The organism is Christensenella intestinihominis, assembly GCF_001678845.1.
GTDB lineage: Bacteria > Bacillota > Clostridia > Christensenellales > Christensenellaceae > Christensenella > Christensenella intestinihominis.
In genome coordinates, this window is record NZ_MAIQ01000002.1 from 1 (window position 1) to 115,343 (window position 115,343).

At 54.2% G+C, this 115,343-nt stretch carries 109 protein-coding genes and 1 tRNA gene (1 of these 110 running past the window's edge); 26 read left to right on the forward strand and 84 right to left on the reverse strand.

What is annotated here, in order from left to right; genetic code table 11:
- Positions 1-64 precede the first annotated feature (64 nt).
- The 4 genes from BBD38_RS02705 to BBD38_RS02720 form a co-directional block, all read right to left on the reverse strand.
- Positions 65-814: an SDR family NAD(P)-dependent oxidoreductase gene (locus tag BBD38_RS02705; RefSeq protein WP_066684252.1), complete on the reverse strand. Its 750-nt coding sequence runs from the start codon at positions 812-814 to the stop codon at positions 65-67.
- Positions 815-834: 20 nt separating this feature from the next.
- On the reverse strand, positions 835-1,806 hold the full coding sequence (locus BBD38_RS02710) for an ABC transporter permease (RefSeq protein WP_066684255.1): 972 nt from the start codon (positions 1,804-1,806) through the stop codon (positions 835-837).
- Entirely contained in the window at positions 1,803-3,302 is a 1,500-nt protein-coding gene (locus BBD38_RS02715) for a sugar ABC transporter ATP-binding protein (RefSeq protein WP_066684257.1), read from the reverse strand. The genes BBD38_RS02710 and BBD38_RS02715 overlap by 4 nt, the downstream gene beginning before the upstream one ends.
- A 70-nt stretch (positions 3,303-3,372) precedes the next feature.
- Positions 3,373-4,581, reverse strand: a complete 1,209-nt coding sequence (locus BBD38_RS02720) for a sugar ABC transporter substrate-binding protein (RefSeq protein ID WP_082989442.1) — start codon at positions 4,579-4,581, stop codon at positions 3,373-3,375.
- Between the two features lie 268 nt (positions 4,582-4,849).
- On the opposite strand from BBD38_RS02720, the gene BBD38_RS02725 reads away from it, so the two are divergent.
- Genes BBD38_RS02725 through BBD38_RS02735 form a run of 3 tightly spaced genes read left to right on the forward strand, consistent with a single transcriptional unit; the run spans position 4,850 to position 8,106 of the window.
- On the forward strand, positions 4,850-6,172 hold the full coding sequence (locus BBD38_RS02725) for a sensor histidine kinase (RefSeq protein WP_147568052.1): 1,323 nt from the start codon (positions 4,850-4,852) through the stop codon (positions 6,170-6,172).
- Positions 6,165-6,830 carry a response regulator transcription factor gene (locus BBD38_RS02730; RefSeq protein ID WP_066684260.1) on the forward strand — a complete coding sequence of 222 codons (666 nt, stop codon included), beginning with the start codon at positions 6,165-6,167 and terminating at the stop codon, positions 6,828-6,830. Before BBD38_RS02725 ends, BBD38_RS02730 begins: the two co-directional genes overlap by 8 nt.
- Complete coding sequence (locus tag BBD38_RS02735; protein ID WP_066684261.1) at positions 6,823-8,106, forward strand: ABC transporter substrate-binding protein; 1,284 nt, start codon at positions 6,823-6,825, stop codon at positions 8,104-8,106. Before BBD38_RS02730 ends, BBD38_RS02735 begins: the two co-directional genes overlap by 8 nt.
- A gap of 99 nt (positions 8,107-8,205) precedes the next feature.
- Here the strand turns inward: BBD38_RS02735 and BBD38_RS02740 are convergent, their stop codons facing one another.
- From BBD38_RS02740 to rpmE, 7 genes are all read right to left on the reverse strand, one after another.
- Positions 8,206-8,700 carry an arsenate reductase/protein-tyrosine-phosphatase family protein gene (locus BBD38_RS02740; RefSeq protein WP_066684262.1) on the reverse strand — a complete coding sequence of 165 codons (495 nt, stop codon included), beginning with the start codon at positions 8,698-8,700 and terminating at the stop codon, positions 8,206-8,208.
- Positions 8,701-8,704: 4 nt separating this feature from the next.
- Entirely contained in the window at positions 8,705-9,763 is a 1,059-nt protein-coding gene (locus tag BBD38_RS02745; protein WP_235829084.1) for an L-threonylcarbamoyladenylate synthase, read from the reverse strand.
- Positions 9,760-10,521 carry a ZIP family metal transporter gene (locus tag BBD38_RS02750; protein ID WP_066684263.1) on the reverse strand — a complete coding sequence of 254 codons (762 nt, stop codon included), beginning with the start codon at positions 10,519-10,521 and terminating at the stop codon, positions 9,760-9,762. The genes BBD38_RS02745 and BBD38_RS02750 overlap by 4 nt, the downstream gene beginning before the upstream one ends.
- Positions 10,522-10,596: 75 nt before the next feature.
- Complete coding sequence (gene prfA, locus BBD38_RS02755; protein ID WP_066684265.1) at positions 10,597-11,661, reverse strand: peptide chain release factor 1; 1,065 nt, start codon at positions 11,659-11,661, stop codon at positions 10,597-10,599.
- A 118-nt stretch (positions 11,662-11,779) separates the two neighbouring features.
- The gene (prmC, locus tag BBD38_RS02760) at positions 11,780-12,625 is read right to left on the reverse strand and encodes a peptide chain release factor N(5)-glutamine methyltransferase (protein ID WP_066684268.1); all 846 of its coding nucleotides are present in this window, start codon (positions 12,623-12,625) and stop codon (positions 11,780-11,782) included.
- A complete protein-coding gene (locus BBD38_RS02765) occupies positions 12,618-13,646 on the reverse strand; it encodes a DUF1385 domain-containing protein (protein WP_066684269.1) in 1,029 nt (342 codons plus the stop codon). Before BBD38_RS02765 ends, prmC begins: the two co-directional genes overlap by 8 nt.
- 94 nt (positions 13,647-13,740) lie before the next feature.
- Complete coding sequence (gene rpmE / locus BBD38_RS02770) at positions 13,741-13,941, reverse strand: 50S ribosomal protein L31 (RefSeq protein WP_066684270.1); 201 nt, start codon at positions 13,939-13,941, stop codon at positions 13,741-13,743.
- A 145-nt stretch (positions 13,942-14,086) separates the two neighbouring features.
- On the opposite strand from rpmE, the gene BBD38_RS02775 reads away from it, so the two are divergent.
- The 6 genes from BBD38_RS02775 (at position 14,087) to BBD38_RS02800 (ending at position 20,728) form a co-directional block, all read left to right on the forward strand.
- Positions 14,087-14,920 (forward strand): metallophosphoesterase, encoded by an 834-nt coding sequence (locus BBD38_RS02775; RefSeq protein ID WP_066684272.1) that lies wholly within the window; start codon positions 14,087-14,089, stop codon positions 14,918-14,920.
- 44 nt (positions 14,921-14,964) lie between these two features.
- Positions 14,965-15,708, forward strand: coding sequence for a metallophosphoesterase (locus BBD38_RS02780; protein WP_066684274.1), 744 nt, complete (start codon positions 14,965-14,967; stop codon positions 15,706-15,708).
- A gap of 69 nt (positions 15,709-15,777) precedes the next feature.
- A complete protein-coding gene (locus BBD38_RS02785; protein WP_066684275.1) occupies positions 15,778-17,232 on the forward strand; it encodes an MFS transporter in 1,455 nt (484 codons plus the stop codon).
- Between the two features lie 147 nt (positions 17,233-17,379).
- Positions 17,380-18,237, forward strand: coding sequence for an AraC family ligand binding domain-containing protein (locus BBD38_RS02790; protein WP_066684278.1), 858 nt, complete (start codon positions 17,380-17,382; stop codon positions 18,235-18,237).
- A complete protein-coding gene (locus BBD38_RS02795; RefSeq protein ID WP_066684279.1) occupies positions 18,227-19,120 on the forward strand; it encodes a DMT family transporter in 894 nt (297 codons plus the stop codon). The genes BBD38_RS02790 and BBD38_RS02795 overlap by 11 nt, the downstream gene beginning before the upstream one ends.
- 297 nt (positions 19,121-19,417) lie before the next feature.
- Positions 19,418-20,728, forward strand: a complete 1,311-nt coding sequence (locus BBD38_RS02800) for a S1C family serine protease (RefSeq protein ID WP_082989446.1) — start codon at positions 19,418-19,420, stop codon at positions 20,726-20,728.
- A 219-nt stretch (positions 20,729-20,947) separates the two neighbouring features.
- Here the strand turns inward: BBD38_RS02800 and BBD38_RS02805 are convergent, their stop codons facing one another.
- The 6 genes from BBD38_RS02805 to BBD38_RS02830 all read right to left on the reverse strand — a co-directional run bounded on the left by BBD38_RS02805 (position 20,948) and on the right by BBD38_RS02830 (position 27,026).
- Positions 20,948-22,525, reverse strand: coding sequence for a hypothetical protein (locus BBD38_RS02805; RefSeq protein WP_147568054.1), 1,578 nt, complete (start codon positions 22,523-22,525; stop codon positions 20,948-20,950).
- A gap of 551 nt (positions 22,526-23,076) precedes the next feature.
- Complete coding sequence (locus tag BBD38_RS02810; protein ID WP_066684288.1) at positions 23,077-23,673, reverse strand: nitroreductase family protein; 597 nt, start codon at positions 23,671-23,673, stop codon at positions 23,077-23,079.
- 5 nt (positions 23,674-23,678) lie between these two features.
- Complete coding sequence (locus BBD38_RS02815; RefSeq protein ID WP_066684291.1) at positions 23,679-23,957, reverse strand: DUF3795 domain-containing protein; 279 nt, start codon at positions 23,955-23,957, stop codon at positions 23,679-23,681.
- Positions 23,958-23,996: 39 nt separating this feature from the next.
- A complete protein-coding gene (locus BBD38_RS02820) occupies positions 23,997-24,704 on the reverse strand; it encodes an MBL fold metallo-hydrolase (protein WP_066684293.1) in 708 nt (235 codons plus the stop codon).
- A 48-nt stretch (positions 24,705-24,752) separates the two neighbouring features.
- The gene (lnt, locus tag BBD38_RS02825; protein ID WP_066684295.1) at positions 24,753-26,210 is read right to left on the reverse strand and encodes an apolipoprotein N-acyltransferase; all 1,458 of its coding nucleotides are present in this window, start codon (positions 26,208-26,210) and stop codon (positions 24,753-24,755) included.
- A 36-nt stretch (positions 26,211-26,246) separates the two neighbouring features.
- A complete protein-coding gene (locus BBD38_RS02830; protein ID WP_066685362.1) occupies positions 26,247-27,026 on the reverse strand; it encodes an HAD-IIA family hydrolase in 780 nt (259 codons plus the stop codon).
- A gap of 163 nt (positions 27,027-27,189) precedes the next feature.
- Between BBD38_RS02830 and BBD38_RS02835 the strand changes: the two genes are divergently transcribed.
- Together BBD38_RS02835 and BBD38_RS02840 are read left to right on the forward strand one after the other, a co-directional pair.
- Positions 27,190-27,501 (forward strand): phasin family protein, encoded by a 312-nt coding sequence (locus BBD38_RS02835; RefSeq protein WP_066684297.1) that lies wholly within the window; start codon positions 27,190-27,192, stop codon positions 27,499-27,501.
- 141 nt (positions 27,502-27,642) lie between these two features.
- Entirely contained in the window at positions 27,643-29,256 is a 1,614-nt protein-coding gene (locus BBD38_RS02840) for an ABC1 kinase family protein (protein WP_147568055.1), read from the forward strand.
- 8 nt (positions 29,257-29,264) lie between these two features.
- Here BBD38_RS02840 and BBD38_RS02845 read toward each other — a convergent pair whose 3' ends face one another.
- The 7 genes from BBD38_RS02845 to BBD38_RS02875 all read right to left on the reverse strand — a co-directional run bounded on the left by BBD38_RS02845 (position 29,265) and on the right by BBD38_RS02875 (position 34,310).
- Positions 29,265-29,969 (reverse strand): alpha/beta hydrolase, encoded by a 705-nt coding sequence (locus tag BBD38_RS02845; protein ID WP_066684301.1) that lies wholly within the window; start codon positions 29,967-29,969, stop codon positions 29,265-29,267.
- Positions 29,970-30,053: 84 nt separating this feature from the next.
- Positions 30,054-30,455, reverse strand: coding sequence for a hypothetical protein (locus tag BBD38_RS02850; protein WP_066684303.1), 402 nt, complete (start codon positions 30,453-30,455; stop codon positions 30,054-30,056).
- 13 nt (positions 30,456-30,468) lie between these two features.
- Positions 30,469-31,911: a M20/M25/M40 family metallo-hydrolase gene (locus BBD38_RS02855; RefSeq protein ID WP_066684305.1), complete on the reverse strand. Its 1,443-nt coding sequence runs from the start codon at positions 31,909-31,911 to the stop codon at positions 30,469-30,471.
- A gap of 10 nt (positions 31,912-31,921) precedes the next feature.
- A complete protein-coding gene (locus BBD38_RS02860) occupies positions 31,922-32,584 on the reverse strand; it encodes a hypothetical protein (protein ID WP_066684307.1) in 663 nt (220 codons plus the stop codon).
- Positions 32,585-32,599: 15 nt separating this feature from the next.
- Entirely contained in the window at positions 32,600-33,286 is a 687-nt protein-coding gene (locus BBD38_RS02865) for a DUF5058 family protein (protein ID WP_147568056.1), read from the reverse strand.
- 186 nt (positions 33,287-33,472) lie between these two features.
- Positions 33,473-33,871, reverse strand: coding sequence for a hypothetical protein (locus tag BBD38_RS02870; RefSeq protein WP_147568057.1), 399 nt, complete (start codon positions 33,869-33,871; stop codon positions 33,473-33,475).
- Between the two features lie 34 nt (positions 33,872-33,905).
- A complete protein-coding gene (locus tag BBD38_RS02875; RefSeq protein ID WP_147568058.1) occupies positions 33,906-34,310 on the reverse strand; it encodes a hypothetical protein in 405 nt (134 codons plus the stop codon).
- A 200-nt stretch (positions 34,311-34,510) separates the two neighbouring features.
- Here BBD38_RS02875 and BBD38_RS02880 point away from each other — a divergent pair, with 200 nt between their 5' ends.
- A complete protein-coding gene (locus tag BBD38_RS02880; protein ID WP_066684313.1) occupies positions 34,511-35,215 on the forward strand; it encodes a LytR/AlgR family response regulator transcription factor in 705 nt (234 codons plus the stop codon).
- A gap of 59 nt (positions 35,216-35,274) precedes the next feature.
- Here BBD38_RS02880 and BBD38_RS02885 read toward each other — a convergent pair whose 3' ends face one another.
- The 5 genes from BBD38_RS02885 to BBD38_RS02905 form a co-directional block, all read right to left on the reverse strand.
- Complete coding sequence (locus BBD38_RS02885; RefSeq protein ID WP_066684315.1) at positions 35,275-35,913, reverse strand: sensor histidine kinase; 639 nt, start codon at positions 35,911-35,913, stop codon at positions 35,275-35,277.
- Complete coding sequence (locus BBD38_RS14640) at positions 35,901-37,187, reverse strand: hypothetical protein (protein WP_066684317.1); 1,287 nt, start codon at positions 37,185-37,187, stop codon at positions 35,901-35,903. Before BBD38_RS14640 ends, BBD38_RS02885 begins: the two co-directional genes overlap by 13 nt.
- A 111-nt stretch (positions 37,188-37,298) precedes the next feature.
- Positions 37,299-39,563, reverse strand: coding sequence for a 5'-nucleotidase C-terminal domain-containing protein (locus tag BBD38_RS02895; protein WP_066684319.1), 2,265 nt, complete (start codon positions 39,561-39,563; stop codon positions 37,299-37,301).
- Positions 39,564-39,817: 254 nt separating this feature from the next.
- Positions 39,818-41,239: a 2-isopropylmalate synthase gene (locus tag BBD38_RS02900; protein ID WP_066684321.1), complete on the reverse strand. Its 1,422-nt coding sequence runs from the start codon at positions 41,237-41,239 to the stop codon at positions 39,818-39,820.
- Positions 41,240-41,256: 17 nt separating this feature from the next.
- Positions 41,257-42,450, reverse strand: a complete 1,194-nt coding sequence (locus BBD38_RS02905; RefSeq protein ID WP_066684323.1) for a pyridoxal phosphate-dependent aminotransferase — start codon at positions 42,448-42,450, stop codon at positions 41,257-41,259.
- Between the two features lie 338 nt (positions 42,451-42,788).
- Between BBD38_RS02905 and BBD38_RS02910 the strand changes: the two genes are divergently transcribed.
- Both BBD38_RS02910 and BBD38_RS02915 read left to right on the forward strand, forming a co-directional pair.
- Positions 42,789-43,679: a DegV family protein gene (locus BBD38_RS02910; RefSeq protein WP_066684325.1), complete on the forward strand. Its 891-nt coding sequence runs from the start codon at positions 42,789-42,791 to the stop codon at positions 43,677-43,679.
- A gap of 156 nt (positions 43,680-43,835) precedes the next feature.
- Positions 43,836-44,729 (forward strand): glycerophosphodiester phosphodiesterase family protein, encoded by an 894-nt coding sequence (locus BBD38_RS02915; protein WP_082989450.1) that lies wholly within the window; start codon positions 43,836-43,838, stop codon positions 44,727-44,729.
- Between the two features lie 242 nt (positions 44,730-44,971).
- Here BBD38_RS02915 and BBD38_RS02920 read toward each other — a convergent pair whose 3' ends face one another.
- The 8 genes from BBD38_RS02920 to BBD38_RS02955 all read right to left on the reverse strand — a co-directional run bounded on the left by BBD38_RS02920 (position 44,972) and on the right by BBD38_RS02955 (position 57,172).
- On the reverse strand, positions 44,972-47,728 hold the full coding sequence (locus BBD38_RS02920; RefSeq protein ID WP_066684327.1) for an alpha-L-rhamnosidase: 2,757 nt from the start codon (positions 47,726-47,728) through the stop codon (positions 44,972-44,974).
- 333 nt (positions 47,729-48,061) lie between these two features.
- On the reverse strand, positions 48,062-49,414 hold the full coding sequence (locus BBD38_RS02925; protein WP_066684329.1) for a family 4 glycosyl hydrolase: 1,353 nt from the start codon (positions 49,412-49,414) through the stop codon (positions 48,062-48,064).
- A 13-nt stretch (positions 49,415-49,427) separates the two neighbouring features.
- The gene (locus BBD38_RS02930) at positions 49,428-50,261 is read right to left on the reverse strand and encodes a carbohydrate ABC transporter permease (protein WP_066684331.1); all 834 of its coding nucleotides are present in this window, start codon (positions 50,259-50,261) and stop codon (positions 49,428-49,430) included.
- Positions 50,262-50,265: 4 nt separating this feature from the next.
- Positions 50,266-51,165, reverse strand: coding sequence for a carbohydrate ABC transporter permease (locus BBD38_RS02935; protein WP_082989451.1), 900 nt, complete (start codon positions 51,163-51,165; stop codon positions 50,266-50,268).
- A gap of 107 nt (positions 51,166-51,272) precedes the next feature.
- Positions 51,273-52,661: an extracellular solute-binding protein gene (locus BBD38_RS02940; RefSeq protein ID WP_066684333.1), complete on the reverse strand. Its 1,389-nt coding sequence runs from the start codon at positions 52,659-52,661 to the stop codon at positions 51,273-51,275.
- 257 nt (positions 52,662-52,918) lie between these two features.
- A complete protein-coding gene (locus BBD38_RS02945) occupies positions 52,919-54,319 on the reverse strand; it encodes an L-fucose/L-arabinose isomerase family protein (RefSeq protein ID WP_066684334.1) in 1,401 nt (466 codons plus the stop codon).
- 14 nt (positions 54,320-54,333) lie between these two features.
- Complete coding sequence (locus BBD38_RS02950) at positions 54,334-55,857, reverse strand: xylulokinase (protein WP_066684336.1); 1,524 nt, start codon at positions 55,855-55,857, stop codon at positions 54,334-54,336.
- Between the two features lie 211 nt (positions 55,858-56,068).
- The gene (locus tag BBD38_RS02955; RefSeq protein ID WP_082989452.1) at positions 56,069-57,172 is read right to left on the reverse strand and encodes an AraC family transcriptional regulator; all 1,104 of its coding nucleotides are present in this window, start codon (positions 57,170-57,172) and stop codon (positions 56,069-56,071) included.
- 155 nt (positions 57,173-57,327) lie between these two features.
- On the opposite strand from BBD38_RS02955, the gene BBD38_RS02960 reads away from it, so the two are divergent.
- Positions 57,328-58,365, forward strand: coding sequence for a DUF4432 family protein (locus BBD38_RS02960; protein ID WP_066684340.1), 1,038 nt, complete (start codon positions 57,328-57,330; stop codon positions 58,363-58,365).
- 58 nt (positions 58,366-58,423) lie between these two features.
- Here BBD38_RS02960 and BBD38_RS02965 read toward each other — a convergent pair whose 3' ends face one another.
- Complete coding sequence (locus tag BBD38_RS02965) at positions 58,424-59,611, reverse strand: ABC transporter ATP-binding protein (RefSeq protein WP_066684342.1); 1,188 nt, start codon at positions 59,609-59,611, stop codon at positions 58,424-58,426.
- A 427-nt stretch (positions 59,612-60,038) separates the two neighbouring features.
- Here BBD38_RS02965 and BBD38_RS02970 point away from each other — a divergent pair, with 427 nt between their 5' ends.
- The 5 genes from BBD38_RS02970 to BBD38_RS02990 are packed head-to-tail and all read left to right on the forward strand — an operon-like array spanning position 60,039 to position 63,265.
- Positions 60,039-60,830, forward strand: coding sequence for a DeoR/GlpR family DNA-binding transcription regulator (locus BBD38_RS02970; RefSeq protein ID WP_066684343.1), 792 nt, complete (start codon positions 60,039-60,041; stop codon positions 60,828-60,830).
- A 44-nt stretch (positions 60,831-60,874) separates the two neighbouring features.
- Positions 60,875-61,471 carry a KpsF/GutQ family sugar-phosphate isomerase gene (locus BBD38_RS02975; RefSeq protein WP_066684344.1) on the forward strand — a complete coding sequence of 199 codons (597 nt, stop codon included), beginning with the start codon at positions 60,875-60,877 and terminating at the stop codon, positions 61,469-61,471.
- A 43-nt stretch (positions 61,472-61,514) separates the two neighbouring features.
- On the forward strand, positions 61,515-62,015 hold the full coding sequence (locus BBD38_RS02980) for a YjbQ family protein (RefSeq protein ID WP_066684345.1): 501 nt from the start codon (positions 61,515-61,517) through the stop codon (positions 62,013-62,015).
- Between the two features lie 39 nt (positions 62,016-62,054).
- On the forward strand, positions 62,055-62,759 hold the full coding sequence (locus BBD38_RS02985) for a triose-phosphate isomerase (protein WP_066684346.1): 705 nt from the start codon (positions 62,055-62,057) through the stop codon (positions 62,757-62,759).
- Positions 62,760-62,770: 11 nt separating this feature from the next.
- Positions 62,771-63,265, forward strand: coding sequence for a secondary thiamine-phosphate synthase enzyme YjbQ (locus BBD38_RS02990; RefSeq protein ID WP_066684347.1), 495 nt, complete (start codon positions 62,771-62,773; stop codon positions 63,263-63,265).
- Between the two features lie 581 nt (positions 63,266-63,846).
- Here the strand turns inward: BBD38_RS02990 and BBD38_RS02995 are convergent.
- The 3 genes from BBD38_RS02995 to BBD38_RS03005 form a co-directional block, all read right to left on the reverse strand.
- Positions 63,847-63,921, reverse strand: a tRNA-Glu gene (locus tag BBD38_RS02995).
- A gap of 97 nt (positions 63,922-64,018) precedes the next feature.
- Positions 64,019-65,350: a type I glutamate--ammonia ligase gene (gene glnA, locus BBD38_RS03000; protein ID WP_066684349.1), complete on the reverse strand. Its 1,332-nt coding sequence runs from the start codon at positions 65,348-65,350 to the stop codon at positions 64,019-64,021.
- Positions 65,351-65,467: 117 nt separating this feature from the next.
- Positions 65,468-66,610: a DUF3048 domain-containing protein gene (locus BBD38_RS03005; RefSeq protein WP_147568059.1), complete on the reverse strand. Its 1,143-nt coding sequence runs from the start codon at positions 66,608-66,610 to the stop codon at positions 65,468-65,470.
- A gap of 231 nt (positions 66,611-66,841) precedes the next feature.
- On the opposite strand from BBD38_RS03005, the gene BBD38_RS03010 reads away from it, so the two are divergent.
- The 3 genes from BBD38_RS03010 to BBD38_RS03020 all read left to right on the forward strand — a co-directional run bounded on the left by BBD38_RS03010 (position 66,842) and on the right by BBD38_RS03020 (position 68,546).
- A complete protein-coding gene (locus BBD38_RS03010) occupies positions 66,842-67,204 on the forward strand; it encodes an FtsB family cell division protein (protein WP_066684353.1) in 363 nt (120 codons plus the stop codon).
- A 50-nt stretch (positions 67,205-67,254) separates the two neighbouring features.
- Positions 67,255-68,124, forward strand: a complete 870-nt coding sequence (locus BBD38_RS03015) for a radical SAM protein (RefSeq protein ID WP_066684355.1) — start codon at positions 67,255-67,257, stop codon at positions 68,122-68,124.
- 146 nt (positions 68,125-68,270) lie between these two features.
- Positions 68,271-68,546 (forward strand): hypothetical protein, encoded by a 276-nt coding sequence (locus tag BBD38_RS03020; RefSeq protein ID WP_066684357.1) that lies wholly within the window; start codon positions 68,271-68,273, stop codon positions 68,544-68,546.
- Between the two features lie 167 nt (positions 68,547-68,713).
- Here BBD38_RS03020 and BBD38_RS03025 read toward each other — a convergent pair whose 3' ends face one another.
- From BBD38_RS03025 to BBD38_RS03210, 37 genes are all read right to left on the reverse strand, one after another.
- Positions 68,714-69,301: a TetR/AcrR family transcriptional regulator gene (locus BBD38_RS03025; RefSeq protein ID WP_066684359.1), complete on the reverse strand. Its 588-nt coding sequence runs from the start codon at positions 69,299-69,301 to the stop codon at positions 68,714-68,716.
- Complete coding sequence (locus BBD38_RS03030; RefSeq protein ID WP_066684361.1) at positions 69,298-69,882, reverse strand: TetR/AcrR family transcriptional regulator; 585 nt, start codon at positions 69,880-69,882, stop codon at positions 69,298-69,300. The genes BBD38_RS03025 and BBD38_RS03030 overlap by 4 nt, the downstream gene beginning before the upstream one ends.
- Positions 69,883-69,981: 99 nt before the next feature.
- Positions 69,982-70,833 carry a tyrosine-type recombinase/integrase gene (locus BBD38_RS03035; RefSeq protein ID WP_066684363.1) on the reverse strand — a complete coding sequence of 284 codons (852 nt, stop codon included), beginning with the start codon at positions 70,831-70,833 and terminating at the stop codon, positions 69,982-69,984.
- Positions 70,834-71,145: 312 nt separating this feature from the next.
- A complete protein-coding gene (locus BBD38_RS03040) occupies positions 71,146-71,997 on the reverse strand; it encodes a sugar phosphate isomerase/epimerase family protein (protein ID WP_066684365.1) in 852 nt (283 codons plus the stop codon).
- A gap of 128 nt (positions 71,998-72,125) precedes the next feature.
- The gene (locus BBD38_RS03045) at positions 72,126-72,614 is read right to left on the reverse strand and encodes a GNAT family N-acetyltransferase (protein ID WP_066684366.1); all 489 of its coding nucleotides are present in this window, start codon (positions 72,612-72,614) and stop codon (positions 72,126-72,128) included.
- Positions 72,611-73,990: a replicative DNA helicase gene (dnaB, locus tag BBD38_RS03050; RefSeq protein ID WP_066684369.1), complete on the reverse strand. Its 1,380-nt coding sequence runs from the start codon at positions 73,988-73,990 to the stop codon at positions 72,611-72,613. The genes BBD38_RS03045 and dnaB overlap by 4 nt, the downstream gene beginning before the upstream one ends.
- Positions 73,983-74,426, reverse strand: coding sequence for a 50S ribosomal protein L9 (rplI, locus tag BBD38_RS03055; RefSeq protein WP_066684371.1), 444 nt, complete (start codon positions 74,424-74,426; stop codon positions 73,983-73,985). The genes dnaB and rplI overlap by 8 nt, the downstream gene beginning before the upstream one ends.
- Positions 74,427-74,430: 4 nt before the next feature.
- Complete coding sequence (locus BBD38_RS03060; protein WP_172807744.1) at positions 74,431-76,407, reverse strand: DHH family phosphoesterase; 1,977 nt, start codon at positions 76,405-76,407, stop codon at positions 74,431-74,433.
- Positions 76,408-76,648: 241 nt separating this feature from the next.
- Positions 76,649-77,581, reverse strand: a complete 933-nt coding sequence (locus BBD38_RS03070; protein WP_066684381.1) for a class B sortase — start codon at positions 77,579-77,581, stop codon at positions 76,649-76,651.
- 125 nt (positions 77,582-77,706) lie between these two features.
- On the reverse strand, positions 77,707-78,537 hold the full coding sequence (locus BBD38_RS03075) for an InlB B-repeat-containing protein (RefSeq protein ID WP_066684383.1): 831 nt from the start codon (positions 78,535-78,537) through the stop codon (positions 77,707-77,709).
- 67 nt (positions 78,538-78,604) lie between these two features.
- Positions 78,605-79,555 carry a hypothetical protein gene (locus BBD38_RS03080; RefSeq protein WP_066684385.1) on the reverse strand — a complete coding sequence of 317 codons (951 nt, stop codon included), beginning with the start codon at positions 79,553-79,555 and terminating at the stop codon, positions 78,605-78,607.
- 198 nt (positions 79,556-79,753) lie between these two features.
- Positions 79,754-80,542 carry a response regulator gene (locus BBD38_RS03085; RefSeq protein ID WP_066684387.1) on the reverse strand — a complete coding sequence of 263 codons (789 nt, stop codon included), beginning with the start codon at positions 80,540-80,542 and terminating at the stop codon, positions 79,754-79,756.
- Positions 80,539-81,831: a histidine kinase gene (locus BBD38_RS03090; protein ID WP_066684390.1), complete on the reverse strand. Its 1,293-nt coding sequence runs from the start codon at positions 81,829-81,831 to the stop codon at positions 80,539-80,541. The genes BBD38_RS03085 and BBD38_RS03090 overlap by 4 nt, the downstream gene beginning before the upstream one ends.
- Positions 81,832-82,066: 235 nt before the next feature.
- Positions 82,067-82,321, reverse strand: a complete 255-nt coding sequence (gene rpmA / locus BBD38_RS14230) for a 50S ribosomal protein L27 (RefSeq protein WP_082989456.1) — start codon at positions 82,319-82,321, stop codon at positions 82,067-82,069.
- Between the two features lie 34 nt (positions 82,322-82,355).
- Complete coding sequence (rplU, locus tag BBD38_RS15165) at positions 82,356-82,988, reverse strand: 50S ribosomal protein L21 (RefSeq protein WP_066684401.1); 633 nt, start codon at positions 82,986-82,988, stop codon at positions 82,356-82,358.
- A 114-nt stretch (positions 82,989-83,102) separates the two neighbouring features.
- A complete protein-coding gene (locus tag BBD38_RS03105; protein ID WP_066684404.1) occupies positions 83,103-84,632 on the reverse strand; it encodes an Rne/Rng family ribonuclease in 1,530 nt (509 codons plus the stop codon).
- 18 nt (positions 84,633-84,650) lie between these two features.
- The gene (locus BBD38_RS03110; protein WP_066684407.1) at positions 84,651-85,316 is read right to left on the reverse strand and encodes a TIGR03936 family radical SAM-associated protein; all 666 of its coding nucleotides are present in this window, start codon (positions 85,314-85,316) and stop codon (positions 84,651-84,653) included.
- Between the two features lie 282 nt (positions 85,317-85,598).
- Positions 85,599-87,419: a TIGR03960 family B12-binding radical SAM protein gene (locus BBD38_RS03115; protein WP_066685371.1), complete on the reverse strand. Its 1,821-nt coding sequence runs from the start codon at positions 87,417-87,419 to the stop codon at positions 85,599-85,601.
- A gap of 64 nt (positions 87,420-87,483) precedes the next feature.
- A complete protein-coding gene (locus tag BBD38_RS14645) occupies positions 87,484-87,654 on the reverse strand; it encodes a hypothetical protein (RefSeq protein WP_172807745.1) in 171 nt (56 codons plus the stop codon).
- A gap of 107 nt (positions 87,655-87,761) precedes the next feature.
- Positions 87,762-88,166: a Fur family transcriptional regulator gene (locus BBD38_RS03120; protein ID WP_066684410.1), complete on the reverse strand. Its 405-nt coding sequence runs from the start codon at positions 88,164-88,166 to the stop codon at positions 87,762-87,764.
- 32 nt (positions 88,167-88,198) lie between these two features.
- The gene (locus BBD38_RS03125; protein ID WP_066684413.1) at positions 88,199-89,713 is read right to left on the reverse strand and encodes a catalase; all 1,515 of its coding nucleotides are present in this window, start codon (positions 89,711-89,713) and stop codon (positions 88,199-88,201) included.
- A 96-nt stretch (positions 89,714-89,809) separates the two neighbouring features.
- Positions 89,810-90,454, reverse strand: coding sequence for a hypothetical protein (locus BBD38_RS03130; protein ID WP_066684416.1), 645 nt, complete (start codon positions 90,452-90,454; stop codon positions 89,810-89,812).
- Positions 90,451-90,828 (reverse strand): YbaN family protein, encoded by a 378-nt coding sequence (locus BBD38_RS03135; protein WP_066684419.1) that lies wholly within the window; start codon positions 90,826-90,828, stop codon positions 90,451-90,453. The genes BBD38_RS03130 and BBD38_RS03135 overlap by 4 nt, the downstream gene beginning before the upstream one ends.
- Positions 90,829-91,408: 580 nt before the next feature.
- The gene (rodA, locus tag BBD38_RS03145; RefSeq protein ID WP_066684425.1) at positions 91,409-92,593 is read right to left on the reverse strand and encodes a rod shape-determining protein RodA; all 1,185 of its coding nucleotides are present in this window, start codon (positions 92,591-92,593) and stop codon (positions 91,409-91,411) included.
- A 170-nt stretch (positions 92,594-92,763) separates the two neighbouring features.
- Positions 92,764-93,051 (reverse strand): cell division topological specificity factor MinE, encoded by a 288-nt coding sequence (minE, locus tag BBD38_RS03150; RefSeq protein ID WP_066684428.1) that lies wholly within the window; start codon positions 93,049-93,051, stop codon positions 92,764-92,766.
- Positions 93,052-93,066: 15 nt separating this feature from the next.
- The gene (minD, locus tag BBD38_RS03155; protein ID WP_066684431.1) at positions 93,067-93,858 is read right to left on the reverse strand and encodes a septum site-determining protein MinD; all 792 of its coding nucleotides are present in this window, start codon (positions 93,856-93,858) and stop codon (positions 93,067-93,069) included.
- A 61-nt stretch (positions 93,859-93,919) separates the two neighbouring features.
- A complete protein-coding gene (minC, locus tag BBD38_RS03160) occupies positions 93,920-94,612 on the reverse strand; it encodes a septum site-determining protein MinC (RefSeq protein ID WP_066684434.1) in 693 nt (230 codons plus the stop codon).
- 112 nt (positions 94,613-94,724) lie between these two features.
- Positions 94,725-97,289: a penicillin-binding transpeptidase domain-containing protein gene (locus BBD38_RS03165; protein WP_066684437.1), complete on the reverse strand. Its 2,565-nt coding sequence runs from the start codon at positions 97,287-97,289 to the stop codon at positions 94,725-94,727.
- A gap of 16 nt (positions 97,290-97,305) precedes the next feature.
- Entirely contained in the window at positions 97,306-97,839 is a 534-nt protein-coding gene (gene mreD / locus BBD38_RS03170) for a rod shape-determining protein MreD (protein ID WP_066684440.1), read from the reverse strand.
- Between the two features lie 4 nt (positions 97,840-97,843).
- Entirely contained in the window at positions 97,844-98,857 is a 1,014-nt protein-coding gene (gene mreC, locus BBD38_RS03175; protein WP_066684442.1) for a rod shape-determining protein MreC, read from the reverse strand.
- Positions 98,858-99,031: 174 nt separating this feature from the next.
- Positions 99,032-99,796, reverse strand: a complete 765-nt coding sequence (locus BBD38_RS03180; RefSeq protein WP_066684444.1) for an SDR family NAD(P)-dependent oxidoreductase — start codon at positions 99,794-99,796, stop codon at positions 99,032-99,034.
- Positions 99,797-99,815: 19 nt separating this feature from the next.
- Positions 99,816-100,208 carry a VOC family protein gene (locus BBD38_RS03185; RefSeq protein WP_066684445.1) on the reverse strand — a complete coding sequence of 131 codons (393 nt, stop codon included), beginning with the start codon at positions 100,206-100,208 and terminating at the stop codon, positions 99,816-99,818.
- Between the two features lie 71 nt (positions 100,209-100,279).
- Complete coding sequence (locus BBD38_RS03190) at positions 100,280-101,755, reverse strand: family 4 glycosyl hydrolase (RefSeq protein ID WP_066684447.1); 1,476 nt, start codon at positions 101,753-101,755, stop codon at positions 100,280-100,282.
- 36 nt (positions 101,756-101,791) lie between these two features.
- Complete coding sequence (locus BBD38_RS03195) at positions 101,792-102,754, reverse strand: ABC transporter permease (protein WP_066684449.1); 963 nt, start codon at positions 102,752-102,754, stop codon at positions 101,792-101,794.
- 2 nt (positions 102,755-102,756) lie between these two features.
- Entirely contained in the window at positions 102,757-104,253 is a 1,497-nt protein-coding gene (locus tag BBD38_RS03200) for a sugar ABC transporter ATP-binding protein (protein ID WP_066684451.1), read from the reverse strand.
- 89 nt (positions 104,254-104,342) lie between these two features.
- On the reverse strand, positions 104,343-105,404 hold the full coding sequence (locus BBD38_RS03205; RefSeq protein ID WP_066684454.1) for a sugar ABC transporter substrate-binding protein: 1,062 nt from the start codon (positions 105,402-105,404) through the stop codon (positions 104,343-104,345).
- A gap of 87 nt (positions 105,405-105,491) precedes the next feature.
- Positions 105,492-106,529 (reverse strand): alcohol dehydrogenase catalytic domain-containing protein, encoded by a 1,038-nt coding sequence (locus BBD38_RS03210; protein WP_066684457.1) that lies wholly within the window; start codon positions 106,527-106,529, stop codon positions 105,492-105,494.
- 459 nt (positions 106,530-106,988) lie between these two features.
- Here BBD38_RS03210 and BBD38_RS03215 point away from each other — a divergent pair, with 459 nt between their 5' ends.
- The 3 genes from BBD38_RS03215 to BBD38_RS03225 are packed head-to-tail and all read left to right on the forward strand — an operon-like array spanning position 106,989 to position 111,183.
- The gene (locus BBD38_RS03215; RefSeq protein ID WP_066684459.1) at positions 106,989-108,617 is read left to right on the forward strand and encodes a response regulator transcription factor; all 1,629 of its coding nucleotides are present in this window, start codon (positions 106,989-106,991) and stop codon (positions 108,615-108,617) included.
- A 20-nt stretch (positions 108,618-108,637) separates the two neighbouring features.
- Positions 108,638-109,711: a sensor histidine kinase gene (locus BBD38_RS03220; protein WP_066684461.1), complete on the forward strand. Its 1,074-nt coding sequence runs from the start codon at positions 108,638-108,640 to the stop codon at positions 109,709-109,711.
- On the forward strand, positions 109,708-111,183 hold the full coding sequence (locus BBD38_RS03225) for an ATP-binding cassette domain-containing protein (protein WP_066684463.1): 1,476 nt from the start codon (positions 109,708-109,710) through the stop codon (positions 111,181-111,183). Before BBD38_RS03220 ends, BBD38_RS03225 begins: the two co-directional genes overlap by 4 nt.
- A 54-nt stretch (positions 111,184-111,237) precedes the next feature.
- Here the strand turns inward: BBD38_RS03225 and BBD38_RS03230 are convergent, their stop codons facing one another.
- The 6 genes from BBD38_RS03230 to BBD38_RS03255 all read right to left on the reverse strand — a co-directional run.
- Positions 111,238-111,834, reverse strand: a complete 597-nt coding sequence (locus tag BBD38_RS03230) for a recombinase family protein (protein WP_066684464.1) — start codon at positions 111,832-111,834, stop codon at positions 111,238-111,240.
- A 111-nt stretch (positions 111,835-111,945) separates the two neighbouring features.
- Complete coding sequence (locus tag BBD38_RS03235; RefSeq protein WP_235829085.1) at positions 111,946-112,533, reverse strand: Maf family protein; 588 nt, start codon at positions 112,531-112,533, stop codon at positions 111,946-111,948.
- The gene (locus BBD38_RS03240) at positions 112,494-113,477 is read right to left on the reverse strand and encodes a 4Fe-4S binding protein (protein WP_066684469.1); all 984 of its coding nucleotides are present in this window, start codon (positions 113,475-113,477) and stop codon (positions 112,494-112,496) included. The genes BBD38_RS03235 and BBD38_RS03240 overlap by 40 nt, the downstream gene beginning before the upstream one ends.
- A 548-nt stretch (positions 113,478-114,025) precedes the next feature.
- Positions 114,026-114,610, reverse strand: a complete 585-nt coding sequence (gene rsxA / locus BBD38_RS03245; RefSeq protein ID WP_066684471.1) for an electron transport complex subunit RsxA — start codon at positions 114,608-114,610, stop codon at positions 114,026-114,028.
- A complete protein-coding gene (gene rsxE / locus BBD38_RS03250) occupies positions 114,610-115,269 on the reverse strand; it encodes an electron transport complex subunit RsxE (RefSeq protein WP_235829086.1) in 660 nt (219 codons plus the stop codon). The genes rsxA and rsxE overlap by 1 nt, the downstream gene beginning before the upstream one ends.
- Positions 115,270-115,274: 5 nt before the next feature.
- A protein-coding gene (locus BBD38_RS03255) for an RnfABCDGE type electron transport complex subunit G (RefSeq protein ID WP_066684473.1) crosses the window boundary here: on the reverse strand, positions 115,275-115,343 show its final stretch. It continues 525 nt past the right edge of the window; 69 of the gene's 594 nt are visible here — the last part of the coding sequence; its start codon lies beyond the right edge, outside the window — the gene reads right to left on this strand; the stop codon is at positions 115,275-115,277.

Genomic DNA, 115,343 nt, shown 5'->3' on the forward strand with positions numbered 1-115,343 from the left:
AATCCGCGTCCCACTCCCGTTCCCAATACGCAAAATATGTCCCGAATTTCATTCGCTTGTCTCCTTATCTTGCCGTATATCCGCCGTCCACCGACAGTACCGAGCCCGTCGCGTAGGCCATATCGTCCGCCGCAAACGCAAGGCATGCGTACGCAATTTCCTGCGGGGTCCCCATACGCATTGCCGGACGGTCGCCGGACAGCTTTTCTAGTTCCTTTTCCGGATCGCCGGAGGTTTGGATCACATGCTCCACCAGGGGCGTTTTAATGCGCCCGGGGCATACGCAGTTGACACGTATGCCGCAGGCCGCATAATCGACCGCCGCGCTTTTGCTGAGCATGATGACCGCCGCTTTCGAGACATTGTAAGCAACCTGGTTTGCAATCGCGGAAAGGCCCGCTTCCGAAGCAATGTTTATGATCGATCCGGCCCCTGCCGCCCGCATGCTTTCCAGCTCGTACTTCATGCACAGGAAAACTCCGTCCAGGTTGATGCCCATAATTGTTTTCCACTGGGGAAACGCGGTGCTGAGCACTTCTCCTTCGGCAAAAATTCCCGCGCAGTTGACTCCCGCGTCCAGCCTTCCCCATTCCTGCATCTGTCCGAAGGCGCGTTTTACACTTTCCTCTGAGGAAACATCCGCCTCATAGGCTTTCGCAAAACCAAGCTCTTTTTCCAAATCACGGACGTTTTCGTAATTTCGGTCTACAAGTGCAAGCCGCGCCCCTTCGCGGGCAAACAGCCGTGCGGTTTCCTGCCCGATTCCCGAGCCTGCGCCCGTAATGGCAATATATTTTCCTCGCAGCTTTCCCACGTATTTTTCCTCCCCGGCTTTCAGTCGTTGAATTTCCGTTTTCTCCACGAATCCAGGAGCACAACCGCGACGATCATGACGCCAAGGATAACCTTTTGCCAAAATGGCGTCGTGTTCATCAGGTCGAGACCATTGTTGAGGACGCCGATCGTCAGGACGCCGATTACCGTTCCCCCGATGCTTCCCACGCCTCCGGCAAGGCTTGTCCCGCCGAGGGCTGCCGCAGTAATTGCCTGGAGCTCCATGCCGTCGCCCATGAGTGCGTTTGCCGAGTTGAGCCGGCCCGTCATCACCAACCCCCCGATGCCGCAGCAAAGGCCGCTCAATGCATAAATAATGATTTTCGTGCCGTCTGTTTTGATTCCCGCCGTTTTTGACGCTTCTTCATTTCCGCCTACGGCGATTGTATTCCTCCCCAGCACCGTACGGTCGAGAAGAATCCAGCCAATGATGGCAACCGCGGCGAACACGAATATGCTGTAGGGGACGACGCCCCCGGCCGACTGGCTTCCAAGCGCCAATATTTCTTCCGGTATGCCGGAGATCGGCAGTCCGTCCGTTACCAGCAGCGCCACGCCTTCAAGAGCAGTATACATGCCGAGGGTCGCCACAAACGGCTGTATCTTTCCTTTGGTAATGATAAAGCCATTCAAAAAGCCCATTCCCGTACTGACCGCAATGCCGAACAGCACCGCCAGAAGCGGCGGCATCGAAAGGCCGGTGGCCGCGACAGCCATTACGGAGCCGGAAAGCGCCATCAGCGACCCGACGGAAAGGTCGATCCCGCCGGTGATGATTACAAACGTCATGCCGATTGCCATAATTCCCAGTACCGCCGACTGGTTGAGGATATTGAGGAAATTCTTTCCGCTGAAAAAATTCTCGCTGCCAATGCTCATGATGACAATAATTGCCAACAGGATCACAATTGCACTGAATTTTTGCAGGATATAGCCCGCCGATTGTTTTTTGATTGTATTTTCGTTTTTCATTTGATTTCACTCCCCGCCGCTTTTTCCAGTATGAGTTCCTGCGTGCATTCCCCGCTTTCCAGCATCGCGGTGACCCTGCCCTTTTTCATAACCATGATGTTATCCGATATCCCGAGGAGTTCGGGCATATCCGAGGAAATCATTAATACCGCTCCCCCGTTTGCCGTAATCTCGTTAATCAGGTTGTAGACCTCCACACGCGCGCCTACGTCGACCCCGCGTGTGGGTTCGTCCATAATAAAGAGCTCCGTGCCGTTGCAAATCCAGCGCGCAACCGCTACCTTCTGCTGGTTTCCGCCCGAAAGGTCACGTGCCTTTTGCCCGGGGGAACTGGCGTCAATATTGAGGAGTTTGATATATTTTTCCGCCTCCTTATTTTCATTGCCGCGAAGGCGGAATCCTCCCTTTACGAGCCCGTCCTTTTTTGAAACGCATATATTGGTACGGATCGGCATATGCAGCAGCAGGCCGTCCTTACGGTCTTTCGTAATCAACCCGAAACGATTTTCGATTGCGTGGCTCGGGTTTTTAGGTGTATACCGTTTCCCTTTATAGATAATTTCGCCCTTTGTCAGCCTGCGCAGGCCGAAAAGCGCCCGCGCGAGATTGCTCCGGCCCGACCCGACCAGTCCGGCAACGCCGAGCACCTCGCCTTTATGCAGGGCAAAAGAAACATCAAAGAAATTTTTTCCGTCGGACACCCCGCGCGCTTCCAGCATTACCTCCGGTGTGACGGAGGATACTTTCGGATATTGTTCGTCGATGGTCCTGCCCACCATCATCCTCACGAGGTCGTCTTCCGTGGTTTCTCCTATGTTTTCGATCGTGCTGCCAATCGTGCTTCCGTCCCGCAATACCGTAACGCGGTCCCCGATCTCGAATACCTCTTCCAGCTTGTGGGTGATATAGACGAAGGAAATGCCTTGTTTTTTCAGTTCGCTAATGATATGGAAAAGCTTTTCCACCTCTACGTCCGTCAGCGACGAGGTCGGCTCGTCCAGGATGACAATTTTGACATCCTTCGATATGACGCGGAATATTTCGATCAACTGTTGTATGCCGAGATCGTATGAGGATGTTTTCGCGTTGATATCGATATCGATCCCGAGTTCGTCAAAAATCTGTTTCGTTTTCTTTTTAGCGGCTTCCCAGTCAACAAATTTCATTTTATTGGCAGGCAGGTTCCCCAGCCAGATGTTTTCCACAACGCTTACCTCCGGCACTAGGGAAAGCTCCTGGTAGACCATGCCGATCCCGAGTGCGAGGGAGTGCGCCGGGTCCCGAACCGTGGCTTTTTCCCCATCGATCAGTATGTCGCCGCTGTCCGCCTTATAAACGCCGGAAAGTATCTTCATCAGGGTGGATTTTCCCGCCCCGTTCTCGCCGAGCAGCACATGCACCTCGCCCGGCCTTACCCCGAAATTTACGCCGCGCAGCACGGTGATTCCATAAAAGCTTTTGACGATATCTTTCATTTCCAAGATATATTCTGCCATTATAATCTCCTCTTTTAAAATGGTTGCCGCACACCGGGTACGGCAACCATTTCCTTACAGACCGGATTTTCTATTTTGCGTCGTCAATGACCGCCTGCCAATCGATTGCTTCCAGTTTCGGTTCCGGATAGAAATTGTCTGCGTTTCCGATGTATTCCGTTCTCGGCCTGATGTCGTATTTCAGCGGTACTTCTTCGCCCAACGCAAGCTGTACGGCAAACTGTACGCCATACCATCCCCATTCCGGGAAGCCATGCCAGGTTTCAGCCATAATCTTGCCGTCCTTGATCGCCTGGATCGTCTCGGCTGTTCCGTCATTGGAGATGATAATCAGGTCGTCGGCGCGCCCCGCGCTCTCTGCCGCGATGCTCGTTCCCAGTGCCATCTCCGCACAGGACGCGTAGATCGCGTCGAGGTCCGGATTGTTCTGGATGATATTTTCCGCTGCTTCCACCGCTTTCTGGCGGTTCCAGTCAGCCGGCTGCTGCGCAACGACTTCCACATTGGGATATTGCGAGATTACTTCCATGAAACCCCGCGTCCGCTCATTTGAGAAAAAGTCGCCCGCGATTCCTTCGATCATTGCAATCTTCCCGGAGATAGATTCCTTATCGACGTCTTTATAAAGCTCGGTCCACCATTTGAGGTCAAGCATCCCGTCTTCGGGCAGTTCCACCGTTTCTCCTTCCCCGACAACCCCGGGGCCGCCGAGTGCATCGAGCATGGAATAGGCGCTCACTGACGCCGCCTGCGCGTTGTCAAAGCCTACGAAATTCGCGATGTCGATTCCTTCCTGTTCATCCAGCATATTGACCATGATGATCGGAATCCCCGCCTCGTTGATTTCCTTGAGGGCCGGTTTGATGGCTTCCACCTCGGTCGGCGATACGATGATGACATCTACTTTGTTCTGGATAAAGTTTTCCAGCGTCTTGACCTGGTCGGCCGCGTCCGTATGTTCCGTAGCGGACCGCGTAATCAGCTCCACATCGAGTCCTGCCGCATTGGCTTCCTCGACCGCTTTTTCCATGTAATCCGTCGCGGTCTTGAACACGTTTGTGATGTCCGGCGGGGACCAGCCGATCTTGATCTTCTTGCTTTCGATTCCCTTGCTTCCTTCGGCGGCCTCCCCGGCTGCGCCGCTCTCCTTGCCGCCCGCCTGCTGCGTTGCCTCAGAAGAGCCCGGGGCTGCCGCGGAAGAATCCGCAGCGGGCGCCCCGCAGGCCAGAAGGCTTACCGCAAGCGCCGTAATAAGCAGTATACATACGATTTTTTTCATTTTCTCCAATCCCTCCTTTTGGATTTTGTATTATTACTTTATCGGATTATCCGCGGAAAGGACAGTACTAAATGTCATGGTTTTCCCGTGATAAATGTATTTTTCTTCCGGGACAAATGTCATAACCGTATGACATTTGTCCTGACTTTCCCGCATCCGTCCCGCGCTTGCTTGCAATTACATTTTCCAATTTATATAATAATGTAATGAGATTCCGCCCGATCATTTTATTTTCATACAACCTGTAACGAAAATCGGGGTGCTGATTTTGAAAGCTTTAAATACACGTGTCGTCCGGCGCGTCATGCTTGTACTGAATTTGTTTATCATTATTGGAATATGCGTTTTGCTCGTACTGTGCGTGAATTCCATATCACAGCAGGGGCTTGCCAGTGATTTTCTGCTGCGCGCCGACCGTGTGCCGCAAGCGCCGCAGGATACAATTTTTATATGCTTTATCCTGCTCATGCTTTACCTGCTGAACCTGCTGCTCCGCGAATCGTCGAATAAAATACAGCGTAATAAAATTTTTTTCATATTATCCTGCACCATCGATCTTATTTTATGCGTTTCCATCATTGTCCTGACCAATGTGGTTTACCGCGGAATCCTTCTTTTATCGGGCGTATGCATGCTTTACCGGCTTGACGGAAAGCGGCAAAGGTTCTTTTTTTCGGCCCTGCTGGTGATCCTGTATATTGTGTGCGAATACCAAATCCTGGCGCAAATTTTTACCATCACGCCCCTTGAACTTTATACCAGTTACCTCCCCGCCGCAATCCAGACCCAATTTTCCATCGTACAGCATATCCTGTTTTCCTGTAATGACGTATTGTTTGTCATTTTCATGATCTCATGGATTCAGCAGCAAAAGGAGGAGACAAAAATTATCAACCGGCTTTACAACCAGCAGTACCATATCAACGAGGAACTCAAGCTGGCAAACATACAGCTTGAGCATTATGTGGAAAAATCGGAGGAAAACGCCCTGATCCGCGAACGCAACCGGCTCGCGCGGGAAATCCACGATACGGTCGGCCATTCGCTCACCGCTATCTCGGCCGGGATCGACGCATGCCAGGTGCTTGCGGACTCCGACCCGCCGCGTCTTCACAGCCAGCTTAATACCTTATCCGAGCTGTCGCGCAACGCACTGGTCGACATCCGGCGCTCCGTAAAGGAACTGCGGCCCGATTCCCTTTCCCGGATGACTTTTACAGAGGCTGTAAGGGACATTGCTTCCAACATCTCCAAGATTACGGACACCACGGTGGCCGTACACCTGTCGGGGAGCCGTCCGATGCAGGAACGCCTCGAAGATACGCTGTTCCGCGTGATCCAGGAAGCCATTACCAATTCCGTGAAACACGGGCAGGCTATGCGCGTCGACGTGACCCTGGAATTCAGGGAAAACGGCGTCGACCTCCTGATATCGGATAACGGCACGGGCTGCGCGCATGTGATTGAGGGCGCGGGGCTCAGCGGGATTCGCGAACGCATCTCCGATTTTGGAGGATCGTGCTGTTTCCACGGTGAATATGGTTTTTTTGTTGAAATTTACGTGCCCTATACGGAGGAAGCCAATGATTAAAATATTAATTGTAGAGGACCAGGAGCTGATCCGGCAAAGCCTGGAAATCATTCTTTCTTCCCAGCCGGATTTTTCCGTAATCGGTCTTGCGGGGGACGGAAACGAAGCGGTTGACATGGCGGGGACCCTTGCCCCCGACGTCATTTTGCTCGATATCCGCATGCCGGGCATGGACGGGGTATCCGCGTGCAGGATCATCAAGGAAAAGCACCCCGAAATCAAAATTATTGTGCTGACAACATTTGACGACGACGAATATGTCTTTGACGCGATTAAATACGGCGCGAACGGATACCTGCTCAAGGGGACTTCGGTGGAGGAACTGGCGGACGCCATCAGGACCGTTTACAACAACGGAACATTGATTAATCCTGCCATTGCTTCCAAGCTGGTCGGTTTTTTTTCCAAGATTGCAAAGGGGGATATTCCGATTCCGCGCCAGAATCCGGAACTTTCAGAGCTCAACAAACGGGAAAACGATATTGTGAAGCAAATCTGCAAGGGATATTCCAATAAGGAAATTGCACAGAGCCTGTTTTTAAGCGAAGGGACCGTACGCAACAGCATCAGCACCATACTTGCCAAGCTGAACCTGCGCGACCGCACGCAGCTTGTTTTATACTGCCTGCATCGGAATACGGGGGACGGACATGAATAAGCTGACGCGGATTTTATGCGGTATCCTTGCGGCGGCAGCCCTTCTGTTATTTGTGGCGCAGCTGTCCTGCCGCTCCGCCCTGCACAATGAAAACAAGCTGGTGATCGCCGTGGCGTATGACGGCGACAACAACCATATCGAGGTGCAGAACCTGGAATATATCAGCCGGTGCGTAGACGCCTTCCATGCGCAAAATCCCGATATAGACATACGGGTCGAGACCATTTCCTATGATACCTATTCAAATTGGCTCTATGACGCCCTGCTTTACGGGGAGGCGCCCGATCTTTTCACAGTGCTTCCGCAGGATTTTCCCAGCCTCATCTCCCTTGACGTCCTCGAGGATATCGGCGGGGAAGCTTACGAAAGCCGCATCGTGCCGGCAATCCTCGAGACCTGGGAACGGAACGGGGCTTTATATGCGGTTCCGTACGCGACCTCCCCGCCCTGCCTGATCATGAACAAAACGCTCCTAAGCCCGTATGAAACACCGATTGACGATATCAATTTTGATTGGTTCGATTTGTATTATTATTGCAGGAACTACACGTTTGACAGCGACGGAAACGGAATCGTCGATACATTCGGGGTTTCGGATATGAATTGGCGCACGGCCGTTTACGCCAATGGCCAAAGCCTGTTTGATCCCGTTTCCCGGACGACGGATTTTAACAACCCCAACGTGGAATATTCCGTTAAACTGGCAACCAGCATGAACCGCCTGACCCTTGAGGACTACGACGGTTCCTTTGAGCAAAACCACGCCCTGATTAAAGTAACCAACCTTGCCGAGGCCCGCTACTATACCAGGAATTATCCGCAGATGGATTTACAGATACTCCGCATTCCCAAGGGGCCCGACGGTCCTTACCGCACGGAGCCCTACGACTGCTGCGCTTTCGGCATCAACAAAAACGGCGGCGCCAAGGCCGCCGCAAAACAGTTTTTACAATATATTGCGCTCGACGAAACGCTGCAATCTGAATTCCTTTCGTACGGATATGCTTTCCCCGTGCTGGAAAATGTGCAGCAGGCTGAAGACACCCTGAAAAGCATGGAACCATACATGAATCCCCGGGCGCTGCAGCTCCTGTTATCGGAATCGGAAACGATTCCGATCGAATTTGTGGAATACTACGACCTGATGAATATTGCGGACAAGGAAATTTTCCAGTACATCCAGAGTAACATCGATATTGGAAGCGAACTGAATGTCCTGAACAACCGGATGAAGGAAATGTTTCAGGACACCCTCAAGTCAGGAACCGTTTCCTGAAAAAAGCCAAGACCAACCACCCGTCTAACGGGTGGTTTTTGTTTTGAACGCGTTTCGCGCTCTCAATCGGTTGAAACCATAAGAAAAAAAGGCAATGCTTTAAGCATTGCCTTCATATTCGCTTTCAAGGCGTTTCACCAAAAGCGCCACCGCCTGCGCAAGCTGCTGCGCGCATTCGCGGTATTCTTCCATTCCCTCGTCAAAAGGGTCCATAATATCGTAAGAGCTCGTGGCCGGTTCCCCCATGACGCCCTGCGCGTAGCCGAGCAGGGTATGCATTTTGCCCGTTTCCTCGGGCGCCAGCACCTCCATGTGTTCGAGCTGTTCTTTTCCCATGGCAAGGATGATATCGGCCCACTCCGCAAGCTCCGCCGTGAACTGTACCGCGCCGTGGCAATGGAGCTCCAGCCCCATTTCCTCCATCGTACGCACCGCCTCTTCGGTTGGGTCCGCATCCTCGCAGGCAAATGTGCCCGCGGATTTAATCTTCACTTCACCGTGAAGAGTCCTACTTCGGTCTACCGCATCGTCCATCAGCGTTTCCGCCATAGGGCTTCTACATGTGTTGCCTGTGCAAACAAACAATACGTTCATAGTTTTATTCTTTTTCCTCCCCGGCAGCCACAATCCGATGTCCTGCCGCTCTTATGATCCTGTTCATGACCGCAAGGCCCATTTTTTCTTCCTGTGCGTGGAAATACGCAGCGTCGAAGCCCTGTTCGTCAATCTCACGCAGGGTGCGGAACAGGGCCGCTTCCGCGTCCTTTGCGCCCGCGCCGAGCGTCAGGAGCTCACAGCCCGGGTAAAGCCCCGCGCATTCGTCAAGACACAGTACCACTGCTTTCCTGCCCTGCATACTATCACTATAATACCGAAAATGAATACATTTCGCAACCTCTTTTTTGTCCCCTGTAAATATCGTGACGTTCGCTTTCGGCGCATAGTGCTTGTATTTCATTCCGGGAGACGCGCATACTTCATCTTTTTGGGCCTCGCTCATGACCCCGTGGTGCACGCGCACCCCGCCCGCCGCCTCCCGGATCATTTCCGGCGTGATATCGCCCGGGCGGAGGATTACGGGAACCTCGCCCGTCGCGTCCACAACGGTGGATTCCACCCCTACCCGGCAGGGGCCCCCGTCAATAATAAGAGGGACCTTCCCGCACAGGTCCTCGTATGCGTGCCGCGCAAGCGTCGGGCTGGGCTTTCCCGAGGTGTTCGCGCTGGGCGCCGCCACCGGGATGCCTGCGCGCGCGATAATCGCGCGCGCGAGGTCGTTTCCGGGCATACGCACCGCTACCGTTTCAAGCCCCGCGCTGACCGCATCCGGGATACGCGCCGACTTTTTCACAATGATTGAAATGGGCCCCGGCCAGAAAGCCTTCATCAGCCTGCGGGCCGTTTCGCTCACCTCCGCGGCTACGTCGGCGAGCCGCTCCATATCCGCAATATGGACAATCAGAGGATTATCCTGCGGCCTGCCCTTGGCTTCAAAAATATGCCGCACCGCATCCGCGTCAAAGGCATTTGCGCCAAGGCCGTACACCGTTTCCGTGGGAAACACGACCAATCCGCCATTTTGCAGCGTCTCCGCCGCCTGTGCCACCGCGCTTTCCCTGTCTTTCCATGCAAATATCGTTTTTGTTTTCATCATCATACAAGCGCCACCAGTATTCCGCCAAACGCGGCCCCTGCCGCAAGCCCCGCCCATGTGGGCCAGCCCTTATAGAGCCCCGCCGCCTGCGGAAGCAATTCGCTGAACGTCAGGTACAGCATCGCGCCGCCGCCAAAAGCCACGCTGCCGCCGAGCACCGTGGGCGAAATGTTTCCCACCAGCGCCCCAAGGAACGCGCCGCCCGCCATCGGGAGCGCCGCAAGCACCGCCACGAGCAGGATACGGCTGTATTTGACCCCTCCGAGCTTCAGGGGAATTGCAAGCCCCATTCCCTCGGGGACGTTGTGCACAAACAACAGCACCGCAAGGCCGAAGCCAAAGCTGCCCGCGGATACGAGCCCGCTTCCAAGCGCAAGGCCCTCGGGCAGGTTATGCACCGCAATTCCTACGGCAAGCAGGAGCCCCGACCGCACCAGGCGGTCCTGCTTTAAATTGCGGATCAGCTCCGAATCTTCGGAGGTGGAAACATCGTGGTGCGGCATAAATTTGTTGACCAGGAAAAGCGCGAATGCGCCGACCGCAAACCATACGAGTGCAAAAGGCCATCCCGCGCTTTCCACGGATTCCGGCAGCATATCGAAAAGCACCACCGACAGCATGATCCCCGCCGACAGGCCCATCAATACGGCAGAAATGCGCTTTCCTTTGATTTTGATAAAAAACACGGCAATCGCGCCGATGCCCGTACCAAGCGCGCCGACTGCCGCGCCCACGAGCGTTGCATATAAAATTGGGTTCATTTGCCTGCTCCTCCCAGTTGAGGGCTTTGCTGCTCCCTGCAGCATCAAAACCGTTGCGGACCGGATTTCGGGAATTTATTGCTCCTGTAATTTCTTCTGGCGTTCATCCAGGATAAGCGCGTCAATCATTTCATCCATATCCCCGTCGAGAAAGGCCTCGAGCTTATAAAGGGTAAGCCCGATACGGTGGTCCGTTACCCGGCCCTGCGGGAAATTGTAGGTGCGGATGCGCTCGCTGCGGTCCCCGGAACCGATCTGGCTCCGGCGGTTTTCCGAAAGCTCGCTTTGCGCCGCGCCCTTGTATAAATCATATAACCGCGAAACAAGGACCTTCATCGCTTTCGCTTTATTTTTGATCTGGGACTTTTCATCCTGGCAGGTGACCACCAGCCCGGACGGCAGGTGCGTAATCCTGACCGCGCTGTCCGTCGTATTGACGCTCTGGCCGCCGTGGCCGCCCGACCGGAACACATCCACCCGAAGGTCTCCTGGATCGATATTCACTTCCACCTCTTCCGCCTCGGGCAGCACCGCCACCGTCGCCGCGGAGGTATGGATGCGGCCGGACGACTCCGTGTCCGGGACACGCTGTACGCGGTGCACGCCGCTTTCGTATTTCAGCCGCGCATATGCGCCTTTGCCCGCAATAGAGACGACTATTTCCTTGACCCCGCCGAGCTCCGTGGTGTTGGAGGACAGTGTTTCCACAGTATAGCCCCTGCGCTCCGCATAGCGCAGGTACATACGCAGCAGGTCGCCGCCGAAAAGCGCCGCCTCGTCCCCGCCCGTGCCCGCGCGGATTTCAAGGATTACATTTTTATCATCGTTCTTATCCTTGGGAATGAGCAGCACCTTGAGTTCTTCCTCCAGCTGCTGCTGTTCCTTTTCAAGGGGGGCGAGCTCTTCCCGTGCAAGCGCAATCAGCTCTGCGTCGGTTTCCGTTTCGATCAGCTCGCGGTTTTGCGCAATATGGTCGAGCACCATGGCATACCGGTCGTATGCCTCGACAATCTCCGTAAGCGAGGACTGCTCCTGCGCGAGTGTGCGGAATTTGTCCTGGTTCCGGGTGATTTCCGGGTCGGAAAGCTGCTCCGACAGTGCGTCGTACCGATCCTTGATTGTTTTCAGTTTATCCAGCATAAACGTCTCCTACTTTATTAACTTTATCCGTTCTTCCCGAAACAGGAATCCCGGTTTATCGCGGTTTCCGGCGTACACGGAACCGGAATATCGCGGCGGGGCCGCTGAAACAGCCGGTCTATTTTGCGGGCGCGATGCCAAAGACCCAACGCGGCCGCCCGCTGAGGTCGCGGCCGCTTTCGACGGAAATGAATCCGCCGCCCGCGAGCAGCGAACACACTTGCTCCGCCTGCGTATCCCCAATTTCCAGCACAAGCGCCCCGCCCGGTTCCAGAACCCGCGGCGCTTCCCTTGCCGCCCGTTCATAGAACGCGTAGCCGCCGTTTCCTGCGAGAAGCGCGGCTTGCGGCTCATATTCCCGCACCTGCGCTTCAAGGCCCGCATAGTCTTCCGCACTGATATACGGCGGGTTGCACACCACGAGGTCGTAACGCCCGTCAATATTTTCAAGGAAATCCCCCTGCCGGAAGCTTACCTCCTGCCGTGGGATCAAATTTCCCGCGTTCCTTCGCGCTACATCGAGCGCGCCGCCGGAAATATCCGCAAAGCACACCGTTTCGAACCGGCCCTCCGCGCCGAGGGTTACGCCGATCGCGCCGCTGCCGCAGCACAGGTCGAGCGCCGTCCTATATCCGTTTTCCCGCGCAAGCAGAAGCGCCCGCTGCGCTACGCTTTCCGTATCGTAACGCGGGATCAGCACGCGTTCATCCACATAAAACGGTCTTCCGTAAAAATACTTTTCCCGCAGCACATACGCGAGGGGTTTCCCTGAAAGCCGCGCCGCCACAAGGCGCTCTATTTCGGCCTCCTTGCCGCACACATCGAAAAAGCGCAGGCACAGCGAAGAAAAATCTTCGCCATGCGCATGCGCCGTAATGACCCTTGCTTCGGCCTCCGCTTCCGCAAAGCCCGCATCTGCAAGCGTTTTAACCGTCTGCTTAAAAACCTCGCCCCAATTACTCATTGGCCCCGAGAACCACTTCCTCCGTATCTGCCGCGCACGCGCGCTTTTGGACGGGGGAACCGTCGATCGTGTGTCCATACTTTTCGGCAAGGGCGTCAATCTCTTCGTCCGTCATTTTGCCTTCCGCCGCGAGGAAGGAGATAATCGCCACCTCAAGCATCCCGTCGTCCGGCTCGCGCGTGGTAAGGTATTGCAGCGCCATTCCGGGTTTTCGGAGCGCCATTGTAAACTTGTTATCATATTTGGCAACCAGCTTCAGCACCTCATAAGACACCCCCGCCACAATGGGCAGCATCGCGAGCCGCAGGCCAATGCGGACCAGCCAGTTGTCGCTCCACCCGAGCAGCGTAAAGAGCAGGATGGAAATAATCATCACAATCAGGAGGAAGCTTGTCCCGCAACGCGGGTGCAGCCGCGTATTCTCGCGCGCGTGCTCCACATCCAGGGGCATATCGTGCTCAAAGCAGTTGATGACCTTGTGCTCCGCTCCATGATAGCCAAACAGGCGCTTAATGTCCTTCATTCTCGATATTGCAAACAAATAGATGAGGAACATCGCCACACGGATGATGCCGTCGATCAGGTTTTTGCCAAGGGCGGAGTCCACATAGGGCGTAATCCACCCGGTAATCAGGTTGGGCAGGATAAAAAACAGCCCCACCGCGATCACGACTGCGATGATGACGGCAAAAAAGATTGCCACATCCATCGGATTCTTTCCCGTTTTTTCCGCGATTGCCTTATCCGTTTTGGAGGGCTCGAGCTCTTCGTCTTCGGGATCGTACATCTTTGCCGCGTCCGTGATTGTCTTGACGCCGGAAACAAGCATTTCCACAAAATTCACCACGCCGCGGATGATCGGCACTCCCAGTATTTTATAGCGGGCCGAAAGCGACTTCGTGTCCTGCTTCTGCGTCACGATTTCCCCGCATTCCCTTCTGACTGCGATGGCCGTCGTCTCCGGGGAGCGCATCATCACACCCTCGAGGACGCTCTGGCCGCCAATGCTAGTTCGTTTCATTTAATTCCTTTCCTATAAAAAAGAAAAACAGACCGTACCCCTTATGGAAGAACGGTCTGTAGCCTTTTAAAACACATCAACAAGGATGGGCACATTATTTTATGCCGTATCTCTTCTTAAATCTATCCACACGACCGCCTGTATCGACAAGCTTCTGTCTTCCCGTGAAGAACGGATGGCACTTCGAGCAGATATCAACCTTCATCTCGGACTTTACAGAGCCTGTTTTAAAAGTTTCGCCGCAGGCGCACGTCACTGTGCATTCGCCATACTTCGGATGAATTCCTTCTTTCATTGCGTTTCACCTCTTTTTCCACAAAGTAGCATTATTTATTATATCATATGCTTTCCAAAAAGCAACACCTTTTGCTAAGAAAGTTAATAGTTTCTTTACACTTTTTCCCCCTGCAGAATATATAATGTTAAAAAAGGAGACGCTTATGAAAAAACACGGCAGGAGAATCCTCTTTTTGCTGATGGCCGCATTCTTTGCGGTCAACATTTGGGTGTTTATGCTCGGGCAGAACGAAGTGATAAATATCGTGGAATTTGAGGTGTACAGCGATAAGGTCGAAATTCCGGTGACGATCGCCCAGCTTTCCGACCTGCACGAAAAATCGTTTGAAAGGGACAATTCGGACCTCTTTGAAACGGTACGGAGCGTCCGTCCCGACCTGATTGTTATTACGGGCGACATCATTTACAATTCCTATACCGATTCCCCCAACCTTCCCTATATGGAAAACCTTGCGAAAGGATGTGCGGAAATTGCGCCGACCTTCTTTATTACGGGGAACCACGACCGTTACCACCCGCAGGCGGTGAAGGAAGCGTTTGCAAGAAACGGCGTGGTTGTGCTGGAGGGGGAGGTTGTTCCATTCGCTGTGGGGAACACCGTGATCCGGATCGGCGGGATCGACGATCCGTCCATTGACCGGGACAGCATTTCCGGAATCGATTTCCGGGACGGGGAACAGTTTAACCTGCTGCTGGCGCACCGGCCGGATACCTTTCGCAGGGAATACGTGCAGACCGGGGCGGACCTTGTGCTTACCGGGCACACGCACGGCGGGCAAATCCGCCTCCCGTGGACAAAAGCCATTTTTTATGCGGATGGCGGCCTTTTCCCGGAATATTCGGACGGCCTCTATACGAGCGGCGGCACGACGATGATTATCAGTATGGGGCTCGGTTCCTCGGTGGTTCCCTTCCGCCTGTTCGCACAGCCGGAGGTGACGGTGACCCGCCTGTTGCCCGCAGGCACCGAATCGTAGTATGATAGAAGCGTTACCAATTTGAAACGGATAAGGATAAGCTGATGTTCCGCGTAAATGAATATACCGTCGAAAGTGCAAAAATCAAAACGCCCGTGCGCATCGCGCAGGTTTCCGACCTGCATGAAAAATCGTTCGGCAAAGACAACCGGATTCTTTTTGACGCAGTGGAAGGCCTGCGGCCCGACCTCGTGGCAATCACCGGGGATATGATTTACCATTCCCACACAAAGCGCCCCAATCGGGCGTACATTGAAAACGTCGCCGCGTGGGCGGGCGCTTTTCCTTCCTTTTTTGTAACGGGAAACCACGAGCGCGTGTGGACAGACTATACGAAAGCAATTTTCCGGGAAAACGGCGTTCCCGTGCTGGACGGGAAATATGTGCCCTTTGCCGTGGGCGGCACGAAGCTTTATATCGGCGGGGTGGACGACCCCTCGATTGACAGGAACGGCGCGGATAAATTGCGATTCCCGGACGACGGGCGGTTCAATCTCCTCCTGGCGCACGATCCCCTGCCCTTCCGCGGCGGCTACGACAGGACGGGCGCGGACCTTGTGCTGTGCGGGCACACGCACGGCGGGCAGATTCGTTTCCCGGGCGGCAAGGCCCTCATCGCCCCGGGAAGCCACACGCTTTTTCCCCAATATTCGGACGGGCTTTACCAGAGCGGGGATACCACGATGATTATCAGCATGGGGCTCGGTGTTTCCATGATTCCCTTCCGCCTGTTCGCCCCCAGCGAGGTATTGCTGATTCATCTCGTTCCCAGGGGGTCGGCGGCGTAATTTTTAGATTATTCTTTTTTTCACGGGGTATATAGTTATTATTCTAATGAAAAAAGGAAGATCACAAAAATGACGAACCGTACCTCGCCGGAATATTATGCAAAACATAAATGGTCGATTCTTGCCGTCCTGATTTTCATGCCCTTTATGGCGACGCTGGACGGTACGATTGTAAACGTGGCCCTGCCCGTGATGGTGAAGGACCTTAAGACGGATATGGAATCGATCCAGCTTGTGGTAATCGTGTACCTGATTGCCGTGGTTGCGTCTATCCTGCTTTTCGGGCGTCTTGGGGATATCAAGGGAAAAGGGCGTCTTTTTATGTTCGGCACAGCGGTATTTACCATCGGCTCGCTGATGGCGGGATTGTCGCATGACTTAAATACGCTCATCATTTCCCGGGCGATTGAAGGAATCGGAGGGGCGGCGGCGATGGCGAACAACCAGGGCATTATTACCGAGGTGTTCCCCGCAAACGAACGCGGGCGGGCGCTCGGCATTTCGGGCATTTCGGTGGCGCTCGGCACCATGCTGGGGCCGCCCATCGGCGGACTCATCGTTTCCACCCTCAGCTGGAATTATATTTTCCTGATTAACGTACCCGTCGGAATTGTGGGCTTTCTCCTTGCCCTTAAGCTTTTGCCCCGCGGAACCAAAACCAGCCAAAAGGTGGACGCCCGCGGCGCGGTCACGCTCGCGGCGGCGGTGGTCCTCTTTTTCTACGCGCTGCTTTCCGGGCAAAGCGCGGGCTACGACAAGTATTACATTATATTGGCCTTCATCGGCTGTATCGTATTGTTCGCGCTGTTCGTGCTGTTTGAAAAGAAAAGCGGACAGCCCATTGTGGACCTCTCCCTGTTCAGGAATTCCCTCTTTACGATCAGCATTATCTGCGTGCTGATCCAGTTCTTTGCGATGAGCGGCATCAGCATTATCCAGCCGTTTTATATCGAGGACGTCCTCAAGATCGATCCCGGGCAGACGGGCCTCATCATGATGAGCTTCCCCATTGTGATGGGCATTATGTCCCCGCTTTCGGGATATATTTCCGATAAGGTGGGCGCGGCCAAAATTACGCTCGTCGGCCTTGTGGTGATGACGATCGGCCTTTTCCTGCTTTCTACCATGACGGCGACGGAGCCTGTCATGAAGCTGGTTCTTTTCCTGTGCATCGTAGGCTTCGGCGCGGGCGTCTTTTCCGCCCCCAACACCTCGCTTATTATGTCTACCGCGCCGCAGGGCAAGCTAGGCATCACGGGCAGCATTAACGCCTTTACGCGCAACTTCGGCAGTGTGACGGGCATTTCCCTTTTGACTACGCTGCTGTATTCGCTGATGAGCTCCAAGGTCGGCCACAAGGTTGACGGGTTCATTGCCGGGCGGCCCGACGTTTTCGTATACGGCATGCAAACCGTCTATGGGATCGGCGTCATCATCCTCTGTGTGAGCGTAGTCCTGACAATAATCCGCCTGTTCCAGGACAGGAAGCAAGCGGCGCCCGCCGCTCCTGCGGATAAAAAATAGGCAACGATAAAAATTCCAGAAGCGCCGCTGCCGGTTTTTCGGAAGCGGTCCTTTTTTTATTTCCGCGGCGGCGGTGTCATATCGTGCAAGAAAACGGACGGATTCCGTGTTAAAATAAAAGAAAACTGTTGAAAGGGGCCGAAGCCCGTGCCAGAAGAACAACGGCAGGTTTATTATGACCGCGATTTGAAAATAGAAGCTTACAGCTTGAGCGGAATCGTCCAGAAATTCCCCAACCATTTCCATGAATATTACGTAATTGGATTCGTGGAAGGCGGAAGGCGCCGTCTTTGGTGCAGGGGCCGGGAGTATGATTTGTGCGCCGGGGATTTGATTTTATTTAATCCGCGGGACAGCCATTCCTGCGCGCCCGTGGACGGGGAGCTTCTTGATTACCGCGCCGTCAATATTCCCCCGGAGGTGATGCGGCGGACGGCAAAGGAAGTCTGCGGGACGGACGCCGCGCCCCGTTTCACACAGAATGTGGTTTTCCAGAGCGAGGCCGCGCAGTCGCTCACGGATTTATACGGCGCAATCCTCTCGGGTGCGCCGGGTTTGAAAAAGGAAGAGGCTTTCTATTTTTTGCTGGAGCAGGTGCTGCAGGAGTTTTCGGTCCTGTCCGGGGAAACCGGGCTTCCCGGGCGGGCGCGGCAGGTTCAAATGCTCTGCGCCTATATGGAAGCCCATTTTGCGGAGAATATCACCCTGGACGATTTGATTTCCATGACGAGCTTTGGTAAATCTTATTTACTGCGCTCGTTCACAAAACAGGTCGGCGTTTCCCCCTACCGCTATTTGCAGACGGTGCGGCTTGAAAAAGCGAAAGGGTTTCTAAGGGAGGGCGTTGCTCCGGCTGATGCGGCGGACATGGCCGGTTTTTCGGACCAGAGCCATTTTACAAATTTTTTCAAGGAATTTATCGGGCTGACGCCAAAGCAGTACCAACGGATTTTTACCGCGCCGTTACCCTCCGGCCCGGCAAAGGAGCCGCCGGATGGCAAATAAGACGGCTGCCGGGCATATTGCCGCCCTGGTTACGATTCTGATCTGGGGGACCACCTTTATTTCCACCAAGGTGCTCCTCCGTGTTTTTACGCCGATCGAAATTCTTGTGATCCGGTTTGCCCTCGGCTATCTTGCCCTTTGGTGCGCCTGCCCCCACCGGCTGAAGGTTTCCGTAAAACGGCAGGAATGGTATTTTGCCGCCGCCGGGCTTTGCGGCGTAACCCTGTACTATTTGTTTGAAAATATCGCGCTTACCTATGCGCCGGCCTCCCACGTCGGGGTGATCATTTCGATTGCGCCGTTTTTTACAGCGATTTTCACGCGGCTGTTCCTGCACGGGGGACGCGCTACTATCCGTTTTTTCCTGGGCTTTTTGATTGCCATGGCCGGGATTTTTGTTATCACCTTCGGAAATAACGGGGACGCCGGAGGCTTCAGCCTGTTTGGCACGGTCCTTGCTGTGCTGGCGGCGGCCATTTGGGCCGTCTATTCCCTTATCACCAAAAAAATCAGCGAATTCGGCTATAACACCATCCAAACGACGCGCCGCACTTTTTTCTATGGTTTGGTATTTATGATTCCGGCTTTATTTACAATGGATTTCCATGTGGAGCTTTGGCAGTTCAGCGGGGTAAGCACGGTTATGAACCTTCTGTTCCTGGGGCTGGGCGCGTCGGCGCTGTGCTTTGTGACGTGGAATTTTGCGGTGAAATTTTTAGGCGCCGTAAAAACGAGCGCTTATATTTATATGGTGCCCGTCATTACCGCCGTGACCTCGGCCGTCATCCTGCGCGAGGAAATGACTCCTGTGACCATATTGGGCATTGCGCTTACCCTCGTGGGGCTTTTCCTCTCTGAAAAAAAGAGCCCGAAGGCAGGATGATTTGCGTTTGCCGGGCGCGGGGCGTTACGCTGTAACCGGAAGGACTGCCTGGGGCTTCTATCCCGCGGCAGTCCTTTTTTCTATCAAAAATCCACTACGCTTCCGCGCCGCCTGTGCAGGGAGGATGCGGGCGCGGCCTTTCCCGCCGGGGCTCCCCATTCATAAATTTGTTACGTTTCCTTCAATTATTGTTCAAACCGGGTTCAAAAATTCGTCACTTTCTGGGATTATCATTAACTTGTGATGTAAAACAAAAAACGTTTGAAATAATAGATAAGCTTATAAGGAGGCTACCAAATGAACGATAACAGGTTTTTTTACGATCAGAATAACGGACCTGCGGACGGGCAGGGAGGCGGAAGCCCGGAGCCCTCTTTCCGCGGGGACGACAGATATCTCCACCCTGCGGAATGCGGCGATCCCCGCCGCCTTGACAGCGAGAGCTTTTATTCCGGGGGGCAAAGGGGCGGCAGGCGGCCCAAAAAGGAAAAATCGCCCTTCCTGACGAAAAAGGTGGCGGCGGTCGTCCTTACGCTGTGCATCGGCGCCTCGGCAGTATTCGGCTTTGGCGCGGGCATGATGGCCGGACGCGGCAGCGCGCCGACAGGGGCCGTGCAGGGCAGCGACACCGGCGTATTCCAGACCTCGGCGGATGCGGGAAATGCTTCCGGCGACCTCTCCGTATCGGAGATTGCCGCGAAAGCGCAGGATTCCGTTGTGGAAATAACGGCCGATGTGGTGCAGACGAACCAGTTTATGCAACAGGTGTCCGGCCAGGCGGCGGGCAGCGGCGTCATCATTTCCGAGGACGGCTATATCATTACGAATAACCACGTTGTAGAGGGCGGCACGGGCTTCACCGTGCGCACGAAGGACGGAACCAGCTATGACGCGACGCTCGTCGGCAGGGACCCGCAGACGGACCTCGCGGTCCTCAAAATTGAAGCGGCAGGGCTTACCCCCGTTACGTTCGGCGATTCGGACGCAATCGCGGTGGGCGACACAACGGTTGCGATCGGCAACCCGCTGGGAACGCTCGGCGGAACGGTAACGGACGGCATTGTCAGCGCGACGAACCGTGAAATTAACCTTGGAAACGGCACGATGAACCTGATCCAGACCAACGCGGCGATCAACCCCGGAAACTCCGGCGGCGGCCTTTTCAACGGGCAGGGCGAGCTGATCGGCATCGTGGTTGCAAAATCCGGCGGCACCAACGTGGAGGGGCTTGGCTATGCCATCCCGGTCAATGACGCGAAAACCGTCGCCGACGAGCTGATGAAAAGCGGTTATGTCACCGGGCGCATTTCCATCGGGATTTCGGTTCTCAACATCTCCGATGTGCAGACCGCAATGAATTACGGCCTTTCAGGCACCGGCGTGTATGTGGCGCAGGTGACGGAAGGCTCGGCGGCGGAAAAACTCGGTATCCAGGCCGGCGACAGGCTCGTATCGCTGGACGGCAAGGAAATCACGAGCCCGGCCGACCTTGAGGAAGTGATAGACGGCCACTCCGTGGGAGATACCGTGGAAATCACGATCGAGCGCGGCGGGCGCACGGCATCTACGGAGATTACATTCGAGGAATATGTCCCGTCGAATTCTTAAAATGTTCATTGGAACTTCATATGGAATTCACATAAGGGCACTACCATAGATTTAACAAGCATCCCGGGGCCCCGCAAGCGATGGGAGCCCCGGATGCAAAATGCGAAGGGGGCGTGCCTATGGTAAGATGAACGGATTAAAACATAACCCACCCAAACAGAACCTACAATTGATATATAAGTCTGAAAAAGCGTTCGCTTCCCCGGCGGACGCTTTTTATTATGTGTCCCGCCATGCCTCTTCGGGCTTTTTATGGAAGTTCTTTTTCTTTTTCGGTTTTTTAGCAAGCCATTCCCGCAGCCTGCCCGAAATCTCCAGCCAGCCGCAGGCCGCGTAAGGAATGAGCAGCGGGAAACAGGTTGCCGCATACTGCGCTTTTGTCTCCCAGAATATGTGGAATAAAAAGGTCCCCAAAAATATGACGCCGGGCAAAAGCTGTTCCCGTTTGATTTTTTTGAACCGGAGCAGGAAAAACGCGGCCGCGCCCACATAAATAAGCGACTGGTAGATGTTCATAAAGCCCTTCAGGAAAAGGTGTGCCCTGCCGTAATAAATGCTGTTTGAAAGCTTGCCCTGCCCGATGGCGCTGTAGTCGCGCACCTGGCTGATCCAGAAGCCCTGGAAGGTTGGATTATTCCACGTGGAGGAAACCTTCCTGTAGAAAAACTGCGCCGCATAGCCGGGCTGCTGCGCAAAATTTTGCAGGGATTGTTCCGCGTCCTCCCTTGCGAGCAACGCCGTTTGCGCGCCGTCGTAACCTGTTTCCTCATAAACCGTGCGGCTATAGGCGTTATACCATCCCGGGGCCATCGGCCCCTCCTGCATGCCCATCGCCACCCACGCGGCCCGTGGCACCCCATCGTTTACCGCAAGGCCGGTTGTCCCGGAATAATAAAGGTTGACCGCGCCCCCCGCCGCCAGGCTCACCCCGGCCAGCAAGGCGGCGAAAACAACGGAAAGCGGTTTCCGTTCAAAGATACAGTCCAAAAGATAAAACAGCAGCATCGCGGCCAGCCACACAAGGTTATTATTCCTCAGCAGGATGCCGGCCACAGCCGCGGCGGCAGATAGAACGGCGAAGCGTTTCTTCCGGCTTTTAAAATACCTGACCTGGCATAAAACGGCGAGAAGGCCCAGCCCGAACGCGGGAATATTTCCATAGACGAATACCACATAAAGCAATATTTCAAAGCAAAGAAGCATCAGGAGCAGCGTAATATTCGTAACCTCCCGTTTTCCAAACAGGAGCATTGTGATTCGATACAGGCAATAAAAGCCGAGCAGCAGCCACAGTACGTTCGCGGCCTGGAGCCAAAGCCAGGCGTTTTGCCCGGCAATGAGGATAAAGGGCTGGAAATACAGCGCGAGCCCCAATTGGTGCGGAAACGTATAAAAATACCCGCCCGGCATAAGGGCCCGGTAATCGCCCTGCAAAATTTCGCCCGCGCCCTTGAGCACAAAATACTGGTCCGCCCCGGGTTCGACACGCATGGTAAACACCCACGCGAGCCCGGCGGCAAATACCAGCGCCATTCCCACGACAAGCAGGCGTTTTTCCGGCAATTTGCAAAGCTGTTCCCGAAGCGCGGCCAGCAGGGCGGCGACCACCGCCGCGGCGGCGAGGTGAATCCACGGCAGGTCCGCAAGGAAAGCGGTCGCTTCCGTGGAAGGGTCGGGAATATCCGCCGTCATGACAATGCTGTCTGCCGCCGCGAAAACAAGCGGTATAAGGATCAATACCGCAAGGGCCGCCACAATGATCCTGTTTGCGGAAATACTGTTTTCCATATTATCCATCCAGTCTTTTTTTGTCGACCCTATTGTAGCAATAAACCGGCGCTTTGTATAGAATCTTCATGTTTGGCGCTTTGTTTTTTCGCTTATCTATATTTCCAGGAAAATCTTTCGTTAATCTTCATCGGATATTCATAATGCGTTCACATATTCGCTGTATACTTTGATTAATGAAAGACGAAAGGAGGCCGCCGGATGCTTGCAATGTGATAATCAATACTTTACGGCAAATGACTTATGGCGGCGCGCGCAGAATCGTATATGCCGCACAGCAGTTTCCACCAAAGCCTGTATGCGCAGCCTTTGGGAAGCTGCGATAACGTGAAACAAAAAATTTAAATATATAATCCTGGTGAACCAAAAATTACTGTCAGTCCGCCGAAGCTTTGCCACAAACCCAGAAGAGCTTCCGCGCTGCACCATGATTACGGCGCTTTCGCGCCAGACTGAATAACGGGAGCTTTTTTGAAAAAGGCGAATGCCTCTCGGCGGATGAGACAGACAAGCAATTATCAATAAATTGACATAAAAAAAGGAGCGCGACGCTCCTTTTTTTATTCGTAAAAGGTTACAACTTCATCCAGCGGTTTAAACGTGCGCGGGCCCGGTTCTTCCGCCGCCCTGCCGAAAGGCATCTGCGCGACCAGCGACCATGTCTCCGGGATGTTCCATTCCTTCGCGGAATCCGCGTCCACCAGCGGATTATAATGCTGGAGGGATGCCGCGACTCCCTGTTCCGCAAACGCAAGCCACAATGCGTATTCAAGGATTGCGTTGTTGTGCTGCGCCCATTGGTCGAACTTATCCGCATACGTCGGAAAATCCTGTTTCATCCTTTCGGTCTCGGCCATATCTTCATAAAACAAAACCGTCCCGTTGCCGCCGCGAAAACCATCCAGCTTTTTTTGGGTCCGGGCAAACGCGCCGGGCGGCGTCACCCGACGGAGCTGTTTTTCCACGATATCCCAGAACTTCGCATGCCCGCCGCCCATAAGGACCACCAGCCTGCTGGTCTGCGCGTTATACGCGCTCGGCGCGTGCCGCGCAAGCGCGATTGCCTTTTCCACCGTTTCCCGCGTAATGCGGCTGTCTTTTTCAAGCGTACGGATGGAACGCCTTTTTTCCATGACCTCGTCAAATTTCGGTTTCATAGCATTTACTCCTCGTAAACCGCGTCCTCCCCGATCTCTTTCCACGCACGGCACTGGCCGATGCGAAGGCCGCCGTCTCCATAATCCTTATCCTTGGCAAATTTCACCAATTTACGGCACGGGAATCCGCTGCACAAACCGCAGTGCTTGAGCTTTTTTTCTTCGCAGCAGCTTTTGATCGGGCACCGCGCCGCCCAAACCGGCTTATCGCGGTTGACACAGCCGCCGCACTTTTCAAAATAGCCACAGTTTGAACAAAGTCTCCCACATCTTGCTTCTATCATAATTAATACCCCCCTTGCGGACGATTTACAACATTTTTGTTAAAATACTATCGTCTCTTTCTGATCCCGTTTCCAGAGCGCGGACGCATTTTCATATCCATTCCGTTCGATGGAACGCAGCGTCGCCCGGATATATCCATTCGCGTCCTTTTCCTCATACGGCAAGTGATAAGCGATCATCCGTTTTGGCCGGAGCTCCCCGATCATTTTTTTCCCGCGCAAAATCGTAAAAAACGGAAAATTATAAAGCGCCAGGTCCGCATCCGCAAATACCTGCGGAATATTTTCCGGGCCGCTGTCGCCGAGCACCGTTACCGTGAAACCGTCCATATGGAATTTATAGCCGTAATTCGCGACATCACGGAACTGTTCTCCTTCGTGTATAAGCCGCACGCATGCAAGCCCGATTTCCTTGATTTCCAGGGTTTCCTCCGGTTTTTCCAGTATTGTGACATTGCTTCCGGAAAAATCGCTGATCGGCGAAACCATGTGCGTATCCGGATGGTTCCTCAGGAATTCCTGCGTCCATTCCCTGCTGTAGTGGTCCGGGTGGTCGTGCGTAAAGACCAAAAGGTCAATCTCCCGGAATTCACCCTCCCCATGCGCAATCTGGAACAGCAGGTCGTCCGGGACGCTCGAGAACACCTCCGTATAACGGTTATGCAGCGCATCCACCAATATTTTTTTTCCGTTTATGCATAGAAGGACCCCCGCGTTTGCGGTAAGCCGGACAAAATTTTCCGCCATTGCTTCTCCTCGCCTGTCTTTCCATTATAGTGCATCGAACCTGTGTTTTCAAATTCGTTTTTTGTATGCGTATGCCACGCCCAGCGCGGCAGCCCCGACCGCGGCCGCAAGCCACCAGTCCCCAACGGCCGAATAGCCCGCCTTTTCCCGCCGGAACGCAACACTTCCGGCCAGTACCCCGTCCGTATTCGCCCCGAGGGCCGCCGTGATTTCACCCGTGGGAGATATGATTGCCGTCATTCCCGTATTTCCCGCCTGCACCAGCCACCGTTTCGTTTCCTGCGCGCGCAGCACGGACTGTGCAAGGTGCCTTGTGAGCGGAATATCATTTTTGAACCAGGAATCGTTCGTCGCCACGACGAGCAGCTCCGCGCCTTCGGCTGTGGTTTCGGAAGCGATATCCGGAAAAAGGCTTTCAAAGCAGATCATTACGCCCACCGTGCCGTATTCCGTTTCAAACAGGCCGCGTTCCTTTCCGTCCTCGAAAGAAAAGGCGCGCTCGTAGCCGTTTTCAAAAAAGGGAACCAGGCGCTGCTTATGGTAAACGTCTGAAATTTCGCCGTCCGGCGTGGTAAGGAATACCGAATTCCTGAGCCTGAAACCGTGGATGCCGTAAACGCCGGTCAGCACATACGCCCCGGATTCCTCCGCCAGGGCGGCAACCGGCCCGTTTAATTCCGATTCCTCGGCAAAGGAACCGTACACCGAATTTTCAGGGAAGATGATAAAATCCGGCTTTTTTTCCGCCGCACGTGCGCCGAGCGAAAGCGCTTTTTCAAACCGTCCGTTTCCTTCGTCCCGCCAAAAGGGGGCGTTTGTCTGTACCACGGCAACGCTGACATCCGGTTCCTCTTTTACAGCGCCGAGCGAAAGCGCCCCTCCCGCAAAGTTGGCAAAAAACACCAGCGCCGCCGCCAAAAAATACCGCAGCCTGCCCTTGCCCGCCTTTAAAACGGCCTGCGCGAGCAGCACGTTCACCATGACGATTAAAAATCCGATAAACAGCACGCCGAACAGCGAGGCCGACTGCGTGACCGGCAGCAGCCGCCACTGGGTAAGCCCGAGGCGGAGGAACGGAAGCCCCAGCACGCCCGCGCCGAGCAGCCATTCCGCGCCCGTGAAAAGCGCCGCAAAGAGCACGGCGCGCAGCGCGGCCGGGCACTTTAAGAGGGCGCCCGCGGAAAGGGCGGCGGCAAATACCGCGCCATGCAAAACCGAAAGGCCGAGCCACGCAAGGACAAGGAGCGCGCCGGAGGCGTCCCCCGCGCGCGCGGAGATGTCAAGGGACAGCATTTGCGCGTAATAAACGAGCGTGAGGGCCAGCGCGAACGCACAGGCGCAAAGAATCGTCCGCCGCCGCCCGTTCCGGTTTTTAAGCAACACGAAAAACACCGGCGCGAGCGCCGCCCACAGGAAGGGCGCAAGCGCCGCCGCATCAAAACACAGCGCGCAGAAAATTCCGCACGCCGCACATGCCAGTAGCTCAACCCAACGTCTCTGCTTCATAAATTTTTCACCCGGGCAAAACCGGGACCGCCTGCGTCACGGAGCGATATCCCCCACCCCGTCCAGCACGTATTTGGGACGGTAGGGATATTCCTCGATGGTCGCCCGCGTGCTCACGCCGGAAAGCACAAGCACCGTATCGAGGCCCGATTCCAGGCCCGCAATTACATCCGTGTCCATGCGGTCGCCCACCATGGCGGCCTCCTGCGCATGCAGGCCGAGCATCTTGATTCCGGTGCGCATCATCAGGGGGTTGGGCTTGCCTACGAAATAAGCCCTTTTCCTGGTGGCAACCTCTATGGGCGAGATCATCGCCCCGCACGCGGGGAAGATTCCCGTTTCCCCCGGCCCGGTGAGGTCCGGATTGGTGCCGATGAGCTTTGCGCCCGCGAGCACGAGCTGCACCGCTTTTGAAATATTATCATAATTATAATTATGCGTTTCGCCCACGACCACATATTCAGGGTCTACGTCGTTCATAGTGATGCCCACCTCATAGAGGGCGTTGGTGAGGCCCGCTTCCCCGATCACAAACGCGCTCTTTTTACGCGACTGCATTTTCAGGAATTTTGCGGTCGCCAGCGCGCTGGTGTAAAAATGGCTTTCATCGATATCCAGCCCCAGCCGTCCCAGCTTCTGCTGCAGTTCGCGCGGCGAACGTTCGCTGGAATTCGTAAGGAACAGGAAGGGCTTTTGCTCGGTATAAAGCCAGTCCACAAACTCCTTAACCCCGGGAAGAAGCCGGTTCCCGTGGTAAATCACGCCGTCCATATCGCATATAAAGCCCTTTTTCTCACGCAGTTCTTTTAAGTCCATGCTGTTTTCTCCCTCGCTTATTCTCTTCATCATAATTATAAATGCTATCCTGCCCGCCTGCAAACTTTTCTTACCTATAAACGTTTTTACCGGCTGATTCACAGTTTACTTTATTTCCAGATGCGGTATAATAAGATTAAAGAAGGAAAAGGAGGCTATTTTAATGGCTAATATTATAGAAGACAGCATCAATTTCGGCATGGGCCTGTTTGCTTATTCCCGTGAAAAAATTGAAGATTTGGTGGAAAAGATGGTTGCCAAGGGCGAGGTACAGCGCAAGGACGCGCAGAGCTTTGCCAACGACCTGATTAAAAAGGGCGAGGTGCAGCGCGAGGAAATTTCCCGCATGGTGAAGGACGAAGTCCGTACGACGCTTCAGGACGTTGGCCTTACGGCGGACGCGCGCGTCACCAAGGACGATATCCGCGAGATCATCAAGGAAGAGCTTGCGGCTGCAAAAGCGGACGAAAAGTAAGCCCCCGCTCTTAATAACAGCGCGGCCCGGCAGGCCGCGGTATTTTGTATTGCCTTAAGGAGGGAAAGGGTTATCGCTTCCAGGAATTTACAACGGTATCGGGAAATATTGTCCGCCTTCAACAGGAACGGGCTCGGTTTTTTGTTTGTAAAATCTACCCTTTCCAAAAATCCGCAAAAGATTTTTGAACAGGAGCAGAAGCACAATATGCCGTCCGTCGGCGAGCGTATTCGCAAAATGTGCGAGGAGCTTGGCCCCACCTTTGTGAAGCTCGGGCAAATCCTTTCCACGCGCACGGATATTGTGACGGAAAACGTGGCAAAGCAGCTGCGGAAGCTCCAGGATTCCGTGACGCCTTTTTCTTATGAGGAAGCGCGCGTGGTGATTGAAACGGAACTCGGCGATACGGTCGGCAAGCTGTTTGCCGAATTCGACCCCACACCCGTCGCATCCGCCTCTATGTCGCAGGTATACCGCGCAAGGCTTTTTTCCGGCCCGGAGGTTGCCGTTAAGGTCCAGCGCCCGCATATTCGTGAGAATATTGAGACCGACCTCGGCATTTTGGAAAGGCTGGCGCGGCTCGTGGATAAATATTCCAAATATGGGCAATTATACGATTTCTCGGGCATGGTTGCGGAATTCCGCCGTGTGATGGAACAGGAAATCGATTTCACAAAGGAAGGCGAAAATACCGACTTTTTCCGGGAAAGCGTGAAGGAACAGCGGCATATCCGCGTACCCAAAATACGCTGGGTCTACACCACGCCCAAGGTTCTTACGATGGATTTTGTCGACGGGATAAAAATCAACGACATTCCTTCGCTTGCGGCGTCCGGGGCGGACCTGGCGCAGATTGCATATGATTTTACGAACTCGCTGATTACGCAGATTCTCCAGAACGGCGTGTTCCACGCCGATCCCCATCCCGGCAACGTATTTGTAACGGATGGGAAATACGTGGAATTTATCGACCTTGGCATGGTGGGTACGATTAACGGCCGCTTCCGGCGCGACCTCAACGATTTTGTGCTCGGCATTGCCACGCGCAACACGCTCAAAATTGCACAGAGCATCACGGAAATGGACGCGGCGGACGCCGACGTCAACATGGATGCGTTTGAAAAATCCCTCGAGGTTCTCCTCGACGAATATCTTTACGTGCCCCTTGCCGACGTGAATATCGCAAAGGTGTTTTCCAGCGTATTTTCTTTGGCGGGGAAATACAAGATGAAAATCCCGCGCGAATTTACGCTTGTGGCCAAGAGCCTCGGCACGGCGCAGGTGATTATCGAGCAGCTTGACCCGTCCGTCAATATTTTAAAGCTCGCGGAAAAGACCGTGCGCAGTCTCCTTGCAAACCGGTATAAGACAACGGAATTCAAAAACGAGGCGCAGTCCTACGCGCTCGATTGGATTGACGTAACCAAAAGGGTGCCGTCCGCCCTGCTCACGTTCCTGCACAAGCTGAAAAAGAACGATTATTCCCTCGAGCTTAAGGTGCGCGACCTTGAGCGCATGGAAAAAAATATCGAACGGATGTTTAACCGGATTTCGTTTGCGGTTGTTTTGCTGGCGGTATGTATTGTGATGGCGGGCGTGATTATCAGCGCGGGCTATTCAAATTTCGGGAAAACCGATGTGGATATTATGAGCCTGAGCACCCTTGCGATTGTCGTCGGGCTTTTGATCTCCGTCATTATTGTCATTGGGATTATTGTTTCCATTGTGCGGTCTGACCGGGAAAAGCGCAAATAGGATACAGTTCAGCCGAGCGTCTGCCCGAGCCACTCTTTAAGCGCGCGCAGTTCGCCGGGCGTATAGAAATAATGCTCCGCCCCCTCGACAATTTGCAGGCCGCATGAAAATTTTTCCGCAAAGCCGAGTATCGTATCCGGCTCGCACATGGTATCTTTACCGCCGTACAGAATGTAAGTCGAAGCATCCCATCGGGCGATCGGATGCTTTTTCATATAACAGTAATCATCCCAATACAGGTCCTGCCCAACGGGCGTGTGAACCGCCCGTTCTTTTTCGAGCCGCTCTGCGGTTACGCCAAAGGCCGCCATCATATTTTCGACAGTCCGCTCCATGTCAACGACCGGCGAAAGGAACCAAGCCGTTTCAAACGGTTCGTCCGGGCAGGAAGCCAGACTGAAATAGGCGCCGATGCTGTTCGCAAACAGGCTGATACGGCTCCATTTTTGCTTCGCATAGCGTATGACCGCGCGTAAATCCTCCGTGCAGTACCGGAATTGAAACGGCAGCTTCCCGTCGTTCCTGTCCCCGTGCCCGGGCAGGTCAAAACTCAGCACCTGGTATCCCTTCGGCAACGCAATTTCGGCAAGTATTTTAATCGGGACGTCCTCTTTGTTCGACATATTCCCGTGAACCGCAACAATAAGCCGCCCGGCCGGTTTCCCCCATAAAACGGAAGGGATGCGGCCGATTTCAAACCGTTCCTTTTTCATAGCCTTTTTCCCGTCTCATTTACTGACAGGAACCATTATACCACAAAACCCGGGGCAGGCGGAAAGGGCGCATGCCGTTTTTGCTTAACCGAACGCGCCCATGAAATTTGCAAAGGGCTTAATGATATCTGTAAGCGCCTTGATGCTCTCGTTCAGCGTATCGAAACGAATGGTGGAAATTCCCTCGATTGCCTTGTTAAGCGCGTCGAAATCAATATCGTCGAGCCGGTCTATTTCCTTTGCGGCGGCATCCGTCATGCCGGTGATGGAGGTAAGCATGGCCGGTAGCTCTTTTGTGGCGGCGGAAAGCGCCCCGTTCATGGCCACCAGCCCGATGGCAAAAATCACGACGAACACAATCAGCACGACCGTATGCACGCGCGACGAGCGCAGTGTTTTCCTGCTGTGCTCCACCTGCTCGGCAAGCAGCGCCTCGATCCTGTCCATTTGCGTTTGTTCCCGCGCTTCCTTTTTTTCCTCGTCCATATAACCCCTCCCGTTATTTTTCCGGCCCGCAGGTCGTGCGGACCAGGTGTTTATAAAACGCAATGCCCCGCCCGAGCGATTCGACGCTTAACCGTTCGTTCGCCGCATGCACGGTGCCAAGGTCGTCCCTGATGGACAGGAAGGGCACAAAGCGGAACACATTGTCGCAGATATTATAGTAATGCCGCGAATCCGTAGCCGCGACCACCGGGTACGGCGCCACGGCAAGCTCAGGAAACGCGTCCGCCACCGCCCGGGCCACGCCTTTGTATTCGTCCGTATCCACGCTGGAAACGGGAGACGGCGGGTAATAGTAAATCACGTCCTGCGCCGCTTCGGGCGCAACCTTCTTCACATGCGCGAGCACATCCCGGTCCGTCTCGCCCGGCACGACGCGGATGTTAAACACGGCGCTTGCGCTGCCTGCGAGCACATTCGGCGCGTTGGAGCCAGAAAGCTGCGTCGGGGCGAAGGTGGTGCGGATGAGCGCCGCCGACGCGGGAATTTTGCACAATATGCTTTTCAGCAGGCCGCCGAACAGCCATTTGTTGGCAAAAAAGAATTTAAACGCGCCGCCCATGTGCGGGGTCAGCGTTTTAAACATATGCTCCGCCGCGTAATTGAAGCTGCCCTTCATCTGGTGCTTCTCCACGGCCGTAACCGCTTTTGCGACGCCGCCCGCCGCCGTCCGGCGCGGAGGCATGGACGCGTGTCCTCCCTTGCCTTTTGCGGTGAGCCGGAGGTTCATGACGCCCTTTTCACAAATGCCGATGAGCGCAATATCGCGCTTCACGCCCATCATTTTCCCATCCTGGATTGCGCCGCCTTCATCGAGTATGAAGCTGAGGCGCACGCCCCGGCGCTCCAGTTCCTCGCTAATGAGTTTCGCGCCGAAATCCCCCATGGGCTCTTCGTCGCTGCCGAACAGCAGGTATACGCTGCGCTTCGGCGTAAAGCCCTCGCCGAGCAGCGCTTCCACGCTTTCGAGCACGGCGATGAGCTGCCCTTTCATATCGAGCGCGCCCCTGCCGTATACATAGCCGTCCCGGATAACGCCGCCAAACGGCGGATCGTCCCACTCGTCCTCGTTTACGGGAACCACGTCCATATGGGCGAGAAGCCCCGCGGGCAGCAGGCTTTCATCCGTTCCCTGCCAGTGGTAAATGAGGCACTTCCTGTCCGTCACTTCCCGCGCCAGCGTTTTATGCACCAGCGGATACGCCTGCTCCAGGTATGCGTGCAGCTCGTCAAATTTTGAATAGTCCATTTTGGAGCGGTCAAAATCCGACACGGTGGGAATGCGGATCGCGCCCGCAAGGCGCCCTGCCGCGCCCGCCGCGTCCACCTGTTCGTCCACCGGTGCCCACCGCTCCTGCGGCGGCTTCTTCGAGGCGGCGATCAAGAACAAAACCAGCAGAAAAACCGCCGCCGCAATCAATATGATAATACCGACCATTGCGCCCTCCTTAGACCCACTGTTTTTTATACATCAGCCGCGCGCACACAATGGAGACAAGGCTTGCCACCGGTACGAACACCGCGCGGATGCTGTCGTCCCGGATGACAAAGATGAACAGGAGTGTCATCAGGAGCAGCGGCACGATGGAAAGCTTCCAGCTCTTGGAAATGAACACCACCCCGAGCGCCCCGAAAATCGAAGGCAGGATATATTCCGAAATCGGCGCGAGCGTTGTAATCATGAAATCCTTGAACGGCAGGATCAGCAGCACCCCGACCCCGACGATGACCGTCGTGACAATCGTGGAAACGGCGATGGAAATCGTGGAGATGACCTCGCCTTCCCTGGTATTTACATTGGTTTTCGTTACCTCGAGCGCGTTCACCGCGCACGGGAGCTTCATGTTGGAGATATTCCCCGTGATAAACGCAAGATAGGTTCCGCCGCTGCCGATGAGGGGGGAATAATTCAGCACCTCGATCACGCCGATGGGAAGATAGATCATGCCTACGGCCAGCATGCCCGACAAAATCCAGTCGCCCTGCGGCCATACGCCCGACTGCATACACAGCAGGATGGGAACCATCAGCAGGAGAATTACGATGATAATCATGGAGATGCGCCCGGTGCGGTGCACGCGGTCCATATAATCCATACTATTATTTTTCATTGCCGTTTCCCCCTTTCACGAAGTCGCAAGCACAAAGGCGACCGCAAGCGACCCGATCATACTGATGGGAAGCGCGAAGCCTTCCAGCCATTTGACCTTCCCCTTTTTCACAAGCAGGCCGCACACGCCCATGACCGCGGCGGAAACGCACAGTGTGATGAGGAAGATACCGCCCTTTGCGATCTGCTGTCCGCCGATCGTCCCCACGAGGCCCATGAAAATTGCCGTCACCAGGAGGTCCGCCCATTTTTCGTCCTTCCGTTTCAGCTTCTCGAGGCCGTTTTCATATTTCCGCAGGAAAAAGATACAGAAGATGGGGCCGCTTATGATGCTGAGCGTCATGACCCACGCCGCCGTATTGAACGCCGCGGGGTCGAGCGTCCCCGCCGCGCTGACCGCCCCTGTGACCGATGCGGCCGCATCCGCCGCGAACAGTTCATATTGTACGGAACCAATGACGGAAAGCCGTATCCACGGGAGCGCCACGCCAAGGAGCGGAACCATTGCCGCGAGGCCGATTGCAATGGGAATCGACGGCACAATGGAAAAAATGCCGCTTACGCGCACCGTCTTTTTGATTACGCTTTCCGAAAGGCCGATTTCACGCGCCTGCCGGAGCGCTTTGCGCAGGAAAACCACCGCAATGATAATTACGGTTGCAATAATGATGGCTGCCATGGTAAATAATAATGGTGTATCCAATCCCTTCACCTCCGCATATTTAATTGTAACTTTGGGTAAATCCTATTTTTTATTTTACCACAATCCCCATACTTTGCAAGGAACAACGCCTTTTCATGCTCCGGGCGCGGCAGTGGGTTTCCCGGCACAGCAAAAAACCCCCAAAAAGGGGGTTTTTACGCAAATCCGTATCGGCGCCGGATGTGGCTAAAACGAAATCCGGGCAGCCTTTCGCGCGATCGCAGAATGGAAGATCGGCGGAAGCGTGACAATGAAGAAAATAATCCATTCATAGCCGGACGCGCCAATCCCGAAAATAAAGAGAAGCAGGCCGGCGATCCATGTGACATAGCCCATGATATCGCACATGCGTCCCATTTTTTGGTCGCGCACCGTTAAAAATCCCAGGACAGCCTGGATGAGCGTCAGTACGGCCAGCACAAAAAACCAGGGCAGGAGGAAGGATACGGCAACACCCGGCTCCTCGTCCATGCCAAAGGGCAATATCCCGGCGGAGAGGATCATGCCCGCCATAACAAAAATGAAAGCTGTAAGCACGAGCATAATAACATTCCAGATTTTTAACTGTTTCAGCGAAGCATCCATACGCAATTCCTCCTGTTTCCCGTTTCCGGCAGACTTAAGCATTCTGTTTCCGTGCCGCCAAAACGCCCAGCAGATACAGGACGGGCAGGATCAGTGAAATTGCGGTATACCATGTGAACACCCCCTGCACCAGAGCCAAAACCACATCGAGCACGCAGATTGCGATGATAATGGCGATAAGCACGAGGCACACGTTCAGTTTTTTCCCCTGCACGCCTAAAATGCCCGCAACGAGCTTCAGGACTCCATAGATCAGCGACAAAACGATCAACAGGGTTCCAAGCCACGCAAGCGCCGCCGTTCCGGTTTCAATCCCGGCATAAATGACTACCGCGCCGAGCAGGGCCCCCACAAGACCGACAACAATATCCAGCGCGCCCCCGATAATCACCAAAATGCTCGTTACCTTGAGCAGCGTCGGTACTTTTGTGTTTGACATAATAAATTCCTCCTTCAAAATATGCATAAATCCCCGCGCGGCATTTCCCTCCGCGTATATATTATTTTATCGCATTTTTTATCCGCAGTTCGTATTGCAGCGCAAACGGGAACGCTAAAAACGCAAACGGGAAATATTGAGGAAGCAGCCCCGCCGTGCTATAATTTATTCCATAAACAAGAAACGGGAGGACGCTGCCTTTGTACCGCATCGCAATTTGTGACGACGAACCGCTCTTTGCGGAAAACCTGCGCAGGCAGGTGAACGACCTGCTGTTTCGGCATGAAATCGACTACAGCGTCACGATATTCAGCGACCCCGGCCAGCTCCTTTCATTGCTTCGCCGGGAACCGGACGCCTTCCAGCTTGTGCTTCTCGACATTATGATGGGCGATGTAAACGGAATCGATTTTGCCCAGGCCCTGCGGGAAAGCAAGAGCCGCATCGGCATTATATTTATCACCGCCAGCCCTTCGTTTGCGCTGGAAGGCTATTCCGTGCGCCCGGTCCAATATCTTTTAAAGCCGGTCGACCCGGAAAAGCTGAAAGAGGCGATCCTGTTCGATTATGAGCAGAATTTCACCCGCAAAAGGCTGCTCGTTACCTCCGGCCAAAAAACTTTTTCCCTTGCTTTTTCCGATATTTCCTTTATCGAGGTATATGGCCATACGCTGAAAATCCATACGGAAAAAGACACCGTGGAATGCCCCGGCGCCCTGAAGGAGCTTGAGAGCACCCTTCCCGATTGTTTTTTACGATGTCATAAAAGCTATATCGTGAATCTCGAACGGGTCAGCGACATCAAACGCTATGAATTCACTTTGGATACGGGCAGCCGCGTGCCCATCGGCAAGGAAAAATACTTTTCCGTCCAGAATGCGTTTGTTTCCTATGCGGCCCGCTGACTCGCGTTGGTTCCGCCGGGGAATTTTGCCTGGATTATTGAATGCCTCCGGCGAACCGTTTAATCCGGCAGCCGCAGGTTTGTTTTTACCGTAAACATATCCCCGTCAAATTCCACGAGCAGCACGCTATGGTACTTTTCGCAAATTTTCCGCATAATGGGAATGCCGTATCCATGCCCCGCTCCGTCTGTATGCGAGGTTTCAATATTTCCTTCCCCGTCGGTCCTGACCATTCCATTCCTGGGATTTTGGCACAAAACGGCCAGGAAATTCCCTTTCTTTTGCAGCTTCAGGCGAATTTTCCGTTTCCCTTCGGGCAGCGCCGCACACGCCCGGATCGCATTATCGAGCATATTATAGAGCAGGCTGCACATGTCGTGGTCGGTGACGGACAATTCCCGCGGCACCGCGACCTCCGCTTCGATTTCGATATTGCCCTGCGCCGCTTTGCCCGCTTCGTCTTTTAAAATCGCATCGATCAAAATATTTTCCGTATACCGCTGCGCGCCGGACGCGTCCACCGCGCTCGCAAGCTCGCTGAGGTAATTTTCCGCTTTGTCCTGCTGCCCGGTTTGGAGCAAAATCTGCAGGGCCGCAATATGGTGCTTTATTTCGTGGCGCTGTTCGTCCGACTGCCGCATGGCGGCTTCCATTGCCTGCATCGTTTCCAGTATCGCTTCATTTTTCAGCGCCAGCATGTTGCGCTCCGTCCTGATATAGATGTTCCGGCGGATAAAAGCGAGGAAAACAATGACCAGGCCCGCGACGGCGAGGTAAACGGAGAACAGTTGGTTGAACCCGACCGCCCTGCCAAATGTAAGCGAGGAAAACGGCAGCCACAGCTCTGTGGTAAACGCGCTTCCCGGCGCAAGGAAGAAAGACCCGGCGAGCAATGCCGCATATCCCGCCCCAAATGCAAGGATGCATTTCCCGAGCGTCGGAAAAAGGATTTCTTCGCCCGCCATTCCATGATGCAGAATACAACGAACAACATAAGGATAAAGAAAGCAATCCAGCCGTCGCCCCCCGTTTCATAAAATTGGCCCGCCAAAGCATTGCGCGCCGCCCGGATGCCCTCCGCCGCTACGTGGAAAACAACCGCGCAGGCCATTGCAATCCGCAGGCTTTTGCGCATATAGCAGGAGAAAAACAGGAACAGCAGGTCGATATACAGCACCGATACCAGGTATCCCGCCATACTGCTTCCGATGCTGTAATATGCCGCGCTCGACAGGTATATCCGGCCGACCATCGCGCACAGGAAAAATGCCGCAAGCAGCGCGACCGGCCATTCCGCAATGCCGGAAAAAGCCCCGTAAACCAGCAGCACCAGCAAAAGGAGCGCCGCCGCCGCGAACGCCCCGCCCAGGGCAAGCGGCTTTGCGGAGTCCGTAACCGGATAGGCCGCCACCGTAGCGTCGTTTTGCAGGGTCGGATAGACGGGTATGGTTACTTCGCCATCCGGAAAATAGGTAATCACCGTCAGCGTTTTTCCAAGGTAATCCTCCGGCAGGACGGCGTACTGCGTCTGGAATTCGTCCCTCTTTCGTTCAAAGGCATCCCCGTCCGGCGGCAGGAAGGCAATTCCCTCTTCCGGCGTACCGGGGATATCCGAATACAGCAGCGTTCCATCCAGGTAAACGCTGACCTGCTGCCCCATATATTGAAATTTAAGTACCGCGTTTTCGAGCGGCTCTGTCATGATGCGCTCCGCCGCAACGGCATTTCCCGCGGCATTTTCCACACCCTCGAGGTATCCGTCCGTATTATAGGCTTCTGCCGCGGCGTTCCCGTATTGATCGTAATAGTTCCACGCTGTTTCATTCCTGCTTTCCATCGTGGGAAACAGCACCACTTCTTCAAATCCCGGAGAAGATACGCCGCCGAAAAAAAACAGGATGGCCACCGCAGCCGCGCACAAAGCCGCAAGCCCCGCCACGATATTCCATTTTGAACGCGCCCTCTTTTCCATTCAGGGCAAACCTTCTTTCCCGTCCGGCCCAAAGCAGTCCCGCATTACGGCGCGCAAAGGACCGAAGCCGCATTTTTTATCCGGTCGGCCGCGGCGTCGCGCGGCCCTGCGTTACGCCGCCCGTTTGCCTTTCCTGCGCTGGGAGGCCGCCCCGCCCGCGCAGGCCCCGCCCGCGAGAAGGCCCATCCAGAGGTATCCGCCCATGGAAGACGTATCGCCGGTTTTGGGAGCGCCTTCCGGCTCCTGCGGCGCCGTGGGCGCTGCGGAGGGCCGGGCCGCGGGAGTCACCGTCGGCTGCGCTGGCGCCGTGGGGCTCACGGTCGGCTGTGCCGTAGGCGACGGCTGCGGCTTTTCGACCGGTTCCTGATACAGCAGCACAGGGAAAGGACGGAATTCGTTTTCCACGGTTCCCGCGCCCGTATAGTTGTTGATATAGACCTGTTTTTGCGTTTCGGAGAGCGCCAGCCCATGCGGGCCGTCCGGCACTGTGACCGCAAGGACTCCGTTTGCATCCGTCTGCGTCCATACCGGGGCTCCCCCGTCGAGGTAATAGGACACCGGCATATTGGCCGCCGGGTTTCCATCGCTGTCTTGCACCTTGACCGTTACGGTATAATCCTTGGGTACATATCCGCTTTCCGGCACAATCCGCCCCGCCGGGCCTCCGGCCGCGAGCGTCGCACCGCCTCCGCCGGTCTGTGAGAGAACGTAGGCTTCCACGGTTTCAAGCTCTCCGCCGATTTCGCCTATGAGGGGCAGGGAAGCGAGCATTGTATAATCGTTGCCGCCGCTCATGACAAAATTGTTCGATACCAGCATAAGCTTTGTCACGGTATCGTTTTTTTGCAGGGGCGTGCCGCTTCCTTCCAAAAAAGCCTCCTTTACCTTCGCGCCCTGCGGGGCGGAGGGATCGTAGGTGAAACGAACGCCGCTTACCTGCAGGAAGCCGCCGCTCGGCTGGCCTGAGAGCAAGCCCGTCGCGCCGTCCTGCCCGGTGATTGACGATACGGACACCTCCAGCATTTCAAACAAAACGGAGGGCGTAATTTGTTTTATCATCAGCGTGTTGGAAAAGGGGAACGCGCTTACAAGATCGTTTTTGGTAAGCGTCCCGTTTGCGAACGACGCGCGGATGCCGCCGCCGTTCTCGACGCCGATTACGGGATTATTCCGGTAGGCTTCCATTCCGGCGGCCGTTGCAAGGAATGTTTGCGCGGCGTCGCGGTAGGCGTCCGCCGTGAAATCCCCCAGGTTTGTCTCCACAACCCGCGGTTCGGCAATTCCGTCCACATAACCGCCCCACAGGGTATTGGAAACCCGGCAGACCTCTTTTGAAAGGAGTTCCTGCTGGCTGCTGTTTACCGCGTCGATTTTCGCCGTTACGTCTGCGTCGGGCGCAACCGCCATCATATCGTCATACGAAAGCAGTTCCCCCGCCGGGGTCACGCTTCCCGAATCGTCAAAATGAAGGGTGACTTTCCCAAGGTTCGTAAGCGCCGTCCCCGTCTGGGCGATGAGCACCCCGTTCACCGTCTTTTCCTCCAGCGTGTGGCTGTGGCCGTCTATGATCACGTTAAGCTTTCCCTGGTATGCGCCTGTCATGGCTTCCGCAAGCTTCTTGCTGTCGCACGGAACGTTGGTATATTCCCCGAGGTGCGCAAGGGCAATCACCGCGTCCGCGCCTTCGGCCGTAAGCGCGTCGATTTCGCGCTTCGCCGTTTCAATTTCGTCTTTGAATTCCACACCCGCAATGCCGCCCGGGTTTGTCGCCGTGGCGGTCTCCGCCGTTGTGAGCCCGAAAAAACCGATCTTTTTCCCGGCCCGCTCGACGATGAAGTGGCATCCGTTGCTTGCGCCCGATTCCAAAAGCGGCCGCCCATCTTTATAAACATTCGCCGCCAGAATGGGGAAGGAAGCGCGCGCCGCATTTGACAGGAAACGGTCTGTCCCGTAATCAAACTCGTGGTTTCCGGCCGCCATCACATCGTAGCCCGCGGCGTTCATTACGTCGATCACGTCCGCGCCCTGCGTAAGCGAGGCAAAGGGAAGGCCCTGCGTCGCGTCGCCCGCGTCCACCAATATGGAATCGGGCGTTTGCCCTTTGATGGCCGCCACCCGGTCGAGCCCGATGCATTTACTTCCCTCGTTATATGTCACCGCGCCGTGCATATCGTTGGTATGGTAAATCACGATATCCGTGCCACCCCCCGTCGCCGCCAGGGCGGGCCCATTTGCCTGCACGCCGACTTCCGCAGGCGGCAGCGCATTTTCCCCGCCGTCCGTTCCTTCCGCGGCAAAGCACACGGCGCCGAGCTGGAACGCAAGCAGCACCGCCAGGATTATTGCAAGTATTTTACAGGTTTTTTTCGTCCGCATTTTTGATTCTCCCAATTGATCGGTTTGTGCAGCCTTGCGGCCGGAGCAGGCAACCGGGGGCGCGCCCCGGGCGACGGCTTCGGCCTTCCGAATCCGCTGTAGGATTATATTTTTATTATACCGGCAATCTGCCGAAAATGCTATGGTTTGCCTGTTCCGGCAAATTTTATACCTCAACAGGAATTGCGGGATTCGCTTCTTTCCCTATAAAAAACAGCCCTCCGTTTCGGGAAGGCCGTTTCATCCGTTTCCGGTCAGTCATTGGCTTGGTCGATATCCGCCATATGCGCGCACAGGGCCGCATATTTCATATAGTCCGCATCCCGGATAATCATTTCCAGCTCGTTATCACCAAAGGAGGTGGTACGGCCCTCCGCATACTGGCGGTCTACCTCTTCCTTGATCTTCCGCACCAGCTCTGACTTTTTGTCGATCTTCCCGGCCCCGTCCAGCTTGAAGTGCGCGTTGACCCAGTGGGCGATTCCCGCAAGGCCGGAATGCTCGCCAATCACCACCGTGACCGGCCGTCCAAGGATTTTATCCGTATTGAAGATATTGTAAATCTGCTCGTCCTTCAAAAGGCCGTCCGCATGGATGCCCGCACGGGTGGAATTAAAGTTCCTGCCCACAAACGGCGTGCGCGGGTTGATGTCGTATTTCAGCTCCTTCTCGAAATAATCCGCAATTTCCGTGATGGCGCGAAGGTCCATGCCGTCCTGCGTCCCTTTTAACTGCACATACTCGATGGCCATTGCCTCGATCGGGCAGTTGCCCGTGCGCTCGCCGATGCCGAGCATCGAGCAGTTCACGGAGGAAGCGCCGTACAGCCACGCCGTGGCCGCGTTGCACACCACCTTGTAAAAATCGTTGTGGCCGTGCCACTCAAGCAGCGTCGACGGCACGTTCGCATAAAACCGCAGGCCGTATACAATGCCCTGCACGCTCCTCGGCAGGGACGCGCCCGGATAGGAAACGCCATAGCCGAGCGTATCGCACATGCGGATTTTGATCGGGATACCGCTTTCATCGCGCAGCTTCATCAGCTCGCGCGCAAACGGCACCACAAAGCCGTAAAAATCGGCGCGGGTGATATCCTCGAAGTGGCAGCGCGGGACGATGCCCATATCGAGGGCGTCTTTGATGACGCCGAGGTATTTATCGAGCGCCTGTCCGCGCGTCATACCCATTTTATTGAAAATATGGTAGTCCGAGCAGGAAACGAGAATGCCCGTTTCACGGATTCCCATATCCTTTGCAAGCGCGAAATCCTTCCTGTTCGCGCGAATCCACGTTGTGATCTCAGGGAATTCGTAGCCGAGGGCCATGCATTCCTCGAGCGCCTTGCGGTCCTTTTCCGTATACACGAAAAATTCGCTCTGACGGATGATTCCCTTCGGACCGGAAAGCTTATGCAAAAGCTTATAAAGGTCCACGACCTCTTTTACGGAAAACGGGATGCGCGCCTGCTGTCCATCGCGGAAGGTGGTGTCCGTAATCCAGATTTCATCCGGAAAATGCATGGGCACTGTCCGGTGGTTGAACGTGATTTTCGGCACCTGGTCGTAATCGAACATATCGCTGAACAGGTTGGCCTCCGCCACATCCTGCAAGGTGTAATTATAATCGTTTTCCTGCAGCAGGTTCGTCCTGCTGTACCTGTTGTTTTCCGAAGGCATAGCTTCCTCCATTTCCGTCAGTCAAGCATTTCGACAAATTCCGCGATACGCTTAATTCCCTTTTCGATATTTTCACGGGAAATTGCGTAGGAAAGGCGCACAAAATCGTCCGCGCCAAAGGCCGCGCCCGGAATGACCGCCGTGAGTTTCTTCTCGAGCAGCTTCTCCGCAAAATCCACCGAGCCTTTGATTTCCTCGCCCTCGAGCTTGCGGCCCTTAAGCTTGGAAATGTTCATCATTACATAAAACGCGCCCATCGGGGTAACGCATGAAATTCCATCGATTGCATTTACGAGGCTTACCATAAGCTTCCTGCGCTCGTTGAACTCGTCGCGCATTTTTTTGATTTCGTCCTGCGGGCCCGTCAGCGCTTCCACGCCTGCAAACTGCGCGACAGAGCACGGATTGGAGGTCGCGTGGCTTTGGTAGCTTCCCATAATTTTGGCAATTTCGGGCGTGCTGGCCGTATAGCCGATGCGCCAGCCCGTCATGGCGTAGGTCTTGGAAAGGCCGTTTACCAGGATCGTGCGGGCATAAGCGTCGTCCGAAAGGTTTGCGATGGAAAGATGCTTGTTTCCGTCGTATACAAGCTCTCCGTATATTTCGTCCGAAACGATGAAGAAATCGTGCTTTTTTGCAATCCCCGCAATATCTTCGAGCGTTTCCTGCGAATAAATACACCCGCAGGGGTTGGACGGATTGTTTACGATGATCGCTTTTGTTTTATCTGTCACGGCGGCTTCGATATCCGCCGCAAGGGGCTCGAAATTGTTGCTTTCCTTCGCCTCCACATAAACGGGAATGCCGCCCGCCATCTTGACCAGCTCGGGATAGGTCAGCCAATAGGGCGCGATAATCAGCACTTCGTCGCCCGGGTTGACGATGGCCTGGAACGTATTGAACAGCGAATGCTTCGCCCCGTTGGAAATCACGATCTGGTTCGGCTCGTAAGAAAGGCCGTGGTTCTTTTTCAAGTTCGTGCACACCGCTTTTTTCAGTTCAAGCGTGCCCGAAGCGGGCGTATACTTCGTCATACCGATACGGATGGCTTCCACCGCCGCGTCTTTAATGTGCTGCGGCGTATCGAAATCCGGTTCCCCCGCGCCAAAGCCTACCACATCGAGCCCCCGCGCCTTCATTTCTTTCGCCATCGCCGTGATTTTGAGTGTCAGCGAGGGCGAAATTGCAAGTGCTTTTTCGGAAAGTTGCATTTTCTACCTCCAACAAATTCCTCTTTAAAATTTATGTAACCATGTGCACCGCACATGTATACCCCATCGTTAGCATATCTATTCTAATACAAAAGAATATGAAACGCAATAGCCCGCATGTGTCATAAATGCAAATTTCAGAAAATAATTTTTCGTTTTCCCAAAAGCCTCCTTTTTTCGTTCCCTTCTTGCATTTCAGGCCCCTAAACGATATACTGTATATAGTTGCGTACGCCCGTATAATGCATGTTTGGGCGGTGCGCCGGCCGTTTGCGGGAGCCATGTGTTTTAGGCCCCGGATGGGCCGGGCGCAATAAAAATGATTGGAGATTTATGTAATGGCTGATTATGTGATTACCTGCAGTTCCACTGCCGACCTTCCGACCGCTTTTGTGTGTGAACGCGGCATTCCGGTCCTTCCTTACCAATTTTTTATGGATGGGCGCGAATATTACGACGACCAGGGCGTTTCCATCCCGACGCACGATTTTTATGAAAAGGTACGCGCGGGTTCCATGCCCACCACGTCTATGGTAAATACGGAACGTTACACGGAATTCTTTGCGCCGATCCTGGAAGAGGGTAAGGATATCCTGCATCTTGAATTTTCTTCCGGGTTATCCGGCTCGTATAACAACGCGCTGATGACCGCGGAGCAATTGATGCAAAAATATCCCGGCAGGAAAATCCTTATTGTGGATTCCCTGTCCGCGTCGCGCGGCTACGGCTTGTTCGTGCACCTTGTCAGCAACAAAAAAAACGAAGGCGCCTCCATCGAGGAAGCGCGCGATTATGCGGAAGCGCTGAAATGGAAAATCACCCACTGGTTTGCGGTGGAGAGCCTCGAGCACCTGCGGCGTGGCGGGCGCGTATCCCGCGCAAGCGCGTTCCTCGGGACGATGCTTAACATAAAACCGGTGCTGGCCTTTAATAATGAAGGAAAAATTATCCCGGTGGAAAAAATCCGCGGCAGGAAGAAGTCGCTGATTGCCATGGTGGATAAAATGGAAGGGGACATTGACAACCCCGACGGCCAAATCGTTTACATCGGGCACGGTGACGCCCTGGAAGAGGCGAAATATGTGGAAGGCCTGATCCACGAACGTTTCCCCACAATCAAGGAAACGCTGATTAATTACACCGGGCCGGTGATCGGCGCGCACTCCGGGCCGGGGACGGTTAACATCCACTATGTCGGCAAACAGCGGGTGGATATTAAGTTTAAATAACAAAACGCAAAGCCTTATCCTTGCCGGGTGGGTCCGGCAGGGGTTTTACGGCAATTTTATAGGAACTTAATAAAATCTTTATTTTTCCTATATGGTATTTTCATTTCCTTCTGTTATACTGGGAATCGAAATCAACGCTTGGAGGAATCATATTAGATGTTTTCGGAAGTCTCTATTGTCAGTCTCGTATTGGCCGCAATTGCAGCCGCCGTCCTGATACTGGACCGGGTGATGACAAAAGCGGCGCCGCCCGCGGAAAAAACGTGGCTGACAGATTATCAATATGCGCACAGGGGGCTGCATAATGAACAATATCCTGAAAATTCACTGCCCGCATTTGCGAACGCGGTAAAGCACGGTTTCGCAATCGAGCTTGACGTCCACCGGACCCGCGACGGGGTGATCGTGGTATTCCACGACCCCAACTTAAAGCGGATGACCGGCGTGGACGGAAGAATCAAGGACTATACGTTTGCGGAGCTGCGCAAGCTGCGGCTCAAAGGGACGCAATACAAAATCCCGACCCTGCGCGAAACGCTGCTGCTGATTAAAGGGCAGGTTCCCCTTTTGATCGAGATTAAACGAAAGGGATTTGCGGGGGACCTCGAGCGCGAGCTTTACAGAATGATGGAAGAATACGGCGGTAAGTATGCCGTCCAGTCTTTTTCGCCGTTTTCGGTGCGCTGGTTCAAGAAAAATGCGCCGGACGTTTACCGCGGACAGCTTTCCTGTAATTTTTCCCTGTGCAAGGATAATTTCCCTGCGGGGATGGACTGCGTCGTCCGCTTTTTCCTTTCAAAGCTGCTTTTGGTGGTGCAGCGCCTCGGGGTCAACTTTATCTGCCGTCCGAATTTTATCAGCTATGAGTGCCAAAAGGTGGACTCGCGCCTGATTCGCCGCCTGCGCCGGAGCGGGGCGCCGATTTTCGCATGGACGGTGCGCACGCGCGAGGAATACGAACGCGCCAGGCAATATACGGATTCAATTATTTTTGAAAACTTCACGCCGAAAAAGCGGCCCGTCCTGCAGGAACAGAATAAAGTCGGCTGAGATACCAAAGCCCCGGTCTGGTGACCGGGGCTTGAGCTTGTCGAAAAAGTCTCGCCGCTTTGCGGCTGGACACTTTTTCGAGGTTGCGGCGATTTTGCTGCAAGGCTTTGCCAGCGGTCGCAAAATCGCCATATGAGCGGACTTGCGTGCGCACATGTCGCCCTTGTCCGCGAAGTTTAATCAAGGGGTCTTGCCCCTTGATAATCCCCGCAAATGGCTTTTTTGTATTCCTGTTCCCATCCTCAATCGGGCTCCGCCTCGAGCGCGAACAAGGCTTCCGCAGCGGCTTGCACATCCTCCGGCAGGAACCCTGCCCACGACATGCCCATCAAATCCCGCATGCTGAGGCTGAGGTCTTCGGGATCGCCGCCCGCCGCCCGTTCGTATGCCTCCGGCAGCTTTTCCTTCAGCACCGTCATGGCGCGTTCATCCTTTCGGTAGGTCTCAAGGATGGTTTCCCAGTCGTACAGCCTGCGGAAATCGCACGCGGGCCGGTAATTGAGTTTTGTTTCCCCGGCCGTAAGGAGAACTTCTTCTTCCGGAAGCCGCAGGACGGCTTCGCAATCGAAGGGCACGCAAACCGTGAGGTCGACGCTTCCGTCCGGCCTGGCTTCCCACTCCACGCGGTATTCGCCCCGTACCGACAGGTATGCGCATTTCATTTTCCCGATTTCACGGGAAGGCCGCGGCCTGATCTCCGCCCGGGAATAGCCCGGCTCAAGCGGCCTTAGGCCCGCGATATCGCGGACAACATAGTGAATAACGGAACCATAGGAATAGTGGTTCAGAGAATTCATCGACGTGGAGCTGATCGACCCGTCGTCGAGCACCGAATTCCAGCGCTCCCAGATGGTGGTCGCTCCCAGGCGGATACAATGCATCCAGCCGGGAAAATCGTCCTGCAGCAGCAAATACTGCGCCCATTTTTCCATCCCGTTTTCCGCCAGCGTTTCGCAAATCAGCGGCGCGCCCGTAAAACCGCATTTGATGCGGTATCCGTCTTTTTTCAGCCGGTTTTTCAGGCCCCGGAGGATTTTTCCCTTGTCCCGGTATATGCCGAAATGCAGCGCGATGATATAGCCTGTCTGCGTATCGATGCACAGGCGGCCCGAGGGTGAAAAATATTCCCGGAGGATCGCTTCCGAAATCCGCTCCGCGAGGGAAGCGTATTTTTTTTCGTCTTCTTCCCGGCCCAGCAGGCCCGCCGCCCGTTCAAGCTTCCTTGCGGACGCATAATAGTAAACGGACGAAATATAGGCGTCGTCTGTCCCGCCTTTTACGCTTTGGGGCGTCATGCCGTCCATTGCCAGCCAGTCGCCGAACGTAAATGCAAAATCGAAGAGATATTTGGGGCCGCCTTCCCGTTCACGGTCCTTTCGCGCAATCCAGTCGACCCAGTCCTTCATCAGGGAATAATGCCCGTCCAGGACCCGCTTGCTGCCAAATATATCGTATAGGGCGTCGGGGATGAACGTCGCCGCGTCGCCCCATACCGACGAGCCGCCCGGGGTGTTGTTGATGTTCGGCAAATAGTAGGCGACCGCTCCGCCGTGCGCTACCTGGTCGTTATGCAAATCCCACAAATATTTATCATAAAACGCGCGCGTATCCATAAAAAACGACGCGGTGGGCGCAAACACCTGCGCGTCGCCCGTCCACCCGAGGCGCTCGTCCCGCTGGGGACAGTCGGTCGGCATATCGAGGAAATTGCTTTTCATTCCCCACAGCGCGTTTTCCGCCAGCTGGTTAAGGTCGGGGTTGTCCGTCTCGAGATAGCCCGTGCGCTGCATCTGCGAATAGATTACCTTCCCTGCGAAATCCTCTTTCCGGGGCTCTCCCGGCCATCCTTCCACGCATACATAGCGGAAGCCCATGAACGTGAAATGCGGGCGCACCCATTCCTCGTACCCGCCGGAGGTATAGGTGAATTCGGACTTTGCCGTCCGGTAATTTTCGTTATAAAAGCAGCCTTCCTGCAATATTTCACCGTGCCGCAGCACGATTCTCGTTCCCTTCGGGAGATTGGCCCGGAAGGTCACGTAGCCCGCAAAATTTTGGCCAAAATCCAGCACGGTTTCGCCGCGCGGGGTATGGATAATCTCCCGCACCGCAAGTTCCTGCATTTCCTTCACCGGAAGGCTGCGCCGGTCCTGGAGCAGGCGCGTGTCCATGTCAAGCAGGGCCGCCGGGCGGCAGTCGTTCCCGCCTCCCTCGCGCGTCAAACGGTTGATTCCCTCTCCGTCGTAGATATCCGAGTATTCGATATCCGACGCGCGGTAGGTCCAGCTTTCGTCCGTTACGAGTGTTTCCGCCGTGCCGTCCGCATAAAAAAGCGTTAGCTCCGCAATCAGCGCGAAGCGGTCCCCGTAAATCCCGCGCCGTCCGTCGTACCCGAGGCGTCCCTTATACCAGCCATTTCCCAGCATGACGGACAGGGCCGCATCTTCTTGCAGCAAATCCGTTACGTCGTAGGTCTGCGCCTGCAGGGCGTAGCGGTATTCGTTCAGGAAGGGCGCAAACAGCTCGTCCCCCACCTTTTGGCCGCCGATATACGCTTCGTACAGGCCCAGCCCGCAGATATAAAGCCGCGCCTTTTTAAGCGGCTTTGCGATCCTGACCTGTTTTTCAAACAGCGGGTGGAACTCGTCCCCCGGCTGCTGGCCAATCCACCGCGCGCTCCACGGCTCGTCCATTTTTCCCGTTTCAAAAAAAGCGGTTTCGCTTTCCCCCGTCTCGCCCCCGTCGCCGGTGACCCTCACTTTTACATAATAAACCGTCCGGGGCGCGAGCGCGAGCTCTACCCGTTCTCCCGCGCAGTCAAGCCTGCCCTGCCTGCGCGCAAGGACATGCTCCATATGCTCGTCCGCCGCCACCAGCACTTCGGCGGCGGCCTGCTTTTTATCCCTGGCATCCGTCACCCGCCACGAAACCGAAACATCCGGAAACGCGAACCCTACCGGATTCACAATGCCATTAATTTTTACGTCTGTAACTTTCATATTTCTCCTCACAGCGGCGGCGGACCGAAAAACGGCCGCCGCCGGATTCGTCCGGGAACGGCATTCGTCCCGGGGACAAACGCCCGGGACGACAGGCTATCAAAAAAACCTTTCAGCAGGGATTGTCAAGGGGCAAGGCCCCTTGATTTATAATCGCGGACAAGGGCGACATGCGCGCCCGCAAGTCCGCTCATATGGCGGTTTTGCGGCCGTCATGCACAGCCTGACAGCAAAACCGCCGCAACCTCGAAAAAGTGTCCAGCCGCGTAGCGGCGAGACTTTTTCGACAAGCTCTCGTCCCGGGACAAACGCCCGGGACGATTTTACTTCCGCTTATTTTCCGCCGTACCATTCTTTCATTTCGGAATGATAGGGAAGATCGAAAATTTCGTTTACGAGCCCTTCCGCCTGCTTCAGGGACTGCGAGCGCGGGTCCATCATCACGAGGTCGACCAGCAGGTTTTTATCGTGGGCGTCAAACGCCGCGAGCTCCATTTCGACAGGGGCGATCCTGTCGTGGTACGCATGCGCGAGGATTGCCCTCGGGAGCGGATTCATGACGATCGGCTGCACCCCGTGGCTGCCGCAGAAGGCGGGCACCTCCACCTCGAAATCGCGCGGGAAGCCCGGTACATATTCATGGTCGTTTAAAACATTGACCACAATGTTGCGTTCTACCCCGCAGGCGAGGGATTCGATCAGGGGAATCATCGGTTCCCCCGAGTGCTCCTTCCCCGCAAGGGCCAGCACATCCTTTGTATCATCGTACGCGGCCTGCTCGATTTCTTTCACGCGGTCGGCGCTCATATCAAAATATTTGTTGAACCATGTATCCGGGTCTTCTTTCCAGGATTCTTCCACCTCCCGGTCCGAATGATAGGGATACCCCCACGCGCCGCCGCCCGGATTGGCGGTGTCGCCGATCGGCATTACGCCGTAGCGGTGGTAAAGGTCCATTGGCTTCGGACCCATGCCGTCGCTGTATTCGCAGTTTGCGAAATATTCCTCGCCGTGCTCTTCCAGCCACCGGTCGAGGAGCGGAAACGCATCCTTCCCGTCGTAATAAAATTCGTTCATCCACACAAAATGGTTGATCCCCGGTATTTCGCACGAAACCCTTTTGATGTCGAGCCCCATGGTTTTCGCCATTGTCCGGATCATCCCTGTCCCGTGGCACAGGCCCACCATTTTCATTTCCGGGTATTTGCGGCGCAGGTAGGTTGTCGCCGCCATCACGGGGTTCGATACCAGCAGGTACCAGGCGTTCGGGCAAATCCGCTTGATATCAAGCTGTACCTCTTCGATCATCCGCAGCTGGTAAAAATTGATCCAGAACGCTTCGTCATGCATGATATGCATGCTTCCGCCCATCCGGTAACCCCATTTTTTAGCGATGCTCCAGCCTTCCTTCCAGCCCTTGTAGCCGCCGATAAGGATGGTGTTGACAACGAAATCCGCGCCGCGGAGTGCTTCTTCGCGGCTGGTCGTTTTGGAAAGGTTCAGCCGCATTCCCATCTGCTTTGCGAGCCGCATGCACAGCGTATACGACGCATCGAGACGTTTCTCATCGATATCCATAAAGCAGATTTCGCTGTCCTGAAGGTTTTCCGTAAGGCACAGGTCGCGGATCATGTTCAGGGAAAAGATTCCGCTTCCCGCGCCGAGTATGCTGATTTTAACTGCCATAATAATTTCTCCTTTATTTGATCGAGCCGACCGTCAGGCCCTTTACAATGGATTTGCTGAAGATCAGGTAAACAACCAGCGGTACGAGCGCGCTGATCGTGAGGCCCGCGAACAGGTAGGTCGGGTCCCCGAATTTCTGGGAAGACAGCGCGGCCAGCGCCACGGTAAGCGTTCGTTTGTCCGCCGCCTGCAAAAGGATCATCGGCCGGAACAGGTCGTTGCACACCACCAGGAAATTGAAGATCGACGAGATGGCGATTGCCGGTTTCCCGAGCGGGATCAGTATGTTTTTAATAATCTGGAAATAGCCCGCCCCGTCGAGCTTCGCCGCCTCGAAAATTTCCTTGTCGATCGTAATGAAATTGCTTCGCAGCAGCAGGATCGTATTGGGAAGCATGGCCGCCGTCGTCGCGAGGATCACGCCCGTATAGGTGTTGATGAGCCCCATTTTCGCATACATGACATAGAGCGGGATCATAATGACCTGCGCGGGCAGGAACATTGTGCAAATGATAAAAAGGTAGGTCGGGCTTTTCCCGCGGAATTTCATCCGCGCAAAGGCATAGCTGGCGAAAAGCGCGCACACGAGGGTAAGCACCAGGCTTCCCGCGCTGATCAGCAGCGTATTGCCGAGGTAACGCCCGATGCCGAACTTATTGAACAGCGCGATATAATTATCGAGCGTGGGCGCCGTCGGCAGCGCAAACGCATTCGAGTAATATTCGATTTTATCCTTCATGGAGTTGAGCGCCATGAAGATCAGGGGGTAGAGGAACACAACCACAAGGGCAACCAGTATTGCGACCAGAAGCGCCCTTCCCACCTTGTTTTTCCATGTTTTCTGCATTGCGTTATCCCTCCCAGCTGTTCTGTTTGTCCGAAACCCGCAGCTGTATTACGGTGAAAATCAAAACAATGATAATCAGGAGCACTGCCAACGCGGACGCATAGCCGTACTGCGAATTGGCAGAGAAGGATTTCAAATAGATCATATAATCGATTGTCGCCGTCTCATAGCCCGGTCCGCCGCCCGTGAGGGCAAAAATGTAGGGGAAGATTCCCGTGAAAACCCACATGACCGATACGATGCACGAGTACTCAATCGTGCGCCCGAGCATCGGGAATGTGATCTTGAAAAGACGTTTCCAGTAGCCCGCCCCGTCGAGCTTCGCCGCCTCATAGAGCGAGGGCGGAATGGACGCGAGGCCGCCGAGCGACAGCAGGCTTTGCCAGCCGATATTGACCCACACAAGGCAGATCAGGACGACGATCCTTGCCGTCGTTCCGCTTTCAAGCCATCCAATCGACTCTTTTATAACGCCGAGGCCCTGGAGCATCAGGTTGACCGGGCCTTCATATCCGAACATGACCATAAAGAGATAGCCCACGATGACCGCCGAAATGACCTGCGGAATATAGTAAACGACCCTGTATACCTTCCAGCCCGGCACCTCGTCGTTGATAAAGACCGCGATCATCGTCCCGATCACAATCTGGACCGGAATAAACAGCAAAAATACAAAATTATTTTTCAGCAGCAGGTAAAACTGCGATCCGGACAAAATATCGATATAATTTTTTAATCCAACCGGATTGGGATCGCCAATCCCGTTCCATTGCGTAAAGCTTGTGGCAATCGTCTGTATGAGCGGATATCCGCACATAATAATAATCAGTATAAGCGTAGGTGCTATGGAAAGCCAAGCCTGGTATTTTTCTCTCCGTAACATGCGCGACTGTTTGATTTTCATAGCGCCCCCTCCTCTTGCATCGCTTCATCAATCTGTGTATGTGCTGCGGCCGGGCCGCAGCACATACACAGCAAAACCGTTCTTACATCTTCTTTATATCTGTTTCCTTATTCCGCCGCAGCGGCAACCCCGTCGAGGTCCTTTGCCAGGTCTTCCGGCGTCATCTGGCCGATCACAACCTGTGCCGACATCGCCATCAATTCGGCGGCCACGTCGGGTTTCAGCAGGTTGTCTACCCAGAACACATATCCCTGGGCCGCATCATACATCTGCTCGTAAACCGAACCGGCTTCGATGTTCAGCTCCTCCGCCGTTACATCCGTCCGCAGGGGCAGTTTGCTCATGTGGTCGGCGAGCTCTGCATGGACTTCCTTGCTGGCGAGGAATTCCAGGAATTTAACCGCCATATCCTGGTTCTCGCAGGTCTGGGAAATTGCGAGGGCCTGGCCTGCGCCGCCGATACCCGCGTTCTTTGTCTGTGCGTCCGCCGGGGACGGGGGAGCGATAAAGCCGACGTTCTCGAGTCCCAGCGCGTCGACGATTGTGGAAGCTTCGCCGTTTCCGCCTGCCAGGATCGCCGCTTTTCCAATCAGGAATTCCGCTTTGTCGTCCGCGGAAGCAACGCTTGCATAATCCGCGTTCATCAGCCCGTTCGCATACATATCGGCCGGGATTTTGAAGGACTGCAGGAAACCTTCATCGTCCGTAAACGACGCTTCCCCGCCTCCGTCGGACACGATGCGGTCTTTGCCCGAAATTTGCTGCCAATAGGCCGCGAAAACGGACAGGTAGCCTTTCGACCAGCCGCTGTCGGCGGCGTAAACCGGCGTATAGCCCTTATCCTTGATCGTCTGTAAATCTTTCAGGAACGCGTCGAGGTCTGCCGGCGGGTTTTTATCATAATCGAGCCCGCAGTCCGCGAGAATCTGTTTGTTGTAGAAGAAACCGTTGATTTCGTTTCCGCTTGTGGGATATGCCAGTATTTTTTCCTGGCCGTCTTTTGCGAGCGTCGTGGCGTCCCACCCAACCATGTTATCCTTTGTGTCCTTGGAAATCAAATCCGTGAGGTCGACCACAAGGTCTTCAAGCTGGAACAGCGTATTTCCCGACCATACGTTGATGATGTCCGGGCAATCGTTCGTCATCGCGGCCGCCTTGAACATCTGGGGCAGGGAACCGTCGTCCGTAATTACCGTGTAGTCGATTTTTACGCCGGGATTCGCTTCCTCAAACTCGTGGATTTTCTGGACGATAAACCAGTCTTCCTCCGGCGTCTGCATATCGGCTTCGTTCGCCATGGCGGGCGTAATCCAATATTTAAGGACAATATCCCCGTCCTGTGCCTCGGCTGACGCGCTTCCGCCCGTCTCTTCCGCCGACTGTCCTGCGGATTGGCCCGCTTCCGGCGTGGTGGTCGTCGTGCCGGTGGGCGCGCCGCAGCTGGCACAAGCGGCAACCAGTACCAACACCAATACCAGCGCAATTACTTTTTTCATTTTCTATTCCTCCCTTAGCTAATATAAATTGAATTTGCAGTTTTTCTTACAAACCACATGAACTGCCCGGAGTTCCATCCGGGCAAACTTTTTCTGATTCTGGAACGGTATTGCTTCTTATGGCGTATGCCAAAAATAAAATGAATCGCCTGATATGGGCTATATTTCAATCTTAGGTTGTGCCCGCCATCCTGTCAACCGTTTCAGGGAGAGTGTTTACATATCGACCTGAAGCATTTAAAAATTTCCCCTCCTGCTTATATCGTTACGCATTCGACGCCGAGATATGCGGCCAGCATTTCCCACCGTTTCGCCACGGAACCAATGTTGATAACCTCATGGTGCGTTCCCCCGTTGCGCGTCCAGCCCTCGATGCACTGCTCTATGCCGCTGTTCGGACGCCAGAAGAAGTAGGGCATCTCGCAGCGCTTAAGGTCGGACTTGGGAAGCATTTCCCCGTCGCAGACCAGGAGTCTGAACTGGTCGCCCACGAGGGGCGTCAGCGACGTCAGCGTCGCCGGGCCAACCTCGGGGGTGAAAATCGGCGTCGGCGGGTTTTCAAGGCCGCCCTCCCCGAGGTACCTGTCGATCAGCCGGGGCTTCATATCCTTCCTGTGGGTCGCCCAGTTCGCTTCCCCCGCGTGGCAGAAAATGATTGCGTTTTTCTCAAAATCCATAGAATACATTTCCGTGAAATTGCCGTCCGCATTCCCGATGCAATGGGCGGCGCTGACCATCGAGGCGCAGAGCGAATCGCCCTCGGCGGCGTAGCCGTACCCGTCCGCCATCAGGTGCGAGGCCGCCATCAGCGGGAGCTGCCTGATGCGCAGGTCGTTGGTCGCAAAATCAAAGTGCAGGGTGAAGGCGTCATAGCCGCCGTCGTCGAGGAACTTTTTGATGCCGAGGTACAGGCGGGTCGCATAGGCGTGGCTGTCATAGGTAAGCCCGGGGTCGATATCAAAAATCATCTTATCCCGCCGGATCGATTCGTCGATCTCCTGCTTGGTGACCGTTTCCATGCAGGAATAGATGGAGCCGATCGTTTCGTGGCAATATTCGGGCCCGATTTTCCGGAGCACGGCCATTTCATCGGCAAGGATATCATTCATGCCCTCCATTTTCCCGATGACGGCGACCTTCATCCGCCGCAGGTGCCGGTGGGTTTGCGCCGCTTTTGCAAAATCTTCCACAAACGTCCGGAAACCGGCGCTTTTCCTGTCCCCGGCAAAAATCGGGCAGGGCAGCTGCAAGCGCGCAATCGCGTTGGCATTATCCTGCGCGCCGTGCAGGCCCTGGTTGACTGTCAGTTCCAGCTCTTCCCAGTCGTCCTTTACCTCGTGGTCCGGCTGGACGACCGCAAGCGCGACCGGAAGTCGGTTATCCTGCAGCGGATGCACCAGCCACGCGCCCTGGCTGTAAGTCAGCAGGATGATTAAAATTCCGTCAAGCTGCATCTGGTTGAATTCACGCATGATGTTTGCAATGCTTTCGCGGTCTGTGGCGGCGCCGGGAAAATAGACGTCCGCCACGTCCGCGACATCCGCGGCAATTTCACGCGCGTATGCCTCCTGCCGGGCGATAATTCCCGGAAAAATCGGTTCGTAGCTTCCCGCCATCAAACCGAGCAGTCCAATTTTAGGCTTTGTAAATGTTGGCATGCTGATTCCTCCTGTCAATTCCTTTTGTAGATTCCTTTGGTTGCCTGGTACAGCTCCCGGTAGACGCCGTACCCTTTATCGTAGACCTCCCGTTTCCTTTCGTCCGGCAGGCTGAGCGCCGCTGGTTCCTGGGCCTTTGCCGCCTCCGCGAGGTCCGGATACCAGCCAAGCGAGCACGCCGCCAGCATTGCGACGCCAAGGCTTGCGCATTCCGTCTGCCGCATCGTGACCAGCTGCTTCCCGCAGATATCGGCCTTGATCTGCCGCCATACGGCGCTTTTGGACGCGCCGCCAAACGAACGTACCTGTTTGACCTCCGTATGCGTCCGGCTTTCTATTAATTCAAGGTTTTCGCGGAGCATATAGGCGACGGCTTCGAGGATTGCGCGGATGAAATGGGCTTTCCCGGTATTCAGTGTAAGCCCCGCAAAAATTCCCCGCATCGAGGGATTGTTTTCCGGCTGGAGCATCCCGGTGAAATATGGGAGCGCTACGAGCCCGCCCGCCCCCGGCGGGACGGTGAGCGCCATGCCGCAGAGAATATCGTACACGTCTTTTCCTTCCGCTTCCGCGCGCCGCGCCTCTTCGGCGCAAAACGTATCTTTAAACCATTTCAGGATCATTCCCGAGGTTGTGCAATAGGGCGTATAGTAGAACTTACCGGGCAGTACGTGGCGGTAGACGATAACGCCCTCCGCCCTGTCAAAGCCTTCCGCATCGGTTGTCGCCATGATGACCAGGGCCGTTCCCGTCGTTTCCGTAACGATCCCTTCCCCGAGGTTTCCGCCCCCGGCCGCCGCCGCAATCTGGTCCATTGCCCCCGCGAAGATGCGCACCGTTTCCGCAAGCCCCAGCCGCTGCGCCGCGGCGGCTGTGAGTGTGCCGACCTCTTCCCCGCATTCCACAAGCCCGGGCATTTTATCGATATCAAGGTGCAGGGCGTCAAACATTTCCGTCCACCAGCAATCGTGGCGTGTGTCGTAATATCCGGTGGAGCACTGTATCGTCCGTTCGGATACAAACCTTCCGCACAGGCGGAACAGCAGGTAATCCTCGAGCAGCAATATTTTATGGGCCTCCCGGTAAATACCGGGTTCGTTATCCGCAAGCCATTTCACCTTTGCCACGGGGCACAGTTCGTCCGCCGTCAGCAGGCCCGTGCGATGGTAAAATTCCCTGTGCAGGGGCAGGGCGGCGATTTCTTCCGCTTCCTTCCCCGCGCGGCCGTCGAGCCACACAATCGCGCTGCGCAGGGGAGTCCCGGCGCGGTCGACAGGGATCAGCGTTTCGCCCTGCGAGGAAATGGTAATTCCCTTGATTCCCCGGCGGATTTCATCAGTCGCCACCGCGCCGAAACCGCGGACCAGCGCTTCAAAGTATTGTTCCGCTTCGAGCTCCACAATGTTTCCGTCCCGCGTATTAAGTGAATATTCTTCCGTCCCGGACGCAATGTTTTCCAGTTTCCGGTTAAACACGCACGTCTTTACCGAGGTGGTTCCAATATCAAATGTAAGAAGATACCCGTCCTGCCGTGTCATAATACCCTCGCGTTCATTTTACGTTGATTGCCGAATAAAAATTAAAACAATGATTTTTGTATTGCTATTGCGTTTCTTAAGAGAAGAAATAAAAGAACAGCTTTTATTTTATGATTCCATCATAATCAATAAAAGCTGTCCAAACTACATCTATTTTAATTGCGCGAGGAACGATTTTAATCACTTGGCCCACAGGATAAAATCGTGCTTTTTACTCGTTCCCGGCATCGTCCTCGGCGGGAAAATCCCCTGTTTCTCCCTCTGTTCCGCCCTTTAATTCCACAATATATTGGATGGGAGTCTGCTTTTCATATTGCTTGAATACCTTGCCGAAATAGTGCATATCGCCAAAGCCCACCTGGAGGGCGGCCTGGGAAACGTTGAGCTCTCCTTTGCGGAAAATTTCTTTCGCTTTTTTAATTCGCGTAATGTTCAGGTATTCGATAATCGTATGCCCGGTCTGCTTGCGGAAAAGCGTGGACAGGTACTGCGGGGTGAAGAAGAACGCCTGCGACAGGTCGTCGAGGGATATCTTCTGCATATAGTTCGTTTCCAGGTAGGATTTCACTTCGTCCGCGATCCGTTTTTTCCGGATGCTGTTAATCCGCTTAATGCTTTTGATCCGCTGTTCCGGCTCTTCCTGGGCGCGGCACAGCAAAACGAGCAGGTTGAGCACAAGCGCCCGCAAATTCAGCAGGTAGCCCTTGGAGCGGAAGGTTACCTCGGAAAGCATATTCTCGCAAATTTTATAAATTTCGCGGGAATACCATGTTGAGATCACGCCGCGGTGCCCGATATAATCGGTTACGTCAATCCGGCGGCCCATATTTGTAAAGTCCACACAAAGGAAAAAAACCTCGAAATCCTGGTCCGACGGAGCGATTTCGCGGTGGCGGACCCCCGCCGGAATCATTACAACATCCCCTTCGCGCGCCGTGCTTTCTTTCCCGTCGATCTCATAGACGAGCTGCCCGCGCATCACATAGCTGATATCGCACCAATCGTGGACATGGTTGACCCCGGACAGCCCTTCCTTGTTGCTTAAGGTCGCAACGCTGACGAACTTCATTTCCATAACCGGAAGCAGTTCGTTGGGGACGTTTTTGGAAAGGTCTTTTGCCCCGACGATGCCCGCCGTTTCCCGGTTCTGCTGTGACAGCAGATGATTGAATACGCCTTCCTCGCTCATGACCGGCGTATCTTCCAATATGCGTTCTCCCGCCTGGTATTTTTCTTTATTCACGATATCCACCCCTTTGCCGCAGCCCTTCCTGCGCAGACAATCCGCTTTACAGATATCAACGGTCAATATCATAGTACCATTTTACGCATTTTCACTCAATAAGCGGAAAATTAAAAAAATATTTTTCTCCCGCAAATGCAGAAAATATTACCACAATTCATTTGTTTGTTACATTGACTCTTCCCCTGCCCCATGTTAGAATTCCCCCCATAAGGAGGCTGGAACATATGGTGAAATTACTTGGCAAGGATTATACCAAAGAGAATCTCCGGCGCTATTGCGCCAATATTTCGCAAATTGCGGGGATTACGGAGACCGTTTATCAAAGCGGCCGCGCCCGCGGGATGCGCGCCCTCCGCGTCCGCAACGGCAGCGGGCTCGACTATACCCTGCTCCCGGACCGCGGCATGGATATTGCGCAGCTCTCTTTTAAAGGAATTAATATCGGTCTTTTGACCCGCAACGGGTTATGCTCCCCCCACGAAACGTCGCCCACTCCGGGCGAGTTTGACCGCTATTTCAGCGGCGGGATGCTGACAACCTGCGGCCTTAAGAACTGCGGCCCTGAGGAGACGGACGAATATGGGCGGTTTGCCCATACGCACGGCCGGATCAGCACCATTCCCTGCGAGCAGTCATGGTACCATTCCCGTTTTTCGGACGACGATTATGTGCTCTGCGCCAAATCCGTCACCCGCGATACCGCGCTTGAAGCCTATGATTTATGCCTCACGCGGGAAATTTCAACCCGGATGTCTGAAAACGAACTGCAGATTACGGATGAAATAGAAAATTGCGATTACAACGATACCGATTACCTGCTTTTATATCACTTTAATTTCGGTTTTCCTTTTCTCAGTGAAAGCCTGCAGATACACATCCCGACCGGCGGCAGGAAGCCCCGCCCCCGGAACGAGGACGCCCGGCAGACGCTGGATGTGTGGGATCGGATTGTGCCCCCCGTGGACGATGCCGCGGAAAGCGTATATTTCCATGCGCCGCAGCCGGACGGGGACGGCGTGTGCACGATACGCCTGGAAAACCCGGCGCTGAAAATCGGCGTCGCCGTTTCATATGAAACGGAATACCTGCCGACGCTCGCGCAGTGGCGTTGTACCCGCTCGGGCGAATATGCGCTCGGGATCGAGCCGTCAAACAATGAGATTTCCGGTATGCAGAACGAACGCCGGGAAGGGCGGGCAAGGCTGCTGCCGGCGGGCGGTACCCACCGCATCCGGCTTTCCCTGCGCTGTTATGACCTGTAATACGGTTCAAAAAAACCGCGGGAGGCTTTTTGCAGGCCTTCCCGCGGTTTTTTATATCTTAAAGACAGAGGTTTTCCCCATTTTCCTTATCAAACAAATGAACCACATTGCCGCCGAATTCCAGCTTGACTTCCATTCCATGGGTGAATGCGGACCGGCCCTTATCCTGTACGTCCGCCGTCGGAACGACCACAACCACATCCGTATGGTTCACAGCGGCATGAAGGTGGATCGAGGTGCCCATCATTTCCGATAAATCCACCATGGCGGGGATGCCTTCCTCCCCGACTGTAATATGCTCGGGACGGATTCCAAGGGTAATTTCCTGCTGCGGGATATCCCGCCCGCGCAGCAAGCCCTGTTTTTCCTCCGACAGGCCAAATTGCACGCCGTTTACCGAAACGGAGTACCCATCCCCGCTGCGGACCAGCTCCGCATCGAAAAAATTCATCTGCGGCGACCCGATGAACCCTGCGACGAAAATATTCGCCGGATGGTCGAATACCTCCTGGGGCGTTCCGATCTGCTGGATAAAACCGTCATTCATGACTACGATCCGGTCGCCGAGCGTCATGGCCTCCGTCTGGTCGTGCGTCACATAGATAAACGTAGTGTCAACCTTCTGGCGAAGCTTGATGATCTCCGCGCGCATCTGGTTGCGGAGCTTCGCGTCAAGATTGGAAAGCGGCTCGTCCATCAGGAACACCTGGGGCTGGCGCACAATCGCCCGTCCAATGGCGACGCGCTGGCGCTGCCCGCCCGAAAGCGCTTTGGGCTTGCGGTCCAGATATTCGGTGATATCCAATATCTCCGCCGCTTCGCGTACCTTTTTCTTGATTTCGTCCTTGGGCACTTTCCGCAATTTAAGTGCAAACGCCATATTTTCAAATACCGTCATATGGGGATACAGCGCGTAGTTCTGGAACACCATTGCGATATCCCGGTTTTTGGGCTCTACATCGTTTACCATGTTGTCGCCGATATAAAGCTCGCCCTCCGTGATTTCCTCCAGCCCCGCGATCATGCGCAGCAATGTTGATTTCCCGCAGCCGGACGGGCCGACCAGCACAATGAATTCCTTGTCCGCAATATCCAGGTTGAACGCCTGTACCGCGACGACTCCCTGCTCCGTAATCTGCAGGTTGGCCTTCTTCTCCCCGGTGCCTTTTGCCTGTTTCTTCTTCTCCGCCTTGCCTCCGGCATACGGATACACCTTTTTGATGTCCTTTAAAATAACGTTTGCCATATTTCCTGGCTCTGGCGCATTTGCCTCCGCACAATACGCCTCGCGAACAGACGGATGTTGCTCTGTACGCATTATAGCAGGTCTCCACACTGCTACACCGCAAGCCTTACGGATTAATATCCTCCTTTTTATATAACGCCGCCGCATTAATATGTGGAGTAACACGGCGCCGTTTTAATCATTTATTTATTATTTATAAGTTCAATGAGTCTTTCCTGAAAGAACATCCGGGTTTCGGACGTGGTATGACAATATTTACAGTTTTCCCGATAATTTCATTTTATCGGGATATTTCCTCCCTGTCAATGATTTTTTGATCGTTTCGATCATTTTTTTATTTTTTTGATCGTTTCGATCATTTTCTGCTTGACCTTTACCGCTTCCATGCTATAATGAAGCTATAAAACGAATCCGAGGGGCGTACGTTATGAACAAAAAGGCATCGCGCGAAGAATATATCCTCAATGCTTTGCAGTCTTCAAGCCGGATGACCACCGGCGAGGCGGCGAACATCCTGGGAATTTCGGAAGCCACCGTGCGTCGGGTATTTTCCGATTTGGAAAAAGCCGGAAAGGTCGTGCGCAATTACGGAGGAATACAGCTTGCCGAAAATGCGCCCTCATATTCTTTTGAACAAAGGGAGAAAATATTCCAGCAGGAGAAGGTCGGGATCGGCCGTCTTGCGGCCGCGGCGGTCAGCGACGAGGATACGATTTACCTTGACTGCGGCACGACAATATTCCAGATGACGCTGGCCCTGAGCGCGCGCATCGCGCGCAATGAGTTTTCATCGCTGAGGATTATCACCAATTCCATTGCCAATACGCAGGCCATTGCTCCTTCGCCAAACTGCAAGGTGTACCTGATCGGCGGGGAGTATAACGACAGGCGGCGGGATTTTTCAGGACCGCTTACCGAAAAATACCTTGCGCCTTTCCATTTTACGAAATGCTTCCTCGGATGTGACGGCATGCACATACAGTCGGGGTTTTCTTCCAACCAAATCGATATTTCGAGCCTGAACACCTGTGTGATCGAGCGTTCGGATTCCAAATACGTATTGCTCGACAGCAGCAAATTCAACCAGTGTTCGCTGATTGCCTATGCCGGATTATCCGAAATCGACGGGATTTTTACAAACGAAATCCCGGATGCTTCCCTGCAAAAGACACTCTTGGCAAGCGGGCTCGAGGTCTTTGTGCCGGACGTTTCACATTAATTTCCAAGCTGCCTGAAAAATATGAAAAAAGGACAGGTTTTATTATGGACCCTAATTTACTGACCATTGCAAAAAATTCTTTCGCAATCGAATCGGAATGCCTTGCGCAGGCGTTTTCATTCCTCGACGGAAAGGAATTTGAAAAGGCCGTTTCCGTCCTCTGCAGGGCGGAGCGGATTGCGGCTTCCGGCTGCGGCCATTCGGGGATTGCCTGCCGGCATTTTGCGCATCTGATGTGCTGCATCGAACGCCCCGCGCGCTTTATTTCCCCCGCCGAGGCGGTGCATGGCGCTACCGGTTTCCTGCAGGAGGGCGATGTGATCCTGCTGGCCTCCAGAGGCGGCAAAACGGAGGAACTCTTGCCGATCCTCGATATCTGCAAAACCAAGGGGGCAACCGTGATCGCCGTCACGGAGAACCTCGATTCCCCGCTGGCGCAAAATGCGGATATCGTCCTCCGTATGCACGTAAACCGCGAGGTGGACAAATACGACTGCCAGGGGACGACCAGCTTTATCAGCTTGTCCGCAATCTTCGACGCGCTCCAGGCCGCGGTGATATCGGCAACGGATTACCAGAATGAAAAATTTGCCGTCGTCCATCCCGGCGGGGCTGTGGGAAAACGTTTGAACCAAAAATAAAATATAAGGTTTCTATTAACTTAATCCAAAGGAGAACAGTATTATGAAAATGTATCAAGACAGCATTACGGTCCAGTCCGAGGGATTGCACCCCACCTTCCACAACATCACGGCAGGGATCAAGGAAATCCTGGCGAAATCCGGTATTAAGAACGGCCTTCTTACCGTCTATTCGCACCATACGACCTGCTCGGTCATGATTCAGGAATGCTCGCACGACAAGACCTATTTCGGCCTTGAATACCTCCAGCAGGACCTGTGCAACCTCATGGAGCAGCTTGTGCCCACCTGCCGGGTGGAAAACCAATACCTGCATCCGGGTCCGAAGCATATTGAATTCGGTGACAGCGTAGGCGAACCCGGCCCCTGGACCAGCCTGAACACCGACGCACATTTGCGTTCCTGCTTTTTTGGCCGCTCGGAGAGCATCCAGGTAGAAGACGGCGAACTCGATCTCGGTGAATTCGGTTACGTATATTTCATCGACTGGGACCAGGTCCGCGGCCGCAAGCGCACCGTTAAAATCACGGTAATGGGCGAATAAACCGTTCCAGGGCCGATATACTATTAGGAGAAAACTTAAATGAAGCCAAAAATCCGCACGCCGTTTTTTGAAACGAGTGTAAAAAATTATATTTACGGCGACGATGTTTACAACTTCGCCAAGGCCGCGGACGACGCCGCGAAAAAATATGACGTCGACGTGCTGTTTATCGCCCCCTATACGGAAATCCGCCGTATTGCGGAAGGAACGGAGCGGCTGATTGTGCTCGCGCCTTATATGGACATTATCCCCCCCGGGCGCGGAATGGCCGACGTGCTGCCCGAGGCGCTTAAGGCGGCGGGCGCGCAGGGTGTTGTCCTCAACCACTGCGAACGCCCCATGACGCTTTCGCACATAAAAAAAGGCATCGACCGGGCAAACGAGCTGGATATGATATCTTTTGTCTGCGCGGATACGATCGACGAGGCGTGCGCAATCGCGCAGCTGCACCCCGACGTTATCAATCCCGAGCCCAGCGAATTGATCGGCACGGAAAACGCCAGCGACATGAGCTATGTAAAGGAAGCGGTCAGGGCTGTGAAGGCGATCGACCCGGATATCATGGTGGAACAGGCGGCGGGGATCACGACCGCGCAGCAAATTTACGATTTTATTATGGCAGGGTCCCAGGCGGCAGGCTCCGCATCCGGCATCCTGCGTTCCAAGGACCCGTATGCGCTGCTCGACGAGATGGTTTCCTACGTCAAAAAAGCGCGTGAAGATTTGCAAAATAGTGAACAGTAAGGAGAAACTTTATGGTTTACCGTGAAGAACTTAAGGTGCAGGCCCGGCCCAATATTGCGACGTTTTCCAACGTTACGCAATCCGTTTCGGAAATAATCGGGCGCTCCGGCATCAAAAACGGCATTGTCGTTATTTATTCGCACCACACAACCTGCTGCGTCATTACCCAGGAGGCGGCGTTCGACATGTCCATGACGGGCCTCGAGACGCTCCAGCAGGATTTTGTCGACGTGATGGAAGGCATGATTCCCACCTGCAGCAGGGAAGGCATTTATCTGCATCCCGGCCCCAAGGCGCTGGAGTTTGCAGAAGAACACGGCGAGGACGCGCGGGGTTGCCACAATACAGATGCGCACCTTCGTTCCGCCCTTGTCGGGCGGAGTGAAACCATCGTGTTGATCGACGGGAAGATGGACCTCGGCGAATTCGGTTACATATACTTCGTCGATTTCGACACCACGCGCCCGCGCGAACGGACGGTGCAGGTGCAGATTATCGGGGAGTAACCCTTTCGTTCCATTGCGGGCGATATTTGCCGGGATTCTTCCCGGTGAATAGCTTCCTCCGCGTTTGTGTGTATTATCGGAAATCCGGGCCGCTTACGGGGCCCGGATTTTTTGTATGTGCGCTTAAGCACACATGAAAAAGCTCTCGCATATGCGAGGGCTTTGAAATCGCGGAACTTGCCGCGACGTGGTGACCCCACCTTTTGCCGCCTTGCGGCTCTTCACGGGCGGAAATTGCATTTCCCCCGTGTTCCCCCTTTGCTCAAGGTTATTTCATTTCGGCTCCCGCCTCATGAAACGAATGATTACGACCTTTTTTACACCCCGGGTTCGATTCCCGCAAACCACAAAAAATAACCCGCACAATAAATGTGCGGGTTATTTTTTGTGTGTCATTGATACAAAATAGATGTAAATAAAAGGGACCCTCGCACAAGCCCAGCAGATGCAAAACGGGGCCCCAGCAAAGCCCAACGAAGCGAAGCGGAGTGGGTTTGTTGGGGAAAGGAGCAGCAACGGAGCATAACGCAAAAGCCTCGCTAAAAGCGAGGCTTTGAAGCGCAGCGTAGTTTGCTGCGACGTGGTGACCCCACCGGGAATCGAACCCGAGTTTCAGCCGTGAGAGGGCTACGTCTTAACCGCTTGACCATGGGGCCATCTTTTTCGATAGCACTAATAATTTTAGTGGATTGCGGCCAATTTGTCAACATAAAAATACGCCAATCCGGGAAATTCCGAATTGGCGTACCGGCTTTAGTATTTGGTCAGGTAGTGCTGGCGCTCCCATTCGTGCACACAGGTGGAATAATCCGCCCATTCATGCTTTTTGCCTTTGAGGTATTTCTCATAGGTGCTGTCCCCGAGCACCTCCCGCATCAGCGGGTCTTCCTTGAAATCATTGATGGCATCGAACATATTCTGGGGCACGCGCCGGATCATATGCTTTTTCTTTTCCGCCTCCGACAGCGTATAAATGTTCTCATTCACCGGCGGCGGCGGGGTAATTCCTTCGCGTATTCCCTCCAGGCCCGCCGCGAGCGCGCCCGCAAAGGCGAAATAAGGATTGGCCGTCGGGTCCGGGTTGCGCATTTCCACCCTTGTCGCCGCGCCGCGCGCAAAGGGCACGCGGATCAATGGGCTTCGGTTTTTCGCAGACCATGCAATGTAGCACGGCGCTTCAAAGCCCGGCACCAGCCGTTTATAGGAATTGATGGTCGGATTGGTCAGGAGCGAAAGGCCGCGCGCATGCTTCAGGATTCCCGCCATGAAGCCGTAGGCCTCTTTTGAGAGGCCTAGCTCGTCGGACTTATCGCAAAATGCGTTGCCCGTTTCCGAGCACAGCGACATATTGATATGCATGCCGCTTCCCGCCACTCCGAAAATCGGCTTGGGCATAAACGTCGCATGGCGGTGATGGTCCTGTGCGATACGCTTGACGACGATTTTAAACGTCATTACATCGTCCGCCATCCGCAGCGCATCTCCGTATTTAAAATCGATTTCATGCTGTCCCGCCGCACATTCATGGTGGGAAGCCTCAATTTCATACCCCATTTCCTCGAGCGCAAGGCAGATATCCCGCCGGGCGGCGCCGCCCATATCGAGGGGGGCGAGGTCAAAATAGCCGCCGTCGTCATTCGTTTCGATGGTCGCCTTGTTGTGCTCGTCCTTATGGAAGAGGAAAAATTCGCATTCGGGTCCAACGTTCATGGTGTAGCCCATTTCCTTCGCCTTCGCCAACTGGCGCTTCAGGATGTGCCGCGGGCAGCCCTCGTACGGCGTACCGTCCGGCATATACACGTCGCAGATAAACCGCGCCGTACGCCCCTTGGGGTTCGACCACGGAAAAATTTCAAACGTATCAAGATCGGGCAGGAGCATCATATCCGACTCCTCGATTCGCGCAAAGCCGTCGATCGACGAACCGTCGAACATGCATCCCTGCTCGATCACGCTGTCAAGCTTCGAGGCCATGACCGTGATATTTTTCAGGATTCCAAAAATATCGGTGAACTGCAAACGCAGGAACTTGATGTCGTTTTCATCAATGATTTTATGTAATTCCGCCTTGGTATATTTAGGCATTTTTTTCTCCTCCATATTTCGAGATAATACCATTATATATGAAATCCTGTTATTTGCGCAACCAATAATAAAAAGGCTGCCGGTTAAGGCAGCCTTCCTGTTATTCCTGATTGTTCTTTATTCCGCCTGTCCGCTGATCGTCTCCTCCGTTCCGTCGGCATAGGTGACCACCGCATCCTTGCCTGCGGGCATCATGGAAATCCATGTGTTCCCGGGCGCGAGCGTGATTTCTTCACCGCTTTCCAGCTTGTAGGAGGTCGCGCTGTCGTATGTCGGGCGTTCCCACGTACCCTTCATCAGCTTACCGTGGATTACGAACAGCGCGTCGCCGCTGCCTTTTACGTCCACAATCCTGCGGTCGCTTCCCGGTCCGTCGTTTGCTTTCTCATCGTTTACAAACTGGACGATCACATTCTGCACCTTAATTTGGTCGCCTGTTTCGGCGTCCGTATGCTCCTTGCCCCTGGTGGAACGAAGCAGCTTATCGTCGGCGCTGTCGTACTCATAAGACGCAAGCGGCGTTTTATTCCCAAAGAAGTACAGCTCGAGTCCTGAAATTTCCGGCTGGTCCGCATAGTCCTGCGCCGGATAGAACGTGAAGGACTGGAGCGCCTGCGGCTCGTAATCGTAAACGTCGAGCGCCTTCATCAGGTCGATCCCCGCAAAATCCGCTGCCGAATGGCCTTCTTTCAGTGCAAAGAAAAGATCATTATTGACTGCATGCTTGCCCGCACCGTTGACGCGCTGCTTGACATGCTCGCTGCTGGCGCCCCAGATGTCGGTTTCTTCCTTGGAGGTTTCGTCCGGCCCTCCCATATGGACATAGAGGGCGTCCCACTCTTCCTGAATCCACTGGTGGTAATACCGCGAGGAACGCACCGGCCCGACGATCAGCTCGTCCGGCGCGCCCGTGCCGTTGACCGCGTCGTTATAAAGCGCCGTGAACCGTGTGTCGCCGCCGTCGACGTCCGTTTCATACACGATATCCGCATAGCTGATTCCGGTTTGCGGACGCGCTGCGTCTGCGTTGTCGATCTGCACCATAATTGGTTTATACGCCGTGTTGCCCGGCATTCCCGTTGTGGGGGATACGTCCGTCGGCACCTCCGAGGTAGCCTCAGGGGTTTCCGTCGGCTGCGGCGTTTCCGCCGCGATTACCGTCGGCTGTACGGACGGCTCTTCTTCCGCCGGCTTGGAACAAGCCGCAAATATACTGCATGCCATAAGCATTGCGAGCATTACGATCAGAATCTTCTTCATAAAATACAAAAACCTTCCTTTTTGTTTTTCCTGCGGTCCGCATAGCGCGTCCCGGTTGCAGTTCCTGAAACCAGTCTGCAAAATCAGGTATCATTATAGCACTTACTTCATACTTTTTAAATACTTTCGTAAAAATTTAAGATTCATTCGGCAAGCGTGGGTTTATAAGGATTCTGCTTGAAGAACGCGCCGGAGTATGATATGTTATAGATAATCGGCGGAGGTTTGCCTATGGCAAAGAAAAAAAGGACATTTCGTTTCAACCGGATAAAGGTGTTTGTTTTACTGGGCGTACTTGTGTATGCCAGTTTGACGTTCTTTAACCAGCAGACGATCCTTGCGGCCCAGCAGACAAAGCAGCAGCAATTGCTGGAGGAGCAGGAAGCCCTCAATAAAGAAATTGACTATTATAAAAATGAACAGAATTATATTGGCAGCGACGAGTATGTGGAGCGTGAAGCGCGCGAACGCCTTGGATGGCTGAAACCTGGGGAAAAGAAATATGTATTCCCGGAAAACGGCAGCCCCGCCCCGTCCGATGGTGCGGAACCGTCCGCGGGAGCATCGGACGAACCGGCACAGCCAAACGAATAAAGAGCCTGTCCGCCATATGGCCGACAGGTTTTTTTGACCGGGAGAAATTTATGCAGTATGAAGGAAGCATTTACCGGCCCCCGAGCGAGGCCCACAGCCTGATCGTACAGGCTACCATCGGATGTTCCCACAACCGATGTACGTTTTGCGGGATGTATAAAGACAAGCAGTTTCGCATCCGTCCGGTGGAGGACATTCTTGCGGACCTTACGGAAATGGCGCGGCTTTATCCAAAGGCCGGGCGCATTTTTCTTGCGGACGGCGACGCCCTGGTCCTGCCGACGGAGAAATTGCTGGCAATCCTCTCCCATATCCGTATGCTTTTTCCCGATTGCAGGCGTACGGCGGTCTACGGTTCTCCGCGCAGTATTCTCCTGAAACAGCCAGACGAATTGGAAGCGCTCAAATCGGCGGGGCTCGGCATGATTTACCTTGGCCTCGAATCGGGCGACGACGAAGTGCTGCGGCATATCCATAAGGGAATGACAGCCGGGGAAATTGTCGCCGCGGGCCTGCGCGTAAAGGACAGCGGAATTCCACTTTCCGTCACAGCCATCAGCGGGATCGGCGGGAAAAAGCTTTGGCGCGGGCATGCCGTTCACACCGGGGAAGCCTTCACCGCAATGAAACCCGATTATATCGGCCTGCTGACCCTGATGCTGGAAGAAGGCACTCCTCTTTTTTCGGAAGCCACAGGCGGAAGTTTCCAGGTTTTAACGCCGGAGGAGGTTTCCCTCGAAACACTTGTCATGCTGGAGCATATGGATTGCGAGGGAAGCGTGTTCCGCAGCAATCATGCGTCCAATTACGTTTCGCTGCGCGGAACGCTTAACGAGGATCGTCCCGCAATGATCCGGGCGCTAAAAGACGCCCTCGAAGGGCGGCGGGCATACAAGGAAGAATACTTGCGCATGCTTTGACTGCCAAACCCCGCCCGGCTGCCCGGGCGTTTTTTTATGGAGGCACGGGCCCGGCAGATTAAAAAATCCTTCCCGCCGTTTATTTTATCTTTTCTTGTTTAACTTATAGAGACAAACAAAAACAGCAAGAAAGGAATTGAATTAAGATGGATCATAGCGAAAAAATCAATGCCCTGCAAAACGAAATTGCAGAGGAAAAGCAGGCGGCACAGGAAAAGCTCGGTCAAATCGACGCAAAAAGACGGGTAACGGAGCTGAAGGAACAGAAAAAAATCGTCAAGATGGAAGAAAAACGGGATGTGGAAATCCGCAAGGCCACACTCGAGGGTACGCGTGCCCGCAACGAGGCCAGGCTGGAGCAGCGGAAGCGCGAGAAGGATGCGGCAAGTGAATACCGCAGCAATATCAGAAGGGACCGATAAACGAAACGCCATCCGGGAATATTTCATACGGATGGCGTTTAATTCATAATTTCTTAATAATTTTAATATTTTATATTCATAAATCTGTTATAATATAAATATAAAGTTTTTTTCATTTTCTTCCTCATAACGGGAGCGCCGCAGGGCGCTCCTTTATATTTCCGGTTTTATTCCCGCACCCGCAGGTGGAGGATATCCTCAACAATGGTACGGACAGCGGGTTTCAGGCTCCCTTCCACCACAATCGCCCGGTTGATGATGCGCATGATGAGGCCGTTTAATACCGCGTTTACAGCGTTGAACACATCCTCATGTTTGCCTTCCGGAATTCCGCAGCGCACAAAATAATCCTCCGCAACCTCCCTGAAGTTGATGCGAATCCGTTTACGCCGTTCATCCGCATACTCGTCGGGCCTGCCCCTTCCCTCGCCGGAATAGAGCAGTATTCCATAATTCGGGTTTTTTACCAAAAAGCGGATCGCTCCCTCAAAGATCACAAGAAAGGGCTCCTCCCCTTCCCGTTTCCGGAGCATACCATTGAGGTAATCGCCCAGCTGCACGAGCACTTCCGTAATGATGTTTTCCATGAGGTCTTCCTTGTTTTCAAAATAGCGGTAGGGCGTCTGGTGGGTAAGCCCGCACCTTTCCGCCATCTTCCTGGCGGAAAACGCTTCCACGCCGTCTTCCTTTATCATAACGAGGGCCTGCGCCAGCAGGTTGCTTTTCGTTTGGTTGAATTCGCCATGCCTTGTCATTCCGCGTCCCCCTCCGTAATTGTTCCCTCCATACAGGAAAGCCCTGTTTCAAGAATCTGCCTGGCGCGATCCGCCGCGCCCTTGCCGCTTTTGTCAATTGTATACGGCATTCCTTCTATCAGGGCCGCCTGGACCATTTGCTTGTAAAGCTTTATGTTCCGTTCGTCGTCTTCATCGGTCACAAACGGGTAATCCTTAGTATACTGCCAGATTTCCCCGTCGTCTTCAATATAATATTGCGTGATCGGGGCTTTGGAAAAAACCTGGTTCAGCAAATGGAAATATTGCCTGTAGTAGGAATCATAGGCTTCCTCCAGCCTGACCAGCCGTTCCAGTGGGGCCTTTTCCCGCAAAACTTCGTCCGAATACAGGCGCGCCATCATACCGCGAAGAATCCTGTGCCTGATTTCATTCATAAAGTCGTTCGCGTCTTCAAAATAATTATAGGGGCCCTTCGGTGACATCCCGCATTCTTTGGCAACCCTGCGGATCGAGAAGTTTTTTATACCTTCTTTGCAAATGATCTCAATTCCCTGATCGATTAATTTTTTTCTTGTTTTCCTGTTTTTTTCCGCTCTCATTCGTTCTTCCACTTTCTTTGAGAATTAATCCTATCATAGCATATTAAGCAATCCTTATCCAACCATGTATGATTTTTTCATTTTGTCTTCCCGCTTTCCTTATAAATCTACGGTTTCGATTTTAGCGCGTTTTTCCGCATTCGACGTTCTCGTATAGATTCTCGTGGTATCTATGCTCGTATGGCCAAGCACGTCCGCCAGCGTTACAATGTCGTTTGTCTTTTCGATAAACCGCTTTGCAAATAAATGGCGCAGGTTATGTGCAAATAATTTTTCCCGGGGAATGCCGGCCTTTGTTCCCAGCTCTTTCATTGCCGCGCAAATATAGGCCCGGCTGATTACTTCCCTGCCGTTCCGCCCTTCAAAAATTACGCCGCCTATAATACCGTTCGCTTCACAGTAGGCTTCCAGCATCCGGCGGATATTTTCCTTCAGCACCACGTTCCGGATTTTCCCTTTATTGATAATCCGCGCTTCCCCATGCTTTACCGCATCCACGGTAATATATTTCAATTCCCCCACACGGATTCCCATTCCGGCGAGGGTGCGGATAATGCAGTACATTTTTTCATTCCGCATTTTTGCGGCGGTAAGCAGCTTTTTATATTCATCCATGGTCAATACGTTTTCCAGGCTGTTGGACCTTTGCTGCTTCAGTTTTTTCAGCTTCATCGATTCCATACCCATGAAAGCAAAAAGGCCGTTCAGCGAACTGACCACGAGGTTAATGGTCGATGGAGAATACCTCGGCAGCATCCATTGCTTAAATTCCACGAGCTCGATTTTTCCAAGCGCTTCAAGCTTCCGTTCGTCCCGGATGTAACGGACAAACGTATCGATATGCCGTGAATAGGCCCGCACCGTGTTTTTTGCCTTTTCCTGCATCAGCAGGTATTCCATGTACTCTTTTTTCTTTTTTTCTACTGTTTTTAAGGTTACGTTCCTTTCCATCGCTTCCTCCCTATTTTGTTGCGTTAATCCGCACATAATAAACATAACCTCAAAATATGGACAAAGCGTGTATAGTTTTTGAATAGGATGTTGCCGCCGGATTAAAATAATAAACCGCATTATCCTGCTATTTAATTGAATTTACCGCCGCTTCCCGCAACAGTCGGAATATGGGTTGACTATTTAAAACAGACGGAACGCATAGTTTTTCTGCTCCCTCGCAGCAAATTTTCCCGGTCAAAAAAACCGCCTGCCGTATCTTTAAGCCTACGGCAGGCGGTTTTAATTTTTTGTCCGTATTGCCGGGCCTTGCTATCTAGGCCGCAATACTTTTTCACAGCTCCGCCTTGCCTTTGTCAGGTATTCTTCCGGGGAAACGGGAGGCGCCTCATATTCACGGGTCGGGTCGTTGCCCCACTTTTCCATATCGATGGGGTAGCAGGCCTCAAGCATCAACGAGCCTTCAAATTTTGTTTTTCCGATTGCCCCCATGAATGCAGCCCAGTCGACGGTCCCCTCGCCGGGCAGAAGGTGTTCGTCCGTCTTCCCGTTATTATCGTGCACATGAAGGGCAAAAATCCTGTCCTGATAGAGGCCGGGCAGTTCAAAGCTGCCCGGCGCCGCCACATGGTTATGACCCGTATCAAAACAAAGCCCCACATGGGGATTGGTGCTGAAATAATCCATGATACGCTTAAGCCCTTCCCGGTCCGCCAGGTTTTCGACCGCAAGGCGGCTCCCCTGTTTCGCGCTTTCCCCGGCAATCCGCTCCATTCGCGCAATAAACACATCCCAGTTCCCGTTTGGAGGGGAAAAGCGTTCAAACGGGTGCATCACCACTGTCCTGATTCCGCTTGCGGAAGCCCCGGCGACCGCCCGGCAATAGCGCCTGCATAGCGCGTCCCCATCCTGCCCGGGCCGCCATAGTTCATCGCACCCGAAATACGGCAGGTGCGTGTGTTCCAGATACAGCCCGGCGGCAAGCGCCTGGTCGAAATGATCTTCTTTCCGGCCGTCTGTTTCGGCGAACATATCGTCCCACCATGTGCACACCGTATCAAATCCCGCGTCTTTAATGAGCCGCAGCCGCTCCCGGAAGGGCAGCAGGAAGCCGAACCACATATAGGTTCCGCATTTTTCCAGTTTTGTTTGTTCAGGCGGCATATTGGTCACATCCTCGCTAGAGCATCTGTCAATTAAATCTATCCAGCCAAAGACAAAACCGGCGCCGTTTGGAAAACGTCGCCGGTCCGCATCATTTCCAGCTATTTACAGCAATGCCCGCCCGGCTTTTATCCCTTTTCCGGGAAAATTTCCCTGAAACGCATTTCCTTGCCGCATCCGCTTTTGAAAACCAGCGTGTCCTTCGTGACGCGCATGGGGATATGAGGAACGCCCGCTTCGCTGGTCTCTTCCCCGTCCTGTTCAAAGCCGAAATTTTCATAGAATGCCTTGGCGTGCACCTGCGCGTCCACGCACACCTGGGAAGGATTAAACCCGAACGCCTTTACGAGCAGTACGCGCATCACCAGGTCGCCTATGCCCTGCCCGCGCTCTTCCCGGAGCACGCAAACCCGCCCGATCCGGAATGTTTTTCCGTCATGGTATACGCGGCCCGTGCCCACCGGCTTTTCCCCGTCGTAAATCACGACATGCATGGCCTGGTCGTCGAATACGTCGAATTCCTCCTCCGGCGGGAAGCCTTGTTCCCGCACAAATACGTTCTCACGAATCGTACGCACATCGTCCGACAGCCCGCAAAACCATTGGTTGGTAATCAATACTCCGGCGCCTCCTCTTCGTCGTGGACATAATCCACTTCCATATATTTCGTATATTCGCCCTGCCACTGCATGGAAATCGCGCCCGTGGGGCCGCTCCTCTGCTTGGCAATGATGACGCGTGCCCTTCCCATATTCTCCGGGGTTTTATCTTCCGGATAATAATCCTCGCGGTGCAGAAAGATGACCACGTCCGCGTCCTGCTCGATCGCGCCCGATTCGCGCAAATCCGAGAGCATTGGGTAACGCGATTTTTTATCGCGCTTTTCCGAAGCGCGCGAAAGCTGGGACAGGAGCAGGATCGGGACATTCAGTTCCTTTGCCATGATTTTAAGGGTACGCGTGATCTGCGCGACCTCCTGCTGGCGGCTTTCCGCCCGTCCCCCGGCCTGCATCAGCTGCAAATAGTCGATGGCGATGAGGCCGAGTCCTTTGCTTTTTTTAAGGCTTTGCGCCTTAGCCAGCATTTCCGTCGGCGTAATGGACGCGGAATCGTCGATGTAAATTTCCGTGCCCGAAAGTTCTTTCATGGCTTCGGCAAACTTGTTGATCTCTACCGCGCCGATTTTGCCCGTACGGGCGTCCTGGCTGTCCACCCTGGCCTGCGAACACAGCAGGCGTGTCGCAAGCTGGTCCGCCGACATTTCCAGCGAGAACACAAGGCAGACCGCTTTTTGCGTAAGACCGATATATTCCACCATATTCATCGCAAAGCTCGTTTTACCCATACCCGGGCGGCCCGCGATGACAATCAGCTGTCCGCCCTGCAGGCCGGAAAGCATTTTATCCATCAGCGGGAAGCCAGCGGGCAGGCCCATGAGGCCGTCCTTGTTTTTCATCGCTTCGCTGATGATTACATAGCTTTGCTGGAGCGCCGCCGAAAGATGCTGCATCGAGCTCCGTTCATCCTGGAGCGCGAGGCGCAGGATGGCCGTCGCCGCCGCGTTTGCAATTTCGCGCGCGTCCTGCTCCCCGCGGTAGCAGTCGTCGGAAATTTTCATGCATACGTCGATCAGTTCCCGCAGCGCCGCTTTTTCCTTTACGATGTGGATATAGTGCTTTAAATTCGCGACCGAAGGAACGGTCATCGTAAGGCCGGACAGGTATTCCATGCCGCCCATCGGCATATGGCCCTCCTGCTCCAGCTTCTGGCTGACCGTCACCATGTCTACAGCGACACCGCCGCGCACGAGCTCGTCCATGGCGCGAAAAATATTGCGGTGCTGCTGCTGGTGAAAATCCGTTTCATGCAGCGATTCCATCGCTTCAAACACACACTTTTCATTTAAAAGCATACTGCCAAGGATCGATTGTTCCGCCTCCAGGTTGCTCGGGGCGACCCGTCCTTGCGGTACGCGCGCCGTTCCGTCAGTCACCTTTAACCTCTACTTTGAACGCGGTGCTTACCTCCGCATAGACCTTGACGCTTACGTCATATTCCCCCAGCTCCTTGATGTTCGGGGCCGAAACTTTTTTCTTGTCGATTTCCACGCCGATTTCTTTGGACAGCGCAGCCGCGATTTCCTTGGCGGTAATCGCCCCGAACAGCTTCCCGTTACCGCCGTGCTTGGCCTGGATGGTGAGCGTCATGCCGGAAATGCGCTCTGCCAGTTCCTTTGCGTCCTGCTTTTCCACGTCTTTTCTATGCTTCTCCGCCGCATGCGCGATGTTCGCGGCGTTCAGGTTCTGTGCCGTCGCCTGCTTGGCGAGCTTTTTGGGGAACAGGAAATTGCGCGCGTAGCCGTCGCTCACATTCACAATATCGCCTGTCTTTCCCTTGCCTTTTACGTCTTCCGTCAAAATTACTTTCATTTGCCTAGCTCTCCTTTTTATATTCTTCAATCGCCTGCCGCAGCTCTTTTGACGCGGTTTCCTTATCGATTCCCTTGAGCTGTGCGCCCGCAATGGTCGCATGCCCGCCGCCGCCCAGTTTTTCCAAAATGCGCTGCACGTTGATTCCGCCGATCGACCGGCCGGAGACAACGACCGTATCGCCCTGCCTGCACAGCACGAACGAGGCGCTGATGCCGCGGATGCCGATCAGCGAATCCGCCGCCTGCGCCGCGAGGAGCTGCGGGTTTTTCACATTATCCGGGCACCAGGAAACCGCAATTCCGTCCTTGACCTCCGCATTTTGCACCACGCTGGCGCGGGTGGAAAAGGTCTCGAGGTCGTCCTGGAAAAGATGGCGGATGGTGGTGGTGTCCGCCCCCAGCTTGCGCAGGTAGGACGCCGCCTCAAAGGTGCGCACCCCCGTTTTAAACGAGAAGCCCTTGGTGTCGATGGTGATGCCCGCCAGCAGCGCCTCCACCTCAAGCGGTTTGATGTAAATCTTGTTCGAGAAATACTCGATGATTTCCGTGACCATTTCCGCCGTGGAGGAAGCATAGGGCTCGAACAGCGAAAGGGTGGGCGTTTCAATGTGCGTGGTTCCGCGCACATGGTGGTCGATTACAACCAGCGTATCCGCCTGCGGGATCAGCTGCGGCGCAATGGTAAAATCTTCGATCTGCGTATCCACCACGACCAGCATCGCCTGGCCCTCCAGCAGCCGCTCTGCTTCGGCCGGGGTTACGAGGACCTCCTTGTAGTCCGGGTCCCGTTTCATTTCATCCACAAGGCCCTGCACCGCCGCATTGGGTTTATCAAGGACAATATACCCCCGCTTGCCCGCCTGCCGCGCGCATGCGTAGATACCGAGGGCCGCGCCCATGCAGTCGAGGTCGGGCACCGAATGCCCCATAATCACGACCCGCTCGCACTGCTCCATCAGGTTTTTGAGCGCGTGCGAGAACATACGCGCCTTGACGCGCGTCCGTTTTTCAATGGCCTGCTGGCCGCCGCCGTAAAATTTATATCCGCTTTCGTCCTTGAGGACGGCCTGGTCGCCGCCGCGCCCCAGCGCAAGCTCGAGCGCCGCCGCCGCGTTTCCATTGGCGCCGTCGGGAGTGTTCCCCACGCCCGCGCCAATGCTGAGGGTAGGCACAACCGCGGCGTTTCCTGTATTAATTTCCTTTACCGCATTTAAAATGGCAAACTTTCCCTGCATCAGCGAGGAAATATACCGCCGCTCAAAAAACATCAGGTACTTATCGCGGTCGTATTTCTGGTAAACCCCGCGCAGGTTCGCCGCCTGTCCCGCGATGATGCGGTCGATCTCCGCGTCGATTTTCGCATGGTCGTTCTGCGCCGTCCCGCGCAGCAAATCGCCGTACGCGTCAACCTGGATATGGCACACCGCCGTGGTAACGATGCGGTACAGGTCTGAAGCCTCGTAGGTATTGTTTACGTCGATCAGGCGGTAGATCGTATAATCCTTTCCGTTGAGTTTGGCCGGGATTACCTCTTTTACATAGGTTGTGCTGCCGATTTTCACCTTCCGGTCCGCGGACGGCTTTAACAGCTGGGGAAAAATACGAAAGATGTTGCGGCCCTCGCAGCGCATATCCGCAAGCATGGAAAACGCCGGATTATGCCAGCCGATTACCCCGTTTTTCTTCGTGATGGCGGTGGGCATGGTGACGGCGTTTACATACTTGTCGATCTGGTCCGAGCAATCCGTAAGGATGCGCCCCGCAATGGTAAACCAACGCTCCTTGCGCAGGGTCGAGACGACAAAATAGACGACCACAACCACAAAAATCGCACTGATGACCGCCGTGCGCACCTCATACGTTTCCATAAGCATCGCGATCAGGAGCGCGGCGGCAAGCAGCACCAGAATCAGAACCAATTCAGTTGTGATATAAATGCTGCGTTTTTTCCTGCCCATTTTCCCCGCTTTCGCCGTCATGCGGCAACACTTCCCCATAATATAGATAATTCTATCTTATAGCTTTTCCTTCGTTTCGTCAACTCGCCATCTATCCGGAAAAACGGGTTTGCAAGCGCAAAAAGCGCTTTATCCCGGGCTTTTGGGAAGGTGGATTTTTCGCGCATTTCTTTCCCGCTTCCCGCAGGACGCGCCGCACGGGTTTTGGGCATAAAAACACCGGCCGTTTTGGGGCCGGTGTTTTCCTTCGCAGGCGCGCCGGTTATCCGGCCCTGCTTCCCATATATCTCGCTTCCACCACGTATCGCTGCTCGTCCTCGCCCCGCACGCAGGTGGACAGGGTGAGGATTGCGTCTTCGTCCGTGACGCCCTCCATGCGCAGATTCGCTTTTTCATCCGTAGTCCCGGCAATCCCGCCGAGATACCGCGCAATGCCGTCTTTATCCTCCGTGCCGTAAACGGCGGGGATATAGGCGTCGTCCCGCGCATGGGCCGCAAAAATTTCAAAATCGAGCCGTCCTTCGGGCGTATAGATTTTCACCAGCCTGTTTTCATCGAAAAACGCCTTATCTTCAAATTTGTGCAGGCCCGCGAACATGGAGCCGTCCTTCATGTTATGGCCGTAGATAATCAGGTGCGGCTGCTGGAGGTCGCCTTTATTGCTTTCGTCAAGATAGATTGCCCCATACACGCTTTCCCCGCCGTATACGTCGTGCGTCAGGTAGTAGTTGCCTTCGTCCGCCACCAGCGGGTAATCGACGTCCGTGCCCGGCACCTCGAGCCACCCGATCACGTCGGGGTTCTCCGCAATGAGTTTATCGAAATCGATTTCCCTTCCGTTGGGCTGATATTCCTTTATGGGCGGCCATGCCGTGGGCGTCGGGGAAGCGGCCGGGGTCCGGGTAGCAGACGGAAGCGGCACAGGCGCGGCGGTCGCGGCTGCCGCGGCCTGCCGCAGCTCGTCCTGCCGTCTTTTTTCTTCGCCGCGCTCCGCAAGCTGTACCGCGCACACAACAAAAACAACGGCGCACACGGCGGCGACCACGAGCCATAAAATGATTTTCTTTTTGTTCCGGGCTGGCGGCGCAGGCGTGCCGGGCTCCTCCCGCAATATACCCGGGGGCGTTTGTTCCCCTTTTTTGCTTTTCTCCCGGAGTTTACTTCCCGCGAGGTCCGGCTTGTTTTCGTCTTTCATCGGTTCTCCTGTCACTCCATACTCTTCCCAACAATCGTATCACTTTTCCGTCCATAATGAAACATGCCGCGGTTCTTATGGAAGCGCGGCACGTTTTATTATCAGGAAATTAGCCCCAAAGCAATTTAACGATTGGATTTCGCGTGCTTACGCAATGCCGCCGCACTCACCGCGATCCCGGCCGCCGCGATGCCCATCAGCGTGAGGAAAAGGGCCGTATCGGCCTCGCCGCCCGTCTTGGGGGATTTTGTGTTATCGGTCGGCGCATCCGTCGGCGCTGCGTTATCCGTCGGCGTATCCGCCGGGGCGTCCGTCGGCGCTGTGGTCGGAGTGTCCGATGGGGTATCGGTCGGATCAACCGGGATCGCCTTCGTCAGCACTTTGATTGAGGCGTTGCCCGCGGGCATATCAAACGTAGTGGTTGCAGACCCCTGGTTTCCAAATGAGCCCTCGGTGCCGTCGATCTGGGACCACAGCCAAAACTGGCTGCCTTCCGGCGCCGGGTCCGCCGCAATGGTCACTTGCGTACCCGCGGCATATTTACCGCTGCCGCTGCCGCCCTCCACGGTCAGGGTGAATTTTTCTTCTTCGAGCGTGACCGGCATGATAGAGACATCCATGGCATCGGGGTTATAGCCGAAACCTGTGGAGATGCCTGATATTTTATATCCGGCTTTTTTTACCTCCCCTGCTATCATTGTAATATCTGAATCATCCACATCGCACGTCAGCGTTATGGAATACTTTCCATCCGCATCCGTCGTCGTGCTTCCGGATGCGCTTCCAACTTCCAACTTCACAGCGGCGCCCTCCACCGGTTTTCCATCCGCATCGACCACTTCCCCCTTGAAGGTAAGGTTCTGCGTGTATGTCGTTGCGAACGCGACGCCCGCCATGGACAGCACCAGCACCGCTGCGAGTACCAGCGGTACCATGATTTTGATTAGTTTTTTCATGTTTCTTTCTCCTTAACGTTTATTTATCGTCCGGGCACAGCCAGCCGCGCCCGGGAACCCGCTTGCATTAGCGGCCTGATTTCGCGTGCTTACGCAGCATACTCGCGCTGACCGCGATTCCCGCCGTGGCAATTCCCATCAACATAAGGAAGAGCGCCGTATCGGCCTCACCGCCTGTCTTGGGGGATTTTGTTCCGCTGCCGCCGGACGTATCGCCAGAACTGTTGCTGTCGCTGGTATTATCCGCACCGCCGTTACCGCTATTGTCGTTGTTGTCACTGCTGCCGCTGTTATCCGTACTGCCGGTGCCACCGCCATTATTGTCCGTGCCGTCGTTCGGATCGTCCGGCGCGTCCTTATACACCGCCGCCACCGACACAGTGCCTTCGGGCAGGTTGAACGAGTAGTAAGGCCACTCCTCGATTACCGCGCCGCTTGCGTCGAGGCACTGCCACTTATCGAACGCCTTTCCCTCCGGCGCGGGAGAGGGAATGAGGGTCACCAGCTGGCCGGGTACCAGATCGCCGCTGGCGCCGCCACCCTCGAACGTGCCGCCTGTCACCGCCACGGGGGTCGTCTTTGCTTCGAACTGGATATTCTGTTTCACAATACTCATCTGGCCTACCCCCGTTGGCGGGGCCGGAGTGGTGATTGTGTATGAGTAACTGAACGCTTTGTGCTTGGCCGTTTCTTCGATTGAAATCGTACACTCATAAGTATTCCTCCCGTATTGGAGATCGGCATAGAGGTACTGCGGGAATCCATAATAGCCGTTGCTGTCCGAGGTGAGGGTGTCGCTATACACTTCGGCCGCGGAACCATTAGGCCCCGTAATGACAACCTTCACGTCCTCGCCCGGCCACCCTCTCTTGGTAACCGTATCGGTAACCCGGCCTTTAATCGCGTAAATTCCACCCGACGAGCCCGTGATTGACGCCGCCATCGCCGGAACCGCGAGCCCGAGCACCAGCACCGCCGCAAGAACCAGCGGCATTAGTATCTTCAATGTCTTTTTCATTTCTTTTCTTCCTCCCCAGGTATGATTTTTTTTCCGCTTTGATCTGCCCAAACCGTACAGACCGCCTATATTAAAACAGTATACAGCAGGGTGTACACCGCCTGACCACCGCGGAGCAGGGCGCTTCCGGAAAAAACGGATCAAAAAACGAGGAATACGGATTATTCCCCGGGCCGCCTTTTCATACGTGTTTGTGCGTTATTTCAGCAGCTTTTCGGAAAGCCTCGCGGCGGTGAACTCCGCCCAGCTGTAATTGTACATATATTCGCCGTCGTATGCTTTCAGGGCGGCGGGAACGCCGTCCAGGAAATCGTAATAATCGCATCGGACCTTTTTCGTATCGATGGCAATATAGTTCCATTTGCGGATGATGATATCTTCGATTCCATGTTTTTTCAGGAAATCCATCAGCAGCAGTATCACATTCTGCACCATCTTTTGCATGGGGCGGTCATAGCCCCGTTCTTCCCAAAGGGCCGAGCAGATTTCGGCCGCCGTCACGCCGTCGCCGCGCCGGTCCACGAGGTAGGCAAGGAGTTCCTTGGCCTTGGAGCGCGTGCATACGAGGGGGCGTCCGTCGAGGAAAATTTCAAAGCTTCCAAAGCATTTGAACCGCACCCGCGCCAGCGCGACAGGGAAGCGCAGGTTTTCAAGCGCGTCCACAATGCTTTCCGGCCGCGCCGGTTTCAGGATATAACCGGAGGCGTACAGGGAAAACGCATCCTTTGCGTAATCCGAATAACCCGTAACAAAGATGATATTTGTTTTGGGGTTCCATTCCTTAAGGCGCGACGCAAGCAAAAGCCCGTCCACGCCGTTCATTTTCACGTCGAGGAACGCTACGTCCGGCGGAACGTCCCGCGCATGGGTAAGCGCGTCCGCGGGCGATGAAAAGCAGCGCGGCTCGCACCCCGGAACAGCCCTCCGTATGGCCCGCTCAAGGTCCGCAAGGGCGAGTGGTTCATCGTCTACAGCAAGCATATTCATTTGAAAAGACCTCCTTGGGGAACAATGATGGTGACGCCGGTTCCGGCGCCGGGGCCGCTCTTTATTTCGAGACTTCCGCCGCAGACGGAGGCGAGCCGCCCGCCGACGTTGGCAAGCCCCACATGGCCGCGCCCGTCCTGTTTCGGTTTTCCCGGTTCAAAGCCCGGGCCGTCGTCCGTAACGACAATATGGACCCCATCCTCTTTCCTGAACGTTTCGATGGTCACCGTTCCACCGTTTTTCCTGCCCTCGATTCCATACCGCACCGCGTTTTCCACAACGGGCTGCAGCGTCAGGGCCGGAAGCATAAAATCCTCCGCTTCGATACGGAAAACGACGCGCAGCTTTTCGCCCAGCCGTTTTTCCTCCAGCGACAGGTACGCTTTCACATGCTCCAGTTCCTTTCGGAAGAGGATCATCCGTTCCTGCGTCAGTGAATCGATGTTCCCGCGCAGGTAACTGGAAAACGTACCGATGGCCTCCCATGCCTCCTCCGGGTCGCGCATGCAAAGCTCGCGGATCGCGGTCAGGGAATTGTACAGGAAATGGGGCTGTATTTGGGAAAGCATAATATCGATCCTGCTTTCCGCAAGTTCCAATTCTTTTTCCTTCAACAGCCGTGTCTGGTCGCTTTGGATCACGATGTAAACGCCCAGCACGAAAAGGGTCGTTGCGATATAGAGCAGCGCGATGCCGTAAATCCATGTTTGTACGACTGCCGCGATGCCGGGGGCCATGATATAGAGAAGAAACAGGTAAAATTCCTTTTTTTTCATGTGTTTGCGGTAACGAAAGATAACGCAGAGGTACACGGCTGCACAAAGGAGCCCTACGGCTTGGGAAAGCCAGAACCAATCCCCGCGGACATACATGTTGTTTTCGTCGATCCGGTAATACATATGGTTCCATTGGGAGATCACGACAAGCAGGATGCCCGTTGCGCATATCGCGCGGACAATGCGAAAGGGACGGGGCGACGGCTTCGTTTTCGTCGCGATAAACGCCTCCAGGTAATCGGCAAATAGTGCCACGATGACGTAATCCAGGCAAAAGGCGCAGAAATTCGCAATGCGGACGCCATAATAATTCACCGGGTCCATCCCGCCCTTGAGGGCGATGGCGAGCGCGTCGCACAGCATAACGGCAATATTGCAGATCACCACGCGCAGATAGAGCCGGTTGAGCCGCGTGTGCCTGTTTTCGCTGATTGCAAGGCAGAGAATGATGATAAACGAAATCAGGCTGCCAAAAATCTCGAGCGATATGTTAATGCTGCCAATCGTACCCATAATTACACCAGACTCTTTTGATTCGGTTCCCGCGGGAAATGTCCTTTACTGTACAGTATACGGGTGTTTGTACACCAATTGTACATCGAAAGGCCGATGCGGCCTGCGCATAACAGTGTATGGGAAGTGCTTGTGCCGGCTTGCGGAACAGGCGCAGCCTGCGGATGTGGGGCGGGATTTATGGGCGTACAACAAAAAAGGCATTCCCGCGGGAATGCCTTTTTTTCTTTTTGTGTTAGTTTGCGTAAACGCTGACCTGTTTCTTGTCTCTGCCTTTGCGCTCGTATTTTACGATGCCGCTCTCGAGAGCGAACAGCGTATCGTCGCTACCGCGGCCCACATTGTTGCCGGGATGGATTTTCGTCCCCCTCTGGCGAACCAAAATGTTGCCCGCGAGTACATACTGTCCGTCCGAACGCTTAATGCCGAGGCGTTTGGATTCAGAATCACGTCCGTTTCTCGAACTACCTACGCCCTTCTTATGTGCCATTTATGAACACCTCGCTTCCACGTAAAGTCCAGTCTTATTCCGCCGGTTTCTCGGCGGCTTCTTTTGTTTCTTTCTTCACAGCCGGTTTCTTTGCAGCGGGTTTCTTTTCCGCAGCAGGCTTTGCGGCTGTTTTCTTTGCGGCAGGTTTCTTCTCTTCCGCAGCTTTCGTCGCAGCCTTCGCAGCCGGTTTCTTTGCAGCGGGCTTTTTCTCTTCCGCAGCCTTCGCGGCCGGTTTCTTTGCAACAGGCTTTTTCTCTTCTGCGGCTTTCGTCGCAGCCTTCACAGCTGTTTTCGGTGCAGCGGTTGTTTCAGCCGTTTCGTCTTTCTTCTTTGCAGCTGCGGGTTTCGCTTTCGCTACTTCCGAGCCAACCTGCGTGATCTCTACTTTTGTGTACGGCTGCCTGTGTCCCTGCTTTTTGCGGTAATCCTTTTTCGGCTTATACTTGAACACAATGACTTTTTTTGCCTTGTCCTGTGCAAGCACTTTGCCCTTGACTACCACGTCTGCAAGCGCCGGCTGCCCAACCTGAACGTCTTTACCGTCAGACGTCATAAGCGCCTCGAACGATACTTCGGAGCCAACCTCCGCGTCCAGCTTTTCAACCTTTACTACCATTCCGGGTTCCACTTTATACTGTTTCCCGCCGGACCTGATGATTGCATACATGACCTTTACCTCCCTTACCCAGTCTCGCCGCAATTCGGCCCGTATCACGCGGATACGCGTTTACGCCTATGCGAGCGGCTCAATTAAATATATTACCATAAGGCCCCCGTGCTGTCAACAAAAAACCTGTGTATCGGAAAGCGCGTTTTTGTCGGTCACACGGGTAATAATGATCTGTTCCGGATGCGCATTTTTGGTGCTGCGGATAAAAAAGTGCGCGTTTTCAAAATGCGGCAGGATCGCCTGGTTCTGATTGTTGCGCGAAATGATATAATCCGCAAGCGTATCCGCCACGTCCACAATAAACATACCCTGCTCGTCCGGCGCCACGGTGCGGATAATTTCCCGGCGTACGCGCATCGCCATATTTTCAAGGTTATACACCCGTCCCGAGCCATTGCAGCACGGGCAGGTTGCCTGGGTCAGCGCGGAAAGCTTGCGGCGCGTTTTCTTGCGCGTCATTTCCACGAGGCCGAGCTCCGTCATGCCGAGCACATTTGATTTCGTGCGGTCGCGCCTCAGCGCTTCCTTCAGCGCGTCGACCACCTTATGCTTATTCTCTTCGGATTCCATATCGATGAAGTCGATCACGATGATTCCGCTGATATCCCGGAGGCGCAGCTGTTTGGCAATTTCCTCCGCCGCTTCGATGTTCGCGTTTAAAATCGTATCCTGAAGGTTATCTTCCCCGATATATTTCCCGGTGTTCACGTCCACCACGGTAAGCGCTTCCGTCTCGTCAATCACAAGGTAGCATCCGTTTTTCATCCATACCTTGCGCTGGAGCGCCTTGCCGATTTTATCCTCGATTTCATAGTAATCGAAAATATTCCCTTCGTGTTCAAACAGCTTGAGCCGTTTTTCCATGCCCGGCGAAACGATGTTTACCACCGCGAGGACCTTTTCATAATAATCCTTGTCGTTAATAATAAATTCATCCACATCCGGCGTAAACATATCGCGCACCGTGCGGAACAAGAGGGTTTCTTCCGCATGGACAAGACGGGGCGCCGTCACAAAATCGGACTTTTCCTGCACCTTCTGCCACAGGCGGACAAGAAATTTCAGTTCCGCCTCAATTTCTTCCTCCGTCGCCTGCTCCGCGAGGGTACGCACAATTACGCCCATATTCTCCGGTTTCAGGCGCGTCAGCAGCTCCTTTAAGTCCTCGCGCTTTTTTTCGTCTTCAATCCGGCGGGAAACGCCCACATGGTCCACCGTGGGCATCAGGACAAGCAGCCTGTTCGGCAGGGTGATATGCGTCGTTACGCGCGCGCCCTTGGTGCCGCCCGGCTGTTTTAAGACCTGTACCATAATCTCCTGGTTGGGTTTCAGCAATTCCTTGATGTTCGGAACTTCAAGCTTCTTTTTGATGCGCGCCTCGTCCGCTCCTTCCTCGAAAATAAAATCCGATTCGTCGCACAGGATATCCCCCGCATACAAAAATGCATTTTTGTCCAGACCAACGTCAATAAACGCCGCCTGCATCCCCGGAAGGATGTTGGCGACCCTGCCCTTGTAGATATTGCCGACAAGCCGCTCTTTGCCGCGCGTTTCAACCTGGATTTCCACCAGGTCTTTCCCCTCCATGAGGGCTACGCGCGCTTCATGGGCGCTTGCGTCGGCGATGATTCTTTTCACCATCGTAGGCTCCTTCAAATTTTAAAAACTATATTCCTGAAACGGGATTCTCTCCCCGTTCGCTACCGTATAACATTCTGTCCGGCAAACGCTGTATTCCGCGTCAAGCCCCGCTTCAAGCAGCAAAGCGTTTGCAACCACCGCCGGATTGAGCGCTCCGTCGCTCGCGTTCTTGAGAAGCAGCCTGACCTCGTCCCCGTCCATGCCGATTTCAAGGATCAGCGGGCGGATATCAAGCTCCCGGCCCTTCCTGTCTTTTGCAGCATACTCCCGTGCCATACGCACCTTTTCCGCCGCATTCCTTATTTTATCACAATCCTGCGCATTTTTGAAATGAATTTTTACCCGGTAGGAGGCGCTCTCGTTCTGCGCCATTAATTTTTTCGTCCCCGTCGCCTCATGCACGTCCAGGATACGCAATTCCTGGGGCAAGGCAGCGTTCAGCGCGTCCCTGACCTTCTCCGGCTCCATCTCCCGCGCGAGGGAAAGCTCGAGATAGTCCCCGTCCGTTTCATAGCCCACCGAGAGCGGGGACGCAAACGACATCACAATATGCGGGTTAAACCCCTGCGAATATTCCGCCGGAATTCCCGCGCGCCGCACCGCGCGCCCGAAGGTACGCTGCATATCGAGGTGGGAGATGTATTTGACTGCTCCGTGGCGGCTGTATTTGATGATTAATTTCATGTGTCCTTTTCCTTCGTTTTTAGAGGAAGTTCTTTTTCCTCTCTCGCATTTCGCTCGTTCTTCAAAAGAACCGCTGAACTATCACAATTTGCCTCTCGCTTCCGCTCCGTCAAATCGGATATTTCATGCGTGCTCCGTGGCGGCTGTATTTGATGATTAATTTCATGTGTCCTTTTCCCTTATCATCAAGTAATAAGTTATAGGTAATAATGAATAATTATGGTGTGCGCCTGCGGCGCACTTTATATATTTGCCGCGAAGCGGCACCTTACCTGTTACTTATTACCTGTTTACTTGCTTTTTCGCCAGCCCGCAAATATCCTGCAAACCGCACGCATGGCACTGTTTACGGCATTCCTGCGTTGTAACTCCTTCATATGCCCTGTCGCGCTCCCGCCGCAGGAACGCCTTGCCGATCCGGCAATCGAGGTGTTCAAAGGGCATTACCTCTCCTGCCGCCCGTTCGCGGTTCGCGTAAAATGCCGGATCGATCCCGCAGGCCCGGAACGCTTCCATATACCGTTCCAGCGAGAAAAATTCATACCAGGCGTCCATGACCGCCCCATTTCTATATGCCATCAGCAGCGCGGGCGCGAGCCGCCGGTCTCCCCGGGCAAGCACGGCCTCCAGAAACGAAGTCGCCGCATCGTGATAGTTGAATTTCACACCCTTGATTTTCAGCTTCCCGCGGAGATATTGCTGCTTTTGGCCCAGCGTTTCAACCGTATCCTGCGCCTCCCACATAAAAGGCGTACACGCCTTGGGTACAAAACAGGAGGCTGACACGGTGATATTCAGGAATCCCCGGCGCTTTTCCTTGGGCACGCTGTAAAACGCCTCGCGAATGCTTTTCACCATATCCGCGATGCCGTCAAGGTCTTCCATTGTTTCGGTGGGCAGGCCAATCATAAAATACAGCTTGACGGAGGAAACGCCGCTTTCAAACGCGCGCACCACCGTGGCGATAATTTCATCCTGCGAAATATTTTTGTTGATTACATCGCGCAGGCGCTGGCTTCCCGCCTCCGGCGCAAAGGTAAGTCCTGTTTTGCGCACCCGCTGGAGTTCCGCCGCGAGGTCTTTTTCAAAGCTGTCAATCCGCAGGGAGGGCAGCGATACCGACACACGCTGGTCGCTGAATTCGCGCACCAGGCCGCCCACAAGTTCGTCGACCTGCGAATAATCCCCGGAGGACAGCGAGGAAAGTGAAATTTCATCGTAGCCCGTCGCGGCGATCACGCTGCGCGCAGCCGCTCGCACCGTATCCGCCCGCCGTTCACGCACCGGGCGCATGGCAAATCCCGCCTGGCAAAAACGGCAGCCGCGCGGGCAGCCGCGCATGATTTCGAGCGTGCACCGGTCGTGCACCGTATTGATATAGGGCAGCACGGGTTTTTTGATCGTTTGTTCCGCATCAAAATTTTCCACAATGCGTTTTTTGACTACGGGAGGCGCGCCTTCCTGCCTCACCGCAACCTCCCTTATTGTACCGTCCGTATTATAAACAGGCTCATAAAAGGAAGGAACATAAACTCCTTCCAGTTTGGCGGCTTCCCGCAAAAACGCGGCGCGGGAAAACCCCTCTTTTTTATGCCGCGCAAAAAGCAGGCAAAGCTCGCGCGTCACCTCTTCGCCTTCCCCGAGGACAAACAAATCAAAAAAATCCGCAACCGGCTCCGGATTCACCGTGCAGGCGCCGCCGCCGATCACAACCGGGTCGCCGTCCCCCCTGTCCCGCGCCAGCATGGGCAGCCTTCCGAGGTCCAGCATCGCCAGCACATTGGAATAACACATTTCATAGGAAAGGTTGATTCCCACGATGTCAAAATCACAGAGCGGCATCCCGCCCTCGAGGGACCGCAGCGGTTCGCCGCTTTCCCGCAACACTGAAATCATATCCGTCCACGGGCAGAATACGCGCTGCGCCCATACGCCGGGGAGCGCGTTGATGACTTCATATAAAATATTGATGCCAAGATGGCTCATGCCCACTTCATACGTATCGGCGAACCCCAAGGCAAAATTGACCTCGACTTCCCCGGGGTCTTTCATGACGCTGTTGAGTTCCCCGCCAACATACCGCGCGGGCTTTTCCACCTTCATTAAGCTTTGTTCAAAATCCGCATTAAAGGGCACTTTTTCACCTCTTTTGCTCTGTGCCTGTGTTTTATTTTACACCCGGCCCGAAAGCCTGACGTCCATATCCACTGATTCCGCCGTCCGCCGCGCACAACCGTTCCGGCGCAAGCGTCCGCCGGTGCCCATTATAGCATAACTTCTCCCTTATCTCAATGCGCCACCTCCGGCGGCGGCCGTCTTTGAAATGCGGTGCTGCCATTCGGCACCGAAAAAGCCCTTGTTTTTTGGCAAAGAGCATAAAAGAATCCGATTCCCGGCAGTTTGCGGAAATCGGATTCTTTTTAAAAAATTAATTTTCCATGCGGCCTACTCTTTCCCTGCCGCAGTCTTTTTCTTTTGGCACGCGGGGCACAGGCCTTCAAAAACAGTACGGTGCAGCCCGACTGCATAACCGGTTTTTTCGGCCAATTCACGGTCAAGCTCCGGATGGTAAGAAACGGGCGCATCGCAAACCGCGCCGCAGCCGGTGCACAGCAGGTGATGGTGTAAATCCATGCGGCTGTCGTACCGGTCCGCATCAAACATCCTGACCTCGCGGATTTCCCCGGTTTGCGCCAGCAAATTCAGGTTCCGGTAGACTGTCCCGCGGCTGATTTTATCGTCGGACATCCGGGCCTCCAGGTAAATTTCGTCCGCAGTGGGATGATCCGTATGTTCCTTCACCGTGGCAAGAACCAGTTGGCGCTGCCTGCTGTTGCGTTGCTGCTTCATGGAAATACTCCTTCCAGGCTCATGTTTTCCGTTTACATTGTAGCAGAAAGCGTCGCCTGAATCAATTCGTCGTTGCCAAGTCCCGCGAGTTCTTTTACCCTTGCCATATCGAGCCCCGCCGCTTTAGCAAAGCGTTCTCCATACTCTGCGTCCGCGAGGTAGCAGTGGGCCGCGTGGCGGTATTTGATGTTCTCTGTGCAGGGCGCAATATCCGCGGCGGTATTTTGGATCAGGAGTTCCTTTTTGTCCTCTTCCAGTACGCGCCACAAGTCCCCGCCCGCGCGGAAGCAATCATCGGTCGGGTCGTCCTTCGGGTCATAATTCCACATAGCGCCTTTAAGCTCCAGCGGCGGCTCCATGACCTCGGGCTGCGCCGTCCACGCGCCATAGCTGTTCGGCGTATAGGCAACCTCGCGCCCATAGTTCCCGTCGGTACGCATTGCGCCGTCCCGGTGATATTCGTTGACCGGCACCTTTGCCCGGTTGACCGGAATCTGGTTATGATTGACGCCCAGGCGGTAGCGCTGTGCGTCGCCATAGGCAAACAGCCTGCCCTGCAAGAACTTATCCGGCGAAAAACCGATTCCCGGCACGACATGCGCGGGGGCGAAAGCGGCCTGCTCTACCTCCGCAAAATAGTTTTCCGGATTGCGGTTCAGTTCCAGCACCCCGACCTCAATCAGCGGATATTCCTTATGCCGCCAGATTTTCGTGATATCAAACGGATTCTCGTAGTGGCTCTTTGCCTGCTCTTCCGTCATGACCTGCACATACATCGTCCAGCGCGGGAAGTCTCCCCTTTCGATTGCGTCGAATAAATCCTTGCCATGATATTCGCGGTCCACGGCGTTGATTTTCCCCGCTTCTTCATTCGTCAGGTTCTCGATTCCCTGCTGCGTTTTGAAATGGAATTTGCACCAGACGCGCTCGTTCTTCTCATTATACAGTGAGAAGGTATGCTCGCCGAAAAAGTGCATATTGCGGAAGGAGGCGGGAATACCGCGGTCGCTCATCACCACCGTTACCTGATGGAAGCATTCGGGCAGCAGCGTCCAGAAATCCCAGTTGTTCTGCGGGCTGCGGCGGCCGGTGCGCGGATCGCGCTTTACGGCGCGGTTCAGGTCGCTGAAATTATGTACGTCGCGGATAAAGAAGGTCGGCGTGTTATTGCCGACAAGGTCCCAGTTGCCTTCCTCCGTATAGAACTTGGTGGCGACCCCGCGGATATCGCGTTCGCAATCCGCCGCGCCCCGTTCCCCGGCAACCGTCGAGAAACGCGTGAACGTCTCCGTCTCCGCGCCCGGCTGGAGCACCTTTGCCCGGGTATACCTGGAAATATCGTGCGTAACGGTAAATTTTCCGTAGGCTCCCCAGCCCTTGGCATGCATGCGGCGTTCCGGGATGACTTCGCGGTTGAAATGCGCCATTTTCTCCATCAGCCACACATCCTGCATGGCTACCGGCCCGCGGGGCCCCATTGTAATCGAGTTTTCATTGTCGGCAACCGGAGCGCCGACTTCATTCGTCAGTTTTTTATGATCGTCCATAGTTAATCCCCTTTCACATTTTATATTTGAACCCCTGCCTGATGCGGCAGGAGCTTCATGCTTTTGTAAGCCATGTATTCACGGCTTGCACCGCCGTCAAAGAGACAGGCACATGGCCAGCATCCACTGGTAAGCGCAGGTTTTCGGAAGCATCAGCATCCCGATTTTGGGATTACGGCGGGACCACAGCACCACCGGGAAATAAAATACAAAGCTGAGAAGAACCGCCAGCCATATCCACCCGAGGCTTTCGAGCACGTTCCGGTTCAGGAAAAAGAAAACCGCCGTAAAAGCCCCCAGCAGGAAAAAAGGAATGTTGCGCAGGATTCCCCAAAAAACGGGAGGATAGCGGTCCTGCCAGCGGTTTTGCGGCAAAAGGCACAACGCAATACGCACCCCTGCCAGCAGGTACACGGCAACCGTCCAGCCCTCCGGCAGCGAAAAGAACATCAGGCCGATCTGCCACAGCAAAAGGTAAAAGACCGTCATAGTGATGGATGTGACCTGTTTGCCCCGCCCGAGTGCCGGACGGTACGTTTCTTCGTCCCCGGTAAAAATAACGGCAATTCGGGGCAGGAGATGGAAAGCGTCGCCGCCCGCAAGCACCAACGCCATAATTCCCGCTACCCAGCCCGGCCCGCCGGGCGGAGATGAAAGCAAAAGCCAGGCGCCCATCAAAAGCGCCGCCGCGAGGTAGCATAGATCAAATACCGCTTCAAAAAGCCCAAATACCCGTTTCATCCACCGCACTCCCCGTTTCGTTTTTTCCTGGCCATCCACAGGATATGGACCGACACCGCCGCGCCGACAGCCGAAAGCAGTACGAACGTCCACTCCCGCCGGAGCAACAGCATAGAAAGCAAAAGCATACCCCATAAAAAAACCAGGCTAATTGCGGTCGTTTTTTTGGAAAGGCCGTTTCGTTTGGAATAGTTTTCCATATGCTCCCTGAAAAAACCGATTTTCATAATTCGCGACCGAAAGCGGGGCGAACCGGAAAAACAGGCGGCAGAAAGCAGGACGAAAGGAGTTGTGGGGAGCAAGGGGAGGAACAGGCCGATTGCGCCCAAGGCCAAGAATAGGAACCCCAGGCCGGTGAATAAAATAATTTTCATTTCCGCTCCCCTTTCGCCTATATTTAATATTAGGACTTATTATTAATAATGATAACGTTTAATGAAGCCCGCGTCAATAGCAAAACAAATTTTTACTAAAATTTTACCGGACAAAGACCATCCGGCGGGACTAAACACTATTTTGGTTATATATTTTTACTATTTTTTAAATGATTCCGATGGGTCGACGGGTATGCAGGTGTTTGTTCCAAGGCCCCCGTGAAAGCCCAGCGGCGCAGGGCAGGCGGGTTTCACGGGGGTAGGCGATGCCGCCCGTTCAGTGAACTTCCCGCTCTTTAGGCGGGAAGGAACAAGCAGGGCGTGCCCTTCCGGGTCCCCTGCGAAAGCCCAGCAGAGCGAAGCGGGCGGGTTTCGCGGGGGGTAGGCGATGCCGCCCAAAAAAGCGACGTTTCCGGCCGCATGGACGGAACGGAGCACAAAGGGTGTGCACCTTCCGGGGCCTCCGTGAAAGCCCAGCGGCGCGGAGCAAGCGGGTTTCACGGGGATATGATCCGCTGCCGCCCGTTCAGTGAACTTCCCGTCCTTTAGGCGGGAAGGAACAAGAAGGTCGTGCTGCGGATCACTGCCCCTGCCACCTCTGCCGCCGCATATCCACGCTGATTACCATACCAATGGCAATGCAGTTCGTCACCATGCTCGAACCGCCATAGGAGAAGAAGGGGAGTGGAATCCCCGTGACCGGCAAAATCCCGACGTTCATGCCAATGTTTTCCACAACATGGAAGAGCATCATGGCCGCGACGCCGATAATGATATAGGCCCCGAAATCATCCCGCGTGCGCAGGGAAAGCATAAACGTACGCCCGATCAGCAGGAAATACAGTATGATGAGCACAAGGCCGCCAAGGAAGCCAAAGGCTTCCACCGTAACCGCAAAAATAAAATCGTTGTGGCTTTCCGGCACATAACCGAGCTGGGAAAGCGAGCCGGGCGTAAAGAGCCCTTTGCCGAAAAACTGTCCGGAACCGATCGCCAGCTTTGCCTGGTCCATCTGCATCGTCGCGTCCGCGTCCTGCACGGCCTGCGCATCCGGGCTGAAAAAGGAGAGCAGGCGCGTCCATTGATAATTTCCTGTCGTGGAAATATACAAAAGGAAAACGCCGACCAGCACACCGGCAATCGCCAGCAGCCACAAAACAACCTTCCAGCTTGGCTTTGCCATGAACAGCATAACCACAAAAATGAATACATATACGACCGCCGTACCAAAGTCCGGCTGGAGTGCAATCAGTATAACCGGGAGCAGCATCCGCCACAAAACGGGAAACAGGTCGCCAAAGGTCTGGATGCCGTCTTCATTGTCTTCCGTCTTATCGGAGAAAATTTTGGCGAGCACAATAATAATCAGTATTTTGCATACCTCGGCCGGCTGGAAGCCGCGGCTGCCGATCATAAACCAGCCGGAAGTACCGTTTTGCGTGCTCCCGAGGAAAAGCACCGCCACCAGCAATGCAATACAAATCCAGTAAATCCACTCTATAAAATGGGAAAGGGCATGATAATCCAGAAGCATTACAAAGAACATACACCCGAGGCCAACCAGGAAGAAAATGAGCTGCCAGCCCGCGGTGCTCAGGTCCAGGTTTGCCAGGAATTCCGAGAATGTACTTTCATCGCCCGTAAACGGGGACGCAGTTGCGTTTAGGATGGAAAGCAAACTGTACCCGACCAGGATCACAATGATCGCGACCAGGAACCAGTCCACATATTTCCACATGTTTTTATTGACCAGTTTTCCCCTCATATACGCTCCATATTTCCTGCATTGTAACAAAAACCGTGCATGCAAGGCCGCCGCCCCGCTTTGCGGCGCGTCCGGCGCGGCGGCAACATGCCGCCCGTTTCCTTCCAGGCACGGTTTTTACACACATTCTCCGCCCCCGCCACAAAGGGGGAGTCCGGATGATGCAAAAGTCATTTTCCGGCGTTCTTCACCATCTGCTTGATCTTCTTAATGGGAATATTCATCGCAAGCTGTGAAGATACACCTTCCTCTTCCTCATTCTGCACGTTTTTGAAATCAATCTCAAATTCCGATTCGTCAATCTCAACGTATTTTGAGATAACCGCCATGATATCTTTTTTAATCATGTTTATCATATCGTCGTTCGAGGTCGTTCCCGCACGGTCATAAATCAGGACGAGCTTAAGCCGGTCTTTTGCAACCTGGCTGCTCTTCTTTTTATTAAAAAACCATCCCATGTCAAATCCCCCCGCTTATTTTGAAAACAACCGCTTGATCCGGCCGAAGAATCCCGCTTTCTGCTCGAGGTCAAGCATGGGGACATCCTCGCCCAAAATGCGCTTTGTAACGTTGCGGTATGCTTCTCCCGCAAGGGAGGTATTATCCGTCACCGCCGGTTCCCCAAGGTTGGAGGAACGGAAAATCATTTCATCCTCCGGGATCACGCCAATGAGGTCTATCCCCAGGATTTCAAGCGTATCGTCAATCGCAAGCATATCGCCCTTGCGCACAAGGTCCGGGCGCAGGCGGTTGATAAGGAGCCGCACGTCTTCAATTCCGTTGGCCGATAAAAGGCCGATAATCCGGTCCGCGTCGCGGACGGAGGAAACCTCCGGAACCGTCACAACAATCGCCGATTTTGCGCCTGCCACCGCATTTTTGAATCCGCGCTCGATGCCTGCCGGGCAATCGATCAGCACATAATCGAATTCCTGTTCCAGCTCGGCAACCAGTTCCTTCATCTGTTCGGGCGCTACCGCCATTTTATTTCTTGTCTGTGCCGCGGGCAGCAGGTACAGCCCCTCGTAACGTTTATCCTTAATCAGGGCCTGTTTTAATTTGCAGGTCCCTTCCACCACATCCACAAGGTCATATACAATCCTGTTTTCAAGGCCGAGCACCACGTCGAGGTTGCGAAGCCCGATGTCCGTATCTACGAGCACCACCTTCTTGCCCTGCATTGCAAGGCCCGTTCCAAGATTCGCAGTCGAGGTTGTCTTACCGACCCCGCCCTTGCCGGATGTAATCACAATTACGTTTTCCATATACCAAAATCCCTCTCATATATAATACTTCCGAATCAACAACACCTCAAACGCCGCCCGGCTATTTAACGCTTACGGGGCGTATGACCACCTTGCCGTCGCGCAGCTCCGCGACTTCAGGCCCGTGCACTTCCTCGCGCTCCCCCGGGAACGTAACGACGCGGCCGGAAAGCCGAAGCTGTTTGGGGCACATATTCACAGCGGCGACACATACGTCCTTGCGCCCCGCGCAGCCCGCATGCGCAAGCCCGCGCAGCCGCCCGAACACCGCAATGCTGCCCCCGGCGATTACCTCCCCGCCCGGGTTGACGTCGCCGATGACGACGATATCGCCCTCGCATTCAATGCGCTGGCCGCTGCGTACCGTATTATTCAAAAAAATCGATTGTGCGTCAAAATACGCGTTGGACACAAGCTCCACCTCGTCCGTGTATTCGTCCCTGGCGGCCGGATGCGCCGCCTCCGGGGGCTTTTCGATTTTAAGCTCCGCTTCGCGCATCAAATCCGCCTCGTCGCCGTATATCACATCGCGGATGCCAAAATCCATCGCAAATACGCGCCGCAGCTCTTTGCGCTGCGCTTCCGAAAGCTTTTTGCCGCGGATAATAACCCTGGTTTCGCTGTCCCTGAAAAAATCCTGGTTCTTTTTCAGTTTTTCCATCAGCTCTTCACGCAGGACAGGATAGGTAGACCGTTCATCCAAATAGATTTCCAGTCCCTTTTCTTTTCCTTTAAACGTAATGATGCCCTGCATGGTAAAACCTCCCGCTTATTCCCTCGGCCGCGGCCCTTACGGCCGCACGCGCCACGAAATATATTATACATGATTCGCAGGCCGTGCGCAAATGTTCATTCATCCGGGACCGTTAAGGAACCAGCGTATTTTCCGACGGAAGCACCGTGCCCGTTTCCTCGGTTTTCCCGTCGAGGTAATATTCGATAATTTCCTTTGCCGCCGGCTCTGCATGCGAGCCGCCGATGCCGTTCGGAATATAGATAACAACCGCGATTTCAGGGTCCTCGCGCGGCGCATACGCCACGAACCACGCGTTATTTTCCAGGTCGATATTGGAAACCGTACCGGTACCCGTTTTGCCCGCAATCTGGTTTTCGTATTTCCACCCGTTGAAAATCGACGTGGTCGAGTTCGCCTGTTCCGAAACCATCTGAGTCATGCCCTCCTGAATGGCGTTGAAATAGGAATCGCTTGCGTCGATCCGGTTGAATACCACCGGCTCCCGCTGCTCGATCACATTGCCGTCGTTGTCGACAATACTGTCCACAATGTGCGTCTCATACACCGAGCCGCCGTTGGCGACCGCCGCGATATACCGCGCGACCGCAACCGGCGTTACCGCCGTGGTACCCGAGCCGATTCCGGTAATGATCGTCTGCCGCTTATTCCACCGCAGTTCGGAGAGGTAGCCGTTGATATCATTGTCAAAACCGACTGTCTTGGAATAGGTCTGTGAAATCTGGAGCTCTTCATACAGGATATCCCTGATCTGTTCACCAATTTCGTAATTCGTGAGGTCCTTGCCCGCTTCCTCGATCAGGCGCTCCGCCGTCTTTTTGAGCTGCTCGTCCGTATATTCCACGCTCAGCTTTTCCCCGCATCCGCGCAGGTAATTCATCAGCGTATTGCGGATCAAAAGGGGCAGGGACGTTTTTTGCGCGGTGACCTCCACGCCCTCCGAATTTATGGTGGAAATCGGCTTGGTGGGGTCGTAGAGCACGCTCTGGTTGCCGACCTGGCCGACCACCTCGCCCGTCAGTTCAATTCCGGTAGACGACGTCAGCCCGAATTTCTCGCCCCACTGGGACAGGGTGTCCGTGCTGCCCGTTGTCTGCGCGAGCAGGTCCGCGGTGCGGTAAAAGAAAAAGTTACAGCTGTTCTTAAGGCCGTCCGCCACGCTCTGGTCCGCATGGTTATGCCACGGGCCGTCCGGGTAAGCCCAGCACGCGGGGATATGTCCCGTAATCTGTTCTTCCTTGCGTTCGTCGTCGGTAAGCGGGTATGCGCCCTCGTCTGTGATGCGCGTATCGAGGTTGATCGCGCCCTCCGCGAGGCCCGCCATGCCCGTAACCATCTTGAAGATGGAGCCGGGAATTCCCTTGGAGGAGATTGCGTTATTGAAAAGCGGCTTGGCCGGATCGTCGTTTAACGCCTGCATTTCTTCGGTGGAAATACCGCCCGTAAACAGGTTCGCGTCATAGGACGGATAACTTGCCATGGAAAGCACCCGGCCTGTGTTGACGTCGAGCACCACCGCCGCGCCGGACTTTGCCAGGTTCATTTTTTCAAGGGTGGAGTTCCCCTCACGGCTTTTGAGGGTGTTCTGCACATCTTCGTTGTCGTCATAATCCTCGGGCTTCGCCTCGTTATACTGCTGCACCTGTTCGTCGTGCACCAGGTTGACGTTGTCCTCGAGCGCCTGTTCCACCACCTGCTGCAGCTGTAAATCAAGCGTCAGGCGGACATTATAACCATCCGTGGGGGCGGTGTAGGACCGCTCGTTGATTACCTTGCCCCTGCTGTTGACCTCTACGACGCGGGTTCCCTGCTTTTCCCTTGAATTGCCCGTGAGGTATTGTTCCATTGTGCTCTCAATACCTGCCGCGCCGATCAGGTCGTTCTGGGAATATCCCTTGTCTTCATAATCCTTGATCGTTTCCTCATCGGTCATTTTGCCGAGATAGCCGACGATATGCGCCGCCACTTCGTCCTTGGGATAGATGCGGATCGAGCTTTCGCCGACCTGGATTCCGTCGAGCTGGTCGGATTTCCCTTCGATCAGCGCCACCGTATCCATATTCACATCCTCGCTGATGGTAACGGGAACATAGGAACGGTAAGACGAAAGCTGTACCTCCTGCCAGATCGAAAGAAGCTTGCGCGCCTGTTCGTAGGTATATTCTTCGGGAATACGGTAACGGATGCGCAGATCGCGGTAAATCGCGTCCGGGGACGCCTCGTCCGACACGAACATATTCTTGCACCAGTTTACCCTGCGCTTCTCGATATCCTGTTCATTGGTGATGCCAAAATCATATCCGAAGGTGCCGTCTTCGTTGCGTACGATATTAAACGTATCGATCGTCGTGCCGCCGCCCTGCTCAATGAGGGCGATGGCTTCGGAAAGTACGCTTGTATAATATGCTTTATCCGTCGTGCTGTTCCGGGTGGGGTCCCGCAGGAACTGTATATCATAGCTGCTCTGGTCGTAGGCGAGCGGAATTCCCGTAATATCGGTGATTTGCCCGCGCGAGCCCTTGAGGGTCAGCGACCTGATTTTTTTGCTTTCGGACTGGGTGGAAAGCTCGCCGCCCTGCGTCAGCGTCAGGTTCCCAAGCCCCGCGCCAAGCGCTATAAAAGCCACAAGTGTAATCGCCATGATAACGAAAAACCTGTTTTTTAATTTTTTAAACATCCTGTTTTTTCCTCACTTAAAGCTCGTCCAAAAAATGGGACGACATACGCGGGCGCATCCATGTGTTCCTGTACAAAAGGGAAACCAGCAGGTAGACCAGGAGAAGAAGCGCACCGCTGAAAGCGGCGGACGGAAGCATGTCCCGCAGGAAAATCGCCCCCAAATCAAACTGGCGCGCGCCCTGTGCAAACACAATCAGCGCCATTACCAATTCCTTAATCATATAGCCGCCCGCGCCAACAATGAAAATATGAAGCGAATTGAATTTCTCCATCCTGTGCGCCGCAATGCTTGCTACCGCCGCGGCAATCGTATAGGAAAGCGCGTACATCCCCAGCGTCGTGGAAAACATCATGTCCATCAACAATCCTGCCGCCGCCGCGAAAATAATAGGCGTTATGCTTTTTTCAACCAGTACGAGCGCGAGCACAATCAGCAATACAATATCGACCTGGATGCCGAGGCCCGCAAGGTCGAACGATGTACTGAACACCGTGCCCGACAAAATCGTACTGAGGACGCCCAGCAGGACAAAAACCACATATCTCATGCCATTACTCCTGCGGCTGCGCGCTGTCTTCCGGCTGCGAGGACGGGGCAGGCTTCGCAGCCTCGCCGACCGTTGCGCTGCCGATGACCTCATTGGCCGCGGAAATTGTTCCCGTTTCTTCGCCGTCCATCGAGGTTACCACAAACACCTCTTCCAGCCTGCGGAAATCCACCGCCGGTTCAATCCTTACGTTTTTCCCCTCCGCTTCCGTATCGGAGGAAGATGCGACCTCGCCGATCAAGAAACCCTTGGGATAAACGCCGTCAAGGCCGGAGGTGATAATTTTATCGCCCTCCATAATATCCGCGTCAAGGGGCAGGAACGTAATATACAGGGAATCGTCGAGTGAATTATTGGAAATTGCGCCCTTGACGATCGCCTGCTCGCGCGTACGCTCCATAATGGAGGAAAGGCTGCTGCGCGCGTCGATAATCGCCATTACCTTGGAAGAATTGAGGTTTACCTCCTCAATCCGGCCGACAAGGCCGTCCGCCGTAATCACCGGCATGTTTTCCTTCACCCCGTCCGCCCGGCCAAGGTTGATTGTAAACACATCAAACCAGTTGCCGGGGTTTTTCCCGGTAATCCGCGCAAGCATAAGCTCCTGGTTAGTATTATTCTGTTTGTATTCGAGAAGATCGGCAAGCCGCTCGTTTTCCTTTTTCAGTTCCTCATATTCGCGGGATTTGCTTTTAAATACTTCAAGCTCGCTCTGGAGCTCCTGGTTCTTCTGCTCCTGGTCGTCCTTGTTGACAAGGCCGTCAAAAAAGCCGCCGATCCCCGACGATACCTGATAGAAAAACTCCTGCACCGGCGAAAAGATGCCGCCCGCCTGCCCTGCGCTTTGTGAAATAGCGCCGTTGCTGCTGCTCGCAACCAACAGGATCACAAGAACGATAATAATAATGATCGTTATGACCAGCGGTTTGTTCCTGAATATGCCCACAACCGTCTGCCTTTCGTAGTTACCGGACGCGCCTTTTGCTTCCTTGCGGGCAAAGCCCGTCCGCGCATCCATAATTTTTTCAATTATACCATAAACGCGGAGGGTTTGTCATATTGCGAAGTAAACTTTTTGTAACAATTAGGCTATGGAACATGCAGATACGCAAACGGGCCCGCATCCGTGTCCTCCCGGTTTTCCGGAAAGATTCACATCTGCGGGCCCATCCCCTTGATTTTATCGCTTCGGTCAGATTTCTCCTTTTTCCTGTTTCGGCTGTCCGTTCCAGGCCGAGAGTCCCCCGTCCACAGACAGGTTCTGGCCGGTGATATGTCCTGCCGCGTCCGAAGCCAGAAAGACCGCCGCTTCTGCAATCTGGGAAGGCTCCCCGAGCACATGGTCGGGCAGGGCGGCAAGGAAGGCCGACATAACGTCTTCGCCCGTGCCGTTTAAAAACATCGGCGTCTTCGTCGCCGAGGGCGAAATACAGTTAATGCGTATCCCCTCCCCGGCATAGTCGAGCGCCGCCGAACGAGTCAGGTTGATAACCGCGGCCTTGCTTGCACAGTAAAGGGGCGCGTTGTAGTCCCCCCGCATACCTGAAATTGACGCAATATTTACGACTGCGCCCTTCCCTTTTTCGATCATACCCGGAAGCAGGGCGCGCATCATATAAAATATCCCGCGGACATTGACGTCAAACTGGATATCAAAATCCTCTTTTGCCGCTTCGTGCAGCTTTCCCCCGCGGAATACGCCCGCACAGTTTACCAATACGTCGCAGCCTCCCGTCTTTGCGGCCAGTTCCTTCACGCTTTCCTCCCGTGAAATGTCGGACGGGACGGCGCGCACTTTGCCGTCTCCATATTGCTCCGCAAGCGCCCGCGCCGTTTCCCCGAGCAATTCCTTGTTTGCATCCGTGGCGACCACGATGTCCCCAAGGGCAAGGAACGCCTTTGCAACCGCTTTCCCGATGCCGCTTGCGGCGCCGGTCACTACTACAGTCCTTTGCATTGCCTTTCCTCCCCTGCCGTCACAGAATCTGGTCAAATTCAATCTCCTCGCCGGTGGGCGATTTGATTTTGAAATACCTGCATCCGTTTTCCCATGCGGACTCCATGTCCTGTATTCCGCCGGTCGTACACGGATAGCCCATCTTCACGCTGTATTCGTAATCCTTTTCGATGTCGTCGGAAACGAACGAAATATGGTCGATCTTTCCCCTGACGCTTTCTCCGACTCCCGATACCGGCTGGAACACTTCATAGTTGATCCCGTTTCCGCGCAGGAATTTGCACGGCGTGCCGTCCGGCGCAATACATTCCCCGTACAGTTCAAACCCAAGTACCTCTGTATACCAGGCGACGGTGGCGTCAATGTCGTCTGTTGCCAGCCCGATATGGTCGTGTTTCCTGTTTTTCAGCATTTGTCTGCTCCTTTCATGGCAGGCGCCCGGGCGGCGAAAAACGTCGCCCAAGTCCTCTGCCGCGAGAGATTCTATTCTTCGTACATTTCGTATGGAATACTGCGGACTGCTCCGCCTTTATAATTTTTATCCGTAGGGAAATAGGTCCCGTCTTTCTTCGACTGTTCGAGCCGCATTTTGGCCTGTGCAATGCCATCCTTGAACTGCGGAAGCCATTGTTCTTCGGCAACAAGCATCTCGTCCGTCATCTGGCGGATTTGCCGCGGGTCAAGCGCCGCGCCTGTAAGCGGATCAAGCAGCATCGCCTGGTAAAGCTTTTTTACGTTGCCCGTGCAGGAGGCGTCCGTCGCAAGCTTATTGACCGTAACAAGCCGGTTGATTACTTCGACCTGCGCGTCGTCCATCTCCCCGTAAACCGGAACGTTGATCCCGTGGATATCCGCATAGCACGGCACTTCGACAATCGCTTCGTCCATAATATTCTTGATCGATCCGTTATTCACGACGTTGATGTGCCCGCGGTATATCCGGTTGAGTTCCATGCCCTCCATCAGGAAGGATGCGTGTTCATGCGACCGTTTGCCCGCATCGAAAATGAGGCCGGGCGACTTCATCCTCAGCTCGTAGTTCTTGGCGGAAAGCTCCTGCTCCAGTTCGGACATCCCGTAATAGCCGTTCGTTTCGCCCGCAAAGCAGTGTACATAGCTGACCCAGTCGGCAAGGAGCTTCGGGTTGGTCCGGTACCACGGCACCAGGTCCGTAGTATGGCCGTTCTGTTCGGTGTTGTACGCCCCGAACCAGTCAAGCATATCACGGCGCGCCTTTTCCATTTCGCTGTATTTGGGATGCGCGGCATAGGCGTCCGCAAGCCCCGGGATCAGGTCCTTATGCCTTCCGGTTTCCCGGTCTGTCGTCCACACGTCGGTATAGAAGCCCATGTGGTTTACTCCAAGGCAGGTAATGTAAATATCTTCCACCGGCATATGGTATACGCTTGCAAACTGCCTGTGGCCGATTCCCACGCCGTGGCACATGCCGATTGCCGGAACCTTTCCGTACTTGGCCGCTGCCCACGTGGTCATGGTCAGGGGATTGGCGACATTGAAGAACATCGCGTCGTCCCGCGCGTATTGCTTCATATCCCTGCATATATCGAGCACAAGTGGGATCATGCGCTGCCCATACATGATGCCGCCCGCGCACAGGGTATCGCCCACGCACTGGTCGAGACCATAGGAGAGGGGAATCATCAGGTCGCATTCCCATCCCTTGAGTCCGCCGACCTTCGCCATATTGAAGACATATTTCGCGTCCTTGATTGCCTCGGCACGGTCGGTGGTGGCCTGTATTTTGATGGACAGGCCGTTTTCATCGATATCCCTCTGGCAGAGCGCCGTCGAGCGTTCCAGTTTCTCTTCGTCGATGTCGGTAAACGCGACGTCTATCTGCTGGAATTCAGGCACTGATAAAATATCGTAAACCAGCTTTTCCGCATATTCCACACTGCCGGCGCCCACAAACGCCACTTTGAATTTCTTGTAATCCATTTTTTCCTCCTGTTTTAATTTTTCCGCGAATACTCGCTAAGCGATTTTCTGGGTTTCCCTGTTCCTCGAAAGGCAGTCGAACCCTACTGCCAGCAGCAATACGACGCCCTTTACCACCAACTGCGGATACTCGCCCACATTGAGGAGCACGAATCCGTTCGTCAGTACGCCAATGATGAGCACGCCGATAATCACACTGGATATCTTTGCACGTCCGCCCGAAATGCTGACCCCGCCAAGCACTACGGCGGTCAGTACATCGAATTCAAAATCCTTTCCGGTCAGCGGCGAACCGGAATTGAGACGCGAAAGCATGATGATTCCGGCAATGCCTACGAACAGTCCGCAGATCGAATAGGCCAGGCGCTTCATGCGGTTGACCTCAATGCCTGAAAGCTCGGCGGCCGTCTCGTTTCCGCCGATTGCAAAGAAGTATCGCCCAAAATAGGTTTTAGTGAGAATAAACCATCCCACAATCAGGCAGCCCACCATGATAATGACCGGAACCGGGATGACTCCCCCGACAAAGCCCTGCCCGAGGCCCCGGAAGCTTTCCGGGAAGCCTATGATCGATTGTCCGTTCGAGATCATATAGGCAATGCCCCGCAGGATGCTCATCATGGCAATCGTGGCGATCATCGGCGGCATATTCGTTTTGGTGATAATCGCTCCGTTGAGATAGCCGATCAGAATCGTGAGCACGATCACGACCGTGCAGGCAAGTATGGGGTCCAGGCCCATTTTCGCCATCATATATGCGCAAAGCACGTTTCCAAAGGTGATCTGCGAGCCGATGGACAGGTCGATCCCTCCCGTGAGCAGTACAAGCGTCTGGCCTACGCCCGCAATCGCGATCATGGAGACCTGCCGCAGGATATTCGTAAAGTTTGAAAAATCGAAAAATGTCGGCGACAGGCATGTAAAGATCACAATCTCAATAATAAAGACAATGAAAACGCCGTATTTTTTTGCGATTGTCCCGATCGAAATGTTTTTCATAATCAATTCCCCCCCGTTTTCGATGCATAATGCAGAATTTTTTCCTTGTCGAAATCCTCATGCGTCAGTTCCGCCGTCATATTGCCTTCGCACAGCACGATCATGCGGTCGGCCATGCCGATCAGTTCTTCCATTTCTGACGTAATCATGATAATCGCCTTGCCGTTTTCCACCAATTCGTTCATTATCATATAGATTTCATGTTTTGCACCCACGTCGATTCCGCGGGTTGGTTCGTCCAGGATGATAAGGTCGGGCTCGGTCGCCAGCCATTTTGCCAGTACGACCTTCTGCTGGTTGCCCCCCGAAAGGCTGTTGACCTCCTGTGTCATGGTCGGCGTCTTGATTCTCAGGCTTTCCCTGAATTCGTGCGCTACGCTCTTTTCCTTTTGTTTATCGATGACCGTTAATTTGGAAAGCCTGCGCAGTTGTGCCAGGGTGATATTGTCCTGTACGGACAACTCGAGGATGGCGCCCTGCTGCTTCCTGTCCTCAGGCACCAGCGCAATCCCGTGATCCACCGCCTGCGCCGGGGACCTCGGCTGTACTTTTTCCCCTTTAAAAATGATTTCCCCCGACTCCGGACGCGCCATGCCGAAGATCATCTGCGCCAGCTCCGTACGGCCCGCGCCCATGATCCCCGCGAAGGCAAGTATCTCGCCTTTGCGCACATGGAAGGATATATCCTTCACCCCATTTCCCGTCAGGTGTTTTGCCTCCAGCACGATCTCTCCATAAATATTTTCCTTCCGCTTGGGAAAGGTCTCCTTGAGTTCGCGGCCCACCATCAGCTTGATAAGTTCTTCCCGGTTGGTCTCCGCCGTATTCATTGTTTTAATCAGCTGCCCGTCGCGCAGAACGGACACCCGGTCGGATATGCTGAATATTTCCTCCAGGCGGTGCGAGATATATACGATCGTAACGCCTTCCGCCTTCAGCTGGGCGATGATCCCCATCAGGATATCCACCTCCGCCGTTGTAAGCGGCGCGGTCGGTTCGTCCATAACCAGTATCTTTGCGTTCTTGGAAATAGCCTTTGTGATTTCCACCATCTGCTGGTACCCGATGCTCAGGTTTTCCACCAGCGACCTCGGGTCCATCGTCATATGGAACCGCTTGAGTATTTTTGTGGTTTCCTGCTCCATGCGCTTCATGTCCGGAACAACCCCTTTGCGGATCGGGCATCCTAGGAATACGTTTTCCGCTACGCTGAGCTCGTTTACCAGATTGAATTCCTGATAGATAACCGCAATGCCGTTTTCCTGCGACAGCGCGGGCGAAAGCTTGTCAAACCGTTTCCCGTCTATGATGATCTCGCCGCTCGTGGGGGTGACCGCCCCGCTGCAGGTTTTAATCAGGGTCGATTTTCCCGCGCCGTTTTCGCCGACCAGCGCATGGACCTCCCCCTGCCTGAAATCGATCGTGACGTCATCCAGCGCAACCGTCCCCGGATATCTTTTGGTAATGTTTTTAAATTCCAGAATTACCTGCTCTCCCACGATTTTTCCCCCTTTACCTTGAATTTATGGCGGACGGGCTCCAAGTGCTCCCGCCCGCCATTTTCCGCCTCACTCCGCTGCTGCGGGGCTTAAAGCGCGATGTTCTCCCTTGTGATGAAATCGTCGATATTCGATGCGTCAAGCTTTTCCAGTTCGGAAAGGTAAACGTCTTCGAGCGGATCGCCGTTCACGATCATCATGGAAAGCTCGTACAGCTTATTCGCCATATATGAATCGCTGCCCACGCATACCGTCGCCAAAAGCGGATTGCTTTGGTCCTTGACTGCCGACAGGATGTCGGTCGTCGTGTCGACACCGAACACGCCGATCTTGCCGTCATTTTTCCCTGCCGCGATCAGCGCTTCGCTGCCGCCCATCGCTCCGCCGCCGGTGGTGGAGATAACTGCCACAAGGTCCGGGGTCGCCTGGATCATATTCTCTACGACCTTCATGCCCTGTTCTATATTCTCTGCCGGCTGTTCCGCAACGATTTCCACGTCGGGAACCATCTTGCCGATTGCATCCTTTGCTCCGTTATACCTGTCGATTGCCGACTGTGCGACGAGCGGGCCTGTGACAATCCCGATCTTGCCCTTGCTGTCATAATTTTCCTTGATCCAGTCCGCGCACATTTCGCCGCTCGCATATCCGATATCGTAATTCGGGCAGACAAGCGCTGTTGTGTTTCCTTCAACCTCTACGCCGTAGCCGATAACCGGGACGCCCGCTGCGACCGCTTCCTTCACGGAGCTGCTCGCCGCGGAGGGATCGACCGCCTCGCAGATGATGATGGCGTCAACCTTGTTCTGGACAAAGTTCTCGATCTGGGACGCCATCTTGGAAGGATCGTTGGATGCGGAAACCAGCGTCAGCTGTACGCCGTTTTCATCACATATTCCCTGTAGGATGTTGGTGATCGAGGTGTAGGCGGGAATCGTCAGGTCCTTAGACGTAAGGCCGATGGTGATTTCCTTTTTGTCGGCTCCCGCGCTTTGTCCGGCGTCGCTTTTTGCCGCGTCGCCCTGCGCTTGTGAATTCTCCGCCGGAGTTTCCGCAGCGTTTGCGCTCCCGTTCTCCGCCGGTGCCGAGCATGCCGCCAATGCCGCGATGACCAACAGGCAAGCCAACAATAATGCAATCCTCTTCTTCATTTCTTGTTCCTCCTTGTTTATTTGTTCTTACTGCCAAAGGCAATTTTCAAATTCATTTTTTACATTCCCTAAGGGTTAAACTTCCTCTTAGGCCTTGCCGCCGTCGGTAAAATCGAACATTACCTTTTGCGGCACGCCCGTTTTCCGCACTTCCAGTGCCTTTTCCCAATCCTCCGGTTTAAAGATATGCCTGATAAACGGTTTTTTGTCGATCCTTTGGAATAGTTCAAGCGCCCTCGGATACATGTAGGGCGATTGGAATACTCCGACAATCTTCACCTCTTTGGTAAAGAACGACGCGAGATCGAGGGAATAGGCGGCCTGTTTCCCATAACACGCGAACAGCTCGAGCGTGCCGCCCCTGCCGAGAATCTCGTAGGCTGTCTGTATGACCGGCACTACTCCCGACGACTCCACAACCACATCGAAGCCCATGCCGTCCGTGATTTCCAGGCTGCGCGCCAAAACGTCTTCTTTCTTGGGGTCGATCACATAGTCCGCTCCCATTTTAAGGGCCATTTCGCGCTTTTCTTCAACCGGCTCGATTACCGTCAGCCGTGCCGCCCCCGCAAGGCGCAGCAACTGAACGAACAGCATGCCGATTCCGCCGCCGCCCGTGACGGCAACCTTCATCCCCGGGCGCAGCCCAAGGAGGTCTATCCCGCGCTGTACGACGGATATGGGCTCGATCAAAGCCGCCTCGCGCATATCCGTATCATCCGGGAGTTTGAATACCTGCTGTTCGTTTACCACCGCGTAGTCTGCAAAAAAACCTCCGCGGGACTGCATGTTGGAACAGAACTGCTCTTGTCCGTTACGGCAGTAATAGCACTTCCCGCAATGCTGGTTATAATAAAGAGCGACCTTATCTCCTTTTTTGAGTCCTTTAGCCGTCGCTTTCGGCCCCAGCTCCGCAACGTAGCCTGCGGCCTCGTGCCCGAGGATATAGCAATCCCCTTTTTTAATTTTGAGAAAATCATCCTCGTGCCCGTTCATAATGTTGATGTCGGACCCGCAAATTCCCGCATAGGCAATGCGTACAAGTACATCGTCGGGATAAATGGTTTCCGGTTGTTTCAGGTTGTACAGATGCGTTCCCGGACAGGTATAGCAAAGCGCCCTCATATATAAATTCCCCCTTTTTTGATACAATGATGGAGTAACCCGGTCGTTCGTCTGTCTTTTATTTTTTTCAACTCAATGATTGATCGGTGGGTGGCCACCCTGATGATGCTTTTATCATATTGATTTTTCCTGCTGCATTCAATACGGCAATATTTATTATTTGTGCACAATTTTAATGTCCTGTAAAAAAAATGACGAAATATGACCCGTATGTGATAAAATAAGATGAAATAATATCACAGATGATTTACGGAAATTCCATGTCTTTCTTTATTTTGATTACGCGACTTATTCAAAGAATTCTAAAAGAACGGCAAACGATTGAGATCAGCGTATTTCAATATAAGCGCAATTGTGGGCGCACCTTTGTTCCGCGGGCAAGATGAAGTTTGACAGGCGCCATGTGAATAGGCCCCAAAAATTTGACATATTTTAATTTAACATTGGAAAGGTATCGGTATGAAGATTGTAATTGTGGATGATGAAATCTATATTATTGAAATGCTGAAATCCCTCATCGAATGGGATTCGCTCGGGGTAACGCTTGCGGGTGTTGCCACGGACGGGATTTCCGCCGAGGAGCTCATCGACAGCGTGTGCCCGGATATCGTAATTACCGATATCCGCATCCCCGGTTTCGACGGCCTCGAGCTGATCCGCCGCTGCCGCCAGAAGAACATGCAGATGCAGTTTATTATCATCAGCGGCTTCAGGCAATTTGAATACGCCCGCAATGCCATTCGCTACGGCGTGAAAGAATATCTGCTCAAGCCCATCAAAAAAAGCGAGCTCAATACGGCGATCAAGGGGCTGGCCGCCCAAATCAGCGAAAACTCCAAGCGTGCCAAATTCCTGGAACGGCAGAATTCCCTGCTCACCTTCAGCCAGAGCCGCCTGCAAAGCGAATTTATGGAAACGCTGGTGGAAAACCCGGGCCTCCTCGACCGTCCGCTCGGGGATATCAACCGTGACTTTATGCTGGCCTTTAAAGAGGGGATGTTCCGGGTAGCCGTCTGCAAGATCGACGTGGATTCCGGGACGGACAGCGGCGCAGGGGATTACTTCGTTGACTCCCTGAAGGAGAAGATCGTATCGGATATCAGCGAGGCCGCCGCTCCTTTTTGCCATACTGTGCTGTATACGGGGAAAACAATGCGCATTTATTTCCTGCTGAATTACGCTCCTGAAAACAGGGACGCCCTTAACAATGCGGTTTCCGGGGCGTTTTCTTCCCTGCATAAATACGCTGCAAAATTTGAGGCCATTGATGTTTCATTCGGTTTTGGAGACGAGGTGAGCGGGCCATGCGGGCTTGCCGAATCGGCAAATGGGGCCGAAAACGCAGTTCGCCAGCGCATCGTCTGCGGATGCAACCATATCCTGCACCCAGTGTACGCTTCCTTTCCCGATCCTTCCGAGGTCTTTACAATCACCGAGCAGCGGCTGATGAAAAAAAACATCGAATGCTTCGACCTTAAGGCGCTCGAGCAGCAATGCCAGACCTTCTTTACCCAGGCTGAATTGCTCGATATCAAAAACGCTCTTTTCTTTTGGGAATTGTGCCGCGGTATTCTTGCTTGCTTCCAGAATGCCCTTATTTCCATGCGCCTGGCCGAAGAAGACGAGCGCGCGAAAGCGGCCGGGGGCCTGGAAAACCTGCTCGACAATTGTTCCGGCCTGCGGCGTTTCAGGAAATGCTTTATTGAGTTCATCACCGGGCAGCTGCAAAAGTATTACGATATTGAAGATTCCTCCGAGAACGTCGCAGTCATAATCGCGAAAAAATACATTGCAAACCATTACGCCGATAAAATATTACTTAAGGACATTGCAGAGCAGGTCTATCTTAACCCGGTTTATTTCAGCATTTGTTTTAAGCGCGACACAGGCCTTAATTTCGTGGACTATTTAAACGAATACCGGATCGAAAAAGCAAAGGAAAAACTGAAAACGGTGCATTACAGCATTTCGGAAATTGCAGAAAGCGTCGGGCTTCCCAACGTCCGGTATTTTTCAAAAACTTTCAAGCGATACGTCGGCCTGTCACCCGCGGAATACCGCAAACGATATGGAAGCCTCGGTATTTAAGCCGCACGCAGGAGAAGACTATGAAAACAACAGACAGCCATAAAAACATATTTTCCCGCAAGCTGGCAATCGTATTCTGTATTTTTTCCGCAATCCTCGCCTTCGTAATCCTTTTCCCGAGCGTGACTTTCGCCCCTCTCCCCTTCGACACCCTCCCGTATATCCTGTGGTTTGTCCTTTCGATTATTTTCCTCGCCGTTTTTGTCCTGTTTTTTTACCGCAGCGTTTACAAACCAATCATGCATCTCGAATTCAGGCTGCGCACGCTTTACGGGAACATATCCCCGAACCGCAAGGAAAATGACCGCATAACTTCCGTTCCGCTTGAGGTCATGCTGGAAGAAATTTTCGAATACCAGCAAACCTTTGCCAACCGCGAACTGACACTTCAATATCTCCGCACGGAAGCCGAATTAAGCGCCTTACAAAGCCAGATCAATCCTCATTTCCTGTTCAACACCCTGGAGTCGATCCGCGGATGCGCGGAGAAGAACGGGATCGCGGAAATCGCGGATATCACGGAAGCAATTTCAAACCTGTTTCGGAACAGCATACAGGGGCCCGGCACCCTTGCCACCCTTGCCGATGAGATCGACAACGTTCGCAATTATATGCTGATCCAGGAATTCCGCTTCCCAGGGAAATTCAAATTTGAACTGAATTATCCATCCAACGATTTTTCGCTGCTTCAGTACCAGCTTCCCAATTTAACGATCCAGCCCCTTGTGGAAAACTCGATTTTCCACGGCCTTGAGTTAATTCCTTCCGGCGGACGGATTGGCCTCGACATCTACACCACCGAGTCGCGGCTCGTGATCCGTGTAAGCGACAATGGCTGCGGCATCCCCAAAAACAGGCTTGCCAACCTGAACGAGCGGCTTTCGTCCGGCGAAATACTCAGCGGCGGCCACCAATCATCCTCTACGGGAACGGGAATTGGGCTCACCAACATCCACCAGCGCATACAGCTCCAGTTCGGAGCCCAGTATGGGCTGACGGTAGCGAGCACGCTCAACATTGGAACCGAGGTCGAGGTTACCCTGCCGCTGCTCTGCACACCCTCTGACGTGCAGGAACGGGAGGCCGTACCATGATTAAAGAAATATTACGCGCCGAAAACATCACAACCGCAAATAATTATTTTCCTGCGCTTAATAACGCATGGCTGAACGTGCGGGACGGCGAAACGGTCGGCCTGCTCGGCCTGAATGGCTCCGGCAAATCCGCGCTGATTAAAACACTCTGCGGGATACGGCCTCTTGCGCGGGGGCGTATCTACCTGAACGAAAAGCCCGTCAGCTTCAGGAATTACCACGATGCGCAGAGCCACGGGGTTTTTTGTATTGACCGGCTCGAGGTATTGTTTTCGGAGATGAGCGTTGCCGACAATATTTTCCTTACAAACGGCCGCAATCCCGGCCCCGTTATCCGCGAGGGGTTTTTAAGGCACAAGGCGCGCAAGCTTCTTTCGTCCCTTGAAATTGGCCTGTCCGGGGACGAGGCGGCCAACCAGCTTTCAAGCCTCCAGCAGTTGGAGGTGCTGATCGCCAAGGCAGTGGCGGAAAATGCACGCATCATTATTATCGAGAGCATTTTATCGGAATTCGGGGAAGAACAGTTAGGCGAGATATCCGCGCTCCTGCACCGTATCAACGAAAAAGGAATTTCCCTGATTATTTCAGATTATATGCCCCGCCCGCTCGCTGAATTGTGCAGCCGTATCTTTGTCCTCCGCGAAGGGAGCATCGCAAGCGTGTGCCACACCCCCTGCGACGAAGGCCTGCTTGGCACCCTCATGGTGGGCCGCGAGCCGGACCCGATGCCCTTTGCGGCGCCAAGCCCGCAGGAGCCGTTGGAAAAAGTTTTTGAATTCTGCAGTGTTGCAGATGAAAGTACGCTTTTTGGATTGTCGTTTTCGGTTTTCCGGAACCAGGTAACAGGAATACTGAGCCGCGATGAAATCATTAACCGGCATATTGTAAAGCTGCTGCGCCAGCGCAGCGGATATTCCGGCTCCATCCGGCTGAATGGCGCGTGCGGATTCGATCCCAAACGGATCGGCATTGTTCCTGAAGGCGACGTCATTTTCGACAATCTCTCTCTTTTTGAAAACATCATACTGCTCGCTCAAAAAGAATACAATTCCCCCCTCGGCCTGATTTATCGTCAAAGGATACGGACGATTTACTCCGAGGTTATCCTTCCATTTTTTGGAACCGAATTAAAAAAAATGCGTAAATATGATATTTCAAGCCTTGACCGCGTCATGCGCAAGGAAATCAGTATCTGCCGCCAGTTGATGGTCAATCCTTCGGTCCTGCTCTTAATCAATCCCACAAAAACACTGGACCATCCGTCTGCCTCCGCTGTCCTGAAAAAAATTTCCGAACTCAGCAGGGCTTTAATTCCTTCCTGCATTATTTCCGGAAACATATACGAACAACTGTCCATATGCAGGAAAATTTATTTTATCGGCAACGGGCAGACCGAACGGGAATTCGATCTCTCCGTCGATACGCCGGAAGCCGTCCTCGACTATTACCGTACATATTTTGTGAAAGGATAGAACCCGCTGGCCGCCGCATGAAGCTGACGCGCACGGCCGGAGGCGTTCCGGGGATTACCGGTTGGCCACTTCCCCCGCCCATTTGAAAAACGTGGCATGCGTCACCTTGAGCCTGCGCGCGGCCTCACGGCCGCTGATATGCTTTTTCTTCCACAACAAATATACGTCGGGGAATTCCGCCGGGATGGGCTTTACGGGCCGTCCGAAACGGACTCCGCGCAGCTTTGCGGCGGCAATTCCTTCCGCCTGGCGCTGGCGGATGTTTTCCCGTTCCTGCTGCGCGACGTAGGAAAGAAGCTGGAGCACGATATCCGCGATCAGGGTCCCCGTGAGGTCCCGCCCCTGCCGCGTATCAAGCAGCGGCATATCCTGCACCACAACCTGCGCGCCCTTTTCCTTTGTAATAATCCGCCACTGGGCAATAATTTCTTCGTAGTTGCGCCCCAGCCGGTCAATAGAATGGATGACCAAAAGGTCTTCCCGCCTCAGCCGGCGCAGCATCCTGCGGTACTGCGGACGGTTAAAATCCTTCCCGCTCAGCTTATCGAGAAAAATATTTTCTCGCTCTACCGGAAACTGCATAAGCGAAATCATCTGCCTGTCTTCGTTTTGCTCCCGTGTCGATACCCTCGCATAACCGTAAATATTCATGTTCAATCCTCCTGTAGATGGTTTGCATTCACAGAATAACACGTTTTTTAACGAAAACACAAAAAAATACCCGGAGCCGATGCCCCGGATATCCTCTTTCCCTTTATTGAATCAGATTGCGCCGAGCTCTCCAAGCATGCCATAAAGGCCTGAAACCGGAAGGCCCACCACGTTGAAAAAGCAACCCTCGATACCTGTTACGAATTTTGCGGCCGGTCCCTGGATGGCATACGCGCCCGCCTTATCCATCACGTTTTCTTCCGCCAGGTAAGCCTCCGTTTCTCCTTGGCCCAGCGGCCGGAAAAACACCTTGGTGGTGAATGTTTTTGAAATGCTCCTGCCTTCGCGTACGACGCATACGCCCGTATGCACGAAATGCGCCCTTCCCGAAAGCGACGCAAGCATACGGCGCGCGTCGTCCGGGCCAGCCGGCTTCCCAAAAACCTCGCCGCCAGCTTCCACGACCGTATCCGCGCCGATCACCGTTTCATCCGGGTAATCCCGCGCGACACTATGCGCTTTCTTTTCCGCGAGAAATCGCACCATTTCACGCGGGTCTTCAATCTCGCATGTTTCGTCCGCACCGGACGCCACCACGCGAAATTCCGGCGTAATCAGCGCCAGCAGTTCCCTTCGGCGGGGCGAGGCGGAGGCGAGGATCATGACTTCGGTACCATTGTGATGGCTCCGAGCTTGCACGCTTCCTCGCACAGGCCGCAGCCACGGCAAATATCCGTAACCGTATGCGTCATTTTGAGTTCGCCTTCTATGGCGCCAAACGGGCATGCCTTGGCGCACAGGGTGCAGCCCACGCATTTTTGCCGGTTAATCGCCGCTCTAAGGTCCGATTTTGTGGTCAGGATACACTTGCGCGGACATTGCTCCACGCACAGCCAGCAACTCCTGCACTTATCCGGATTTATCACCGGAAGGTTATTTTCCATCGTAATCGCGCCGAACGGGCACAGATTCGCGCACTTTCCGCAGCCAATGCAGCCCGCGCTGCAATTTTCCATGACCTCGCGGCCGCGGCCCGTATTGGTGCAGCCTACGTAAACGTCCACGTTTTTGGGCAGCACCGCAATCGAGCTTTGCGGGCATTGTTCTACACACCGTCCGCAGCCCGTGCACTTATCTTCATCGATAAAGGCGATCCCGTCCGGGCCCATGGTAATCGCGTCAAACTTGCATACCTTCGCGCAGGTGCCAAGCCCAAGACAGGCGAATTTGCACGCCTTGAAGCCTCCCGCAATGGCGTAAGCCGCGCGGCAGTCGAGCGCGCCGTCGTATTCGAATTTGTTTTTGCAGTGTCCTTCGCTTCCGAGGCACATGATGCGCGCGACCTTGGGCACAAGCTCTCCTACGGAGATTCCCAGTACCTCGCCGATCTTTTTCGCATCGTCCTGTGAAAGCACGGCGCAGGCCGAAACCTCCGCTTTCCCAGCCACAAGGGCGTCCGCAAGGCCGTCGCAGCCCGGATACCCGCAGCCGCCGCAGTTGGCCCCGGGCAGGTTCTCCCGCACCGCAACCACGCGTTCGTCTTTCTTTACCGCAAATTTTTTGGACGCTACGCCCAGCATGATTCCGAACACCGCGCCGAGACCCCCGAGCACGATGATGGACCAGATAATCGGTTCAAACATGATTGATTTTCCTTTTAGTTATTTATTAGAGCCGTTAAGCCCCTGCACAAAAGCGTATGCAGGATCGAGATAGTTTGGCGGCGCAACGAGCGACCCGAGACAGGCGTATTGAGACATACGCCGACGAGGGAAGTCGATGCAAGCCGTCAAAATAGCCGATATCTGCATGCGCTGACAAGGTTCCGCTCTAAGACCCGTTTAAGTCCCGCCTTAAATCCGGCAGGGATTCCATCCATGCTCCCGGAGCGCAGGACGGATTGGATACTCTTTCCACTATGCTTTAGCGTGCATGGACGAGACAGCCCCGCGGCACGCCTGCGCTGCCTATGCTTCCGGAGCGCTCAGGGCGGGTGAAATCTTTTCCGCTATGCTTTAGCGTGCATGGACGAGACAACCTTGCGGCACGCCTGCGCTGCCTATGCTCCCGGAGCGCTCAGGGTGGATGAGATACCGCGCCGGCAAAGGTTCGCAGGACGAGATAGAACATAGACGTTCATCGAGGTCTGCGGACATGCAGACGGCGCGGAAGATCGCCGCACTGTGTGCTCCTACACTAAGCCGGAGAAACCCATAAACGCCACACTCATCAGCGACGCCGTTATAAGCGCGATCGGGAATCCCTGGAAAGGCTTTGGAATCGCGGAAAGCTCGAGGCGTTCGCGGATGCCTGCAAAAAGCACGATGGCAAGCGTAAAGCCGAGCGCGCCGCCCACGCCGTTCACCAGTGATTCCACAAGGTTATACTGCTCCGTAATGTTAAGGATCGCGACGCCGAGAACCGCGCAGTTGGTGGTAATCAGCGGCAGGTAGACCCCGAGGCTTTGGTACAGGCCGGGGCTGGTCTTTTGCAGCACCATTTCAACGAGCTGCACGAGCGCCGCAATCACCAGGATAAAGGCGATTGTCTGCATATATTCCACGCCCAGCGGCACCAGGATATAGTATTGCACGAGCCACGTGATGAGCGACGCCATCGCCATAACGAACGTAACGGCCATGCCCATGCCCACTGCCGTTTCCACCTTTTTGGAAACCCCGAGGAAGGGGCAGATGCCGAGAAAGCGCGAAAGCACAAAGTTGTTGACCAGGATCGAGCTTAAGAGGATGGTTAGAATACGAATAAAGGTATCCATTATTCACGCACCTCCTTTGCCTGTGCCGGTTCTTCCTTCGGCGCTTTTGATTTTGTTTTCTCGCGCTGGAGCACGATTTTATTGATGAGCGCAAGCAGCAGTCCCAAAACGAGGAAGCCGCCCGGCGCAAGGATGAACATCAGCGCCGGGGGGTAATCCGCACCGAACACGGAAATTCCGAACAGCGAACCGTTGCCGATCAGTTCGCGCACCGCCGCGATCATCGTAAGCGCCACGGTAAAACCGACGCCAATGCCGATTCCGTCCATCATGGATGGAATCACCGTATTCTTGGCGGCAAACGATTCCGCGCGCGCCAGGATAATGCAGTTTACCACGATCAGCGGAATAAACAATCCCAGCGATTCATAAAGCGACGGGATGAACGCCTGCAAAACCATCTGCACCACCGTTACGAACATTGCGATTACCACAACATAGCAGGGAATCCTTACCTTGTCGGGAATAAAATTCCGCAGCAGGGAAATCAGCATGTTCGAGCATGTCAGGACAAAAATAACCGCCGCGCCCATACCGAGCGCGTTGGTGACGGAGGTTGTGACCGCAATGGTCGGGCACATACCGAGCACCAACCGGAACGTTGGGTTTTCATTGAAGACGCCATTTAAAAATACGCCCTTCATCATCTGCTTATCCATTCCCGTCACGCTCCCTTCCCGAGGTATTGCTCGCCGAATTCACGCGCAAGGTTGACCGCGTTCGTAACGCCCCT

What these genes read in the sequence shown, in the direction of transcription:
- BBD38_RS02710 (WP_066684255.1), bottom strand. Translation starts at nt 1,806, where the DNA reads ATGAAAAACGAAAATACAATCAAAAAACAATCGGCGGGCTATATCCTG.
- BBD38_RS02715 (WP_066684257.1), bottom strand. Translation starts at nt 3,302, where the DNA reads ATGGCAGAATATATCTTGGAAATGAAAGATATCGTCAAAAGCTTTTAT.
- BBD38_RS02720 (WP_082989442.1), bottom strand. Translation starts at nt 4,581, where the DNA reads ATGAAAAAAATCGTATGTATACTGCTTATTACGGCGCTTGCGGTAAGC.
- BBD38_RS02730 (WP_066684260.1), top strand. Translation starts at nt 6,165, where the DNA reads ATGATTAAAATATTAATTGTAGAGGACCAGGAGCTGATCCGGCAAAGC.
- BBD38_RS02735 (WP_066684261.1), top strand. Translation starts at nt 6,823, where the DNA reads ATGAATAAGCTGACGCGGATTTTATGCGGTATCCTTGCGGCGGCAGCC.
- BBD38_RS02740 (WP_066684262.1), bottom strand. Translation starts at nt 8,700, where the DNA reads ATGAACGTATTGTTTGTTTGCACAGGCAACACATGTAGAAGCCCTATG.
- BBD38_RS02745 (WP_235829084.1), bottom strand. Translation starts at nt 9,763, where the DNA reads ATGATGATGAAAACAAAAACGATATTTGCATGGAAAGACAGGGAAAGC.
- BBD38_RS02750 (WP_066684263.1), bottom strand. Translation starts at nt 10,521, where the DNA reads ATGAACCCAATTTTATATGCAACGCTCGTGGGCGCGGCAGTCGGCGCG.
- prfA (WP_066684265.1), bottom strand. Translation starts at nt 11,661, where the DNA reads ATGCTGGATAAACTGAAAACAATCAAGGATCGGTACGACGCACTGTCG.
- prmC (WP_066684268.1), bottom strand. Translation starts at nt 12,625, where the DNA reads ATGAGTAATTGGGGCGAGGTTTTTAAGCAGACGGTTAAAACGCTTGCA.
- BBD38_RS02765 (WP_066684269.1), bottom strand. Translation starts at nt 13,646, where the DNA reads ATGAAACGAACTAGCATTGGCGGCCAGAGCGTCCTCGAGGGTGTGATG.
- rpmE (WP_066684270.1), bottom strand. Translation starts at nt 13,941, where the DNA reads ATGAAAGAAGGAATTCATCCGAAGTATGGCGAATGCACAGTGACGTGC.
- BBD38_RS02775 (WP_066684272.1), top strand. Translation starts at nt 14,087, where the DNA reads ATGAAAAAACACGGCAGGAGAATCCTCTTTTTGCTGATGGCCGCATTC.
- BBD38_RS02780 (WP_066684274.1), top strand. Translation starts at nt 14,965, where the DNA reads ATGTTCCGCGTAAATGAATATACCGTCGAAAGTGCAAAAATCAAAACG.
- BBD38_RS02785 (WP_066684275.1), top strand. Translation starts at nt 15,778, where the DNA reads ATGACGAACCGTACCTCGCCGGAATATTATGCAAAACATAAATGGTCG.
- BBD38_RS02795 (WP_066684279.1), top strand. Translation starts at nt 18,227, where the DNA reads ATGGCAAATAAGACGGCTGCCGGGCATATTGCCGCCCTGGTTACGATT.
- BBD38_RS02800 (WP_082989446.1), top strand. Translation starts at nt 19,418, where the DNA reads ATGAACGATAACAGGTTTTTTTACGATCAGAATAACGGACCTGCGGAC.
- BBD38_RS02805 (WP_147568054.1), bottom strand. Translation starts at nt 22,525, where the DNA reads ATGGATAATATGGAAAACAGTATTTCCGCAAACAGGATCATTGTGGCG.
- BBD38_RS02810 (WP_066684288.1), bottom strand. Translation starts at nt 23,673, where the DNA reads ATGAAACCGAAATTTGACGAGGTCATGGAAAAAAGGCGTTCCATCCGT.
- BBD38_RS02815 (WP_066684291.1), bottom strand. Translation starts at nt 23,957, where the DNA reads ATGATAGAAGCAAGATGTGGGAGACTTTGTTCAAACTGTGGCTATTTT.
- BBD38_RS02820 (WP_066684293.1), bottom strand. Translation starts at nt 24,704, where the DNA reads ATGGCGGAAAATTTTGTCCGGCTTACCGCAAACGCGGGGGTCCTTCTA.
- lnt (WP_066684295.1), bottom strand. Translation starts at nt 26,210, where the DNA reads ATGAAGCAGAGACGTTGGGTTGAGCTACTGGCATGTGCGGCGTGCGGA.
- BBD38_RS02830 (WP_066685362.1), bottom strand. Translation starts at nt 27,026, where the DNA reads ATGGACTTAAAAGAACTGCGTGAGAAAAAGGGCTTTATATGCGATATG.
- BBD38_RS02835 (WP_066684297.1), top strand. Translation starts at nt 27,190, where the DNA reads ATGGCTAATATTATAGAAGACAGCATCAATTTCGGCATGGGCCTGTTT.
- BBD38_RS02845 (WP_066684301.1), bottom strand. Translation starts at nt 29,969, where the DNA reads ATGAAAAAGGAACGGTTTGAAATCGGCCGCATCCCTTCCGTTTTATGG.
- BBD38_RS02850 (WP_066684303.1), bottom strand. Translation starts at nt 30,455, where the DNA reads ATGGACGAGGAAAAAAAGGAAGCGCGGGAACAAACGCAAATGGACAGG.
- BBD38_RS02855 (WP_066684305.1), bottom strand. Translation starts at nt 31,911, where the DNA reads ATGGTCGGTATTATCATATTGATTGCGGCGGCGGTTTTTCTGCTGGTT.
- BBD38_RS02860 (WP_066684307.1), bottom strand. Translation starts at nt 32,584, where the DNA reads ATGAAAAATAATAGTATGGATTATATGGACCGCGTGCACCGCACCGGG.
- BBD38_RS02870 (WP_147568057.1), bottom strand. Translation starts at nt 33,871, where the DNA reads ATGGATGCTTCGCTGAAACAGTTAAAAATCTGGAATGTTATTATGCTC.
- BBD38_RS02875 (WP_147568058.1), bottom strand. Translation starts at nt 34,310, where the DNA reads ATGTCAAACACAAAAGTACCGACGCTGCTCAAGGTAACGAGCATTTTG.
- BBD38_RS02885 (WP_066684315.1), bottom strand. Translation starts at nt 35,913, where the DNA reads ATGCTGGCGCTGAAAAATGAAGCGATACTGGAAACGATGCAGGCAATG.
- BBD38_RS14640 (WP_066684317.1), bottom strand. Translation starts at nt 37,187, where the DNA reads ATGGAAAAGAGGGCGCGTTCAAAATGGAATATCGTGGCGGGGCTTGCG.
- BBD38_RS02895 (WP_066684319.1), bottom strand. Translation starts at nt 39,563, where the DNA reads ATGCGGACGAAAAAAACCTGTAAAATACTTGCAATAATCCTGGCGGTG.
- BBD38_RS02900 (WP_066684321.1), bottom strand. Translation starts at nt 41,239, where the DNA reads ATGCCTTCGGAAAACAACAGGTACAGCAGGACGAACCTGCTGCAGGAA.
- BBD38_RS02905 (WP_066684323.1), bottom strand. Translation starts at nt 42,450, where the DNA reads ATGCAACTTTCCGAAAAAGCACTTGCAATTTCGCCCTCGCTGACACTC.
- BBD38_RS02910 (WP_066684325.1), top strand. Translation starts at nt 42,789, where the DNA reads ATGGCTGATTATGTGATTACCTGCAGTTCCACTGCCGACCTTCCGACC.
- BBD38_RS02915 (WP_082989450.1), top strand. Translation starts at nt 43,836, where the DNA reads ATGTTTTCGGAAGTCTCTATTGTCAGTCTCGTATTGGCCGCAATTGCA.
- BBD38_RS02920 (WP_066684327.1), bottom strand. Translation starts at nt 47,728, where the DNA reads ATGAAAGTTACAGACGTAAAAATTAATGGCATTGTGAATCCGGTAGGG.
- BBD38_RS02925 (WP_066684329.1), bottom strand. Translation starts at nt 49,414, where the DNA reads ATGGCAGTTAAAATCAGCATACTCGGCGCGGGAAGCGGAATCTTTTCC.
- BBD38_RS02930 (WP_066684331.1), bottom strand. Translation starts at nt 50,261, where the DNA reads ATGCAGAAAACATGGAAAAACAAGGTGGGAAGGGCGCTTCTGGTCGCA.
- BBD38_RS02935 (WP_082989451.1), bottom strand. Translation starts at nt 51,165, where the DNA reads ATGAAAATCAAACAGTCGCGCATGTTACGGAGAGAAAAATACCAGGCT.
- BBD38_RS02940 (WP_066684333.1), bottom strand. Translation starts at nt 52,661, where the DNA reads ATGAAAAAAGTAATTGCGCTGGTATTGGTGTTGGTACTGGTTGCCGCT.
- BBD38_RS02945 (WP_066684334.1), bottom strand. Translation starts at nt 54,319, where the DNA reads ATGCCAACATTTACAAAGCCTAAAATTGGACTGCTCGGTTTGATGGCG.
- BBD38_RS02950 (WP_066684336.1), bottom strand. Translation starts at nt 55,857, where the DNA reads ATGACACGGCAGGACGGGTATCTTCTTACATTTGATATTGGAACCACC.
- BBD38_RS02955 (WP_082989452.1), bottom strand. Translation starts at nt 57,172, where the DNA reads ATGATATTGACCGTTGATATCTGTAAAGCGGATTGTCTGCGCAGGAAG.
- BBD38_RS02960 (WP_066684340.1), top strand. Translation starts at nt 57,328, where the DNA reads ATGGTGAAATTACTTGGCAAGGATTATACCAAAGAGAATCTCCGGCGC.
- BBD38_RS02965 (WP_066684342.1), bottom strand. Translation starts at nt 59,611, where the DNA reads ATGGCAAACGTTATTTTAAAGGACATCAAAAAGGTGTATCCGTATGCC.
- BBD38_RS02970 (WP_066684343.1), top strand. Translation starts at nt 60,039, where the DNA reads ATGAACAAAAAGGCATCGCGCGAAGAATATATCCTCAATGCTTTGCAG.
- BBD38_RS02975 (WP_066684344.1), top strand. Translation starts at nt 60,875, where the DNA reads ATGGACCCTAATTTACTGACCATTGCAAAAAATTCTTTCGCAATCGAA.
- BBD38_RS02980 (WP_066684345.1), top strand. Translation starts at nt 61,515, where the DNA reads ATGAAAATGTATCAAGACAGCATTACGGTCCAGTCCGAGGGATTGCAC.
- BBD38_RS02985 (WP_066684346.1), top strand. Translation starts at nt 62,055, where the DNA reads ATGAAGCCAAAAATCCGCACGCCGTTTTTTGAAACGAGTGTAAAAAAT.
- BBD38_RS02990 (WP_066684347.1), top strand. Translation starts at nt 62,771, where the DNA reads ATGGTTTACCGTGAAGAACTTAAGGTGCAGGCCCGGCCCAATATTGCG.
- glnA (WP_066684349.1), bottom strand. Translation starts at nt 65,350, where the DNA reads ATGCCTAAATATACCAAGGCGGAATTACATAAAATCATTGATGAAAAC.
- BBD38_RS03005 (WP_147568059.1), bottom strand. Translation starts at nt 66,610, where the DNA reads ATGAAGAAGATTCTGATCGTAATGCTCGCAATGCTTATGGCATGCAGT.
- BBD38_RS03010 (WP_066684353.1), top strand. Translation starts at nt 66,842, where the DNA reads ATGGCAAAGAAAAAAAGGACATTTCGTTTCAACCGGATAAAGGTGTTT.
- BBD38_RS03015 (WP_066684355.1), top strand. Translation starts at nt 67,255, where the DNA reads ATGCAGTATGAAGGAAGCATTTACCGGCCCCCGAGCGAGGCCCACAGC.
- BBD38_RS03020 (WP_066684357.1), top strand. Translation starts at nt 68,271, where the DNA reads ATGGATCATAGCGAAAAAATCAATGCCCTGCAAAACGAAATTGCAGAG.
- BBD38_RS03025 (WP_066684359.1), bottom strand. Translation starts at nt 69,301, where the DNA reads ATGACAAGGCATGGCGAATTCAACCAAACGAAAAGCAACCTGCTGGCG.
- BBD38_RS03030 (WP_066684361.1), bottom strand. Translation starts at nt 69,882, where the DNA reads ATGAGAGCGGAAAAAAACAGGAAAACAAGAAAAAAATTAATCGATCAG.
- BBD38_RS03035 (WP_066684363.1), bottom strand. Translation starts at nt 70,833, where the DNA reads ATGGAAAGGAACGTAACCTTAAAAACAGTAGAAAAAAAGAAAAAAGAG.
- BBD38_RS03040 (WP_066684365.1), bottom strand. Translation starts at nt 71,997, where the DNA reads ATGCCGCCTGAACAAACAAAACTGGAAAAATGCGGAACCTATATGTGG.
- rplI (WP_066684371.1), bottom strand. Translation starts at nt 74,426, where the DNA reads ATGAAAGTAATTTTGACGGAAGACGTAAAAGGCAAGGGAAAGACAGGC.
- BBD38_RS03060 (WP_172807744.1), bottom strand. Translation starts at nt 76,407, where the DNA reads ATGACGGCGAAAGCGGGGAAAATGGGCAGGAAAAAACGCAGCATTTAT.
- BBD38_RS03070 (WP_066684381.1), bottom strand. Translation starts at nt 77,581, where the DNA reads ATGAAAGACGAAAACAAGCCGGACCTCGCGGGAAGTAAACTCCGGGAG.
- BBD38_RS03075 (WP_066684383.1), bottom strand. Translation starts at nt 78,537, where the DNA reads ATGAAAAAACTAATCAAAATCATGGTACCGCTGGTACTCGCAGCGGTG.
- BBD38_RS03080 (WP_066684385.1), bottom strand. Translation starts at nt 79,555, where the DNA reads ATGAAAAAGACATTGAAGATACTAATGCCGCTGGTTCTTGCGGCGGTG.
- BBD38_RS03085 (WP_066684387.1), bottom strand. Translation starts at nt 80,542, where the DNA reads ATGAATATGCTTGCTGTAGACGATGAACCACTCGCCCTTGCGGACCTT.
- BBD38_RS03090 (WP_066684390.1), bottom strand. Translation starts at nt 81,831, where the DNA reads ATGGGTACGATTGGCAGCATTAACATATCGCTCGAGATTTTTGGCAGC.
- rpmA (WP_082989456.1), bottom strand. Translation starts at nt 82,321, where the DNA reads ATGGCACATAAGAAGGGCGTAGGTAGTTCGAGAAACGGACGTGATTCT.
- rplU (WP_066684401.1), bottom strand. Translation starts at nt 82,988, where the DNA reads ATGTATGCAATCATCAGGTCCGGCGGGAAACAGTATAAAGTGGAACCC.
- BBD38_RS03105 (WP_066684404.1), bottom strand. Translation starts at nt 84,632, where the DNA reads ATGGTGAAAAGAATCATCGCCGACGCAAGCGCCCATGAAGCGCGCGTA.
- BBD38_RS03110 (WP_066684407.1), bottom strand. Translation starts at nt 85,316, where the DNA reads ATGAAATTAATCATCAAATACAGCCGCCACGGAGCAGTCAAATACATC.
- BBD38_RS03115 (WP_066685371.1), bottom strand. Translation starts at nt 87,419, where the DNA reads ATGAAGGTGGAAAAGCCCGCGCGGTATGTTGGCGGGGAACTCAACAGC.
- BBD38_RS14645 (WP_172807745.1), bottom strand. Translation starts at nt 87,654, where the DNA reads ATGGCAGCACCGCATTTCAAAGACGGCCGCCGCCGGAGGTGGCGCATT.
- BBD38_RS03120 (WP_066684410.1), bottom strand. Translation starts at nt 88,166, where the DNA reads ATGAAGCAGCAACGCAACAGCAGGCAGCGCCAACTGGTTCTTGCCACG.
- BBD38_RS03125 (WP_066684413.1), bottom strand. Translation starts at nt 89,713, where the DNA reads ATGGACGATCATAAAAAACTGACGAATGAAGTCGGCGCTCCGGTTGCC.
- BBD38_RS03130 (WP_066684416.1), bottom strand. Translation starts at nt 90,454, where the DNA reads ATGAAACGGGTATTTGGGCTTTTTGAAGCGGTATTTGATCTATGCTAC.
- BBD38_RS03135 (WP_066684419.1), bottom strand. Translation starts at nt 90,828, where the DNA reads ATGAAAATTATTTTATTCACCGGCCTGGGGTTCCTATTCTTGGCCTTG.
- rodA (WP_066684425.1), bottom strand. Translation starts at nt 92,593, where the DNA reads ATGAGGGGAAAACTGGTCAATAAAAACATGTGGAAATATGTGGACTGG.
- minE (WP_066684428.1), bottom strand. Translation starts at nt 93,051, where the DNA reads ATGGGATGGTTTTTTAATAAAAAGAAGAGCAGCCAGGTTGCAAAAGAC.
- minD (WP_066684431.1), bottom strand. Translation starts at nt 93,858, where the DNA reads ATGGAAAACGTAATTGTGATTACATCCGGCAAGGGCGGGGTCGGTAAG.
- minC (WP_066684434.1), bottom strand. Translation starts at nt 94,612, where the DNA reads ATGCAGGGCATCATTACGTTTAAAGGAAAAGAAAAGGGACTGGAAATC.
- BBD38_RS03165 (WP_066684437.1), bottom strand. Translation starts at nt 97,289, where the DNA reads ATGTTTAAAAAATTAAAAAACAGGTTTTTCGTTATCATGGCGATTACA.
- mreD (WP_066684440.1), bottom strand. Translation starts at nt 97,839, where the DNA reads ATGAGATATGTGGTTTTTGTCCTGCTGGGCGTCCTCAGTACGATTTTG.
- mreC (WP_066684442.1), bottom strand. Translation starts at nt 98,857, where the DNA reads ATGGATGCGCGGACGGGCTTTGCCCGCAAGGAAGCAAAAGGCGCGTCC.
- BBD38_RS03180 (WP_066684444.1), bottom strand. Translation starts at nt 99,796, where the DNA reads ATGCAAAGGACTGTAGTAGTGACCGGCGCCGCAAGCGGCATCGGGAAA.
- BBD38_RS03185 (WP_066684445.1), bottom strand. Translation starts at nt 100,208, where the DNA reads ATGCTGAAAAACAGGAAACACGACCATATCGGGCTGGCAACAGACGAC.
- BBD38_RS03190 (WP_066684447.1), bottom strand. Translation starts at nt 101,755, where the DNA reads ATGGATTACAAGAAATTCAAAGTGGCGTTTGTGGGCGCCGGCAGTGTG.
- BBD38_RS03195 (WP_066684449.1), bottom strand. Translation starts at nt 102,754, where the DNA reads ATGAAAAACATTTCGATCGGGACAATCGCAAAAAAATACGGCGTTTTC.
- BBD38_RS03205 (WP_066684454.1), bottom strand. Translation starts at nt 105,404, where the DNA reads ATGAAGAAGAGGATTGCATTATTGTTGGCTTGCCTGTTGGTCATCGCG.
- BBD38_RS03210 (WP_066684457.1), bottom strand. Translation starts at nt 106,529, where the DNA reads ATGAGGGCGCTTTGCTATACCTGTCCGGGAACGCATCTGTACAACCTG.
- BBD38_RS03215 (WP_066684459.1), top strand. Translation starts at nt 106,989, where the DNA reads ATGAAGATTGTAATTGTGGATGATGAAATCTATATTATTGAAATGCTG.
- BBD38_RS03220 (WP_066684461.1), top strand. Translation starts at nt 108,638, where the DNA reads ATGAAAACAACAGACAGCCATAAAAACATATTTTCCCGCAAGCTGGCA.
- BBD38_RS03225 (WP_066684463.1), top strand. Translation starts at nt 109,708, where the DNA reads ATGATTAAAGAAATATTACGCGCCGAAAACATCACAACCGCAAATAAT.
- BBD38_RS03230 (WP_066684464.1), bottom strand. Translation starts at nt 111,834, where the DNA reads ATGAATATTTACGGTTATGCGAGGGTATCGACACGGGAGCAAAACGAA.
- BBD38_RS03240 (WP_066684469.1), bottom strand. Translation starts at nt 113,477, where the DNA reads ATGTTTGAACCGATTATCTGGTCCATCATCGTGCTCGGGGGTCTCGGC.
- rsxA (WP_066684471.1), bottom strand. Translation starts at nt 114,610, where the DNA reads ATGGATACCTTTATTCGTATTCTAACCATCCTCTTAAGCTCGATCCTG.
- rsxE (WP_235829086.1), bottom strand. Translation starts at nt 115,269, where the DNA reads ATGGATAAGCAGATGATGAAGGGCGTATTTTTAAATGGCGTCTTCAAT.